This window comes from Shewanella sp. TB7-MNA-CIBAN-0143, from assembly GCF_040310065.1.
GTDB lineage: Bacteria > Pseudomonadota > Gammaproteobacteria > Enterobacterales > Shewanellaceae > Shewanella.
This window is the reverse complement of the sequence record NZ_JBEOPL010000009.1, coordinates 57,672-173,014: the sequence shown is the minus strand read 5'-3', so window position 1 is coordinate 173,014 and position 115,343 is coordinate 57,672. Positions and strand designations below refer to the sequence as shown.

General features: G+C 41.6%; 101 protein-coding genes and 1 pseudogene. 58 read left to right on the top strand and 44 right to left on the bottom strand.

The window, feature by feature from the left end:
• Positions 1–3: 3 nt before the first annotated feature.
• The 6 genes from AAEY97_RS09730 (at position 4) to AAEY97_RS09705 (ending at position 9,099) form a co-directional block, all read left to right on the top strand.
• Positions 4–540, top strand: coding sequence for a YfiR family protein (locus AAEY97_RS09730; RefSeq protein WP_350998462.1), 537 nt, complete (start codon positions 4–6; stop codon positions 538–540).
• Positions 541–905: 365 nt separating this feature from the next.
• Positions 906–2,942, top strand: a complete 2,037-nt coding sequence (locus AAEY97_RS09725) for a TonB-dependent receptor plug domain-containing protein (RefSeq protein ID WP_350998459.1) — start codon at positions 906–908, stop codon at positions 2,940–2,942.
• 10 nt (positions 2,943–2,952) lie between these two features.
• Positions 2,953–3,486 carry a YfiR family protein gene (locus tag AAEY97_RS09720; protein ID WP_350998456.1) on the top strand — a complete coding sequence of 178 codons (534 nt, stop codon included), beginning with the start codon at positions 2,953–2,955 and terminating at the stop codon, positions 3,484–3,486.
• The gene (locus AAEY97_RS09715) at positions 3,483–5,831 is read left to right on the top strand and encodes an ATP-binding protein (protein ID WP_350998453.1); all 2,349 of its coding nucleotides are present in this window, start codon (positions 3,483–3,485) and stop codon (positions 5,829–5,831) included. Before AAEY97_RS09720 ends, AAEY97_RS09715 begins: the two co-directional genes overlap by 4 nt.
• Positions 5,831–7,921, top strand: coding sequence for a two-component system response regulator (locus AAEY97_RS09710; RefSeq protein ID WP_350998450.1), 2,091 nt, complete (start codon positions 5,831–5,833; stop codon positions 7,919–7,921). Before AAEY97_RS09715 ends, AAEY97_RS09710 begins: the two co-directional genes overlap by 1 nt.
• Before the next feature lie 314 nt (positions 7,922–8,235).
• A complete protein-coding gene (locus AAEY97_RS09705; protein WP_350998447.1) occupies positions 8,236–9,099 on the top strand; it encodes an alpha/beta hydrolase family protein in 864 nt (287 codons plus the stop codon).
• Positions 9,100–9,266: 167 nt separating this feature from the next.
• On the opposite strand, the gene AAEY97_RS09700 is transcribed toward AAEY97_RS09705, so the two are convergent.
• A complete protein-coding gene (locus AAEY97_RS09700) occupies positions 9,267–9,719 on the bottom strand; it encodes a 5' nucleotidase, NT5C type (protein WP_350998444.1) in 453 nt (150 codons plus the stop codon).
• Positions 9,720–9,734: 15 nt separating this feature from the next.
• On the bottom strand, positions 9,735–10,433 hold the full coding sequence (locus AAEY97_RS09695; protein WP_350998441.1) for an NUDIX hydrolase: 699 nt from the start codon (positions 10,431–10,433) through the stop codon (positions 9,735–9,737).
• Between the two features lie 141 nt (positions 10,434–10,574).
• On the opposite strand from AAEY97_RS09695, the gene AAEY97_RS09690 reads away from it, so the two are divergent.
• The 12 genes from AAEY97_RS09690 (at position 10,575) to AAEY97_RS09635 (ending at position 22,717) form a co-directional block, all read left to right on the top strand.
• Positions 10,575–11,600, top strand: coding sequence for an SPFH domain-containing protein (locus AAEY97_RS09690; protein WP_350998439.1), 1,026 nt, complete (start codon positions 10,575–10,577; stop codon positions 11,598–11,600).
• 42 nt (positions 11,601–11,642) lie between these two features.
• Positions 11,643–12,509, top strand: coding sequence for an NAD(+)/NADH kinase (locus AAEY97_RS09685; RefSeq protein ID WP_350998436.1), 867 nt, complete (start codon positions 11,643–11,645; stop codon positions 12,507–12,509).
• A 151-nt stretch (positions 12,510–12,660) separates the two neighbouring features.
• A complete protein-coding gene (prs, locus tag AAEY97_RS09680) occupies positions 12,661–13,515 on the top strand; it encodes a ribose-phosphate diphosphokinase (protein WP_350998433.1) in 855 nt (284 codons plus the stop codon).
• A gap of 10 nt (positions 13,516–13,525) precedes the next feature.
• Positions 13,526–15,127, top strand: coding sequence for a nicotinate phosphoribosyltransferase (locus AAEY97_RS09675; RefSeq protein WP_350998430.1), 1,602 nt, complete (start codon positions 13,526–13,528; stop codon positions 15,125–15,127).
• A 157-nt stretch (positions 15,128–15,284) separates the two neighbouring features.
• Positions 15,285–16,121 carry a metalloregulator ArsR/SmtB family transcription factor gene (locus tag AAEY97_RS09670; protein WP_350998427.1) on the top strand — a complete coding sequence of 279 codons (837 nt, stop codon included), beginning with the start codon at positions 15,285–15,287 and terminating at the stop codon, positions 16,119–16,121.
• 64 nt (positions 16,122–16,185) lie between these two features.
• A complete protein-coding gene (gene arsB / locus AAEY97_RS09665) occupies positions 16,186–17,205 on the top strand; it encodes an ACR3 family arsenite efflux transporter (RefSeq protein ID WP_162024208.1) in 1,020 nt (339 codons plus the stop codon).
• Between the two features lie 76 nt (positions 17,206–17,281).
• A complete protein-coding gene (locus AAEY97_RS09660; protein WP_350978199.1) occupies positions 17,282–17,776 on the top strand; it encodes a phosphatase domain-containing putative toxin in 495 nt (164 codons plus the stop codon).
• A gap of 61 nt (positions 17,777–17,837) precedes the next feature.
• Entirely contained in the window at positions 17,838–18,848 is a 1,011-nt protein-coding gene (locus AAEY97_RS09655; protein WP_350998423.1) for an ArsJ-associated glyceraldehyde-3-phosphate dehydrogenase, read from the top strand.
• 5 nt (positions 18,849–18,853) lie between these two features.
• Positions 18,854–20,071, top strand: a complete 1,218-nt coding sequence (gene arsJ / locus AAEY97_RS09650) for an organoarsenical effux MFS transporter ArsJ (RefSeq protein WP_350998421.1) — start codon at positions 18,854–18,856, stop codon at positions 20,069–20,071.
• Between the two features lie 327 nt (positions 20,072–20,398).
• Positions 20,399–20,575 carry a DUF1328 family protein gene (locus tag AAEY97_RS09645; RefSeq protein ID WP_101088664.1) on the top strand — a complete coding sequence of 59 codons (177 nt, stop codon included), beginning with the start codon at positions 20,399–20,401 and terminating at the stop codon, positions 20,573–20,575.
• 79 nt (positions 20,576–20,654) lie between these two features.
• Entirely contained in the window at positions 20,655–20,849 is a 195-nt protein-coding gene (locus tag AAEY97_RS09640) for a hypothetical protein (protein ID WP_182744960.1), read from the top strand.
• Between the two features lie 215 nt (positions 20,850–21,064).
• Positions 21,065–22,717, top strand: coding sequence for a diacylglycerol kinase family protein (locus AAEY97_RS09635; protein ID WP_350998417.1), 1,653 nt, complete (start codon positions 21,065–21,067; stop codon positions 22,715–22,717).
• Between the two features lie 20 nt (positions 22,718–22,737).
• Here AAEY97_RS09635 and AAEY97_RS09630 read toward each other — a convergent pair whose 3' ends face one another.
• Positions 22,738–24,105, bottom strand: coding sequence for a sigma-54 interaction domain-containing protein (locus tag AAEY97_RS09630; RefSeq protein WP_101088661.1), 1,368 nt, complete (start codon positions 24,103–24,105; stop codon positions 22,738–22,740).
• A 270-nt stretch (positions 24,106–24,375) separates the two neighbouring features.
• Here AAEY97_RS09630 and AAEY97_RS09625 point away from each other — a divergent pair, with 270 nt between their 5' ends.
• The 6 genes from AAEY97_RS09625 (at position 24,376) to AAEY97_RS09600 (ending at position 29,154) form a co-directional block, all read left to right on the top strand.
• Entirely contained in the window at positions 24,376–24,852 is a 477-nt protein-coding gene (locus tag AAEY97_RS09625; protein WP_350998414.1) for a glutamyl-tRNA reductase, read from the top strand.
• 343 nt (positions 24,853–25,195) lie between these two features.
• The gene (locus AAEY97_RS09620; RefSeq protein WP_182744963.1) at positions 25,196–25,747 is read left to right on the top strand and encodes a BON domain-containing protein; all 552 of its coding nucleotides are present in this window, start codon (positions 25,196–25,198) and stop codon (positions 25,745–25,747) included.
• 357 nt (positions 25,748–26,104) lie between these two features.
• Positions 26,105–26,338: a hypothetical protein gene (locus AAEY97_RS09615; RefSeq protein ID WP_350998411.1), complete on the top strand. Its 234-nt coding sequence runs from the start codon at positions 26,105–26,107 to the stop codon at positions 26,336–26,338.
• Between the two features lie 396 nt (positions 26,339–26,734).
• On the top strand, positions 26,735–27,319 hold the full coding sequence (locus tag AAEY97_RS09610) for a TetR/AcrR family transcriptional regulator (protein WP_350998408.1): 585 nt from the start codon (positions 26,735–26,737) through the stop codon (positions 27,317–27,319).
• 60 nt (positions 27,320–27,379) lie between these two features.
• Positions 27,380–27,970 (top strand): C40 family peptidase, encoded by a 591-nt coding sequence (locus AAEY97_RS09605; protein ID WP_162024433.1) that lies wholly within the window; start codon positions 27,380–27,382, stop codon positions 27,968–27,970.
• Positions 27,971–28,122: 152 nt separating this feature from the next.
• Positions 28,123–29,154, top strand: coding sequence for a LacI family DNA-binding transcriptional regulator (locus AAEY97_RS09600; protein WP_101088655.1), 1,032 nt, complete (start codon positions 28,123–28,125; stop codon positions 29,152–29,154).
• Between the two features lie 200 nt (positions 29,155–29,354).
• Here the strand turns inward: AAEY97_RS09600 and gtfA are convergent, their stop codons facing one another.
• A complete protein-coding gene (gtfA, locus tag AAEY97_RS09595) occupies positions 29,355–30,836 on the bottom strand; it encodes a sucrose phosphorylase (protein WP_350998405.1) in 1,482 nt (493 codons plus the stop codon).
• Between the two features lie 187 nt (positions 30,837–31,023).
• Between gtfA and AAEY97_RS09590 the strand changes: the two genes are divergently transcribed.
• From AAEY97_RS09590 to AAEY97_RS09580, 3 genes are all read left to right on the top strand, one after another.
• Positions 31,024–32,244 (top strand): MFS transporter, encoded by a 1,221-nt coding sequence (locus tag AAEY97_RS09590; protein ID WP_101088653.1) that lies wholly within the window; start codon positions 31,024–31,026, stop codon positions 32,242–32,244.
• Positions 32,245–32,531: 287 nt separating this feature from the next.
• A complete protein-coding gene (locus AAEY97_RS09585) occupies positions 32,532–34,928 on the top strand; it encodes a TonB-dependent siderophore receptor (RefSeq protein ID WP_101088652.1) in 2,397 nt (798 codons plus the stop codon).
• A 146-nt stretch (positions 34,929–35,074) separates the two neighbouring features.
• On the top strand, positions 35,075–36,034 hold the full coding sequence (locus AAEY97_RS09580; protein WP_350998400.1) for a carbohydrate kinase family protein: 960 nt from the start codon (positions 35,075–35,077) through the stop codon (positions 36,032–36,034).
• A gap of 86 nt (positions 36,035–36,120) precedes the next feature.
• Here AAEY97_RS09580 and AAEY97_RS09575 read toward each other — a convergent pair whose 3' ends face one another.
• Together AAEY97_RS09575 and AAEY97_RS09570 are read right to left on the bottom strand one after the other, a co-directional pair.
• Positions 36,121–39,285 carry an efflux RND transporter permease subunit gene (locus AAEY97_RS09575; protein ID WP_502959449.1) on the bottom strand — a complete coding sequence of 1,055 codons (3,165 nt, stop codon included), beginning with the start codon at positions 39,283–39,285 and terminating at the stop codon, positions 36,121–36,123.
• Between the two features lie 9 nt (positions 39,286–39,294).
• The gene (locus AAEY97_RS09570; protein WP_182744666.1) at positions 39,295–40,527 is read right to left on the bottom strand and encodes an efflux RND transporter periplasmic adaptor subunit; all 1,233 of its coding nucleotides are present in this window, start codon (positions 40,525–40,527) and stop codon (positions 39,295–39,297) included.
• Positions 40,528–40,938: 411 nt separating this feature from the next.
• On the opposite strand from AAEY97_RS09570, the gene AAEY97_RS09565 reads away from it, so the two are divergent.
• Entirely contained in the window at positions 40,939–41,574 is a 636-nt protein-coding gene (locus AAEY97_RS09565; RefSeq protein ID WP_101088648.1) for a TetR/AcrR family transcriptional regulator, read from the top strand.
• Positions 41,575–41,687: 113 nt separating this feature from the next.
• Here the strand turns inward: AAEY97_RS09565 and AAEY97_RS09560 are convergent.
• Positions 41,688–42,167 (bottom strand): annotated as a pseudogene (locus AAEY97_RS09560) (type II secretion system protein); the annotation flags it as partial.
• 340 nt (positions 42,168–42,507) lie between these two features.
• Between AAEY97_RS09560 and mog the strand changes: the two are divergent.
• Entirely contained in the window at positions 42,508–43,041 is a 534-nt protein-coding gene (gene mog / locus AAEY97_RS09555; protein ID WP_011639389.1) for a molybdopterin adenylyltransferase, read from the top strand.
• 224 nt (positions 43,042–43,265) lie between these two features.
• On the top strand, positions 43,266–44,828 hold the full coding sequence (locus AAEY97_RS09550) for a sensor domain-containing diguanylate cyclase (RefSeq protein ID WP_350998393.1): 1,563 nt from the start codon (positions 43,266–43,268) through the stop codon (positions 44,826–44,828).
• A gap of 104 nt (positions 44,829–44,932) precedes the next feature.
• On the opposite strand, the gene AAEY97_RS09545 is transcribed toward AAEY97_RS09550, so the two are convergent.
• The 4 genes from AAEY97_RS09545 to AAEY97_RS09530 form a co-directional block, all read right to left on the bottom strand.
• Positions 44,933–45,157 (bottom strand): hypothetical protein, encoded by a 225-nt coding sequence (locus AAEY97_RS09545; RefSeq protein WP_059746050.1) that lies wholly within the window; start codon positions 45,155–45,157, stop codon positions 44,933–44,935.
• Between the two features lie 151 nt (positions 45,158–45,308).
• Positions 45,309–46,442 carry an ABC transporter permease gene (locus AAEY97_RS09540; protein WP_335691684.1) on the bottom strand — a complete coding sequence of 378 codons (1,134 nt, stop codon included), beginning with the start codon at positions 46,440–46,442 and terminating at the stop codon, positions 45,309–45,311.
• Positions 46,442–47,176: an ABC transporter ATP-binding protein gene (locus tag AAEY97_RS09535; RefSeq protein ID WP_335691686.1), complete on the bottom strand. Its 735-nt coding sequence runs from the start codon at positions 47,174–47,176 to the stop codon at positions 46,442–46,444. The genes AAEY97_RS09540 and AAEY97_RS09535 overlap by 1 nt, the downstream gene beginning before the upstream one ends.
• A 2-nt stretch (positions 47,177–47,178) precedes the next feature.
• A complete protein-coding gene (locus AAEY97_RS09530; RefSeq protein ID WP_350998388.1) occupies positions 47,179–48,777 on the bottom strand; it encodes an alpha/beta hydrolase in 1,599 nt (532 codons plus the stop codon).
• A 94-nt stretch (positions 48,778–48,871) separates the two neighbouring features.
• Between AAEY97_RS09530 and AAEY97_RS09525 the strand changes: the two genes are divergently transcribed.
• From AAEY97_RS09525 to AAEY97_RS09495, 7 genes are all read left to right on the top strand, one after another.
• Complete coding sequence (locus AAEY97_RS09525; RefSeq protein ID WP_011639383.1) at positions 48,872–49,249, top strand: GntR family transcriptional regulator; 378 nt, start codon at positions 48,872–48,874, stop codon at positions 49,247–49,249.
• A 45-nt stretch (positions 49,250–49,294) separates the two neighbouring features.
• Positions 49,295–50,164 carry an ABC transporter ATP-binding protein gene (locus tag AAEY97_RS09520; RefSeq protein ID WP_350998385.1) on the top strand — a complete coding sequence of 290 codons (870 nt, stop codon included), beginning with the start codon at positions 49,295–49,297 and terminating at the stop codon, positions 50,162–50,164.
• Positions 50,161–51,453, top strand: coding sequence for an ABC transporter permease (locus AAEY97_RS09515; RefSeq protein WP_350998382.1), 1,293 nt, complete (start codon positions 50,161–50,163; stop codon positions 51,451–51,453). The genes AAEY97_RS09520 and AAEY97_RS09515 overlap by 4 nt, the downstream gene beginning before the upstream one ends.
• 126 nt (positions 51,454–51,579) lie before the next feature.
• Positions 51,580–53,373, top strand: a complete 1,794-nt coding sequence (locus tag AAEY97_RS09510) for an AMP-dependent synthetase/ligase (protein WP_350998379.1) — start codon at positions 51,580–51,582, stop codon at positions 53,371–53,373.
• Between the two features lie 126 nt (positions 53,374–53,499).
• The gene (gene ssp4, locus AAEY97_RS09505; RefSeq protein WP_350998376.1) at positions 53,500–54,441 is read left to right on the top strand and encodes an Ssp4 family T6SS effector; all 942 of its coding nucleotides are present in this window, start codon (positions 53,500–53,502) and stop codon (positions 54,439–54,441) included.
• Positions 54,441–54,956, top strand: coding sequence for a hypothetical protein (locus AAEY97_RS09500; RefSeq protein WP_350998373.1), 516 nt, complete (start codon positions 54,441–54,443; stop codon positions 54,954–54,956). Before ssp4 ends, AAEY97_RS09500 begins: the two co-directional genes overlap by 1 nt.
• A 308-nt stretch (positions 54,957–55,264) precedes the next feature.
• On the top strand, positions 55,265–55,657 hold the full coding sequence (locus AAEY97_RS09495; protein WP_502959448.1) for an acyl-CoA thioesterase: 393 nt from the start codon (positions 55,265–55,267) through the stop codon (positions 55,655–55,657).
• Positions 55,658–55,671: 14 nt separating this feature from the next.
• Here AAEY97_RS09495 and AAEY97_RS09490 read toward each other — a convergent pair whose 3' ends face one another.
• Positions 55,672–55,929, bottom strand: a complete 258-nt coding sequence (locus AAEY97_RS09490) for a GNAT family N-acetyltransferase (protein WP_502959443.1) — start codon at positions 55,927–55,929, stop codon at positions 55,672–55,674.
• Between the two features lie 66 nt (positions 55,930–55,995).
• The gene (locus AAEY97_RS09485) at positions 55,996–56,418 is read right to left on the bottom strand and encodes an acyl-CoA thioesterase (RefSeq protein ID WP_192116226.1); all 423 of its coding nucleotides are present in this window, start codon (positions 56,416–56,418) and stop codon (positions 55,996–55,998) included.
• A gap of 138 nt (positions 56,419–56,556) precedes the next feature.
• Between AAEY97_RS09485 and AAEY97_RS09480 the strand changes: the two genes are divergently transcribed.
• Entirely contained in the window at positions 56,557–57,582 is a 1,026-nt protein-coding gene (locus AAEY97_RS09480) for a hypothetical protein (protein WP_350998367.1), read from the top strand.
• Between the two features lie 66 nt (positions 57,583–57,648).
• Here AAEY97_RS09480 and mtnC read toward each other — a convergent pair whose 3' ends face one another.
• Entirely contained in the window at positions 57,649–58,329 is a 681-nt protein-coding gene (gene mtnC / locus AAEY97_RS09475; RefSeq protein WP_162024182.1) for an acireductone synthase, read from the bottom strand.
• Positions 58,330–58,541: 212 nt separating this feature from the next.
• Between mtnC and AAEY97_RS09470 the strand changes: the two genes are divergently transcribed.
• The gene (locus tag AAEY97_RS09470; protein ID WP_350998364.1) at positions 58,542–59,747 is read left to right on the top strand and encodes an alpha/beta hydrolase-fold protein; all 1,206 of its coding nucleotides are present in this window, start codon (positions 58,542–58,544) and stop codon (positions 59,745–59,747) included.
• 137 nt (positions 59,748–59,884) lie between these two features.
• Here AAEY97_RS09470 and AAEY97_RS09465 read toward each other — a convergent pair whose 3' ends face one another.
• The gene (locus AAEY97_RS09465; protein ID WP_350998361.1) at positions 59,885–61,756 is read right to left on the bottom strand and encodes a DUF885 domain-containing protein; all 1,872 of its coding nucleotides are present in this window, start codon (positions 61,754–61,756) and stop codon (positions 59,885–59,887) included.
• Between the two features lie 181 nt (positions 61,757–61,937).
• Between AAEY97_RS09465 and AAEY97_RS09460 the strand changes: the two genes are divergently transcribed.
• The 3 genes from AAEY97_RS09460 (at position 61,938) to AAEY97_RS09450 (ending at position 64,174) form a co-directional block, all read left to right on the top strand.
• Complete coding sequence (locus tag AAEY97_RS09460; protein WP_101088629.1) at positions 61,938–62,177, top strand: HP1242/YdcH family protein; 240 nt, start codon at positions 61,938–61,940, stop codon at positions 62,175–62,177.
• A gap of 508 nt (positions 62,178–62,685) precedes the next feature.
• A complete protein-coding gene (locus AAEY97_RS09455; RefSeq protein WP_350998358.1) occupies positions 62,686–63,189 on the top strand; it encodes a hypothetical protein in 504 nt (167 codons plus the stop codon).
• A 220-nt stretch (positions 63,190–63,409) separates the two neighbouring features.
• Complete coding sequence (locus AAEY97_RS09450; protein WP_350998355.1) at positions 63,410–64,174, top strand: hypothetical protein; 765 nt, start codon at positions 63,410–63,412, stop codon at positions 64,172–64,174.
• A gap of 105 nt (positions 64,175–64,279) precedes the next feature.
• Here the strand turns inward: AAEY97_RS09450 and AAEY97_RS09445 are convergent, their stop codons facing one another.
• The 5 genes from AAEY97_RS09445 to hutI all read right to left on the bottom strand — a co-directional run bounded on the left by AAEY97_RS09445 (position 64,280) and on the right by hutI (position 69,385).
• Positions 64,280–64,777, bottom strand: a complete 498-nt coding sequence (locus tag AAEY97_RS09445; RefSeq protein ID WP_350998488.1) for a GNAT family N-acetyltransferase — start codon at positions 64,775–64,777, stop codon at positions 64,280–64,282.
• Positions 64,774–65,046 (bottom strand): type II toxin-antitoxin system TacA family antitoxin, encoded by a 273-nt coding sequence (locus AAEY97_RS09440; protein ID WP_011639367.1) that lies wholly within the window; start codon positions 65,044–65,046, stop codon positions 64,774–64,776. The genes AAEY97_RS09445 and AAEY97_RS09440 overlap by 4 nt, the downstream gene beginning before the upstream one ends.
• 154 nt (positions 65,047–65,200) lie before the next feature.
• Entirely contained in the window at positions 65,201–66,862 is a 1,662-nt protein-coding gene (locus tag AAEY97_RS09435) for an amidohydrolase (RefSeq protein WP_350998352.1), read from the bottom strand.
• A gap of 179 nt (positions 66,863–67,041) precedes the next feature.
• A complete protein-coding gene (locus tag AAEY97_RS09430; RefSeq protein WP_502959447.1) occupies positions 67,042–67,818 on the bottom strand; it encodes a haloacid dehalogenase type II in 777 nt (258 codons plus the stop codon).
• Positions 67,819–68,152: 334 nt separating this feature from the next.
• Positions 68,153–69,385: an imidazolonepropionase gene (hutI, locus tag AAEY97_RS09425; RefSeq protein ID WP_350998349.1), complete on the bottom strand. Its 1,233-nt coding sequence runs from the start codon at positions 69,383–69,385 to the stop codon at positions 68,153–68,155.
• A 133-nt stretch (positions 69,386–69,518) separates the two neighbouring features.
• On the opposite strand from hutI, the gene hutC reads away from it, so the two are divergent.
• The 5 genes from hutC to AAEY97_RS09400 all read left to right on the top strand — a co-directional run bounded on the left by hutC (position 69,519) and on the right by AAEY97_RS09400 (position 76,654).
• A complete protein-coding gene (gene hutC / locus AAEY97_RS09420; RefSeq protein WP_350998346.1) occupies positions 69,519–70,226 on the top strand; it encodes a histidine utilization transcriptional repressor HutC in 708 nt (235 codons plus the stop codon).
• A gap of 95 nt (positions 70,227–70,321) precedes the next feature.
• Complete coding sequence (hutU, locus tag AAEY97_RS09415) at positions 70,322–71,992, top strand: urocanate hydratase (protein WP_350998344.1); 1,671 nt, start codon at positions 70,322–70,324, stop codon at positions 71,990–71,992.
• A 3-nt stretch (positions 71,993–71,995) separates the two neighbouring features.
• Positions 71,996–73,534 carry a histidine ammonia-lyase gene (hutH, locus tag AAEY97_RS09410; protein WP_162024173.1) on the top strand — a complete coding sequence of 513 codons (1,539 nt, stop codon included), beginning with the start codon at positions 71,996–71,998 and terminating at the stop codon, positions 73,532–73,534.
• Positions 73,535–73,879: 345 nt separating this feature from the next.
• On the top strand, positions 73,880–75,148 hold the full coding sequence (locus tag AAEY97_RS09405; protein ID WP_101088621.1) for a mechanosensitive ion channel family protein: 1,269 nt from the start codon (positions 73,880–73,882) through the stop codon (positions 75,146–75,148).
• Positions 75,149–75,229: 81 nt separating this feature from the next.
• Positions 75,230–76,654, top strand: coding sequence for an alpha/beta fold hydrolase (locus AAEY97_RS09400; protein WP_350998340.1), 1,425 nt, complete (start codon positions 75,230–75,232; stop codon positions 76,652–76,654).
• Between the two features lie 98 nt (positions 76,655–76,752).
• Here the strand turns inward: AAEY97_RS09400 and AAEY97_RS09395 are convergent, their stop codons facing one another.
• The 5 genes from AAEY97_RS09395 to AAEY97_RS09375 form a co-directional block, all read right to left on the bottom strand.
• Entirely contained in the window at positions 76,753–77,307 is a 555-nt protein-coding gene (locus tag AAEY97_RS09395; protein WP_101088619.1) for a lysophospholipid acyltransferase family protein, read from the bottom strand.
• Between the two features lie 362 nt (positions 77,308–77,669).
• On the bottom strand, positions 77,670–78,137 hold the full coding sequence (locus AAEY97_RS09390) for a DUF2489 domain-containing protein (protein WP_101088618.1): 468 nt from the start codon (positions 78,135–78,137) through the stop codon (positions 77,670–77,672).
• Positions 78,138–78,232: 95 nt separating this feature from the next.
• Positions 78,233–78,781 carry a Der GTPase-activating protein YihI gene (gene yihI, locus AAEY97_RS09385; RefSeq protein WP_350998337.1) on the bottom strand — a complete coding sequence of 183 codons (549 nt, stop codon included), beginning with the start codon at positions 78,779–78,781 and terminating at the stop codon, positions 78,233–78,235.
• Between the two features lie 55 nt (positions 78,782–78,836).
• On the bottom strand, positions 78,837–79,499 hold the full coding sequence (locus AAEY97_RS09380; RefSeq protein WP_101088616.1) for a methyltransferase domain-containing protein: 663 nt from the start codon (positions 79,497–79,499) through the stop codon (positions 78,837–78,839).
• An 841-nt stretch (positions 79,500–80,340) separates the two neighbouring features.
• Complete coding sequence (locus tag AAEY97_RS09375; protein ID WP_350998334.1) at positions 80,341–80,964, bottom strand: c-type cytochrome; 624 nt, start codon at positions 80,962–80,964, stop codon at positions 80,341–80,343.
• A gap of 264 nt (positions 80,965–81,228) precedes the next feature.
• On the opposite strand from AAEY97_RS09375, the gene yihA reads away from it, so the two are divergent.
• Positions 81,229–81,903 (top strand): ribosome biogenesis GTP-binding protein YihA/YsxC, encoded by a 675-nt coding sequence (yihA, locus tag AAEY97_RS09370; RefSeq protein WP_101088614.1) that lies wholly within the window; start codon positions 81,229–81,231, stop codon positions 81,901–81,903.
• Between the two features lie 717 nt (positions 81,904–82,620).
• On the opposite strand, the gene polA is transcribed toward yihA, so the two are convergent.
• Entirely contained in the window at positions 82,621–85,377 is a 2,757-nt protein-coding gene (gene polA / locus AAEY97_RS09365; protein ID WP_350998331.1) for a DNA polymerase I, read from the bottom strand.
• A gap of 530 nt (positions 85,378–85,907) precedes the next feature.
• Here polA and elbB point away from each other — a divergent pair.
• Positions 85,908–86,561: an isoprenoid biosynthesis glyoxalase ElbB gene (elbB, locus tag AAEY97_RS09360; protein WP_350998329.1), complete on the top strand. Its 654-nt coding sequence runs from the start codon at positions 85,908–85,910 to the stop codon at positions 86,559–86,561.
• Between the two features lie 82 nt (positions 86,562–86,643).
• On the opposite strand, the gene glpG is transcribed toward elbB, so the two are convergent.
• The 5 genes from glpG to AAEY97_RS09335 all read right to left on the bottom strand — a co-directional run bounded on the left by glpG (position 86,644) and on the right by AAEY97_RS09335 (position 91,239).
• Positions 86,644–87,495 (bottom strand): rhomboid family intramembrane serine protease GlpG, encoded by an 852-nt coding sequence (glpG, locus tag AAEY97_RS09355; protein WP_350998327.1) that lies wholly within the window; start codon positions 87,493–87,495, stop codon positions 86,644–86,646.
• Positions 87,492–87,800, bottom strand: coding sequence for a thiosulfate sulfurtransferase GlpE (glpE, locus tag AAEY97_RS09350; RefSeq protein WP_101088610.1), 309 nt, complete (start codon positions 87,798–87,800; stop codon positions 87,492–87,494). The genes glpG and glpE overlap by 4 nt, the downstream gene beginning before the upstream one ends.
• Positions 87,801–87,925: 125 nt before the next feature.
• Complete coding sequence (gene tdh, locus AAEY97_RS09345; protein WP_101088609.1) at positions 87,926–88,951, bottom strand: L-threonine 3-dehydrogenase; 1,026 nt, start codon at positions 88,949–88,951, stop codon at positions 87,926–87,928.
• Positions 88,952–89,054: 103 nt separating this feature from the next.
• Positions 89,055–90,248 carry a glycine C-acetyltransferase gene (locus AAEY97_RS09340; protein WP_101088608.1) on the bottom strand — a complete coding sequence of 398 codons (1,194 nt, stop codon included), beginning with the start codon at positions 90,246–90,248 and terminating at the stop codon, positions 89,055–89,057.
• Positions 90,249–90,576: 328 nt separating this feature from the next.
• Positions 90,577–91,239 carry a TetR/AcrR family transcriptional regulator gene (locus AAEY97_RS09335; protein ID WP_059747035.1) on the bottom strand — a complete coding sequence of 221 codons (663 nt, stop codon included), beginning with the start codon at positions 91,237–91,239 and terminating at the stop codon, positions 90,577–90,579.
• Positions 91,240–91,356: 117 nt separating this feature from the next.
• Between AAEY97_RS09335 and waaA the strand changes: the two genes are divergently transcribed.
• Entirely contained in the window at positions 91,357–92,619 is a 1,263-nt protein-coding gene (waaA, locus tag AAEY97_RS09330; RefSeq protein ID WP_350998324.1) for a lipid IV(A) 3-deoxy-D-manno-octulosonic acid transferase, read from the top strand.
• Positions 92,620–92,709: 90 nt separating this feature from the next.
• On the opposite strand, the gene AAEY97_RS09325 is transcribed toward waaA, so the two are convergent.
• Positions 92,710–93,438 carry a 3-deoxy-D-manno-octulosonic acid kinase gene (locus AAEY97_RS09325; RefSeq protein ID WP_182772062.1) on the bottom strand — a complete coding sequence of 243 codons (729 nt, stop codon included), beginning with the start codon at positions 93,436–93,438 and terminating at the stop codon, positions 92,710–92,712.
• A gap of 110 nt (positions 93,439–93,548) precedes the next feature.
• On the opposite strand from AAEY97_RS09325, the gene AAEY97_RS09320 reads away from it, so the two are divergent.
• The gene (locus AAEY97_RS09320) at positions 93,549–94,580 is read left to right on the top strand and encodes a glycosyltransferase family 9 protein (protein ID WP_350998322.1); all 1,032 of its coding nucleotides are present in this window, start codon (positions 93,549–93,551) and stop codon (positions 94,578–94,580) included.
• 42 nt (positions 94,581–94,622) lie between these two features.
• Here AAEY97_RS09320 and AAEY97_RS09315 read toward each other — a convergent pair whose 3' ends face one another.
• Both AAEY97_RS09315 and AAEY97_RS09310 read right to left on the bottom strand, forming a co-directional pair.
• On the bottom strand, positions 94,623–95,471 hold the full coding sequence (locus AAEY97_RS09315) for a glycosyltransferase (protein WP_192116210.1): 849 nt from the start codon (positions 95,469–95,471) through the stop codon (positions 94,623–94,625).
• A 41-nt stretch (positions 95,472–95,512) separates the two neighbouring features.
• Entirely contained in the window at positions 95,513–96,628 is a 1,116-nt protein-coding gene (locus AAEY97_RS09310; RefSeq protein ID WP_350998319.1) for a glycosyltransferase family 9 protein, read from the bottom strand.
• 218 nt (positions 96,629–96,846) lie between these two features.
• On the opposite strand from AAEY97_RS09310, the gene AAEY97_RS09305 reads away from it, so the two are divergent.
• Positions 96,847–97,905 (top strand): CDP-glycerol glycerophosphotransferase family protein, encoded by a 1,059-nt coding sequence (locus AAEY97_RS09305; protein ID WP_162024161.1) that lies wholly within the window; start codon positions 96,847–96,849, stop codon positions 97,903–97,905.
• 8 nt (positions 97,906–97,913) lie between these two features.
• Positions 97,914–98,306: an FAD synthase family protein gene (locus tag AAEY97_RS09300; protein ID WP_011639339.1), complete on the top strand. Its 393-nt coding sequence runs from the start codon at positions 97,914–97,916 to the stop codon at positions 98,304–98,306.
• Between the two features lie 99 nt (positions 98,307–98,405).
• Here AAEY97_RS09300 and rfaD read toward each other — a convergent pair whose 3' ends face one another.
• A complete protein-coding gene (gene rfaD, locus AAEY97_RS09295) occupies positions 98,406–99,359 on the bottom strand; it encodes an ADP-glyceromanno-heptose 6-epimerase (RefSeq protein ID WP_350998315.1) in 954 nt (317 codons plus the stop codon).
• A gap of 56 nt (positions 99,360–99,415) precedes the next feature.
• Positions 99,416–100,417, bottom strand: a complete 1,002-nt coding sequence (locus AAEY97_RS09290) for a glycosyltransferase family 9 protein (protein ID WP_182745106.1) — start codon at positions 100,415–100,417, stop codon at positions 99,416–99,418.
• 503 nt (positions 100,418–100,920) lie between these two features.
• On the opposite strand from AAEY97_RS09290, the gene AAEY97_RS09285 reads away from it, so the two are divergent.
• The 3 genes from AAEY97_RS09285 (at position 100,921) to AAEY97_RS09275 (ending at position 103,790) form a co-directional block, all read left to right on the top strand.
• A complete protein-coding gene (locus tag AAEY97_RS09285; RefSeq protein ID WP_350998312.1) occupies positions 100,921–101,673 on the top strand; it encodes a glycosyltransferase family 25 protein in 753 nt (250 codons plus the stop codon).
• A 106-nt stretch (positions 101,674–101,779) separates the two neighbouring features.
• Complete coding sequence (coaD, locus tag AAEY97_RS09280; RefSeq protein ID WP_011639335.1) at positions 101,780–102,286, top strand: pantetheine-phosphate adenylyltransferase; 507 nt, start codon at positions 101,780–101,782, stop codon at positions 102,284–102,286.
• 4 nt (positions 102,287–102,290) lie between these two features.
• Positions 102,291–103,790 carry a capsule assembly Wzi family protein gene (locus AAEY97_RS09275; protein WP_350998309.1) on the top strand — a complete coding sequence of 500 codons (1,500 nt, stop codon included), beginning with the start codon at positions 102,291–102,293 and terminating at the stop codon, positions 103,788–103,790.
• Between the two features lie 105 nt (positions 103,791–103,895).
• On the opposite strand, the gene mutM is transcribed toward AAEY97_RS09275, so the two are convergent.
• The 8 genes from mutM to AAEY97_RS09235 all read right to left on the bottom strand — a co-directional run bounded on the left by mutM (position 103,896) and on the right by AAEY97_RS09235 (position 110,909).
• Positions 103,896–104,711 carry a bifunctional DNA-formamidopyrimidine glycosylase/DNA-(apurinic or apyrimidinic site) lyase gene (mutM, locus tag AAEY97_RS09270; protein ID WP_101088594.1) on the bottom strand — a complete coding sequence of 272 codons (816 nt, stop codon included), beginning with the start codon at positions 104,709–104,711 and terminating at the stop codon, positions 103,896–103,898.
• 9 nt (positions 104,712–104,720) lie between these two features.
• The gene (locus AAEY97_RS09265) at positions 104,721–105,179 is read right to left on the bottom strand and encodes a hypothetical protein (protein WP_162024153.1); all 459 of its coding nucleotides are present in this window, start codon (positions 105,177–105,179) and stop codon (positions 104,721–104,723) included.
• 106 nt (positions 105,180–105,285) lie between these two features.
• A complete protein-coding gene (gene moaA, locus AAEY97_RS09260) occupies positions 105,286–106,272 on the bottom strand; it encodes a GTP 3',8-cyclase MoaA (protein ID WP_350998304.1) in 987 nt (328 codons plus the stop codon).
• An 8-nt stretch (positions 106,273–106,280) separates the two neighbouring features.
• Positions 106,281–108,098, bottom strand: coding sequence for a bifunctional molybdopterin-guanine dinucleotide biosynthesis adaptor protein MobB/molybdopterin molybdotransferase MoeA (locus AAEY97_RS09255; protein ID WP_350998301.1), 1,818 nt, complete (start codon positions 108,096–108,098; stop codon positions 106,281–106,283).
• A 17-nt stretch (positions 108,099–108,115) separates the two neighbouring features.
• Positions 108,116–108,706, bottom strand: coding sequence for a molybdenum cofactor guanylyltransferase MobA (gene mobA, locus AAEY97_RS09250; RefSeq protein ID WP_182744905.1), 591 nt, complete (start codon positions 108,704–108,706; stop codon positions 108,116–108,118).
• Positions 108,690–109,439: an energy-coupling factor ABC transporter ATP-binding protein gene (locus AAEY97_RS09245; RefSeq protein ID WP_101088590.1), complete on the bottom strand. Its 750-nt coding sequence runs from the start codon at positions 109,437–109,439 to the stop codon at positions 108,690–108,692. The genes mobA and AAEY97_RS09245 overlap by 17 nt, the downstream gene beginning before the upstream one ends.
• Before the next feature lies 1 nt (position 109,440).
• On the bottom strand, positions 109,441–110,148 hold the full coding sequence (locus AAEY97_RS09240) for an ABC transporter permease (RefSeq protein ID WP_101088589.1): 708 nt from the start codon (positions 110,146–110,148) through the stop codon (positions 109,441–109,443).
• Entirely contained in the window at positions 110,145–110,909 is a 765-nt protein-coding gene (locus AAEY97_RS09235) for an ABC transporter substrate-binding protein (RefSeq protein ID WP_502959446.1), read from the bottom strand. The genes AAEY97_RS09240 and AAEY97_RS09235 overlap by 4 nt, the downstream gene beginning before the upstream one ends.
• Positions 110,910–111,262: 353 nt before the next feature.
• Between AAEY97_RS09235 and AAEY97_RS09230 the strand changes: the two genes are divergently transcribed.
• Together AAEY97_RS09230 and AAEY97_RS09225 are read left to right on the top strand one after the other, a co-directional pair.
• Positions 111,263–112,651 (top strand): sigma-54-dependent transcriptional regulator, encoded by a 1,389-nt coding sequence (locus AAEY97_RS09230; protein WP_350998298.1) that lies wholly within the window; start codon positions 111,263–111,265, stop codon positions 112,649–112,651.
• Positions 112,652–112,707: 56 nt separating this feature from the next.
• Positions 112,708–114,798: a sensor histidine kinase gene (locus tag AAEY97_RS09225; RefSeq protein ID WP_350998481.1), complete on the top strand. Its 2,091-nt coding sequence runs from the start codon at positions 112,708–112,710 to the stop codon at positions 114,796–114,798.
• Positions 114,799–115,343: the final 545 nt, after the last annotated feature.

Below are 115,343 nucleotides of genomic sequence, written 5' to 3'. Positions count from 1 at the left end.
ACAATGAAAAGTTCCAGTTTAAGTCGACAGTTACTGTATTCATTATTAGTCGTGGGAGCTATTTTGCTTCCACAAGTCTCTATGGCGCAGAACGTATTCGAGTTAAAAGCGGCATTAACCTATAACTTTGCTAAGTTTACTCAATGGCCTGAAGTGCGTCTTGATGCACAATCCGCGTGGAAAATATGTTATTTCAACAATCAATATCACGATAGTTTTATGGGGCTCTCTGATAAAACACTGTTCACTCAATCTGTCATGATTATTCAGTTGTCAGACACAAGTAAAATCGAACAGTGTGATGTAGTTTTTATTGACGCTAATTCTAGAGACATAACACATCGCTTATTATTGACGGTAGAGAATAAAGCTATTTTAACGGTTTCGGATATTACCGGTTTTGCAATGCAAGGTGGGATGATTGAAATTGTCGAGCAAGATAAGCGATTACAATTCAAGGTTAATATGCAAGTGTTAGAAAAGTCAGGATTAAAGATCAGCTCCCAAGTATTAAAATTAGCCCTTGAGGTTAAGCGTTAACATCATTAATTGTTCACCGCAAAAAAGTTATCGTTTAGCATAATACATCGCAGGATGACGCGATATTATCGTGAGCAATCTTTCTATCAGCGATTATGTTTAATCTTTCGGCGCAGCCCAAAAACGGCAACTTGCTAATGATATTGTTGCATTGGCCGATATTTATATTTGTGTCCTCAAAAATTAGCATAAGTTCAAAATTGAGACCTTCGACGGTTCATTTTTCGTGAGTTGTTGAGGTAATATTGCTATGTTTATTGTGCAACACACTTTCAACTTAATCGAATAAGTTGAAAGTGTGATGTAAATTATTTAATCAACAGATTGGCATGCCTGCCTTTAGCTTGACGAAGGAATTATTGAATATGTTAAAGCTGAAAATGACTTGTTATTCTGCGTTATGTATTTTTCTTGCAAGTTCTACAGCTATAGCGGCTGAATCAGACTCTTTGGATCTCAGTCTACAAGAGTTAATGAATGTTGAAGTGACTTCTGTATCAAAGCAAAAACAGCTTTTATCTAATTCACCCGCTGCAATCTATGTCGTCACCAGCGAAAGTATTCGTCGCTCTGGGGCAACCTCAATCCCACAAGCACTTCGCGATGTGCCAGGGCTGCATGTTGCGCAGATTGATTCACAAAAATGGGCCATCGGTAGCCGTGGTTTTAACGGCCGCTACAATAACAAACTATTGGTATTGATGGATGGTAGAACCCTTTATTCTCCAGCTTTCTCCGGTGTTTATTGGGAAGTACAAGACACACTCATGGCAGATATTGAACGTATCGAAGTCATCCGTGGTCCAAGTGCGGCTTTGTGGGGCGCCAATGCGGTTAATGGTGTGATTAACATTATTACCAAACACAGTGCCGACACATTAGGAGGCTATGTAGAGCTAGGTGCCGGAGATTATGAACAAGGTTTTGCTGGTTTTCGTTATGGTTCGACATTGTCTGACAAGGTCACGTCGAGAGTATATTTAAAAGGCCATGAAAGAGATTCGTTTGAGCTTGACCCAAATGATCTTGAGAGTGATTTACTGGTACCATTTGCTGATGCTGGCAAAGATAATAGCTGGCAGCATCTGCAATTAGGTGGGCGCATTGATATTCAGCTTGAGACAGACACAAGCCTCACGTTAAGCAGCGACTTTTATACGTCGAAGATGCAGCAAGCACCTAATATTGCATCAACAGACGCGCCGCTATACCGAGAGTATTATACTGACGAAGTCAAAAATGATGGTTTTAACCTGTTATCAAAGTACACCAAAGCGTTATCGGCAACCTCTGAATATAGCGTACAAGCCTATTACGATTATGCTAATAGAGATGAAAATTTATATGGTTTAAGCAGTGAAACATTTGATGTTGATTTTCAACATCAGTTAATTGTTGGACAAAATCATAATGTTGTTTGGGGATTAGGATATCGTTATATACAAGATGATCTCGGCTCCAGCCCTATTCTAGAAAGTAGTGAGGCTTTCTCGACAAATACTGATTTGTGGAGTGCATTCATCAGTGACGATATTATGTTAGTTAAAGACGAGTTGTGGCTTACTCTGGCTTCGCGCTTTGAACGTAATGATTACACTGGTTTTGAAGTTCAACCCAATATTCGTCTTAGATGGCAGTTAGATGCAAAAAACAGTGTATGGACTTCTATTGCTCGAGCAGTGCGAACCCCGTCAAGATTAGAAAATAATATATCTGTAAATGGCCTGAATATACCGCCTTCTGACGAGGCCCCACTGGTTAAGGTATGGGTGTCGGGTAACGACAACTTTGAATCCGAAGAAATTATCTCATACGAGATGGGGTATCGTTTTATTCCGGCAAGCCAATGGTCTTTTGATACTACCGTGTTTTATAACGATTATGACAAACTGCGCAGTACTTCAATAGCTGCAACAGATTTCAGTACATTTCCTAATTACATTTCGCAACATTACCTATTTGGAAATAGCTTGGACGGATATAACTATGGGGCTGAGTTATCTTCATTATGGGCTGCAACGGATGCGCTTCAGTTTAGAGTCAATTACAGCTTTATCCAAAGCGAATTTGGTGACAGTTTAAATCAGAATACCGACGCACCAGAGCATATGTTGTCGACCATAATTGATTGGAATATTACCGATGATGTTGATGTTAACTTCGTATGGCGTTTTGTCGATAGCACTAACTTAATAAGTCAAAACGGCACAAGTATAAAGACAATTTCTAGCTATCATAGTGTTGATATTGGAGTGAGTTGGGACATCACGCCTGAGGCTACACTATCGGCCTACGGGAAAAATTTACTTCACCCAGCCCACCTTGAATATGAAGGAGAAAGCTTACAATTCCCTTATCGGGTAGGGCCAAGTTACTTTGTTAAAATGACTTTAACTTTTTAAGGTCGCGACAATGAAAAAAGCTAATTTGAGTCGACAGATATTGTATTCATTATTGATTGTATTTGTGCTGCTTCCGCGTTCATCAATAGCCCAGGACTCGTTTGATTTAAAAGCGGCGTTTACCTATAACTTTGCTAAATTTACTCAGTGGCCTGAATCGCGTCTCCATGAAAAATCGGCGTGGAGAATATGTTTTTTTGGTAATCAATATCGTGACAGTTTTATTGAATTGGCTAATAAAAAATTGGCCGGTCAATCCATTGCAGTCATTCAACTTTCAGAAACAAGTGCAATCGCACAATGTGATGTGGTCTTCATTGATACCAACTCAAGAGATTTAACCCGTCGTTTGTTTTTGGCTGTCGATAATAAACCTATTTTAACGGTTTCGGATATCTCGGGGTTTGCAGTGCAAGGAGGCATGATTGAAATCATCGAGCAGGATAAACGATTATATTTCAATATTAATAGTAAGGTGTTAGAGGCATCAGGCTTAAACATCAGTTCACAGGTATTGAAATTAGCACTTGAGGTAAAGCGATGAAAATAATAAATTTTGCATCAATCCGAACAAAGTTGATTTTTTCAATGCTAGTGATCGCTATTATTGTCATTGTTATTATTTCTTCATCATTAATCACTAAACAATATGCCGTGACAAAAGAGAAGGCCGAACAGGGCTTAGCGGTGTTAAGTGATATTGTTGCGAGCAATAGCCTGTCAGCGGTTATTTTTAATGACCCAACATCAGCAGAAAAAACCTTATCTGCACTTATTGCTCAACCAGATATTATGCATGCGGCAATATATAACCCTACTGGGAGTCTATTTGCTACTTATCAGGGCAATAAGGCTTATCAAAGTAGTATTGATCAGCAAACGTTATTAAATATTATTTCTTCCAAGAAAAAACTGACGCAGTTTAATCAAGATGGCGTGCATTCATATACCCCACTAGTATTTGAAGGTGAGGTGGTGGGATTACTGCATATTACCGATAATATGAACGAATTCACCAAGCAACTAGACGACTATTTAGTACTTGTTTTATCCACCAGCATTTTTGCCATTTTTGCCAGCTTGTTGGTGATGTTTTGGTTGCAATCTTTATTCACCAAGCCACTTAATACCCTGTTAGAAGTGATAGAACATATCTCAAATAATAAAGACTATACGCAACGCGTAAACCTCAAGTCTAATGATGAATTCTCTCAGTTGGCGCACAGCTTTAATGTGATGATCGGCGAGGTTGATGCCCGAGGTAGACAATTAGAAACCATTAACCATGAATTAGAAAATCGAGTATTAGAGCGCACGTTTGAATTACAACAAACCCTTGAGATTGCCAAAAAAGCCAGCCAGGCCAAATCTGAGTTTTTAGCGGTAATGAGCCATGAAATTAGAACGCCACTCAATGGCATTGTTGGTTTTTCAGATCTACTGACCTCTTTTAAATTAAATAAAAATGTGTCCAACACGGTTCAAATGATCAACGACTCAGCACAAACATTGCTGGTGCTGTTGAATGAAGTGCTCGATTTTTCGAAAGCAGACGCCAATAAAATGGATTTAGACATTAAAGAATTTAATTTGCCCGATCTTGTCACTTCTGCATGCCATTCTCATAAAGTGTCGGCAGAGAAAAAGGGCCTTAATTTTGACGTGTTCATATCGCCATTGATCCACGAAAACTATTTGGGTGACTCCGTCAGAGTGCGACAAATTATTAATAACTTTGTCTCAAACGCTATAAAGTTTACACACCAAGGCGCTATTTCGGTACAGATAAGCGAGCACATGGAGGCTTCAGATACCTTTATTACGTTTACCGTTAAAGATACCGGTATTGGCATTGCGACAGCTAAACTAGAGAGTATTTTTACCCCCTTTATGCAGGCTGATAACTCTATTACCCGCGAGTTTGGCGGAACCGGCCTTGGTTTAGCCATTTGCCAACAACTCGTCGTATTGATGAATGGTCGTTACGGTGTAGAAAGCACCTTAAATGAAGGCAGCAACTTCTGGTTTAGCATTCCACTTGTACCACAAGACAACTCATTCATCGCTTCTCCTGCAGTAGTTGAACCGGATAAGAGTGTTCAGGCAACGTATCGATCAACAACCGTGCTTGTTGCTGAAGATAATGTGGTCAATCAGCTGGTGGTAAAGAGTCTGCTAGCGTCTTTGGGGCATCAGTGTGAAATTGTTAATAATGGCCAAGAAGCCATTGTCCGAGCGAGCGAGAAAAAGTTTGATTTAATCTTTATGGATTACCATATGCCAATAGCTGATGGAATAGTTGCAACTAAAGCAATCACTGAGTTAGGTCAGAATGGTATTAATCATGAAACCCCTATCATCGCACTTACTGCAGATATCCAACCAAGTGTTAAAAGGCTATTCCGTAATGCTGGCGCTAAAGACACGTTGTTAAAACCTTTTACCCGCCAGAACCTATCTGAATGTATGAATAAATGGGTGTTTGAACCTGCGAGTCTTTCCGAGGTTGTCGAAGATACTCAGGACGAGGCGTCGTTAGTATTTGTTGATGGACCGCTTGATGACATTCAACAAATTTCGCCAGATGACTCGTACGATCTTGTTAACAGCATAGTGGATTTGTACTTACAAAATGCACCTGAGTTAATTAAAAATATTATAGAAGGCGTAGTCGACAATAATGCCGACCAAGTCTTTAAATCTGCACACTCTTTAAAGTCCAGTTCGGCCAATGTCGGGGCGATAAAAATTCAAATGTTAGCGAGCCAAATAGAGTTGTTTGCACGTTGTGGTGACTTGAGCGATGCCAATCATCTCGCAGACACATTATTGCCCGTGTTTGAACAAACGAAAGAGGCAATATTGCTAAAGTTAGCGAGGTTTGTTTAATGTTATTAAATACACTTCAAGATGTGGTGCTAATCGTTGATGATGACCCTGTCATTCGGATTCTGATGCGTCGAGCATTAAACCAGTCAGTGGGTAGTATTATTGAGGCGAGTAGTGGTGAAGAGGCGATACAGCTTTTTTCTGAGCACTCTCCAGATTTAATATTACTCGATGTGTCGATGGATAACATGGATGGTTTTGAATGCTGTTCAATGATCCGTTCATTACCTGAAGGGGATAATGTCGCCATTATTATGGTGACAGCACTAGATCAGCCGCAAGATATTCAAAAGGCCTTTGATGTAGGTGCAACAGACTTCATGACTAAACCGGTTAAGTGGCCGCTGCTGAGTCACCGCATTCACTATGTGCTGAAAGCTAATAAAACAATCAAAGAGTTAACTAAGAGTAAAAACAAACTCGCCAGAGCACAAAGTATTGCTCACTTGGGCTCGTGGGAATGGGACTTCAAATCCAGTAAGTTAGACTGCTCTGATGAGGTGTATCGCATGCTGGGTATGCAACCTCAAGAGATTGATATTACGTTCTCCAAATTGTTAGAAATCATCCACCCAGATGACCGAGAATTCTTAAAGCTAACCGTTAAAACAGCCTTAAAAACCAGGCAGTCGTATGATATTGAATATCGTGTGTTACATGGTAGTGGAGAGGTGATTACCCTGCATGATAGAACCGATATCACTTACGATTTTGGCGAACCACGGATTAATGGCACTTTGCATGATATTTCTAGTCGGAAAAAGTCAGAGCAAGAAATCGCGTATTATGCCTATTACGATACCTTAACGGACCTGCCGAACAGACGTAAGTTTTTGTTGCAGTTGGACTCTGCGATTGCTCTAGCTAAGCGTCACACAACCAAATTAGCATTGTTGTTCATTGATTTAGATCATTTCAAAAGAATAAACGATACGTTGGGGCATAAAGCGGGAGATGAATTGTTATGCGAAGCAGCCACACGTATTAAAAACTCGGTACGCATGTCAGATGAGCTCAGTGTGGGCAGCCGAGTTGATTATGAAAATGAGCACCTTGCCCGTTTGGGCGGAGACGAATTCACCCTGCTTTTATGTGAGTTAGAAGCATTTGATAACGTCGCAATTATTGCTCAGCGAGTGCTCGATTCACTCTCTAAGCCCTATTTTATTCAGGGACAGCAAACGTTTATTTCGGCCAGCATAGGTATTTCGTTTTATCCTGATGACGGCGCTACCGGCGATATTTTGTTGCAGCATGCAGACACAGCCATGTACGAAGTGAAAAATAACGGCAAAAACGGTTATCAATTGTTTTCTCATGATATGCATAAGTCGTTAATGGATCGGCTTCAAATAGAAGCTGAACTACGTGAAGCGGTAAGATTAGGCAATCAACTTATGTTGTATTATCAGCCACAAGTTGACTCTGTGAATGGCAATATTATTGGGTACGAAGCATTGCTACGTTGGAATCATCCAACAAGAGGCTTGTTAGCGCCGATAGATTTTCTCGCGATTGCTGAAAGTAGCGGCTTGATTATCCCTATTGGAGAATGGGCTTTGCTTGAAGCTTGTAACAAAGCGAAGAAAATACACATTGCAGATGCCAATTTTCAGCGCATGGCAGTTAATCTATCGGCATTGCAATTCAACCATGCAAATATTTTTGACCACGTTAAAAGTGCACTTGTTGAAACCGGCTTACCACCAAGCTTACTCGAGCTTGAAATTACAGAATCAGCCATCATCAGTAACGTCGATGAGGCAATTGCTTTGCTGTTTATGTTAAAAAAACTAGGTGTGAAGTTAGCCATTGATGATTTTGGAACCGGCTACTCTTCATTAAATTACTTAAAGAGCTTTCCCATTGATACATTGAAAATAGATAAATCGTTTGTAGATGGCATTGTGAGTAATCAAAAAGATGCCGCTATTGCTCGCACAATTGTGCAGTTAGCACTTAATTTAGAGCTCAGTACGATAGCTGAAGGAGTCGAATTCATAGAGCAGCATGAGTTACTTAAGGCTATGGGGTGTACTAATTTACAAGGTTATTTGTATAGTAAACCCTTACCTTCGGAAATGGTTTAAAGTGATATGTAACAGCATACATTTTAGGGTTTACCTTTCAATGCCTACTAACTAAATACCTAATACCTAATAGCTAAATGCCTACTGATTAATAGTGTAGGTTAATGGCCGTCGATGACCCATTACGCCATTTTACTCACCTCACATCAGTACGAACTTTAAAAAAGCGATTAAAGAACGGTCATTTTCATAACCGACGTAATGCGAAATGTCTTTGGCTGTCATTGTCGTTGATATTAGTCACTGTTAAGGCATATCAATCCGTACTTCTTGTCAGTATTTATGACCCCCTCCAATTGGCGTAGCTAAAAACAATGAATCTGCAAAATGTGAAGCAAAAAACAATAAAATGCAGCGATAGTGTAGAACTTGTTGCCACCATTTATGAGCCCACAATAACAGTAAAAGGTGCCGTGATGATGGCGCCCGCTACAGGCATTAAAAGACAATTTTACGCTAACTTTGCCAACTATCTTGCCAATAATGGTTATGGTGTTATTACCTTTGATAACCGAGGCATTGGCGGATCATTATTAGGACCTGTTGCCCAGAGTACTGCGTCGTTACAGTGTTGGGGCGAAAAAGACATGCCTGCGGTATTGGAACATTTAAAAACGATATTTCCACAAACACAATATCACTTGGTCGGGCACAGTGCTGGAGGTCAACTGATTGGGTTAATGCACAATGCAATGGACATAAGCTCAATGTTCAATTTTGCCTGTTCTTCTGGACAACTACGAAACATGAAGTTGTCTTATCTGGTACAAGCACACTTTTTTATGAATGCTTTTATACCTTTGAGTAATACCTTGTTTGGTCATACTAAGTCGCAATGGGTTGGCATGGGTGAGCCCTTACCAAAGGCCGTCGCTAAGCAATGGCGGCAATGGTGTAATGGAAAAGGGTATGTAAAAACGGCTTTTGGTAAAACCGTGTATCAACATTGTTATGACGAACTGACATTGCCGTCATTATGGGTTAATGCGGTAGATGATGACATTGCTAATCATGCCAACGTAGCAGACATGATGTCGGTATTTCCCAAGCTTAATGGTCAAACCTTAACATTAACGCCAAGTGAGCATGGATTATCAGAAATCGGCCACATGAAGTTTTTTAGCAGTAAGTCTCAAGTTTTGTGGCCATTAGCGTTGGATTGGCTAGACAAGCATTAAAGCCTGTTGATGAGTTGATGTTAATCTGTAGTTGAACACTAAACTACTTTTGCTGATTAGAGCTTGAGTGGTGGTATTACAATTAGGCGTCACTAGCGACCTTTAAACCTTAGAACATTACGACTTAGTAAGTGGCTCAATGTATACTGGATAATTTATTGCTATGACTAACTCATATTTTTCTGAGTTAGTGTATTCATGATGCTTTTCCAGTTTGGGTATGCTGTCGATCCAAAATGTATTAATTGCCCATCAAACTTATCTTGTCCTCTGCCACTTAATTGATCATCTATCAATATATCCCCTTTTAGAAGACTTTTATTCGCGCAGATAATTAACTTTTCAGTGAAGGCGATGCCAAAATATTTTTCTATCCATACTCGTTTTTCTGTATATGACAGTGGATTTCTGTTCGATGGGGCCGTGAGAATATAAGGGTCAAATTTTTCAGATTTGATCAGGGTATTTACACTTTCGATGGCACCTATTATAGGTGTTAGATTTGCGTAAAAACCATATTGTGACTGCGGAAATGCAATGGATGGTGTCAGATTAATAGCTTGATGAAAAGCGGTGGTATAATCACAGAGCACATCATCCATGTCGATGTATATAAGCATTATTTTATCTTATCCTTAAACACTTAAATTCCGCTCAAAGTTAACAATGTCTACATCTGGTTTTATTTTATAAAGTTGGGCTAAACGGCCACCGGATTTAACTTTTTCATCTATCGTTGCAAACATTTCAGAAGCTTCAATACGACGAATTAAGCTCTTACGTTGAATCGATTTACCGATAATTGTTTCAATAACGGTTTTGAGTTGTCCAATCGTAAAATATTCAGGCAAGCAGTATACGGGGACCATGGAATATAACGCTTTTTGTTGAAGGCGCAGTTGCGCTTGCTCAATAATGTATTGATGGTCAAAAGCAATGGATAAGCTTTTTAATTGATTAACATCAATCCACTGCACGTCTTCAACCGTGTCTATATGCGATGACACATCTTGTTCAGCAATTAATGCAAAATAAACCAAGGTAACGCTGAATCCTCTTGGATCTCTATCGCTGCTTGAAAATGCCTGTAGTTGTTCAATGTAAGGTGGCGCAATACTAGTTTTTTCTTTTAGCTTTCTCAGTGCTGTTTTATCCGTTGTGTCATCAATATCAATATCAACAAACCCGCCAGGTAATCCCCAACAACCTATAAATGGTTGGTTAGCACGCTTTACCATAAGCACTTTTAATGCCGTATCTTTTACGGTAAATAGCACACTATCTACGGTAAATAATGGGTTTTTGAACTGGTTGATATCGTATTTTTCAGTCATTTTTATTTATCACAACCTCTTTATGTCTTTACGACACATTAATGATTCGTCAGTGTTTCGTCAATTAAAAATAAACATTGACACAATAATGTCCCTGGGACAATAATAATTGTGTCAAAGAGACATTAATTGGAGGTTGTTATGTTTGGTTTAAAATATATAAAAGCAGATCCATCTACACACTTGATGCTATTTAAAAAAGGCAATGTTATTCAAGAAGGCGTAGGAGTCAGTTTTTTCTACTATGCGCCAAGCTCATCATTGGTTGCGATTCCAAGTAATAGTAAAGAACTCCCTTTTGTATTCAGACTACAAACGGCAGACTTCCAAGAATTAAGCCTTCAGGGACAAATTACTTATCGGATTGAAAAGCCACGTGAGGCAGCAAAAATGCTCAATTTCACTATTGAGCCTACAGGGCAGTATGTTTCTGATGACCCTAAAAAATTAGACGAACGTGTTCAGCGAGCAGTACAAGTGTTACTGCGTAATCATATTGAGTCTATGACGTTAAAAAATGCATTAACATGCGCTCGACAACTGACGTTAGACCTTAAGCAAGGACTGGGTAGTATTGACGCTATTACGAGCCTAGGGGTTGGGATTACAGATGTATCACTCACCGCAATCAAGCCAACGCCAGAAACAGGCAAGGCACTAGAGGCGGAAATTAGAGAAAGTTTGTTGAAAGAAGCTGACTCGGCAATTTATGCAAGACGTCTAGCCAGTATTGAGCAAGAAAAGAGTGTTAAAGAGTCTGAGTTAGAGACAGAAAAAGCGATTCAAAAGAAACAGCAGGATCTTGAAACATCGAAGTTAGAAGCTGTGCGACTTCGAAAGCAACAACAATTTAAAATTAATCAAGAAACCATCCAAGCTCAAATTGAAGATGAGAAGCAATTAGAGCAGTTAGTTACCATTAATGCTGCAAACGAAAGGGCACGTGGAGATGTGCAAGCATATAAAATACAAGTGCAGATGCAAGCCTATCAAAATATTGATATTGAAAAGCTTAAAGTCATGAGTATGAGTGGCATGAAGCCAGAGCAATTGATTGCACAGGCAATCGAAAACTTGACTCAAGGGGACAATAAGATTGGCAATCTAAATCTCTCACCTGATTTATTATTGGCGTTAACTAGTCGACAAGATGGGGGCCGTGGATGATTTCAAACCGAAAAATGGTGGTAGTGACTCGCAAAACTCGGCTTGAAGAGCTTAAGTTTAGGCCAAGCTAAGTTTTATCTTGAGCATTTAGGTGAGTCATTTACCGATTACGAAGAAGAAAATCATCTTTACACTAATGTAATCAATATTGCTGTTGATTATCTTAAAACGATTAGCCGCGTACAATTACTTGAACGAAGTGTATTGTCTACTTACCTATTTTCACCAGACGACATTGTTATAGTGATTGGACAAGATGGTTTGGTCGCTAATACTTTGAAGTACCTTAATGGGCAACCTGTTATTGCAATTAATCCAATGCCATCAGTGTATGAAGGTAAACTGCTACCTTTTTTGATAGGGGAGCTGAAAGATATTGTTTTACAAACCTTAAGCGGTGTTGTCACCACTGACAACATTTCGATGGCTGAAGTGAACACCAATTTAGGTCAGACTCTATTAGCGGTAAACGATATTTTTATTGGTCCGAAAACACATTCATCCGCACGATATACATTATCCATTAATGAGCAACATGAAGAGCAAAGTTCAAGCGGTGTGATCATTAGTACCGGTCTAGGATCTACGGGTTGGTTTAAAAGCATTCTGGCAGGCGCTAGGGGCATCGCAAAGCAGCCAATACAGAATGAACTTACAGAAGGTTTTCCGTGGGCAAGCCCATATCTCTATTACTCCGTTAGGGAGCCATTTCCTTCAATTAAAACCGGTTGCGAACTCGTTTTTGGTCAAATATCAAATCAATCTTGTTTTTCTATGGCATCAAAAATGCCTGAAAACGGAGTGATATTTTCAGATGGTATTGAACAAGACGCCATTGAGTTCAATGCCGGCGTCGTTGCCCATATTTCAATGAGTTCACGTGTTGGTCATTTGATTAGAAAAGAGTAAATTTTTTATTATCAGTTAGTTGAATTAGCTGTTACTATTTTTTTCTTAAACATTAACAATTGTGTCCTATTGACACAAAGATCTTGTTTAAAATTGGAATCTTTGCTACATTCGATAGTGTCTTACGGACATTATCTTAAAAGGAGTTAACATGAATGTATTTAGTCACGATTTATCAGGAAATAAAACGGTATTTAACTACGACACTTTTACTTTTTCTGGCGGCGAAGAGCACATCCGCTTTAATATAGAAGATATGTTAACGTCAGTAAAAATCGAAATTTTTGCTCGTTTAACCAGTTCATCTCAAATTGTAAAATTAATGGTCGCAGTCGATGCATTAAGAAGACTGTCAAATGACAGTATCCCAATTGAATTAGTCATCCCTTATTTCCCTTACGCTCGCCAAGATAGAGTATGTGTCGAAGGAGAAGCATTAGGTGCTTCTGTTATGGCAAATTTTATCAATCAACTTAATTTTTCTAAAGTCACAATATGGGATGCCCATAGTGATGTGTCTCCAGCGCTGTTACACCGAGTAGTCAATATCCCCCAATTGTCATTGCTTATGCGTTGCGAAGAGCTATGCCAACGCTTAGCAACGGGAGAGTTAACACTTATCTCTCCTGATGCCGGAGCCAGTAAAAAAACGATTAAGATTGCCGAAGCATTTAAGGGCGAACCTGAGGTTATTCAAGCTCAGAAAATTCGAGATCTTAAAAGTGGTGACATCATCAGTACCGAAATTATAGGCGACGTTCAAGGCAAAAAAGTGCTGATTGCAGATGACATTTGTGATGGCGGTCGTACATTCATTGAATTGGCAAAAGTCCTTAGAGCTAAAGGTGCCATCGAAATATCATTGTTTATTACCCACGGTATTTTCTCAAAAGGCCTAGCTGTTTTTGAAGGGTTAATCGATACGATTTACACCACAGATTCGTTTAAACCCGCAGCAGAGTTTACACAAAGTAAAAACATTAATTTACACATCATCGAGATGTAAGGAAACCCTCATGACTATTACAGCAGCAAGTATGCAAAAAGATGTTTATAAAGAATTTCATAGCCGTGCTTATCATCCAGATGTCACTGAAGTGTATGCAAACTTTACTTCAAGAAGCGGTAAGTTAAGTAATGTTGAGAATAACGACAAAGTCGCGTTTGTGGGTTTACAGTACTTTATTAAAAGCTATTTACAGGACGAATGGACTGAGTTTTTTAACGTGGATAAAGCCTCTGCCGTTGCTAACCATAAGCGCATTTTAAGTGCAATGTTAGGTTATCCTGTTAATGTTAAATACTTAGAAAACTTACACGATTTAGGTTATTTACCACTCAAAATTAAAGCGTTACCAGAAGGTTCGCTAGTTCCTTACTTGGTTCCACCGATCACAGTTGTCAATACTAAAGAGGGTTTTCAGTGGTTAACTAACATGATTGAAACTGTGTTGAGCTGTGAAAACTGGCCAATTCAAACAAGTGCAACAACGTCAGTTGCCTATTTGAAAGTATTCAAAGAGTTTGCAGAAAAAACCGGGTTACCAATGGATTTTGTGCCTTTTCAGGGGCATGACTTCAGCTTTAGAGGCATGTTTGGTAAACAAGCTGCGGCAATGAGTGGTTTTGGCCATTTGGCGTCAGGTCTCGTTGGAACCGATACGATTCCCGCCGTACTATTTGCAGAAAAGTATTATGGTGCCAATGTGGATGCTGAGCTAGTGGGGTGTTCAGTTGATGCCACGGAGCATTCGGTGACATGCTCTTGGATCATGGAAGGTGAGATAGCGTTTTTTAGATATTTAATGAGAGAACAATCTCCTAAAGGTATATTGAGTGTCGTGTCAGACACTTGGGACTTTTGGACGTTAGTCACTGAGTATCTACCGCAATTAAAACAAGAGATTATGGCTCGTGAAGGTACCTTAGTTATTCGTCCTGACTCTGGTGATCCAGTAAAAATTCTGACCGGATATAAAGTCTCTCCAGTATCTGATTATGCAGAATTGTTTAACAGTCAGAATGAGGCTGAAAAAGATGCTAATACCAACGGTTATGAAGCTTATCGTTGGAATGGGGAGTATTTTGGTTTTGAAGAAGAGCAAACCATTAGTTTAATGGACTTTGAAGTCAAAGGGCTTATTGAGTGTCTTTGGGATATTTTTGGTGGCACCACTACAGACAAAGGTTTTAAGTTACTTGATGAGCATATTGGTGCCATTTATGGCGATGCAATTACTCTACCGCGCCAACGTCAGATATTACAGCGTTTAATGGATAAAGGCTTTGCGTCTAAAGTGGTTTTAGGAATTGGTTCTTATAGCTACCAGTATGTCACCCGTGATACCCATGGTTCAGCAGTTAAAGCTACTAGTGTGGTTAAAAACGGTGAGCGAGTGGCGATATTTAAAGATCCTAAAACAGATACTAAGAAAAAATCTGCTAAAGGATTACTCAAAATCGAGCGAGTTAATGGTGAGTTTGTATTGTTTGATGATGTTACTGAGCTCGAAGAATCTCAAGGTTTACTTGACGTGGTTTTTGAAAATGGACAACTAGTTAAAGAAACGACTCTAGCGCAAATACGAGAAATGATTAATAGCCAGATTTCATGCTAAATTAACTATCGCGTCGTAGCCTATGGTTAACAGGCACACAGACAAAAATAGAAACCTATTTACAGATCAGTAAGTAGGTTTTTTTTAACCCGAGCTTGTATATGTAAACTTTCATATATACACTTAGTCGTATATTTTTACTTCTTGTTTATCCGTTATGAAAAAGAAAAGTGTACTGTTTCTATGTACTGGCAATTCGGCGCGTTCGCAAATGGCTGAGGCGTTGTTACGCAATAAAGCGGCTGATCAATTTGATGTGTTCAGTGCCGGGACATCGCCAGAGCAAGTCGATGTTCGAACTATTGAGGCTATTACTCGCTTTGGTATTGATGCGGGTGATTTAGTGTCTAAGCACTTGCAGACTTTTGCTGGCAAAGACTTCGATTATGTTATTACCCTTTGCGAAAAAGCTAATAATGAATGTCGTAGTTACCCTGGTGCAGGTAAACAATTGGCATGGGATTTCCCTGATCCTAAAACCCGTACAGGTAATCATCCATTTTCAAGCACCATGACCGAGCTTAACAATCGTTTGTCGATGTTTTTGCTGGTGGAAAATAAAGTCACTTCCGAGGCCTCGAATGAGATTATCATCGAGACAAAAATCGAAGATCGCAATCAATCTGCCCCAGAACGATTAATCGATTTCGATCCCATTACATTTTATAAATGCCTTACCGATGACATTCGCCTAAAAAGCTTAATGCTGACCCATTACCACGGTGAATTGTGTGTGTGCGAGCTGATGGAAGCGCTAAATGAAGAAAGCCAACCAAAAGTCTCGCGCAATTTAGCCTTGTTAAAAAAGGCTGCGATTATTAGCGACAGAAAACACGGTCAGTGGGTGTTTTATCGCATCAATCCTAACTTACCTCTATGGGCCAAATCAGTAATAGCAGAAACCACTGAAAACAATCTTGGGTTGATTATGTCGCCATTAGAGCGGTTAGACATCATGCAAAATAGACCGAACAAGGTGAGTTTTTGTCGTTAATGCTGTGTTGTAAAAAATATTATTAATATTTTTGTGTTGTACCCTCATTGTTTGGAGTCTTGTTATGGGCATGTTTGAACGGTTTTTATCGGTATGGGTTGGTTTAAGTATGTTGGCCGGAGTGTTGTTAGGTTTATGGCAGCCAGATATCTTTCAAGCTATAGCAAACCTTGAAATCGCCCACGTTAACTTGGTTGTTGCGGTATTTATTTGGGTGATGATTTACCCAATGATGGTGCAAATTGATTTTTCGGCAATGAAAGATGTGGGTAAAAACCCTAAGGGATTATTGCTGACCGTGGTTATTAATTGGTTAATTAAACCCTTTACCATGGCGGCATTAGGATGGCTGTTTTTTAAGGTGTTGTTTGCCGATTTGGTCGACCCTGCATCTGCACAAGAGTATATCGCAGGGATGATTTTATTAGGTGTTGCGCCATGTACTGCGATGGTTTTTGTGTGGTCACAACTAACCAAAGGAGATGCTAATTACACCTTGGTGCAAGTGTCGGTTAATGATGTGATTATGATTTTTGCCTTTGCGCCAATTACCGCATTATTACTGGGCGTGAGCGATATTCAGGTGCCATGGGAAACCTTGCTTATTTCGGTACTACTGTATGTGTTGTTACCGCTATTGGCCGGAGTGACAACACGTTACTTGCTTAATCGCCGCCATGGATTAGCCGCAGTTAACTCATTTTTGGCCACCTTAAAACCATGGTCGATTATCGGCTTACTGGCCACTGTGGTGTTGTTGTTTGGTTTTCAAGCTGAAGTCATTGTGTCTGATCCGCAAACCATTGGCTTGATAGCTGTGCCTTTGATTATTCAAACTTACGGTATTTTTATTATTGCGTATATAGCAGCTAAATGGCTGAAATTATCCCATAACATTGCCGCTCCAGCTTGTTTAATTGGCACCTCTAACTTTTTTGAACTGGCGGTGGCCGTGGCGATATCGCTATTTGGGCTGCACTCAGGAGCCGCGTTGGCTACAGTGGTTGGGGTATTAGTTGAAGTGCCGGTGATGTTATCGCTAGTAGCCATTATTAATCGAACTCAACATTGGTTTAATCACTGATTTAGTCGCTTTGTGAGTTCAGTTTTATGAGCCAATTTGTTGAAAGCGTTTTTTAAGTTACTTTTTGGAGTTAACCATGCAACCTCATCCTTATGATGTTTTAACGTTAGATAATGGCGCCAAACTGATTTTTACTCCGTGCCCTGGTACCAAAGATGAAGCTGTATCTGCGTCAGTTGCTACATTGAAGGCGGCAGGTACAAAAATGCTAGTCACCTTGATGTTCGATGATGAAATCGTACGCAATGCAGCAGAATATTTACCTGCAGAATGTACCAAACAAGCCATTACATGGGTGCAATTGCCCATTGCTGACGATGCCGCGCCAGGGCAAGAGTTTGAAACCCAGTGGTTAGCCCATAAAACCCAGATTATTGAATTGTTAAATAACCAAGGCATTATTGCAGTGCATTGCAAAGGCGGTTCGGGCCGCACTGGATTGGTGATTGGTCTGATATTAGTCAGCTTAGGCTGGCCTAAAGATAAAGTCATTAATGCAGTACAAGCATTGCGGCCCAAGGCGCTAGTTAATCCAGTTCAGCGTGAATATTTTGATGCATTTAATGGTTAGCATGTAGTGATTAACCTTTGAAACGATAACTTAACAATGAGAGCAAGCTCAGGACACCATTATGACGATAAAAATAGGTATTAACGGTTTTGGCCGTATGGGACGTTTATCAATGCGCGCGGCATATGATTGGGACGATGTTGAAATTGTGCATATTAACGATCCTGCTGGTGATGCAGCCACGCTGGCGCACTTAATGACCTTTGATTCAGTCCATGGTCGTTGGCATCATGAGGCGACCCATAATGGTGATGCCATTGTGATTAACGGTAAAGCCATTCCTTGCAGCCGTAATGTCGCTACCCAAGACACTGACTGGTCAAAATGTGATGTGGTGATTGAGGCCTCTGGCAAGATAAAAACCAAAGCCTTGCTACAAGTTTACTTAGATCAAGGTGTAAAACGGGTTGTGGTGACTGCGCCAGTAAAAGAAGACGGCGTGCTCAATATTGTAATGGGCGTTAACGATGATTTATACGACAAAGCCATCCATCCCATCGTGACGGCAGCATCGTGTACCACCAACTGTTTAGCACCAGTAGTAAAAGTGATTCATGAAAAGATAGGTATTAAGCATGGCTCAATGACTACGATCCACGATATTACCAATACTCAAACTATTCTAGATGCCCCCCACAAAGACTTACGTCGTGCCCGTGCGTGTGGCATTAGTTTGATACCCACTACGACGGGTTCGGCTACCGCAATTACTCATATATTCCCAGAGCTAAAAGGTAAGTTAAATGGTCATGCGATACGGGTACCGTTAGCCAATGCGTCACTCACCGATTGCGTATTTGAAGTGACTCGTGGAACAACGGTTGAAGAAGTAAACCAACTATTGAAGCAAGCAGCTGATACTGAACTGCAGGGCATCATGGGTTATGAAGAACGCCCATTAGTGTCGGTAGATTATAAAACCGACCCACGCTCAAGCATTATCGATGCGTTGTCGACCATGGTGGTGAATGATACCCAAGTGAAACTGTATGTGTGGTACGACAACGAGTGGGGATACGCTAATCGTACCGCTGAGCTCGCCCGCAAAGTCGGCTTAGCAGACAAGGAATAAGCTTCATGGGGCTGGATACATTGCGTACCTTATCACCATCGATAAAACAGTACTTATTGATTACCGGTAATTACTGGGCATTTACCTTAACCGATGGCGCTTTGCGTATGCTGGTGGTGTTGTATTTCCACCAATTGGGTTACAGCCCGTTAAATATTGCGATGTTGTTTTTGTTTTATGAGATTTTTGGTGTCGTGACTAATCTTGTTGGTGGTTGGTTAGGCGCACGGCTTGGCCTAAATAACACTATGAATATTGGCTTAGGCCTACAAATAGTGGCACTAGTTATGCTAACTGTATCTGCTGACATGCTAACCGTCATGTACGTTATGGCTGCTCAGGCGCTGTCGGGCATCGCCAAAGATTTGAATAAAATGAGCGCCAAAAGCGCCATTAAAACCTTAGTGCCCGCAGATGCAGAAGGTAAGCTTTACCAATGGGTTGCGTTGTTAACGGGCTCTAAAAATGCCTTAAAAGGAGTGGGATTCTTTTTAGGTGGTGTGTTACTCACAAGCCTAGGGTTTAGAGGCGCCATTATTTTAATGGCCACGTTATTAGGCATTGTATGGTTATGTAGTTTAGTGACCTTAAAAGATGATTTAGGCAAAGCGAAAAACAAACCCAAATTCAAAGACATTTTTTCTAAAAGTCAGGCAATTAATTTATTGTCGGCGGCGCGGATGTTTTTGTTTGGCGCAAGAGATGTATGGTTTGTGGTGGCATTACCGGTATTTTTAGCCACAACTTTTGGCTGGGATCATTGGTGGGTTGGTAGCTTTATGGCTAGCTGGGTGATTGGTTATGGTGTGGTGCAATCCATTGCACCTTATTTCACCGGTAAACGACAGGGAAAAGTGCCGAGCGGCCGAGCTGCTTTTACATGGGCAACTTATTTACTACTCATTCCTGCCGCGATTGCAGTCGCACTACATGCCGATTTTTATGTGCTAGAAAGTGTCGTCATCGGTTTATTAATGTTTGGCGCGGTGTTTGCGATTAACTCATCACTGCATAGCTACTTAATTGTTAGCTATGCTGGCAGTGATGGCGTGTCACTGGATGTGGGCTTTTACTATATGGCCAATGCCATGGGAAGGTTGATTGGAACGATACTGTCAGGTTGGGTCTATCAAGCCTATGGCTTAGAAGCTTGTTTATGGATATCGAGTGGTTTTATAGCTCTTGCTGCCTTAATTTCACTTAAGTTGCCTCATAAAAAGTAAACCATTACTACCACTAAATGCATTTTTGTTTACATATCGATATTTTGTTATCTAACCGTGATAGCCTGAAACTCTTACCGTATCATCGGTAAAAATTGCCTGTTCGCCTATGGCTTCTTCATTATTTTTTTTCTTACCTTAAATTTAAAACGTCTGTAAATCATGGTTTTATAGTTTTTTGTTGAAGTTGGCATGATGCTAGCTTTAACTAATACATAGTCGTGGTGTGAATCGTTAATTTTTACGATAGAGATAAGATATTTGTTTCAATCGTCAGCGTAAATTCAACGCACATCACAATGTAAACCGTACACCAAGGAGGTTTTTATGTTGGGCTGGACATTAATGTTTTTAGTGATAGCCGTTATAGCGGGTCTATTGGGGTTTACTGGTATTGCTGGTGCAGCAGCAGGTATCGCGAAAATTATTTTCTTTATTTTTATTGTGTTGCTAGTGATTTCGTTAGTAGCCAATGCGATTAGAGGCAAAGCTCCCCGAGGATAGTATTAACCCCTTACCTTAATCTAAGTTGAGGCTGCTTAAACAAGTTTATACGATTACAACCATCATCCAGGAGATGAATATGAATTTATTAAAACTACTGACAATGGCAAGTTTAATGGTGTTTTTAACGGCCGGTTTATCAGCATGTTCAGATAACAAAGCTGAAAATGCAGGTGAGAAAGTGGATGAAATGATCCAAGATGCCGGTAATGCAGTTGAAGATACATGTGAAGATGTTAAAGAAGGTATGAAAGCAGAAGATCCAGACTGCTAAGCATTATACCAATCACATTAACTATTTTATTTGTTTAAGTCGTTAAGTTTTACAACTCAAAATGCATTGTTCTAGGTAGAGTAACTCCATTTAAACCAATGTAAGTCGAAGTTGAATGTTTGACTGACAGCGACGTAATGACCAGATAGTTATTAAGATAAGTATTAGCCTAAGCAGCACACATGTGCTGCTTTTTTTACAACAGGAGGACCACAATGCTAACCCGTATTCATATTAAATATTACTATACTGTTGGCGCATTATTGGCTTTGTGCTTATCTGTGGCGCTTCCTTATGTGTTACTTAAGGTTATTTTTGCTTGGATTGCATTATCTTTAGGGCTGGTGAGTTCAGCTTATTGGTTTAATAGCGCAGGCATTTTCCGAAAAAGCCAAGATGGCAGCATTCCTTGGTATATAAGTTGGAGTTTTGTTCCCTTTTTAATGGGGTGCCAGCTGTATAACGCCTGGGCAAGAAAGCACGACAAAGTGCCCGTAATCCAAAAAATAGATAAGCAGTTGTATTTAGCCTGCCGATTGTTTCCCAGTGATATTGACCGACTTAAGCATGAAAAAATTGATGCAATTTTGGATGTTACTGCCGAATTTGACGCATTAGAGTGGACCTTGTTTGATGAAAATATTGGCTATTTAAATATTCCCATATTAGATCACAGCGTACCGACTGTCGCGCAGTTAAATCAAGCCATTAATTGGTTACACACTCAAGTCAGTAATGGTAAAAATGTAGTAGTGCATTGCGCGCTAGGCCGGGGGCGTTCGGTGTTGGTATTAGCGGCTTATTTAGTCTGCCGTGAGAGAAATCGTAATGTTAATGATGTGCTTAAATCCATCAATAGTATCCGCCAAACGGCACGGTTAAATAAATGGCAGTTGGCCGCTATAGAAAAAATGCATAGTCAGCAACAAATTAATATTCACAAACGTGCTTGGTTGATTGTTAACCCAGTGTCTGGTGGTGGTAAATGGCATGATGAAGCAGACCATATTACCCAAACCTTGACGGATTACTTTCAGCTTGAAGTGCTGTATACCGCCAAAGATAAGTCTGCAGTGCAATTAGCCAAACAAGCTAAACAAAAGGGCGCAGATATTATAGTTGCCTGTGGTGGCGATGGTACGGTTAACGAGGTGGCATCAGTGATTGTTGATACCGATATTTTCTTAGGTATTATTCCGATGGGAACCACCAATGCACTAAGTCATACTTTGTTTGGCGCCGCCAGTAAATTGGTGCCGGTATCGCAAGCGCTTGATATTTTGATTCAAGGTTATTCACAACGTGTTGATACTGCTACATGTAATGATGAGTTGATGTTGTTGCTGGTGGGGCTAGGCTTTGAACAAAAAATGATAGCGAAGGCTGATCGTGACCAAAAAGATGCCCTAGGACAATTAGCCTACCTTAATGGTTTGTGGGCGGCGGTAGGCGAAAACCAGCCATTGTCGATAAGAGTGCAGATCGATGGTGGCGATATTAAAGTGATTAACACCACTAGCCTAGTGATAGCCAATGCTGCGCCATTTACCAGCTTGTTAGCGCTAGGTAATGGCGAGCCCAATATTACCGATGGCTTGTTAGATATTACCTGGATTGAATCGAGTGAGACATCGCCACAACAGTTATTGAGTATGACCGAGTTGCTATTTGCAGGCTTAACTGGAGAACGTGAAGATAATCAACAGAGTCAAATTCATCATGAGCAAGCAAAAAAAATCTACTTAAACACAGATTCGTCTTGCCAATATGTGATCGATGGTGAGTTATTTGAATCAGAAGATTTGTGTATTAAAGTCAAACCCAGGTCATTAAATGTGCTTGTGCCAGAAGCGAGCAAACACGTTTAATGAATGGGCGTTTAATGACGCTATGGTTCGTCTGAACCGGTTTGGTCTTCGTATTTACTGAGTTTGTTGTAAAGGGTTTTGACGCTAATACCTAGCTGTTTGGCAGTATCATTTTTATTGCCCAATGAGTTGTCGAGCGCTTGATAAATAGCTACTTTTTCAAGTTCATCTAAGCGCATACCAGCAGGTATTTGTACGTCGTCAGCTAAAGGCTCAGTTGATGGTTCCAGAGGTGTCACCGTGATATGACTTGGTAAAATAGTATCTTCTGCCAAAATATATGCACGTTCTATTGCGTGTTTTAGTTCGCGAACATTTCCGGGCCATTTTTGTTGTTGGATAAGTTTAATCGCATCATCTGAAAAGGTTTTAGTCAGTTTTTCAGCAGTATTTCGGTAGGCTAAAAAATGTTGTGCTAGGCCACTGATGTCATTGCTACGATCGCGTAATGGTGGCACTAGGATAGGGAAATGCGCTAAACGAAAATATAAATCTTCGCGGAAACGCCCAGCATCAATAGCGTCAGCTGGATCGCGATTGGTGGCAGCAACAATGCGAACATTGGCTTTTTTAAGCTGTTGTGAGCCGACAGAGCGATATTCATTGTTTTCGAGTACGCGTAACAATTTTACTTGATGTTCTAGCGGCATTTCGGTGACTTCATCAAGAAATAAGGTACCGCCTTCTGCTTGCTCGAATACACCACGGTGATCACGATGAGCACCGGTAAAAGCGCCTTTTACATGGCCAAACAGCTCACTGTCGACCAGTTCAGGGCTTAATGCACCACAGTTAATGGCGATAAATGGTTGGTTGATTCGGTGACTGGCCAGGTGAATGGTGTTGGCTACAAGCTCTTTACCCGCACCGCTTTCACCGACAATAAGTACGTTGCTTTCGGTTACGGCAACTTTACGAATAGTACGATACAACTTGTGCATTGCCCGCGATGAGCCAACCAACAAACCGTATTGGTCTAGTTCACTAGAAAATGGCTGTTGTTGTTTTGTCGATTGTGACTGCAAGTCTTGGGCAAAGTCTTCTAAGGTGTCGTTGATTGCGTCGGCATCGTAAGGCTGACGAAAATGATAACCAGCGCTTTTTGACATTAAGTAATCTAAGTTAGGATTCGGTTTACCTTCGCTTAAGAAGATGAACTCAATATCAGACATTAACGCACTGTCAGTTAACTCTGCGTATTCTAGTTGGCTTAACTGCGATAATTCAATAATAGCAACGTCTATCGAGTTACTGTGCAGCTGGTCTAACCAGGGCTGGTCAACTGAACTAGCAATCTTATTAAAGTGCTGGCAACTCGGTAAGGCCAGGAGCCGTGCTTCACCTTCTTGACGACGGTGTAAATGATAAAAAAGTGTTGGACGTGGCATACCGATTCACTCCCTGTGGTGTTAAGTCTAATGTTTACCAGTGATGTCGTGTTGACAATCACCAGTGATCATTCCGTGTAATTAGGTAATTAACTCAGACCCGGACAAATTATAATAACTTTAACTATTAGAAGGTTAATTAATTTTTGCCCATGTGCATGGGGTGTTCATGGTTTAGTTTTTGCTTAATAAGGTGTGCTGTACCCGTATATGTTACACAACCCATCCAACAAAGTGCCAGTAAAATTATCCAATGCAGGAGGATTTACGTTGAAATCATTTACTCGAGAAGAACAGGTTGAGTCCGATGTATGGCTATTACATGAGGCAATTGATTTATGCCAGGAAGGGCAACAATTTTATACCCAAGCTACATTAGGAGCTGACGATTACAACATCAAACGGATTTTTATCCGCATGGCCGACATTAGAAAATGCATGCTGGATCGTTTAACTCCTTTGTTTAGCGTGGTGCGAACAAGCCAAGCAAGGCCAATAGATAGTCAAACTTACCATCAACAATCCTCACATCGACACTATGCTAAGGCTGAGCAGGTTATACAGCATAAGCCGTTACCCCAAGCGATAGCGGTATTGGTTGAAACCGAACAACAGGTCTTGGCTCATTTAAAGCAAACGGCTAGAAAAACTAAAAACCAGCGTGTTGCTAGCCAACTTGCCGAAGGTATTGCTTGGCTGCAAATGAGCTGTGACACCATGAAAAACCTCTCTTTTGCTCATACTTAGCCATCGGCGACACAGAAAGCGTGTTTTAATGGATGTTAATTTGTGGCTGGCGTGTGTTTACCTGACTGACAGCATAATAGTACGGCATTAGTCATCTGTTCATTCTCTGGAGGGGTCATTTAATGCTAGATCAGGCTATTCCGCGAATGCAATTGAGAGTCATTAATTCTCATCGCAACGATGAAAAATTTACCTAGCGTCGGTAAAAAAGTCCGATATTGTCATCTATCAGTAAGATGACAATAACCATGAATACTTGTTAATTCATTATTAACAGATGCTTATAACAATTGGCATGGTTCACGCATTGTATTCCTTGAGATTAACAACGGAGGAAAACTTTATGAACAAGACCACATTATCTGTAGTAATGAGCATTATGTTAGGTTCAATGGCATTCGGTGCAAATGCAGCACAAGATTGGCAAGATGATGCAAAAGATGCGTGGATCGATGGTAAAGCTGAAACAACACTTTTGTTAAATGCAAATCTGAACTCATTTGATATTAATACCGACGTGCATGATGGCAACGTGACCCTAACAGGTAAAGTTAACAGCAGTGTTGATAAGTCACTTGCTGGAGAGTTAATTAGAAGCTTAGATGGCGTGAAAGACGTTAACAATGAGCTTTCGGTGATGAAGCAGTACAGTGATGAAGACAGCAAGGATTTAAGTGACTCACTCACAGATTCGAAAGTTGCTACCGTAGTGAAAACCCGATTATTATTCTCTGCTGACGTGTCAGGTTCCGATATTAACGTCGATGTCGCTAATGGCGTAGTGACATTAAAAGGCACAGTGTCGAGTGATGCAGAACGTGATTTAGCCTTAGCCATCGCTAAAAACACCGATGACGTAAAAGATGTAGTCGATGAGTTACGTGTAACAGGATAATCTATTCGGTTATACTCAAACCAGCCTTTGGGCTGGTTTTTTTATGCCTAAAAAGCATGTGTAGCACTTAATACCAATCTCATTAAATATCTGATCAGTTCAGAGTCTCTCAGGTTTTTTAATTCAAGGCGCATTGATGTAGAAATGGCTGTTCCCTTTTAAATCGATGCAACACAGAAGTGGAATACCTGAGAGACTCCATTCTGGCGGGTTTCAAAGTACTTTATGCTGCGTTAGATGTTTTCAAAATAGAATCACTATTCGCTTCAATCATCTGCCTTGCCTACAGTACTTTGAACTCCCGCTGAAAGATCACATATTTAATAGGATTGGTATAACTTATGGATGCATTTTTCTGTGACAAACCATGTGATAAAACCGCTGTTAAATGTCATGCCGTGGTTGGCTTTGGCTAATGTGTTGTGCCAAGCGCAAACCGATAAAGAAGTGGATCCTCTCAAGCAATATGAAGCCCAAAAACGTTGTGAACAGCTGGTAGATGAACATATGGACAATAGCTATCATGATGAGCGTGATGAAAATATGCAGTTATTGAAACAGTCGATAGCCAATAATACCCATACTGATTAATTCCGTTTCACTTCTGATGGTACAAGCAACTGCTTATCCATCATATTGACAGTCTTATTCGTTCTGGATTGTGTAGGTTTTTTCGGTATAAAAAACTGATTGATGTTAATGGCATTTAGGTTGAATACCTTGTGTGGATGAAACTGTATTTAATGCCGTTGTATTGATTGGCGTGGTTTGCTCCAAGGTCTATGACTCAGTTAATGCTCTCAATAATTCCCATTTGGATTGTGTATACAATAGTGTATATAGATGAGTTGATCCCGAAGTGGAGTATTGATGGGGCAATTTTGTAGGATAATTTACAGATAAACGCGTATGTTTTTGATTATGAGCAACTAAAGTTAGCCGACTGGTCTATTCTTAGTTATCCTATCACTAAAAAAGGAAGGCTAAATGAATAAAAGTGCAGCGAGTAGACTGTCAATATGCGTCGTAGGTGAAAAGCTTTTTGCGTTACACGGTTATAGTGCAGTGGGGATTAAATTGATTCTCGACGAAGTGGGTATTCCTAAAGGTTCTTTTTATCATTACTTTGCCAGTAAAGAAGCATTTGCCACAGCCGTGGCCGAACATTATTTCCAGCAACGTATTCAACCTATCGCTATCGATTCAAGCGTAAACTTTAAAACCAATTTATCTACTGTGCTAAATGGATATCATCAACTCATTGACGAGCTGTTTAGTGGCAGTGAACCACGCGGCTGCTTGATGGGTAACTTGATGGTAGAGGTCAGTAGTCAGTCGCCGCAACTGCATCAAACCTTGAATCAGCTTTATGATCAATGGATCGGCCTATTGAGTGCACTTATTCAACAAGGGCAGCAACAAGGGCATATTCGTGCGGACTTACCGGCATCAACGTTAGCGAGTGTTTTTTGGTCAAATTGGCAAGGAACTATGCTACGCTGCCAAATTAAAATCGATAAAATGGCAGCTAAACGGGCTTTAGTGCAGTGCATACAAATGATGACTCGTTAACGCTAAGCGGTGCGGCGGTTATTTTTATTGTGTATTGCGGCAAAAATATTTATATTTCGGATGATTTTTCGGGGTTTGGAGTGGGTTGAATTGGCTAAAAGATTATTGTTTAGTTGTTTAGTGCTGTTGTTATCTGCATGTGCGTCTTCGCCTGCTGTGGTTATCGCGTCTAAGCCCGTGGTGGTTCCTCCCATGCTTAAGCCAGAACCACCTAAGTGGAGTGAGTCAAACCTACTGAGTTTTCATAATCAATGGAAAGGCACTCCATATCGTTTAGGTGGCCTGAGTAGAAATGGCGTAGATTGTTCAGGGTTTGTGTATTTGGCCTACTTGAATATTGTTGGCGACAAGTTACCTCGTACCGTGAACTCGCAACGTATTTTAGGTAAAGAAATACCGCGTAATCAGTTAAAAACTGGCGATCTCGTTTTTTTCAAAACCACCCGAACCGTTCGTCATGTCGGTATTTACATGGGCAATGACCGTTTTTTACATGCCTCGACTAAAAAAGGGGTAAAAATTTCGAGTTTGAATAATATCTATTGGAAACCTCGTTTTTGGTTTGCAAAACGCTTAAAAAACCCAACTGCTGAGCAAAATATGTCGATCGCTAGTCTTGTTGATCATGTTCAACAGCAAGACGATTTATAATTTGGCAGCAGTTTAACTAGCTGGTGCCGTTTTTCGCTTAAACGCTAGGCCAGTATCTGAAATTCAGATTTGATGTTCTACCGCCTAGCGTCAGTATATTCATGTTATTTATAGCTATTTTAGGCTAACGCCACGACATAAACGGACCCACTATGCCAGACTCCAAGCATTGGACCTTAAAAAGTATTGCCAAAGAATTAGGTGTGTCGAATGCGACGGTATCTAATGCGTTTAATCGTCCAGATCAGTTGTCGGAAAAACGTCGAATAGACATTCTAGCTGCCTGTAACGAGCTCGGATATTTTGGACCGAATAAAGCAGCGCAATCTTTAAGGCGTGGCAAATTTGATACGGTAGCATTAGTGTTGTCGGACAGTATTGAATACATGGTGTCTGATCCCGTGGCCAGTAAGTTTATGAAAGGCGTTGCGGCAGTTTTTGAGCAACATAAAATTAATTTACTGTTGTTTTCTGGCAGTTCTGACAATGTGAATGGCGTAAATGATTTTGTCGATGGTTTTATTTGTTATGGCCGTCCTCGCAACCGTTTATTGGCCGAGCAATTAAAAAAAATCCGTAAAAAAGTAGTCACTGTCGACTTTAATATTCATCGTAGTGCTTCGGTGAGTATCGATAATAAAGCCGGTGCCTATGAAGTGGCTAAATTGGCAATTCAATCTGAGCAAGATCAGGTCGCAATTCTTGGATTACGCTTGCTCGACACTCACTTAACCTGCCGCGTGTATGATATTCATTCTATGGAAATCGACACTTCAGTAGCACATCAGCGTTTGCAAGGCTATTTGGATGCCATTGGTGATACTGGGGTTAAGCTTGGTGATGATCGCATTTGGAATATTCCTGAAAGTAATGCCGACTTTGCTGCTATAGCAGCCAAAGAAGCGCTTAATTGTGTACCGCGTCCGAATGTATTTTTGTGCATGAGTGACCTCATTGCCTTGAGTTTAATGCGCGAGGCAATCCAACAAGGTTTGCGGATCCCTGAAGATATTCGAGTGGTGGGTTTTGATGGTATTGATGAAGGCTCACGAGCTATCCCGCCGCTGACAACCGTGTTCCAGCATTCAGAACAAAAAGGCCGTAAAGCCGCAGAAATGTTTATTGCTGATGCCCATCATGCTGAAGTGTTAGGTTATGAACTTTCTCGTGGTGGTAGTTGTTGATGTAATATTGATGACCGGACAATTTTTGATACAAACAGTTTGATACAAACAGTTTGATACAAACATATCGAGACAAATATATCGAGACAATCAGATCGAGACAATCAGATCGAGACAATCAGATCGAGACAATCATATCGATATAAACAAGGCGCCTAATTAGGCGCCTTGTTTACGTTTAAGCTTACAACACTCGTAGATTATCCGCTGTGTTTAGCCAGTAAATCAGTCAGTACAATGTGAGTCGATTGCTGGGCTTCAACGATGTTGATATGGGCTTCTTTGGTGGCAAAATTAACGCTTAACTTGGCTGAACTGTCGCCATGCACCCAACAAAGATCTAACTGATTAGCCTGGTTTGTCATGGTGAACTCACCATTAAAGGCATCGACGTTATTACGTAGAGTAATCAGCTCACATAGCGCTTTAACAACCGGTTTTTGCATGGCAGTTTGAATGTCGCTTACCTGTAGATAAGGGCGGTTAATGTCGCGACCTACTTGAGTTTGATTCAGTAACTCCATAGCATTAGGCACTGCCAGTAAACCGGTGTAATACACCTGCGGAATACCTGGAGCAAAAAATTGCACGCTTCGAGCGATTAAATAATCAATGTCATTTTGGCCAAGTGCATCGTAGTAGGTGCAATTAACTTGGTATAGGTCAACATTGCTGGCTGCTGCGCCCGTTGCTTGCAGGCTTTCACCTTTGCTATTGCTATGGATGCGATTAACTAAGTTATCAATTTCTGCCGCTGTTAATAAACCTGCTTTATTGCCGACCGGGCCAGCGTCAATAATGCCAATACCGTCATGAGTATCTAATACCGTGACACAGTTGCGTGGGGCAATGGATAGCCAATGGCTTAATGCACTGGCATCTTGGCTAAATAAGCTGTGGAGAATCAATGGCGGCAGCGCAAAGTCGTACACCATGTCTACGCGCTTAGCGATATCGAGCTGGGTCATGTAATGCGAGTGAATTTCGGCAAGGGTGGTCATGCCTAGGCTGTTGGCTTTTTTGGCTAACTCATCGACAAATTCAAATGATTCTTCAATCATAAAACAGCTAGTGCCTGGTTTTTTAATGGCATAACCCGCAGCGTCAAGACGAATAAGATCGACTTTGCTTTCATGAAAACGCGTTAGCACCTTGTTTAAATGTGCCTGACCTGCAGCGGTATGCACATTAATATCAATTTGATTTGAGGTAAAAGTCGTCCAAAACTCGGCTTGTGTACCGTCGGCGAGTTTATAGGTGGTGAAACAACTCCCCGGACGTGGGCGATATATTTTAGCTTGGTTTTCTGCGCTTAAACCGTCTGGGAATACACTATCTTTGGTTAAAAATAAATCCCAGTAAGCAGAGTTTTTGCCGTTAGCAAGCACGTCTTGAAACTCGGTAGACTCTGCTGACATGTGGTTAACGATTAAGTCGGCCATGATGTCGTATTGTTGGCCAATCTGCTTTACGTCATTCCAATCACCAAGACGTTCATCTACCTTTGCATGGTCTATAGGGTCAAAGCCAGCATCGCTGCCGTCAATTGGATAGTAAAAAGGTAACAGATGTACGCCACCAAAGAGATCATGCAGTTCTGTGTCGAGAACCTGTTTGAGTCCTTTTAAGTCTGAGTGCGCTATACGATCTACGTAAGTGATCAGCTGAACATTATTTTTCATGTTGGTGACTCTTAAAGTAAGTATTTAAAAAAACTTAATCGATTAAGTTGTATATTTAACCAATATGAAACATTATTCAAGGGCTTTGTTTAAATATTGAATTCGTTTTCTGTGGGAGAAGACGAATGTGTCGCCATAAATAGACTGTGTGACCACAAAGAAAACATATAACAATAAGGTGAAAAGTATGGTTAACCATATGAAGAGTAATGAGAATAGTGGTAACACTAGGATAAGAATACTAACATATTTAATGTTTTTTATGTTCGCGATGACTTCTGATGCGGTGGGAGTGATTATTCCTGAGCTGATTAACACATTTGATTTATCGATGTCTCAAGCGAGTGCATTTCATTACATGCCAATGCTATTTATCGCATTAAGTGGGCTATTTTTGGGTTTTCTGGCGGATAAGTTAGGCCGAAAAATAACAATTTTAATTGGCTTACTGCTGTTTGCGCTAGCCAGTTTTATGTTCGCATTAGGTGAGTCATTTTATTATTTTCTATGTTTATTGGCGTTAGTCGGTATTGCTATTGGGGTGTTCAAAACGGGTGCGCTAGGATTAATTGGTGATATTTCAACTAACTCAAAACAACACTCAAGTACCATGAATACCGTCGAAGGCTTTTTCGGTGTGGGTGCCATGGTCGGCCCGGCGATTGTCAGCTATTTATTGATAACAGGGGTGTCGTGGAAGTATCTGTATTTTGGTGCAGGGGTGTTTTGTTTAATATTATGTTGGTTAGCTTATAAGGCTGAATACCCGCAACTTAAGCGCTCATCTACTCAAGATATTAATCTAGCCAGTACGTTTAGCATGATGAGAAACCCTTATGCATTGGGCTACTCTTTAGCGATTGGGCTTTATGTTGCTACTGAAGTGGCCATTTATGTATGGATGCCGACGCTATTACTCAACTATGAAGGTGAGTTGGCATTAATCGCGACGTATGCACTAACAATCTTTTTCACATTACGGGCACTGGGACGTTTCTTAGGTGGCTGGATCCTCAATCGATACAGTTGGCAGCAAGTGATGTTTTGGTTCAGCCTAGCAATTAGCCTATGTTATTTAGGTGCAATGATGTATGGCATTTCTGCGGCGGTTATTTTATTGCCTTTATCAGGCTTGTTTATGTCAATGATGTATCCAACATTAAACTCTAAAGGGATCAGCTGTTTCCCGGTTGATCAGCACGGTTCGGTTGCTGGGGTTATTTTATTCTTTACTGCGCTTTCTGCTGCATTAGGTCCATTGTTGATGGGAGTGGTAGGCGACATATTTGGTCATGTTAAATACGGGTTTTATTTAGCAACCGGCTTTGCATTTATGTTGTGCTTATTGGCAGCCTACAATCTGCTTCGTGATCCGTCAGGGCATTTGTTGACCGCTGACGCTAAATAATGAACCTCTGCGATTATAAATATTTAATCTAATAAACATCTACTTAGACGATTTTTTAATCCTGTTAACGATAATTGAACATAAATTGTACTTGCAATTTACTGTTTAGTTGCTAACTTGTAACTTAATCGATTAAGTAAAGGCTTGAATTTAACTTTAACCTTAACCTTAACCTTTTGACTCGCTACTGAGCTAGTTTGGGGGCTTAGTTCGATTGATGAATATATTACTGATGTTGTTATGGGGAGATAAGACAACATCAATACACTCTATGTGGGGACATAAAAATGATAATAAGCACATCTAAAAAATTTGTATTGAGTACGCTAGCGGTGATGGTCAGTTCGAGCTTGTGGGCTGCTGAAGCAGATACTGCGGAAACCAAGAAAGACGCCATTGGCCTTGAGCGCATTGTGGTAACGGGTGTAGCCCGTGGTACACGTGTAATGGACTCGAGCGTGTCGGTGAGCAGTGTGTCGCCAGAAGATTTAGCGATTAGCTCACCTCGTTCATCAGCCGAAGCGTTCCGTATTATTCCGGGCATGAAGGTTGAATCGACTGGTGGTGAAGGTAACGCCAACATTGCGGTACGTGGTTTACCTGTTGCCTCTGGTGGAGCTAAATTCTTGCAAATTCAAGAAGATGGCTTACCTATTTTACAGTTTGGTGATATTGCATTTGGTAATGCGGATATTTTCTTACGTATTGATTCTACAACACAAACTATTGAATCAATCCGTGGCGGTTCAGCATCAACAGCTGCCAGTAATGCACCAGGCGGTATTATTAACGTCATCAGTAAAACTGGTACCAGTGATGCTGGCAGTATTTCATCTACTGTAGGCCTAGATTACGATACTTTGCGTACTGATTTTGAATACGGCACCAGCATTAATGACTCGATGCGTTTTCACATCGGTGGCTTTGTGCGCACCGGTGATGGCCCGCGTGACCCTGGTTACACCGCAAACAAGGGTGGCCAAATTAAAGCTAACTTAACCAAAGAGTTTGATTCTGGTTATGTGCGTTTATATGTAAAGCACTTAAATGATAAAAGCATTGGTTATTTGCCGATGCCAATGTATTCCGATGGCAGCTCAATACCTGGATTTGATGCTCAATCTGATACGGTTCATTCAGCTAACATGTTATCAACCCTACGCTTGGATGCTAACGGCAATATTAGCCGTGGTGATATGCGTGATGGTATGAATCCGATTGTTAACTCGGTGGGACTAGAAGCCTCATTTGATTTAGGTGACGATTGGTTAGTAGAAAACCGTTTCCGTATCTCGGATGTGAGCGGTAATTTTATGTCGTTAATGCCTGCCGAAGTGGCTAACAGTTCAAGTATTGCTAGCAGTATTGGCGGCGCAGGCTCGACACTTATTTATGCTAACGGTGCTAAAGCAGGCCAAGCCTTTGACAGTGACTTAGCAATGCGGGTGCACAGTTTTGATGTGACCATGAATGACTTTGGCTCTATCGTCAATGACATGAAATTAACCAAGACGTTTGACGATTCTAACGTCACTTTTGGTTTTTATACTGCTACACAAAATATCAATATGACGTGGATGTGGAACTCTTACTTAATGGAAGTGCAAGGTGATAATGCCGCACTTTTAGATGTGGTTGCCGCAGATGGTACGTCTTACTCTGATAATGGTTTATATGCTTATGGCGTGCCTTATTGGGGCAATTGTTGCCAACGTAATTATGATTCAGACTACACCATTAAAGCACCGTATATTGCTGCGTCATCTAAGTTTGGCGATTTATCGTTAGACGGTAGCGTGCGCTATGACTCTGGCGATGCCAGTGGTTACTATGCGGGTAATGTGCAATCACAAGTGGACATGAACCGTGATGGGGTGATTTCTCAGCCTGAGTTAAGTGTGTCGTCAATTGATAATGCTAACCCACAGTTAGTGAATTATGACTGGGGATACTTATCTTACTCATTAGGTGCTAACTACCAAGTGTCTGAAGATTTAGCTGCATTTGGTCGTATCAGTCATGGTGGCCGTGCTAATGCTGACCGTTTATTATTTGGTAAGGTGAGTCCTGATGGTTCAGTTTCTGACGAAGACTCAGTGGATGAAGTAGACCAGTACGAAGTGGGTGTGAAGTATCGTTACGATAATATGTCGGTATTTGCGACAGCATTTTACTCTGAAACCGAAGAGCAAAACTTTGAAGCCACGAGCCAAATATTCTTTGACCGTAAATATGAAGCCAAAGGGATTGAGCTAGAAGGTGCTTACTACGTTGGCGATTTCGACTTCCGCGGTAACGTAACCTGGACCGATGCTGAAATTGTTAAAGATGCCCTTAACCCAGGCGTAATCGGCAACACACCACGTCGCCAAGCAGATTTTATTTACTCTCTAATGGGCCGTTATAACTTTGATAAAGGCTCTGTTGGGGTCAATTTGATTGGTACCACTGAGTCTTATGCTCAAGATAACAATGACCTAAGTTTTGATGGTTACACTCAAGTCAATGCGTTTGCGTCGTACCAGCTAACCGATATGTTATCGGTCGCGCTTAACGTCAATAACTTGTTTGATACTGTCGGTATTACCGAAGCTGAAGAAGGTTCGGTACCCGATAACAATATTATTCGTGCCAGAACCATTAACGGCCGTACAACCAGCGCTACCGTTAAGTACGAGTTTTAATCGTTTATTGTCATTGCCTTAGTTGTAATCAGCTAGTTTTAGTCAGCTAGTTGTAGTCATCTTATTTGCAATGGTATTAGTTGCATTAGTTTTAGAAATCCCTGTTAACAAGCCCATGCAAATGGGCTTTTTTTTGGACGTTTTATATGAGTACATTATTGAGTTTTGGTGAAGTATTAATTGATTTACTGCCAGTGGGCCATTCTGGTTTAGTGCACGAGCCTATCCCTGGCGGCGCGCCTGCCAATGTCGCTGTGGGTTACGCTAAATTAGGCGGTAAGAGCCATTTTGCTGGTGGCATTAGTGCTGACCATTATGGCGTGATGTTGCAAGATGCCTTGGCAGCACAAGGTGTGGATGTCAGTTGTTTAACAGTAGTGCCAGATGCTGCTACTGCCACCGTGTTAGTCAGTTTAGATGCTCAAGGGGAACGGTCGTTTAGCTTTAATCGGCAAAACACTGCCGACATGCTATACCGTGAAGCTGATTTTGATGCTATCGATTGGTCTCAAATTGATATTTTTCATCTTTGTTCAAATACATTTACTGAAAAGGCCATTTTCACTGCGAGTCTCTATGGTGCTAAAAAAGCGCATAAAGAACAAACGTTAGTCAGTTTTGATGTCAATTTGCGCTTGTCACTATGGCAAGACACTCGGCTGTTATCGGCTCGAGTAGAGCAATGTTTTGGTTACACACACCTGTTGAAAATGAGTAAAGAAGAAGCACTCTATTTGGCTCTGGAGCGTGGGGTATCATTTGACGATTATTTAGCATTCTGTATTGCGCAAGAGGTGAGGTTAATTTTGGTCACCAATGGTGCTGAGTCCGTTTTATGCCACAGTGCTGAGTTTTCCTTTGAGTTGCCGGTGCCTAAAATTGTGGCCATAGATACTACTGCCGCCGGAGATAGCTTTGTTGCGGGGTTCTTATTTGAACTCGGCCGTGATGAAGGATATTTTACTCCTGGGCCTTTAGTACAAAAATTGCTTAATCGAGTGAACGTTCAAACTGCTGCCGAGTTTGCAATTAAGTGTGGTGCGATAACGTGTACGACAAAAGGTGCTTTTCCTGCGCTGCCCGTTTTGGCACAAGTGCAATCGTGAATCAAATTTGTGTAAATGAGTTATTGAGCAATAAAAAAGAGGTCACCTTAGGTGACCTCTTTTTTATCATTGAATCAATAACGCGGTTAATCGTGCGTTATGGCCGATTCGGCTAACTCGGTTTTATTTTTGCCACGTTTTGCGAGGGCATAATAAAACAGTGGCGTTAAGATAAGGCCAAAAATAGTCACCCCAATCATGCCTGAGAATACTGCAACACCCATTGCTTGACGCATTTCTGAACCAGGTCCGCTAGAAAACACCATAGGTACCACACCCATAATGAAGGCTATCGAGGTCATTAAAATAGGCCGTAAACGTAAGCGTCCGGCTTCAAGTATGGCCTCTAATGGTTCCATGCCATCATCTTGTAACTCTTTGGCAAACTCAACAATTAGAATGGCATTTTTAGTTGCCAGCCCCACCAGTACAATTAACCCAATCTGGGTAAAGATATTGTTATCTCCACCGTAGATAAGTACCCCTGTTAATGCCGATAACAGTGTCATTGGGATAATCAGAATAATGGCTATTGGTAAGCTTAAACTTTCATATTGCGCGGCTAATACCATAAACACTAACAAGATAATTAATGGGTAAATATAGGCGCCCGCATTGCCTGCCAAAATTTGTTGGTAGGTGATCTCAGTCCACTCGTAGGTCATACCGTTAGGTAAGGTTTCAGCTAAAATCTTTTCAATTGCAGCTTGCGCCTCACCGCTACTAAATCCAGGTGCAGCACCACCATTTAATTCCGCAGTGGTAAAACCGTTGTAATGCATGACTCGGTCTGGACCAGATGAATTGGTGACATTAATAAATGAACCAATAGGCACCATTTCACCTTGGTTGTTACGTACTTTTAGTTGGGCAATTTGTTCAGGCGTTTGTCTAAACTGCTCATCTGCTTGTACGTTCACTTGATAAGTTCGGCCAAACTGGTTGAAGTCGTTGGCGTAAACCGAACCCATATAACCCTGCAGGGTGGAGAACAATTCGTCTAACGACACCGATTGCTGCTTGGCTTTAGTACGATCGATGTTTACTTCAAGTTGTGGCACATTGACTTGATAACTCGAGAATACTCCCGCTAGCTCTGGCGTTGCCCATGCTTTTTGCATCACTTGCATGGTCACTTTATACAACTCTTCGTAACCGTAGTTAGCACGGTCTTGAATTTGTAATCTAAAGCCACCAATGGTGCCTAAGCCTTGCACTGGCGGTGGCGGGAAAATCGCAATAAATGCGCCATTAATCGAGGCGAATTTTTGATTTAACGCGGCAGCAATAGCACCTGCTGATAATGATGGATCTTTGCGATCGGCAAAGTCATCCAGCGGGGTAAATAAAATGGCGCTGTTAGTACTATTGGTAAAGCCATTAATGCTTAAACCTGGGAAGGCTACAGCATGGGCGACACCAGGTTGCTCAAGTGCAATACGTGACATTTCTTTCACGATAGCTTCAGTGCGATCTAATGATGCAGCATCAGGTAGTTGGGCAAAGGCAATAAGATATTGTTTATCTTGCCCAGGCACATAACCTGTTGGGGTATTGGCAAACTGTAAGCCTGTTAAGCCGACTAAACCGATATACAAAATACCAATGACAGCACCAAAACGAATGATTTTCTTCACTAACCAGCCGTAACCGTTAGACATACGCGCAAACATGCGGTTAAACGGATTAAATAACCAACCGCCTAATAACTTATCCATACCGCGGGTAAGTGCGTCTTTTTTCTCGTGATGACCTTTAAGCAATAATGCCGATAAAGCAGGGCTAAGGGTTAACGAGTTAATTGCCGAAATAAAAGTGGAGATGGTAATGGTTAGCGCAAACTGTTTATAAAACTGTCCGGTTAAGCCTGACATAAATGCAGTAGGAATAAATACCGCCGCCAGTACCAATGTGGTGGCAATAATCGGACCGGTCACTTCTTTCATTGCCTTTTGAGTGGCAGCAACGGGCGATAATCCGTCTGAGATATTTCGCTCAACGTTTTCAACTACTACAATCGCATCATCGACCACGATACCAATCGCGAGCACTAAGCCAAACAGTGATAAGGCATTCAGCGAAAAGCCCATTAGGTGCATAAAGGCGAATGTACCCACAAGTGATACTGGAACCGCCACTAATGGAATAATGGATGCGCGCCACGTTTGTAAAAACAGCACTACCACTAATACAACCAGCAATAATGCTTCAACCAGTGTTTGTACCACAGCTTTAATTGAGCCACGCACGAACACGGTAGGATCATAAACGATGTCGTAGGTTAAGCCTTCTGGAAATGACTTAGACAACTCAGCCATTTTAGAACGAACATCATCAGATATTTGAATCGCGTTAGAACCCGAGGCCTGGAACACAGGTAATGCAGCCGCGTCTTTATTGTCTAACATTGAGCGTAGGGCGTAAGTCGATGCACCTAATTCAACCCGGGCAACATCTTTTAAACGAGTGATCTGACCTTGATCACCCACTTTAACAATAATGTCTTCGAACTCTTCAACGTTGGATAAACGGCCTTTAACGTTAATCAGTAATTGGAAATCACTGTCGCCACTAGGTTGCGCGCCTAAACTGCCGGCTGCGGCTTGTTGGTTTTGCTCACGAATAGCGGCAACAATATTGCTCGGTGATAATCCGATTGCCGCTACTTTATTAGGGTCTAACCACACACGCATACTGTAGTCGCCAGCGCCAAACACACGCACAGCACCCACACCGGTAATACGGGCTAATTCATCTTTTACTTTTAATACCGCATAGTTAGACAGATACAACATGTCATAACGATCGTCGGGCGAGGTTAAATGCACCACCATGGTTAAGCTAGGTGATGACTTTTCGGTGACTATGCCTAAGCGTTGTACTTCTTCTGGTAAACGAGGTTTTGCTCGTTCGACCCGGCTTTGGACTTGGGTTTGAGCTAAATCAACATCAGTACCAATCGCAAAGGTGATGGTTAGCGTCATGCGCCCATCAGACGTGGCTTGCGAAGACATGTACAACATGTTTTCTACGCCGTTAATCTCTTGCTCTAGCGGTGATGCAACGGTTTCAGCAATGATTTTAGGGTTAGCACCTGGGTAGTTTGCCGTAACAACTACCGTTGGCGGCACCACTTCAGGGTATTCGGTAATGGGTAATTGCCATACTGCTAGCGCGCCTGAAATAAAGAACAGCAGCGACAGAACAGCGGCAAAAATTGGTCTTTTAATAAAGAATTGAGACAACATTATGTGGTTTCCTTAACCCTGACTTGCGTCATCAGCAACACTTGCTGTTAATGGCTGGTTATCGAGGAGGCGTTGTGCTTGATGTAATGCTTCTAATTTGTCGCTATCGGCCATGTCGGTGAGATTTGGCTCAATAGTGACGTTAGGGCGTACTTTCTGCAGACTGTTTACCACGATGGTATCGTTAGGGGATAAACCGGCAGTAATAATACGTAAACCGTGAAGCTTCTCACCTAGGCTAACGCTACGATACTCAAGGGTGTTTTTGTCATTTACTACCAGAACAAACTTGTTATTTAAGTCAGTAAAAATGGCTTTGTCGTCAATTAAAATGCTGTCGTATGACTCGCTACCCGCAATGCTGATGCGGGCAAATAAGCCGGGTAATAATTGATTATCCTGATTGGCAAAGTTTGCTCGAACGCGGATAGTACCTGTTTGTTGATCAACCGAATTATCGACAAAGTCGATCACACCCTGGTGGTTAAAACTGGTTTCATTTGCCAGAGCCATCACCACAGCATTGTTGCCCAAACGTGGATTTTGACGTTTGTTCTCGAACGATAACGCGGAATATTTTAAATACGTTTGCTCATCGATATCAAAATAAGCGTACATATGCGATGTAGAGACTAAGCTGGTGAGATGTGTTTGTCCGGCGGTGACATAGTTACCTGCCGTTTCATTGGCATACGATACACGACCCGTAATTGGGGCGGTAACATGGGTATATTCAACGTTAAGTTGGGCGCTAGTTAATGCTGCTTTAACTGATGCTACAGCAGCGGCAGTTTGATGCATATTAGAGCGACGAGTATCAATAAGCTCTTCTGAAACCGCTTTTTGATGGAACAGCTTATTGGCTCGTTCATAATCATTTTCAGCAAGTTGGTTAGCTGATATTGCACTGGTTAATTCTGCTTTAAGGCGTTCATATTCAGCAGTAAATACACTCGAGTCGATGGTAAATAACACATCGCCTTTTTGCACTAGCGCGCCTTCTTTAAAGTTAATCGATTCAATATAACCTGACACGCGAGGTACCAAAGTAACCTTTTCTGGTGCTTGTAAGCGTCCAGTAAATTGATCCCACTCGGTAATGCGTTCATAAAGTACGTTAGCAACATCCACCTTAGGCGCTGCGGGTGTATTCGCTTGTTGTGCTGGTTGCTTTCCGCACGCCACTAATAGTAATGCCGTTAGGCTTACTAACAAAGTGATTTTAATTGATTTTAACGTCTTCATGGTGCTGTCCTCTAATCCATAGCATTTACGTTATTTAACAAGCTATTGGGTGCGTTACTTTTGTCTTTGGCTATGTTTTTATACCAATCGGTATAAATTGTTCTGTACCGCACGGTAATATATAGATTAAAATACAACTGTCAATTAGTTTTGTACCGATTGGTATTAAATTATTATAACAAGGTGATTAATAATCAACATGATGAAATAGCTTCACGGCATATAACGTGGAGAGTGACGATGAAATAGCGTTAATCAATGCTTGATAAAGATGAAAAAAAGCGCTTAATCTACTTATTATTAACCCTTTCTATGATTTAGTGTTGTGCTAAGATGTACGAATTATCTACCGTAAATTAGTCAGTTAACGTGATGATAAATAATGATTCGTTAATATAAGAGGTACTATTGATGACAATAACAAAAGCAGCTTGTGTCGGCCGCCCTCGTGGGTTTGATATCGACTTTGCATTAGAGCAAGCGCTACATGTTTTTTGGCGTAATGGCTATGAAGGTACCTCTATAAGCGAATTAACTGAGGTGATGGGAATTAAAAAACCCAGCCTATATGCTGCATTTGGTAATAAAGAGCAGTTGTTCTTAAAAGCCATTGAGCTTTATGAAAATCGCCCAGATTCGCTATTTAATACCGCCTTTAAACATGAGCATATTGCCGATGTTATTCGAGCTTTATTAGTAGGCGCGGCGGCGCAGTTCACCGATTGTAGCCACCCGCAAGGTTGTGCGCTAATCAATAGTGCGTTGTCATGCAATGAAGCAAGCGAAGGGATTAAAGAAGCGGTTCATCTGCTGCAAACTAAACATCAATCTGAATTAATTGATCAGTTTGCTGAGGCTAAACAAAGAGGCGAATTAGCTGATGATTGTCAGCCGAAAGTGTTAGCAACCTTGATCGTGACATTGTTTAAAGGTATGTCTATCCAAGCTGCTGATGGCGCGACACATGATGATTTACGCCATGTTGCTGAAATGGCAGTTACGGGCATTTTAGCCCAACATGTCATAGGGTATTCAGCCGTGAAATAAGCGTCTTTAAAAGACGCTGTCTGACAGTGTTTTTATAACAGGAAGCGTCATCTTTTTTTATTGGTGTTAGCGGCCAAGTTCAAACCAAACCAATTTATGTCTTGCTTCTACAATTAACAGCATGTGGTTAGGGCATAAAATGTTGGATCAGCCGAAACAGATGAACCTGCCAAATAACGTAAGTTACAGTTTGCAAAAGAAGTGAATCCCTTAGGGTAAATAGATACTGATGGATTCGTGCCGGCATTATAAAAAATAGCCCAGTCAGCGGTAATATCCGTTTTACTTGCGTCAACAACTACCTCAAATGAACCATCAAGTGCTTTGGCTATATTGTCAGCCAGAGGCGTTATGTATCCCACAGTAGTGCTAATATTTACACCATTTAGTGTTACCGAACCTGATTCGAGCTTTTCTTGACCCGACAATACCGCTTTTGAATAAACCAAGGTATTCGCTGACTTTAATGCTCCCTGGAATCCCTTCAAACTGGCAATAAGCGCATCACTTTTCAGATTAATAAACTTAGGCGCTGCAACTACGGCTAAAATGCCTAAAATAATGATGACTACCACTAATTCGATAAGGGTAAACCCGCGCTATTTGGTTGCATGCATAGAACTCATTCACTTTATGTTGTTACGCTGTACCGATTGTTATTAGGTAATACATTATGACGAATCTCATGGCGTTCATCGTTTATCGCTGAGCAAATTAAATAGCAGCCAAACCAAAATATTAACCCGTATTACACTATTCAATTTACCCAGTATAAATAACCCACTAACAGAACTCATTGTTTGACTTGGTTAATAGAATCCTAAATCGGTGATCTACCTATCAGTTTAACATTTTGTAAATGCCGCTTTTTTTGGTAGATTGTCGGCATATATTTGCATTACTGCTTTTACCCCACATAAGGGAAAGATAACCATGAGCAAAGCTAAAATAGGCATCGTTACCGTTAGCGATCGTGCCAGTGCTGGCATATATGAAGATCTGTCTGGTAAGGCGATTATTGATGTATTGAATGAGTATTTAACCTCTGAATGGGAACCTGTTTATAAGGTGATCCCCGATGAGCGTGACGTTATTGAAGCCACATTGATTGATTTAGCTGATAATCAAGACTGCTGTTTAATCGTGACCACTGGTGGCACGGGGCCGGCCAAACGCGACGTAACGCCAGAAGCTACCGAAGCAGTGTGCGATAGAATGATGCCTGGTTTTGGTGAGCTAATGCGTGCCGAATCATTAAAGTTTGTACCAACCGCTATTCTATCCCGTCAAACGGCCGGTCTTCGTGCCGACTCGTTGATTGTTAATCTACCCGGTAAACCTAAGTCTATCCGAGAATGTTTGGATGCTGTATTCCCAGCAATTCCTTATTGCATCGACTTAATGGATGGTCCGTTTTTAGTTTGTGATGAAGCCGTGATAAAGCCGTTTAGACCTAAAGCAAAGTAGTATCGCAGCCCTGTATTAGTGTTTTTGTAAGCTAAGCTAATACAGGGCCAATAACCATCGAGGCTATTGGTTAGTGTTTGTTTGATTGAGAACCAAGATCATTCACCATAGTAGATGAGTTTTACATTTGTCTCAGTTTGTTATGTTTGATTGCTTGGTAAAAAGTACTTTACGTTATATTTCGCAATACACTAGCAAGATACATTCAGTAGGGCTGGTTCAATATGACATTAAATCGTTTTTCGCTTGTATTGTTATCTTCATTATTACTTACAATCAGCATGTTATTGGTGAGCATTTACTATTTTTTTTACCTTCCCGGAATAAAAACCGAAATATTGGACCAGCAACAACAAGAATATAATTTGTTATATTCTGCATTATCGTTATCAAAAAACAGTTTAACCACCTTATGTTACGATTATGCCGTGTGGGATGAGCTAGTTGAATATGTTGGTAACCCGACAGATGATTTTGTTCAAAGTAATATGCCCGACAATGCATTTGAGGCTGCAAATATTGATGCTGTCTTCGTCAGTGACATTAATAACAAGTTGATTTGGGATTATCATGATGACTCATTAACATCATCCAGATCGTCACTCGTTCATTTATTGCATCAAAAAAATACAGAATCTTTTGCTATTTTGCCGACACCAGCAGAGATAGCATCACAAAAAGTGTCTAGCCGTAGTGGTTATCTTGTTGTGGGTGGGCATTTGTTGTATTTCAGTAATACCACTATTTTACCCTCTACTGGCCAAGGTGAAATTGTTGGCAGTTTAACGATGGTTCGCTTAGTGGATAAAGCGTTAATTAACGATATTAGTCAGTTTTCTTTGGTGAAATTTTCAATTGAAAATGTGCAAACATCAACAGAGACAATGGAAGCGTTTTTTAACGTAAAGCCAATAGAAAATATAGCGCCATCGCATAGTTGGCTAGTTCGTAATACATTTGACGACCAAGTGGTACAGGTGACTTTACACCATAAAAAAGTGTCGTTACCTCAGTTAGATTGGGTTTCGGCAATATCGATATTGTTGTCGATAGTGTTGATTGTTTCCCTCTCGCTAATGGCATTATCAAGACTGCTTATTAAGCCGCTTATTCGTTTTAACAAAAGCATAAATGATTCATCAGACGATAATTTTTTGAGCAAAATGGATTCAAATCATTTTATTGATGAAATCGAGAACGTGTCCTACTCATTTAATCAATTATTGCTTAAGTTTAACGCTCAACAAAATTACTTAGAGACATTAACGGTTCAAGATTCGTTAACAGGCATTACTAATCGAAGAGGACTTGAAGCATTTTCAAAGCGAATCATTTCGCGCTGGCATCAGGAAAGTGTTGGTTTTAGTGTGATGATGATTGATGTCGACAATTTTAAGTATTTTAATGATCAACAAGGACATCTTAAAGGCGATGATGCATTAATTACCGTCGCCACTTGTCTGGTTGAGGTTATGGCTCGATATGATGCGCTTGCTTCACGCTATGGTGGTGAGGAGTTCTGCATAATTTTGACCGAGAATAATCATCATAATATATTGAAAGTCGCAGAAGTCATTCGTGAGTCTATTGAGCAATTGCAGATCCCCAATCACATAGATGGTCGAAATTGGGTCACCGTTAGTATTGGTGTTGTGGTGGTTGACGATAACTTAGCCGATATAGAAAAATACAACTTTAGCGATGCACTGCAACATGCAGATGAGCAACTTTATTTAGCCAAGCAAGCGGGGCGAAATACCGTCAGTGTGACGAGATTTAGCGACTAAATGTGCCGAATACCGAAGAGTTAACTCGACATTCGGCACTTTATTTTCAACACTACTTTATTTTCAAATACTACTTTATTTTCAACACTACTCTAGCGCAAATACTACAGCTGTTTAAACTGCTGCTTTAAATCAAAATCACTGTCAGTTACTAACTTCTCTAATACTTGTATCCGTTCAATCAATGCTTGGTTTTGGGCCTGTAGATCGCTGACACTGCCCGTGTCAGTTTGCTGCTTATGCTTCATATAATACTTAAACATTTCAGATGCAGTGGTGCCAACCACAATAATGAAGACCAACGCGATAATGGCGATATCATTTTCCATAATGACTCCTAATTAATGCTCTTTTGTTAATAGATTTTTGACTTTCTTATCTGACTTACTCTTATTAAAAGCGCTAGCTAATCTCTCTTGCTAATTACCTCAGCCTTATCTCTACTCGTTAAGGCTGGGGCTCGTCGTTATAAGCTAACCGTTATAAACCAAAGACGACTTTTTCACTTTTAAGCGACTTTTCTAAGCCTGCAGCCAACGCAATGGCAATGATCAGTGTGGTCACAGATGAAATAATTAACTGCATCATTGGTATTTCACGACCTTTAATAAAGTCCATTAATGCTTGCTGTTGGCCTGATACGGGTAACCACTGCAATATGTCTGGAGCGATGTTGTAACTAGCTGCCATTGAAAGGGCCAGTGGTACAAATAACACCATGGTTAAGTATGATTGCGCCTCTTTAAAGGTTTTAGCCATAAACGATACATACAGTTGTAAGGTTGCGGCCATCAAGGCGACTGGAATACCCACAAGGAACATTAAGCCCATAAAGTCTGGAGTGATATTGACGGTAAAGCCAATTTCTTGCCACGGTACAAAGGGGTAAGCCACTTTTGATACCAGTAAAATCAAGATTAAGCCGAGCAAAGCAAAACAGGTTACGGCAATAATTTTACCGATGACTAATTCGCGGGTGCTCATTGGGTGGCTTAACAATAGTGCTAGTGAGTTACGCTCACGCTCACCTGCGCTGGTGTCGATAGCGAGGTTCATACCGGAAATAAATACCGAGTACATCATGGTGAATATAGCGATGCCTAAAATCATCCCACCTTTAGAGTCTGGTGTGGCTTTGTCTTCGATATTGACCTTTAATGGCTGGGTTATCCGTGGATTAATACCGCGGGCAATTAAGCGAATGCTGCCCATTTCTGCACTATATGCTTGCAGTTGACGCTCTAGTCGACGAATTGATTTTTGCAGCTTCTCATCTGAATTGTCGGCTATTAATATCACTTCAGCTTGTTTAGCTTTGGCCATGTTGGCGGCGTAATCGTCACTAATGGTTAAGATTATTTTGTTCGCTTGTTCATCTTCACCGTGGTTGATGCCGTTATTACTTAAGTAGCGCACTAAATCTGGAGCGTTATCGGCATTGTTGATATTGATGTTTAAATCTTCTGGACTAGACAGCTGGCCAATTAACACCATAAACATGCCGCACATGATCAACGGCGTACCAATGGCATAATATAAACCAGCCATAACCGATCGTTTATCTCGTGCGGCGTCGATGAGTTCTTTGCGCACCATTGCGAGTATCATTTTCATTATGCTGCAATCCCTTCGTCGGTACCGATAAGTTCGATAAATGCATCTTCTAGTGAGTCTTTACCTGTTTGCTGACACAGTTCATCAGGACTACCGATGGCGACTACTTTGCCATTAGCCATCACGATAACGCGATCACACAAGGCGGCGACTTCTTGCATCACGTGGCTTGAAAACAGCACGCAATGACCTTGGTCTTTGAGCTGCAATAAAATGTCGCGCAACAAACGGGTACTCATCACATCAAGCCCGCGAGTAGGTTCGTCTAAAATGATGTTACTTGGCTTATGAACAATGGCTTGTGCTAATGCCGTTTTCATCCGCTGGCCTTGAGAAAAACCTTTGCAGCGACGGTCACAAATGTCTTCCAGCTTTAATTGTGCAATCACATCTGCGGTGGCTTCTTTCGCTTGTTTGCGCGACATACCGCTGAGTTCGGCAAAGAAGCTAATGTATTCACGCGGGCTTAAACGTTCATATAAACCAAAAGGGTCGGGGAATAGGCCTAACTGCTTTTTGGCGCCAATTGGATCAACTGCAACATCTATGTTATCAACGGTAGCTGTGCCTGAGTCTGGCTTAAGTAAACCAAATAAGGTGCGTAAACAGGTGGTTTTACCGGCACCATTTGGGCCAAGTAAACCGGTAATTTGGCCATTCTCAGCGCTAAAGCTTAAGTTATCTAAGGCCTGCACATCGCCAATTTTTTTGGTTAAGTTTGCAACAGTAATCATGACTATTCCTTATCCGCAGCGGTATTCGCTGGTGCTGTTGTTTCTATGTCAGTGGGCGTGTCGATAACCGGTAGCGCTTCAACGGTATTGGCATTAAGGTAAAAGCTACGACGGACATCTTTTTGTAAGCATTCACCGTTGATGTCTTTTACTGAACCTTGGTCAACTAACTGGGCGACGAGGTCATTGCCACAGCTTTGGCCTGCCACGCCATGTGTTGCGTAAGGTGCAATGAAGTGCTTTGATTTTGTCAGTTTTTCTTGTGCCATTGCGCCCCAGTTTGGCGGTGTTGCCGGGTCGAGTTCGCCAGATAACAGTAAGGTGGGTATATCACTGAGAATTGGCTCACTAAAGTTGTCATCTACTTGTGGTATCGGCCAGGCTTGGCAGGTTTTTTCTAATCCATCTAACATATTACCGCTGATGTACGACTCTTTTGCATCTTTACGCATTTGATCAGTAATGCGGTGAATGTCTTCGCCACACACCACGGATGCGTGCATGCCCATCGCAATACCTGTGCTATCAGCGGTTAATGTGTAAATACCTAATATTGGTTGGTAGTTTCCCTGCGCTGCCTGATGAATAGCATGCGGGATAAGCGCACGAATATTTGCCATGTACATCGCCATTCTAATAGCGCCGCTAAACTTGCCGCGGGTGAGTAAAAACTCGCTGAGTTCATCTGTTTGTGGGTCACGTACTTGTTGGCTTATCGGAGCGGTGGCGAGCAGTTGGTCGACTTTATTGTATTCGTCAGCCAAGTCAGGAAATTGTTGCTGGCAAGCAGGAGTACTTATACAGTCGCGCCATAATACATTTAAACCACGTTCTATTGAGTCACCAATCGCCACGACACTTTGTTGCATTGGCACCACGCCATCCAGTGTCACGGTTAATAAGGCTTCTGGGTAATGGCGCATATAAAGCTGTGCCATACGTGTTCCGTAGGAAATACCGTATAAATGCAGTTTTTGGTAATCCAAATATTCGCGTACTGCTTCGAAGTCTGTTAACGCGGTATTACTACCGTATTGGCTTACATCGGCATCAATTTGACCTAGGCATTTTTCTGTCATGGCAATGATATCAAGATCGTCATCATTCATACTGAGTAATTCAGTGGTGTCATCGTCGCAAGATAAAATGTTCGATTTACCGGTACCACGCTGATCAATCAGTAAAATATCGCGTTGCTGACGAACTTTGGTCAACATGCGATTAAAGAAAGCGGCATTTTCAATGGCTGACTGGCCTGGTCCGCCTGCGATTGCCAGTAACGCTTCATTTGGGTGAGTGTTTTTAATGGCTGGCAAAATAGCAAAATGAATGTCGATTTGCTTACCGTCAGGTAGTTGAGGGTTTTCTGAGACAGTTATTTTACCGCACTGTAATTGCTCGTCTAAACCGTCTAAGTAACAAGCACTGGTTTTAGCGGGTACAGCCACATTGGTTTGCGATGTGTCAGCATTACTATTGTTGGCGAGTAAAATAGCAATAGCGACCGCGAGCCATCGGCTAGTACGTGTTGCCGATTGGCATAACCCAGAGCGGGTTGACCGCTTGGCTAAGACTGTGTTGATAAACTTCCTGTTGATCATCGGAACGTTTCCTTTTTGCATTTCATGACGATTATGATACCTTAGCACTTAGTGTATGAGTGTATCAATGTATTAATACAGTTGTTAAAGGCTAATGTTAGAATTAATAAATGTCAACCCCAGCAGTGGTGAACCCATCTATCGACAGTTGCACGATCAAATCGTGCGCTTAATTGTCGGCGGGCAATTGCACCCTGAAGATGTTCTGCCTTCGGTGCGCCAACTTGCCGAGCATTTAGCGGTAAACCCGATGACGGTATCACGTGCTATGCAGCAACTTGTCGACCAAGGTTGGGTTGAGCGCCGTCGTGGTCAGCCGTCACGCGTAGCTGCTAGAACTGCGGCCAATAATGATTCAGGCAGCAGTTTGTTGGCACCACAATTAACGGCATTAGTTGAGCAGGCACGGCAGCTAGGGGTCGATTATGACCAGTTACAAGTATTGTTGGAACAATTTTGGAATAAAGAATAGCCACAGTTGAGCTAATTTTTAAGGACATTATCTAGGAAGTCGAAAATGGAATCCGAACAACAGCCCGTTTTACGCTTTAATCATGTGAGCAAAACCTTTGCTGCAAAACACAAGTCTGCAGCAGGTCATGCGGTGTTGGTCGATCTATCGATGACACTCTACCCAGGTATGGTGGTCGGGTTATTAGGCCAAAATGGTGCGGGTAAATCGACGTTAATGCGTTGTGCATTAGGCATTGTGGGCATCGAACAAGGTGATATTTCAACCCTTGGCGAACCGCCTAGCGCTTTATCTATTCAAGCAAAAGAACGTATTGGTTACGTACCCCAGCAGCCTTTTGGTTATGAAGGCTTTACTATTGATAAAGCATTAGAGTTGCACCGTAGCTTCTATCCAAATTGGGATATGACACTCGAGCAAGATTGGCTTAAACGTTTTGATTTAGATGTTACGCAAGCGGTGCAAAAATTATCAGTGGGCCAGCGTCAATCATTAGCATTGATCATGGCTATGGCGTATCGGCCAACCTTACTATTACTCGACGAACCCGTTGCCAGCTTAGATCCCATTGCCAGGCGTCAGTTTATGAGCGACTTGTTCGATCTCGCGCTCGATTCAGGTTCAGCAGTGTTATTTTCATCGCATATCACCTCAGATTTAGAACGTGTTGCCAGCCATGTTGCCCTGATTAAAAAAGGCCAACTGATACTGTTTAAAGAAATCGACGCCTTGCGTGAAGAGGTTAAATTACTCAACTTAGCCGAAAACGCTCAGTTACCGTCACATTATAAAATATTGAGCCAAACCGGACAAAGTGTGCTGGTGGATACGCAAGGTAACCCATCGAATATTGCGGGTGTGCAGAGTGAAAAATCACTCAACCTAGAACAGTTATTTATGGAGCTGCATCGATGAATCAGTCGTTGCAAAACAGTCAACTTTCAGCATGGCGTAAACCTTACCGTGGCATGCTGCGGTTGTGGTTGTTTGACTTAGGCAGTGTCAGTTTTATTGGTACCGCAGGATTAGGCCTAGTGTTAGGGCTGCTGTGTTTTATCAGCGGTAAAACCGAGGTTGTTAGCCTCGTTTTTTCCATGGCAACACTGTCTACTGCTGCGGCAATTGCTTGGCAGTTAAATCGCTTAGCAGCAGCTGAGATGACCGGTCTAATACCTCATTATCAAAAGCACGTGCTCATACAGGCGGCGACCATCGCAGTCGGTATGTTATTGATACAACTATTCGCCTGTATTGGTTTTGCTGCTTACGATGTCATCCCCAGACTACTGCTAGCCATTGTGGTCAGCTTGCTATTTGTATGGGCCTGTTTATGGCGCAGTAACAGTTTTCATTTATCGTTTTTATTATTCATAACAGTGCCATTTTTAGATAAATTAGCGCTCACGATACCGACGTGGATGATGCTAATACTGATTGCTGGGCTATTGTCTTGGGTGATCCATTTATGTCGCCAACTTAGCTGGAATAACGAGGCGCGTGTGGTGTACCTCAACGCCGTGCAAATGGGCTGGATGTGGCTGCCGAGCATAAAAGGATTTACCTGGATTACTCGTGTTGAGCGGTTGTTTCATCCGATGAACTTTTTTATCGGCCCAGTGCTAACGATGATGCTGCTTTGTTTACCGTTGATCACCCTTGGTTTAATACTGCTGTCGTGGCTATTTGATATTGATGTACCAGCATTATTTTTATTGGTGCAATTTACCGTGATCAGTTGTGCCATTGTTCATTGGAGCCGAATTCAGCGTTGGCGCGCGGCAGAAACGCTGTTTTTATTGCCTTGTTATAGCGGCTTGAGTGGATTGCGCGATGCATTTTACCGCAGCCAGTATCGTTTCATCGCTGTGTTAGTGGCTATGGTCAGCGTGCTAGGTTTTACCAATAGCTTGATTGACCCGCAATATGGCGGATTATTTGTACTGCATTTAGGTCTAAGCACTTTTTGGGGCTGTGCGATTATGCTGGGAATGGGTTCGGCAAGCCGTAATAGCCTGCAAGCCACAGCAGCAATGCTAATAGTGTTACTCCATTCGATATTGGTGTCGTTGAGTTTCGCCGCAGTGCGAGACGGTGACAGCTTATGGGTATGGTTGCTTATGGATGTGCCACTAATTATTGTTGGTGTTGGCGCATTAATTTGGGGTAAAAAACGTTTGTGGCAGCATGGTGTTTTGGCCCCGTAAATCATCGAGCATAACTGACAAACGTGACCGTAAGCTCAAAAATAGAGCAAAAGCTCTTATGGTTTTTAGCGACTTCAGGTAGAATGTAAAAAGCGGAACACTTGTAAGCTAAAAGGCCACTATCATATGTCATTAGATCAATACCACGTAGTTCGACTCCTGCAACAGCAAGGTCAGTCATTAGGCGATAATATTGCCCTTGAAGGCTTTGACATGCCTGCACCTTGGCATACCGTAACGTGGGGCGCATTTGATACGGTTACAGACTCAGTCGCACAGTTGTTAATTGAGTTTGGCTTACAAGTGCAAGACAAAGTGGTGATTTTAGCGCAAAACTGTCCACAGTGGACCTGTGCAGATATTGGTGCCCTTAAAGCTCGTAATGTTGTGGTACCGGTATATCCAACCAGCACCATAGAGCAAGCGGTATTCATTGTTAACGACTCTCAAGCTAAATTAATTTTTGCTGGTAACCAACAGCAATACGACATGGCTTGCACAGTGGCAGCCCAAGCTGAGTGCGTGCAACACATTGTAGTCTTTGATGCTAACGTTACCCTTAATGCCGATAATCATGTGTATTTTGATCAAGTATTAGCGGCGCAATTTAATCCGCTGATTACCAATGAGCTCAATACTAGACTAGCCAATAGCAATTTAGACGACTTATTTACGCTTATTTATACCTCTGGCACCACCGGCAATCCTAAAGGTGTGATGCTCGACTACCGTAATTTTGCCTCGATGATTAAACAGCATGACAGTGAGTTGCCATTTACTGCGGGTGATGTGTCGCTGGCCTTTTTACCGCTTAGCCATGTATTCGAGCGTGGTTGGAGTATGTATGTATTATGTCGCGGTGGCCACAATGTGTATTTAAACGACACTAATCGCATTAAAGAAGCCCTTATTGCGGTTAAACCACATACCTTGTGTGCTGTGCCGCGATTTTTAGAAAAAATTTACAGCGCTGTGCACGATAAAGTCGGCCAAGCGCCTAAAGCGAGACAAACATTATTTGCTTGGGCGATGCGAGTAGGTAAACGCCAATTTGAAGTTAGCCAAGGTCGTGCTTCAGGAAATTTGTGGTTAAGTACACAGTGGAAGCTGGCTAATAAGCTGGTTTACAGCAAGTTACAGCAAGTGTTGGGTGGCCGGTTAAAGTTCATGCCCGTGGGCGGTGCCGCACTCGATATTAATGTGGCCAGCTTTTTTCACAGTATAGGTGTACCGGTATTGTGTGGTTATGGCATGACAGAAACTTGCGCCACGGTAACCTGTAATACTTTGGATAATCGCGTACCAGGTTCAAACGGTAAGCCACTAGAAGCTATGCAAATCAAGCTTGGCAAAGACGATGAAATCTTAGTGCGTGGCGACACTGTGATGCGCGGTTATTACAATCGCCCACAAGATACCGCCGACGCCTTTGAAGATGGTTGGTTAAAAACCGGTGATGCTGGGCGTATCGATGAGCATGGTAACTTGTATATTACCGATCGCATTAAAGAGTTAATGAAAACTTCAAACGGTAAATACATTGCACCACAGCGGGTTGAAGGTAAGGTGGCTTGTTGCCCGTTTATCGAACAAGTCGCCATTGTTGCCGATGCACGCAATTATGTATCAGCCCTAATTGTGCCAGCATTTGAAGCATTAAATACTTGGGCTAAAGCGCAAGGTATTCATGTTGAAAACCCAATTGAGTTGTTACGTCACTCACAAGTAGTGGCTCATTTCGAGCAGCGATTAATCGAGTTGCAACATGAGTTAGCTGGGTTTGAAAAAATCAAAAAATTCACCTTATTGCATGAAGCATTTTCGATGGAATCTGGACTCATCACGCCGACATTAAAGCTGCGTCGTAAAATGATTTACAGCAAATATCACAGTGAAATTAATGCCATGTATGGCAAGTAATTAACCATCAATCTTTATACCAAAGGACGCATTAGCGTCCTTTTTCGTAATACTTAGTGATAATTGCCTGTATTTCCAATAGAGGTACAATACTCTATTTTAAAATTAGGCAACATAGAGGGAACTATGGAAATTATCACGGTAAATGGAAAGCCTGTTTTTAGATCTAGCACTCAGTCTTTTTATGGCAATCAATTTAGCCAGAAAGTGTTGGCGAATATCGATACAAAAACGCTGTTCAAAAAAATTGACGCTATACCGGGTCTTGCGGGTGCAGGAATCGTTTATATTGATAGCAAGTACAACATTATTGAATTAAGAAAATTCGAACCTGTTTGCCAACTAAATCCGATTAAAATCGTTCTAAGGGAGCCGCCTCAATTAATGAGTCAGGCCGAGTTTGCCTCTCATTTAAAAGGTAGCCAAGGCAATATCCGTGAATCGAAATTAGTTGGTGAATTGGGAAATGCAGCTTGGAGTTGTGGTACAGCCTTTCTTGGTTGGACAGTTATTATTGGAAGTTTAGGCGCTATCCCATTAACCGGCGGTGCAAGTAGTGCGATAACGTATTTAGCAATAGCAGGTGCAACAGCTGGATCGCTTCAATGTATGAATGGTTTGATTAGAGTAGGCGCTGAAGCTTATTCTCCTGAGTTGAAAGATGATTTTGACTCTCAAGAGTGGTATCAAAATGCCACTATAGCAGTAGATTTAGTGTCGCTTGCAGGAGCTGGCGCTGCAGCTTTAGGTACAATAAAAGCAATAAAAATTATGCAGTTTGGTACAAGTAAGAATACCTATGAAATCTTAAAAGGGTTATCCCGTGCTGAAAAAAAGAGATTAAATCGTGAAATTACCCGTCTTAATTTACCAGGTGCTTCAGGTAAATTAATAAAGGCAATGGCTCGAAAAAACAACATAAAAAAATATACAGGCAAACAAATTACTCATGCATTTCGTTTACATTTAATGGATGCCGTTGGAGCTTCAATGAGCGTTTCTGGTAGCCTATTCAATGGAACAATTGGAACAATGGCTATTGGTATATATGAAGAGCTCGCTGATTGATGAAAAGACAAACTAAAAAGAAAAGTGATGACGATATTGTCGGATTATTTCCACCTATGAAGTCCATAGCGGCTTTTTTGGCTGCGACACTATTCATGATAATCTCCATGTCGCTTTTAAATTTTCTCATTTTAGAGTTTTATTTTGGTATAGCTGGTATAGGAAGCAAGCTTCTGTTCTTATATTTATCGACTTCAGTAATTGTTTTCAGTGGCTTCAATTATGCAGTTGTTAGAGGATCTTTCTTCGCCGTAAAAGTCTTACAATGGTATTTCTGTATTTTATTTATTATATTTTTGCCAACAGTGTTTTTAATCGCAGAACAGGCAACATTTATTTATGCGTACCTGTTAGCCGTTGTTTTTTTACTCATGTCACTTTACTTGTTACAGAGTAAATACTATCAAATTTTTGTTGAGTATCAGTTTGATGCCTTAGAAGACATCAAGGAAGTTCGTGCTGAAATAGCGGCTGAAGTTGCAGCAGATAAAGCTAAGCATGGAAATAAGTTCTAGTTGTTTGGCTTCGGAGTGACAAGATTTTCGCCGAGATTTGATGACATTTTGTCTGTTTAGTTGATTTTGGCCATTATAGATGAGTACGATACCCAACCGATAAAATAATTTTATTTAATTTTTTAAGATGATTACTGTTTTCTCCCCTAACATACCCCCCATAAATACCTTCACAATACAGACTTTTTTGATGACCTCGAGTGAGATGTGTCGTTAGAATGGGCTAATGACATTTGTTCATCGAGCAAAACGTCAATGGACTCAAAAATAATAATAAAGGATTCTTTGTGACAAATACTCAATTTAGCATGCCCCTCAAACCGCGCTTTTGTGAAACCGATGCGCTAGGGCACATTAATAACACGGTTATCCCAGTGTGGTTTGAAGCGGCTCGTGAGCCGATTTTTGAAATCGTAAATCCAGGGCAAGATTTAACCAAGTGGAACATGATCATTGCTGGTTTTACTATCGCGTTCACCGCACCAACGTATTATGGCGAAGAAGTTATCGTTAAAACGCACATTAGTCGTTTAGGCAATAGCAGCTTTGATATATTACAAAGCTGTTGGCAGCACGGAAAAAAAACCGCTGAAGCGACCACCACTATGGTGCATTACAATTACCAAACTGAAAAAAGCGAACCACTTGCTGAGCTTGTTCGTCAGCAATTGGCTGCATTAACCGGTGCAGCTCAGGACTAACACAAAAGAAGCGATTAACGTAAAAACTTGGCTACATAACTGCAACTGGCGTTGATGTTAAGTTTTTCTGCTTTCGCCCAAGCCAGTCCAGTACGAACCAATTTTTCGGCAATTCCTTGGCCGCGTAAAGCGGGTGGTACAAAGGTGCGACTAAAATCAATATTTTGATCATCTAAGTGATATTCAAGTACCGCCTCAACACCTTGAGTGATAACCACAAAACGATGTTGGCTAGCTTGGTGTTGCACGGTTACTGCGTCTTGATTGCTCATAGTGTGTTGTCCTATTACTTGTAATGCCGCTTGTTGATGTGGCTATTGATGTTATGACTCATACTGTTACTCATGTTCCAATAAGGCGTTGAGTAATTCTTGCGTGAGTTTAGCTTTTTTGCCGGTTTTAAAGTTAAACATCACCACTTTTGCCCAGCCGATAGTCGTCACTGCTTGCTGTGCTTTGCTGAACACGGTGTAATGCATCACAAAGCGGTCTTCATTGATATCGCTGATCTTTACCCCTACAACAATTGAGTCCGGAAAGGTTACTGGGCGCTTAAAGCGGGCATTTGTTTCACTTAGCACTGGGCCGACACCCGTTGTTTTTAGATCGTCGAGTAGGTTAATTTGGTTAAAGAAATCGAGACGAGCAGTTTCAAAATACTTAAAATACACCGAATTATTCACATGTTGCAGTGCATCCATTTCACCCCATGCTACTTGAATGTCTGTACTGATAGAATGTTGAGCTAAAAAGTCATTCATGGCGGTTCTCTGTTATGAATTAATAAATTAAACGCTTGTTTAAATTCCATCTGTTAATTTAACAGTCCGGACGATGAACAACAAGGGACAGTGGCTATTACAGTGAGTATATCCAGTGAACTTATAAGGATTTTCACCTTGCGAAAAGAGACTTTTTTAACAACATCGAATTTATGGATATCGTCGTGCTGGACGGTGTTTTGCAGCCGATTTACTGAATTACAAACCAAACTGAGTTTGCCGCAAAAATTGTATCTGGTGGCGATAGTCTTACTGTTTGCTACTGACTCGGTAGCGTGGGTGGCCATTATCAGTGTGATGGCGATGTCGATTGAGTTCTGGCATTTATTTGAACGTATGTGGCACAGCTTGGCTGGCAAAGCTGTGTTGTTATTGTTTTATGCGATAGTGGCCAATTTTGCCTTGGCTAGTTCAAGTTCAGTGGTTAACGATGTGGTTGGCGTCGCAGCCAGTAGCTTTAATTACACCCATAACTTCGCCATTTTGCTCTACATTCCGGCATGGAGTGTGGTGATGAGCTGTATTGTGCTGTTATTACTACAGCTTATTTTTCCGCTAATGTTTGGTGTGTCTTTTATACTCCGCCCCTTTGGTGTGACCAACTTTCGCTTGATTAATCATGTGCATTTTCATCGTACAACCTTTTGGGTGCGAGTGATTCTTGCTGCAGTGGTGTTGTATCACCTCGCCATGCTGATGGACCTTTATGGTCAGGTTGAAAAAGCCTTGGATGATCCGCAAGTAGTGCAATTAGTTGAAGTGGAAACCGAAGAGGAAATACTTGCTGATGATGGTCTGTCGGTCATTGTCAAAGCCGGCGTCGCGAAGAAGGAACCACCAAAACCTGAACCCAAAACAGCGAAACAAGTTGAACGCGAGCAAGAACTGGACGCCATTGATGAAATCGCCAAGCAGCCTTACAGTCATTTACGTAGCCAGTATTTTACCAGTGTGCGTAAAGCAATTGCGTTGTTTGCGTTTCAGTTGGAGGCGAATGCCAAATCCCGCTGTCAAAAACTACCGTTGTCGCATGTGGTCGAGCTTAATGATTATGAGATCCTTGAGATAACACCCGATATCAATGCGGAATATGGTTATCATTTTGAAGTGAAAAAATGTATTTCACCTGCATTCCCCAGTTAACAGGCACTTTGCAGACATAAAAAAAACGACCTAGATGGTCGTTTTTTTATGTCTAATAAGTCAATGTTAATCGAACGCTAACTCACTAAAGCTGCTTATTTTTTTGCACGTAGCTTGGCGTTGGTCAGCAAAGCGGATCATTTGGCAAGTTGTCATGCCTGCGGCTTCTGCGGCTTTGAGCTCTTCTGCTACGTCCGATACAAATAAAATCTGTTTTGGTTTCAAGCTAATGGTGTTGCAAATATTGCAGTAGGCTTGTTTGTCTAACTTATTGCCCGTGCGGGTATCAAAGTGACCATTGAACGAACCGGTTAAATCGCCTGCTTCGGTGTGGCTAAATAACAGCTTTTGCGCTTCGACAGAACCAGAAGAGAAGCTGTAAATACGAATGCCTTTTTCTTTAATGCGCTCAATGCTATCGATAAAGTCAGGGTAAATATGGCCAGTAAACTCTACGCGGTTATAACCTTGTTTCCAGATTAGCCCTTGTAGGGTTTTAAGTGGCGTTAGTTTACGGTCTTCGTCTATCCATTGCTGTAAAATCTCAGTGACTCGCTCGAGTGTCGCGTCTGGTTCTAAGGCAATATCTTTAACATCGCTGATACAGTAATCAACCACAACGTTATGTTGGTTTTGCTCAAGAAATTCAGCCATCGCTTTTCTTGAGTAAGGAAATAACACATCCTGAATAAAGTTAAGATCGGTAGTGGTACCGGCGGTATCAACGATAATAGCTCTAATACTCATAAGATTTGTTACTCCAAAACAATAAATTAACGTAATGATGATCCTAAGCTTTATTGGCGATTAAGGCTAGTGCTATTCGTGATATTGCACCCTCGTTAGATGACTTTGAATGCAAGATGTGAGCTAAGTTTAGATATTGCTAAATTGCCTTGTGTGATGTGGTCTGGTAGCTTCGGGTTAACTTAACTGTCACGTTTCACCAGGAAGGTACCATGCTTACAATAGGGAAAAAACGTTATGTCAAATGGCCGAGCTTATGGGCTAAAAGCCTGTCTATATGCGCATTATTACTGAGCTTTTTTCATGCTAGTGCGGTGTTTGCTACTGAAATGTTGCCGCCAACGATCGAAACCTTGAGTGTGAAGTCTGCTTTATTTAGCGAGCAAGCCGACTTTTTGGTGACCTTACCAAACAGTTATACCAAGCAAACCGATAAGCGCTACGTGGTGTTATTTGACTTACATCCTCGTAGCCATTTGTATTTAGCGGGTATGCATGACTGGATGAGTCATAACGGTGGCTGGCCGTGGTTAGAAACCATTATTGTTACTGCACCCGATGGCCATCAAGGCTTGGGGAAATTAAAACAGGGTGCGATAGAGCAGCAAGGCGATCAAGCGCTATTGGACTTTTTTGAGCACGATTTACTGCCCGCAATTGATAAACGCTATCGCACCAATGGCTTTCGTATTTTTAACGGCTTTACTGGCAATGCAGGTTTAGTGCTATACAGCTTAATTAATCGCCCTAGCTTATTTAATGCCTATATTGCTGCCAGCCCAGTGTTATCAACAGACTTTGCTTATGTGCTCAATGATGCGCCTAAAAAACTCAAAAACATGCAAGGCAAACCAAGATTTCTATTTGTTAGCACCAGTGATAGCGACTTTGAGCAAAGGCAGCTGGATTCGTTTGCTAGGCTTGAAGATATTATTCAAACCAATGCCAATGCTAAATTGAACTATCAAATAAAGCGTTTTGATGGCAGCTATTATATGACTCAGCCTATCTTGGCGACGGCATTAGGTATCGAGAAGATATTTAACGATGTTCACACTGTTCTAGCGGCGGATTCAGAAGTATCGCAACAAGGATCTAAAGCGATTCTAGCCTATTATAAGCGACTGTCTGATGAGGTTTATGGCTTTGATGTGCCAGCAATTGATTCGCTGTTAGCCTTAGGTAATAGCTTAGTTAAAGCAGCACCACAACAAGCGATTGGGGTTTATCAAGATACGCTGAAAGCCTATCCTAAAGCACATTCGGCCTACCATGAGTTAGCCAGTGTTTATGCTGCAACAGGTAAAACGACTCAGGCTATTGAAGCAGAACAACAAGCGTTAGCGAGTACCGACCATCCGTTTTATCAAAACAAATACACTAAGCAATTAGCAGCGTTTCAAAACCAAGCTAAATAAAACTGATCTAAGTTAAACCAAGCTGCAAAACGATAAATGACAATAAAGCCACAGCACGAGTATTCGCCCTGTGGCTTTATTGTGTAACCTGCTCAAACAATATTATTCTGAGCTTTAGTATTCCGAATTAAAGTTGATTACGCAGCCGTTTCGCTGGCTAACCACTGATTAATTTTTTGCTCCATTAAATCTAAAGGCAATGCGCCATTTTCTAATAAGCGATCGTGGAATACTTTAATATCAAACTTGTCACCTAAGACTTGCTTGGCTTTGGTACGTAGTTCGATAATTTTCAGCTCACCCAACTTATAGCCAAGTGCTTGGCCTGGCCAAACGGTATAGCGCTCAATTTCGCCGGTGGCTTCCGACAAATGAATCCCTTCAGTTGCCACCGCGTAATCAATGGCTTGTTCACGGCTCCAGCCTTTGGCGTGCATACCGGTATCAACCACCAGGCGAACTGCACGATGTAACTCTGACTGCAAACGGCCAATGTTGTCGATAGGATCATTAGCATAAATGCCCATTTCGGCCGCTAAACGTTCGGCATATAAAGCCCAACCTTCGCCAGCGGCATTGGAGTAAAACACTGTGCTTAGCAGTGGTAATTCATCAGATAAGCCAATAATGGTTTGTAAATGATGACCAGGATTGGTCTCGTGGTAGGTCAAGGTTTGTAATGAATAAGATGGCAGTGATGCCGTGTCATACAAGCTTATCCAGAAGGTACCTTTACGCGAACCATCTTGCGAGGGGGCATCATAAAATGCGCCGCTAGTAGAAGCCGCACGGCTGTCTGGTACCGCTTCAATAGCCACATCTTGATTAGGCAAGCGACCAAACCACTGTGGTAATTTTGCATCAACCAAGGCTAAGTCGGCATCAATATCGGCCATTAGCTGTTGCTTGCCTTCTGGGGTATTCGGGTAAAGATATTGTGGGTCGTTGAGTAACACCTGCATGCGCTCGCCGACGGTGCCATCAACATAACCGACTTCTTTGAGTAGCCCGTCCATCTCGGCAGTAATCCGGGCCACTTCAGCTAAACCGAGTTGATGAATTTCATCAGCAGTTTTGGTCGAATTGCCTAAATGCTGGATCAGCGTTTGATATAACTTCGCCCCTTGAGGTAAACGCCCAATGCCAGCTTCATGAGTTGCTTTTGGGCGCACGGCTTCTAAGGCGTTGATCAGTTGGCGGGTGGCGGCATAGTATTTAGTCTCGACCAGTTCCGTAGCAGACTTTACCAATGTATCGCTATCGGCCACTTTGGCTGCGTTAAGTTTAGCGTTGAAGCTGGTCACTAAAGGATGGCTGTTTGCTGGGCCGCTGATTTGGGCCTGTAACCCACGCAGTGTGTTATCAATGACAAAGTCTGGTGGAATGACGCCTATGTCGGCATCATGGTTAAGCTTATCGATAAGCGTCCCCATCGCTGCAGGGTATATGCTTAAACGGTTTAAATAAGCGTTCGCTTCATCGGTATTGGTAACGGAAAATTTGTCTTCCATGTAACCGGGGAATTCAATTTGCAAACCCGATAAATGGTTTACGGCATAGGGTAAAAACCACACGCCATACTCGCCTAATACCGTACCATAATTCACTGTTTGAGAAGGTAATAAAGCGCCTTTCACTTCAGACTTTATCGCGTTTAAGCTGATTGTTTCTGAGGGAGTTAAGCTTGTTGCATCAATATCGTTGAGTTGACTCAGTATTGCTTTAAGCCCTTTGCGACGATGGGTTTCACCCGATGGGCTGTAGTCGGTGAGTTTAGACATCACTTTGGCATTGATGCTTGCGTCGCTCACGCCATAATAAGTGGCAATTTCAGGTCTGAGTACAAAATAGTCTTTAGTGATCGACTCTACTTGCTGCTTAAGACTGAGCTTAGTAGCAGACTTTCCCGCTGTTGCGGTGATAGAGTTGGAATTATTTTCAGGTGTTGCTGGATCTGAACATGCGCTGACGAGCAGACTGATGATTAAGACATTGAGAAGTTTTTTCATTGATTACTCATTAAGTTAATAGCGGTATTCAAGTACGAATATAAGCATATCCTAACAGTTATAGCGGTTAAGCTGTTGCAGTTTTTATATGCTTGTTATTGAAAAACATGAGAGTAAGTTTGACGATAAGGTGTAAATATGGTCTAACATTATTAGACATTGACATGAAAAGGAGAGAAGTATGTTAGGTGAAAGCCATGCGTTATTAGTTGATTTCCCTGAGTATCAAGACAAGATTTCATTGTTAACCGCCAATGATACTGAGTTTGCTGAAGATGCGAAGCTGTATCATAAATTAGATACTGAAATTCGTAAGCTGGAGTTACGCAATACTCCAACAAGTGATGACTTTATTGAGCAAGCAAAGCTTGACCGTTTGGTATTAAAAGATAAGTTGTATCAGTTGTTTACCCAAGCTTAATTTGTTTATTCAGCTTTTTGGCCATGTCGGTATTTAGATTGTGACGACATGGTCAATTTCTTGCTGTTATCTCAGTAGTATTCTTATTTCGTTGTGTTTTATGGCTTGCAGCCACTAACGTCGTGGTGCTTCGCCCACACCAGACCAAGAGGAAACCAACGGCTGTTCCCTCTTGGAACTCCCAGCCGCCCCGCAACATTTTCTGAACAGCGAAAAAATTGCCATGGGGACTAATCTAGCTTTTGACTTCGTCTGTAACCGGCTTCGGCCTTATTCGAAAATGCTAACGCTTCCGATGGGGCGTCCCTTCCCCTCGAAAGCTAGCTGGCCATCCTTGGCCAGCTTACGCTATTTTCTTTAACGTCCTCAAGTTCAGAGTTGAATTAGTCGATTTTATTGTGCGAATGATTTATTGCTTTACACCAAAGATACTGCAAATGTAGGATGATATTAATCAATAACTTAAATGATAGGCTTTATCCAAAGGCTGTTATAACTCTGGATTCTCATGAATGCCAAGCAAGATGCTATAGATATACTTAATGGATTTATCGTAGATATCTCAGTTGCCGTAGAAGTCCTCAAGGATTACGAAGTAGGAGATTACCCTCAACGAGATAATCAATTTCGTCAAGGTTTGTACCGTCTCTGTTTGCAATCAATAATATTAAACTGCGCCAAATACACCGAGTTTTGTAGGGAGTATGGTCAGGTTCTAAATGAATGCTGCCCTGATCTATCTAGCGAGAGAAATAATATAAAAGAAAATTTAGAGCAAAGAGGTGTCAATAAATTCAGGAGTAAATATATTGCTCATAATCGATGTGACATCACAAAGAGGCCTTTCACTACTAAAGAAACAGATATGTTAGTAAATAGCATAATTGGTGGTAGCGGTGCTCTAGATTTTTTAAATTGGCTACTTCCCGACTATCCTGAAAATGTAAAAACACAAAAATATTTCACTGGTTTTTTATCTCTTTTGAGGGACCGGATACATGAAACGTTATAACAAATACGTTCAATATTCTATAGTAAACTAGACCGCTAAAAACGCGGTTTAGCAGCAATGCGGTCCATTGAGTAAGCATCAAAAAAACAAACTTCTTTAGCATAATGCGTACCGATTAATCTGGAATAGGCATCGACCAAGTCCTACAAGCATTTATGCCTTGCAAACAATGCAACGCATAAATACTAAAACGTTATGTGCCAAGGAGTGCATTCCTAGAATGATTATCAATTCAAAGCTTATTAAGTTTCGTAAAAAAATCAGATCAAACCAAAAACACGTTATAGATTTAATTGTGAAAGATCACTTGGCTGAAATTTGTGTTTTTTGTGGTATGACTGACAGCTTAACTCGTGAACATGTAATACCACAGTGGGTATACAGTCGCTGTGTTAAAAGGACATTCATTACGACTACAAACTCAATTTCTCAAACTTACAACAAAACAACAGTACCAGCATGTAAAGACTGTAATTCGAATTTATTAGGTTTTCTGGAAAGGGAGCTGAAACATGAATTTGACTCCGTGAATGTACATGAGAATAGCTTTTCTCAAGAAACGATTGAGCTCATTATTCTTTGGCTTGAAACTTTGGAGTACAAATTTCATGTTCTTGATTTGCGGCGAAAGTTAAACCGTGTAAAAGATTCGGACTTTATTCCATATATAGCACAGATGCCTATTTCAATGTTTCAAGGCCCAATTGATGCAAGTCCAGCTAAAGTTTTTTCAAATTTAAGAAATGCTTTAAAAGTACTTAGTGTTAAATCTAAAGTATCTAGGGTTAACTCTCTATGCATTCTTTCAACAAAAAATACAGATTTTCACTTCTTCCATTCGACAAATAATTATATATTTATCGAGTTAGCTGAATTTGGAGTAGCATTTTTCTATTTTTATAAGCAAACATTTAGTGATCATAATGATGCCCTATTAGCTGCTCAAGATATTGTAAAAAAAGAATACTCAGAGAATTGCTCATAACAGTCGTTTAGAGTGACAGCAAGCCGTTGTTTTTTGCTCCTGTGTCGCTAATTTCAACCAACTATTTTATTGCATTCGATTGGTGCGCCAATGATTTATGGTTAATTAACTTAAACTTGCTCTTACATCTGCAATGGTGATGAACAGTTTGTTTTCTGCGTCTTGAAAAGCCTGAAATCCATAGCGTTCGTAGAAGTGTTTTGCGCCATCTTTTGCGTCAACAATGACGACGGGGAATGCTACGCTATCACTTGCCGCTAACAGTTTTCGTAGTGCATCAATAAGTAACCATTCGCCAAAGCCTTGGCCTTTATAGCGGTCATCGATTGCTAAGCGGGCTATAAGGCCGCCAGACGTAGATGATTGGTATTTTTTCTGCAGCTTATCCGGCAGAGCCTTTAGGTCAATTGGTGTCATTGTTAAGGTATAAAAGCCGATAATATGCGAGTTATCGTTATCATCTTCTAAAATGAAAGTTCTGCTGTTGTCTTTCTTGGATTGCTGACTCGCCATGACTTTTAGGTAGTGATTAAGAGCGTCAATACCACAGTTGAATCGGTTTCTATCGTGTTTAGCTTTATCTAAAAGTACCGTATTCATTATTGGGTTTTGCTTTCGTAACGTTCCGAAGCCGTTTTGAGTTTTGAGTTTGGTGTTGCTGGACTGTCTAGTGCTTCCATAAGCAACATCGCATCTGTTTGACTTAGTTTTAGTACTTGTTCACGCTCAATGATTTGTTTGGCTTTTTCGATTGCTGCACTGAGTACAAATGAGTTAATGCTCGACATACCAGCGATTGCTGCTGCCTTTGTCAGTAAATCTTGGGTGTCAACATCAACTCTAGCGGTGATGCGAGGTAAAGTAGTCGCCATAATATAATCTCCATATGTGCCAAAATGTCACACAGCTATTATGGTGTTAAAACGTACAATAAGCAATGCCTGTGTCACTTTGGCACACAGGCAAAAACGTTATTAAAACCAATTCTACTTATCTTACTTATCAATAAACCATACTCAATGCAGTTTACTCTTTTGCAAATACCTTGCGGCCGTTTACCCAGGTGGCAATGACTTTGTTTTGCCAGATCTGTTGTGGGTCGATTGTAAAATAGTCATCTTCGACTAGGATAAAGTCTGCTTTTTTACCGGGTTCTAATGAGCCTAATAACTGTTCTTGATGGCCTGCGTAGGCGGCGTCGATGGTGAAGCTTTTGAGTGCTTCGATGCGTGATAGTTTTTCAGTGGAGAGCCAGCCGTCTAGTGGTTGGTTAACATGGTCTTGGCGGGTTACGGATGCATGCAATCCAAAAAATGGGTTGGGCGATTCAATAGGGAAGTCTGAACCATTGGCGATGACGGCATTAGCGTTTAACAGCTTGCGCCACGCATAAGCACCGGCCAAGCGGGCTTTACCTAAACGGTTTTCTGCCATGTTTTTGTCGCTGGTGGCGTGGGTTGCTTGAATCGATGCGATAACCCCAAGTTGGGCAAAACGCGGTATGTCGGCTAAATCGAGAATTTGTGCATGTTCAATGCGATGGCGTAATGCTTTTGAGTCGGTTGCTGCAATGGTAGTTTGGTATTTATCGAGCACCACTTGATTGGCGTTGTCGCCAATGGCGTGAGTATTAACCTGAAAACCTGCTTTCATCGACTGTAAAATCAGTTTGCCGAGTTGATCGTCTGAATACAGCATTAAGCCTTTATGGCCGGGTTGATCTGAATATTCTTTGATTAACGCTGCGCCGCGGCTGCCAAGCGCGCCATCGGCTGATATTTTAACGCTGTCGACTTTAAACATGTTATCGGCAGTGGTGATGTGGCCTTGTTTTAAAATGCTAGTAAAGCGAGGGTCTTCAACCGATAGCATGCCATTTACGCGCACGCTCATGGCATTGTTCGCTGCTAATTGTTGGTATGCCTTGATGTTGTCGATGCTAATACCTGCATCGTGCACACTGGTTAGCCCGTATGACGCTAGGCTATCCATCGCTAGGGTTAAGGTTGATTGTAATTGCTGCTGATTGAGATCGGGGACGATGTTAAACACTAAGTTCATCGCATTGTCGATTAACACTCCGGTAGGATTACCTTGCTCGTCTTTGACAATTTCACCGCCTTCTGGTGCCACTGTGGTTGACGAAATTCCCGCGAGTGCTAACGCTTTGCTGTTAACCCAAATGGCATGACCGTCAACTCGGCCAAATGATACAGGATTAGCTTTAAAGGCTTTATCTAGGCTTTCTTTAGTCGGGAATTGTTTGCTGTCCCATAATTCTTGGTTCCAACCTCGGCCCATTAACCATCCATCAGTCGGGTTGTTTTTACTAAATGCTTGCGCGCGTTCAACGGCTTGTTGTTCGCTACTGGTGTTGGTCAAGTCTGCGGTTAATAAACTCAAACCATAACCAAGCACATGACCGTGGGCGTCGATTAATCCAGGTAATAAGGTTTTACCTTTGCCATCAATTGAGGTGATATCAGTTGCACTCGGTAAGGCTTGGTTTAAGGTAAATAGTCGATCAATTTTGTCGTCAGTAAATTGGATAGCATTAAAGGTTTGCAGTTTTCCGTCGACGAGCGTGTAGCCATTAACGTGATGCACCAGTGTGGTTTGTGCCATGGTGTTTGCGCTTAAACTAGCCAAGCTTAATGCCACTGATAGCGCTAAATATTCCTTTCTCATCGGTTTTCCCTTTTTATGACGACGATTAATCAGCATCCATTAAATGTTAATTAATGGTTAATGGCAAGGGGCAGTGCAAGTCGTCTTGAGGGGGGGAGATTGATGTGCCTATATAGAGGAAATACTCATTGCCGTTGTAAATTTATCGCCCAGTTAATACTGGGCGATAATCGTTAAGGCTAGTTAAACTTAGCTAGGGTACTGGCTAGTTCGTTTACATCCAGTACGTTGTAGTCTGGTTGTGCTGCTAGTGGGAACAACACTTTACCTTGGCGACGAATAAAGGCGGTTTGTAAGCCTGCTTTATCTGCACCGGCAATATCCCAACCGTGTGCGGCAACCATTAACGCTTCATCTGCATTAACGCCTAAATCTTTAATGGCCCATTGGTACGTTTTTAAATGCGGCTTAAATACCCCAACAGATTCTATGCTTAAGTTTGCATCAAAATACTGGCTTAAATTAGCATTTTTAAGCTGTAAGGTTACGCCTTCTAATGATGAGTTGGTTAAGGTGACTAGTTTGTAACCCTGAGCTTTTAATTTAGCTAAACCTTCTGCAACATCTGGGTGAGCGGGTAATGAACGAAGTGGCGTTAGAATGGCGGTTTTAGCTTGTTCTGGTGTGATGGCAATACCGTTGATTTCGGCGACCATTTGCAGTGACGCAACGCCAATGCTACCAAACGTTTGGTAATCACCTGTAGCTGAAACTACTAAAGAATGATGCAACATGGTTGAGAACCATAATGGCAGTAAATCTTCACGGCCATTAAGCGCTTTACCCACAGAGGCGCGCATATTTTCAAGATCTAACAAGGTTTCATTCACATCAAAAATAATCACTTTAGGCTTAACTAATGGTGCTTGCACCGCAGTATCTGCTGGATCTTTAGCAAAAGCGCTACTGGTATTAAGCATAAAAAAAGCTGTCGCAAGCGATATTAAAACACGGATTTTCATAAAACCTCTGGCAATGTGATGTTGGTTGAAAAGAACTTATCGAGTATTCATCTCACTATTGTTGTCTGTGATACTGACTATAACAAGTTGAACGATTGTTCATTAATATAGTCAGCCTAAATGAAACTGACCTTAAAATCACGGTTTTATTGCCCAATAGTTTAATAAATCTGAACTCGGGATTTGAGGTGACGTACATAGCAGCGCCACTGGAGATAGACATTATCGCCAGTGGTACTGCTATTAGTAGTGAGTTTTAGTTGACGTTGTGGCTATTTGATTGAGAAAAGTTGAGCCCAATTGTTTAACTGTTTAACGGTTTAACGGTTTAATTGGGTAGCGCAACTACCTGACCATTTTTTACAACGGTTTTACACAGGTTCACTCCGTAAGCATAAGCTAATTGTGCTGGAGTGGTGATATCCCACAGACAAAAGTCAGCTTGTTTACCTACGGTAATACTGCCGACATTATTGTCGATACCAAGTGCTTTTGCAGCATTAATGGTTACACCTTGTAAGGCTTCTTCTGGGGTGAGTTTGAATAAGGTGCAAGCCATATTGAGCATCAATAAAGTGGAGCAAATAGGCGATGACCCCGGATTAAAATCGCTGGCAATAACCATTGGCACCTTGTATTGACGCAGTAAGTCGATTGGCGGTAATTGGGTTTCGCGTAAAAAATAAAATGCGCCGGGTAACAAGGTTGCACAGGTACCACTTTCGCTTATGGCTTTAATACCTGCTTCATCTAGAAACTCAATATGATCGACCGATTTAGCCCCAAGCTTGGCTGCTAAGGCGCTACCGCCCATATTGGTTAATTGCTCAGCATGCAGTTTAATCTGCAGACCTGCCTGTTTAGCCGCAGTTAATACTCGCTCAGTTTGCTCAAGATTAAAGGCGATATTTTCACAAAATACATCGACGGCATCAGCAAGGTTTTCGGTGATTACCGCGGGGAGCATGTCATTAATGACGAGGTCGATATAGGCATCTGCATTGTCTTTATATTCTGGCGGAATAGCATGGGCGCCCAAGAAGGTGGTGCTTACATCAATGTGATGATGTTCGCCTAGCTCACGCGCAACGCGCAATAATTTAAGTTCTGTTTCGGTGTTCAAGCCGTAACCAGATTTAATTTCAACCGTGGTGACGCCTTCTCTGGCTAGGGCGTTTAAGCGTTGTCGACCCAGTTCAAATAACTCAGCTTCATCAGCTTCACGACAGGCGTTAACGGTTGAGATAATACCGCCGCCAGCCCGAGCGATATCTTGGTAACTCGCACCTTGTAAGCGTTGTTCAAACTCATTGGCGCGATTACCGGCAAAGACTAAGTGGGTGTGTGCATCGATAAGCCCTGGTGTTATCCAGCCGCCTTTGCCTCTGTAAACTGGGGTTGCCAGTACATCAAATTCAGGTAGTTCACTGCGCGGGCCAACCCAAGCAATTTTGCCATCTTTTATTGCAATAGCCGCTTGAGGTATTACGCCGTAAGCCCCTTGGATATTGGTATCCATGGTGGCCACGTTTACATCAATCCACACTTGATCCCACGACATAAAAACCCCTAAAAATGCATTAATTATTGATTGCTAAACAATACTTGTTTTAACTTGTATATACAAGGTAGGATGAATGATGTGTTTTTAAACAGCAATGACATTATTGTCTAAAAAACCGAGAGCTGCTGATATGGCCCAAGCAAAGTTTGCCCAAATAAAACAATTCATTTTGAGCCGTATTGAAACGGGCGAATGGCAAGAGAACGATCGTGTCCCATCTGAAAATCAGTTAACTGAATTGTTTGCCTGTAGCCGTATGACAGCAAGGCGGGCGTTAACTGAGCTGGTTGAATCTGGCGTGTTAGAACGTACTCAAGGGGTAGGTACGTTTGTGGCCGGATTAAAGTCGCAATCGTCATTGTTGGCTATTCGTAATATTGCCGACGAGATAAAAGACCGTGGCCATGGCTACAGTGTTAACCAGCTTGAATTGAGACAAATTGAGGCCAGCACAACAGTGGCTAATGCATTGGGGCTGGAATTGGGCAGCCCTGTATTTTATTCGGTGTTGGTGCATTGCGAACAAGGCTTACCATTACAAGTTGAAGAGCGTTATGTGAACCCACTGCTGGTGCCTGATTACCTACAACAAGATTTTAGCTCACATACTCCCCATGAATATTTATCGGCCGTAGCACCACTGACAGAGGCTAAACATACCGTTGAAGCCATTATGGCTAACGAGCTGTTACAACAACGTTTAGCCATTGCGGCAACGGAACCTTGCTTACAAATTTTACGTCGTACCTGGTCGCGCCAAGGTGTGGTCAGTTTTGCTCGTTTAGTTCATCCGGGCAGCAAATTTAAACTAGGCGGCCATTTAACCTTTGCGCGTTAAATGGTGGTATCGAAAATGAAAACCGTAAGACATTAAAAATACACAACAAGACCAATAAAAAACCAAACTGAATAAACTCAGTTGAAGAGGAACATATGGATAAACGACACGATCCAAGCCGTCGCATTATTGCGCCGCACGGTACTCAATTACAGTGTAAAAGTTGGCTAACCGAAGCTGCGATGCGCATGTTAATGAACAACTTACACCCTGATGTTGCCGAACGCCCAGAAGATTTAGTGGTGTACGGCGGCATTGGCCGCGCGGCGCGCGATTGGCAAAGTTACGACAAAATTATTGAGGTGCTTAAACGCCTTGAAGACGATCAAACCTTATTAGTGCAGTCTGGTAAACCTGTTGGGGTGTTTACTACTCATAGCAATGCGCCACGGGTCATTATTGCTAATTCAAACCTAGTGCCACATTGGGCGAATTGGGAACACTTTAACGAGCTGGATAAAAAAGGTTTGGCGATGTATGGCCAAATGACTGCGGGTTCGTGGATTTATATTGGTTCGCAAGGCATTGTTCAAGGCACTTACGAAACGTTTGTCGCCATGGCTAAACAGCACTTTAATGGCTCGTCAGCGGGTAAGTGGATTTTAACTGGCGGTTTAGGCGGCATGGGTGGTGCACAACCACTGGCTGGTACTATGGCGGGTTATTCGGTATTAACCTGTGAAGTAGATGAAACCCGTATCGATTTTCGCATGCGCACTGGTTACGTCGACAAAAAAGCCACTTCATTAGATCAAGCATTAGCGATGATTTATGAAGCAAACCAAAGCGACAAGCCGGTTTCGGTCGGTTTATTAGCGAATGCCGCCGATGTGTTTACAGAGCTAGTGACCCGCGGCATTGTGCCTGATGTGGTGACAGACCAAACCTCCGCGCACGACCCATTAAACGGTTATTTACCTCAAGGCTGGACTTTAGAATACGCCGCTCAAATGCGTAAAACTAACGAAGCGGCAGTCGTTAAAGCGGCGAAGCAGTCAATGGCAGTGCAAGTTAGAGCAATGTTGGCATTACAGGCAGCCGGTGCAGCAACCACAGATTATGGCAACAATATTCGCCAAATGGCGTTTGAAGAAGGCGTCACGAATGCGTTCGACTTCCCTGGGTTTGTACCAGCATACGTGCGGCCGTTATTTTGTGAAGGCATTGGACCATTCCGTTGGGTAGCCTTGTCTGGCGATCCGGAAGATATTTACAAAACAGATGCCAAAGTCAAAGAGCTGATTCCAGATAATCCGCAGTTACACAATTGGCTCGACATGGCGCGTGAGCGTATTGCGTTTCAAGGCTTACCTGCACGTATTTGCTGGGTAGGGCTTAAAGATCGTGCCCGCTTAGCGTTAGCCTTTAATGAAATGGTCAAAAACGGTGAGTTAGCGGCACCGATTGTTATTGGCCGAGATCACTTAGATTCAGGCTCAGTTGCCAGTCCAAATCGCGAAACAGAAGCCATGTTAGACGGCTCCGATGCGGTGTCAGATTGGCCATTAATGAATGCCTTACTCAATACGGCTAGTGGTGCAACTTGGGTGTCATTACACCATGGTGGCGGCGTTGGTATGGGCTTTAGTCAGCATTCTGGGGTGGTGATAGTGGCCGACGGAACCGATGAGGCTGCGGTACGTTTAGGCCGAGTATTGTGGAACGACCCTGCTACTGGGGTAATGCGTCATGCAGATGCTGGCTATGACATTGCAAAAAAATGTGCCAAAGAGCAAGGCTTAGACCTGCCAATGTTAGGAGCTTAATCCATGTCGACTTATTCATTTGAACTTATTCCAGGTACGTTAACACTGGCGCAGACTCGTGCGATCAGCCGTAATAGTGTCAAGCTTACCCTTGCGAAAGAAGCGATTAAAGACATTAATCAAAGTGCTGAAATCGTCCAACAAGTATTACGTGAAGGCCGTACTGTTTACGGTATCAATACTGGCTTTGGCTTGTTAGCCAACACTAAAATTGTTCCAGAAGATCTGCAATTATTGCAACGCTCTATTGTATTGTCCCACGCCGCTGGCATAGGAAAATACATGCAAGATGCTACCGTGCGCTTAATGATGGTGTTAAAAATTAACTCATTAAGCCGCGGTTTTTCAGGTATTCGTTTAGAGGTTATCGAGTTTCTCATCCAGCTAGTGAATGCTGGTGTGTATCCGTGTGTGCCAGAAAAAGGATCAGTCGGGGCATCGGGTGACTTAGCGCCATTAGCTCACATGTGTTTACCTTTGTTAGGTGAAGGCGAAATGAGCTATCAGGGGCTGATTATCTCAGCAGCGGAAGGTCTTGAGATTGCTGGGCTAAAACCTATTGAATTAGCAGCCAAAGAAGGGTTAGCGTTACTGAATGGTACGCAAGCCTCAACAGCGCTGGCGCTTGAAGGTTTGTTTAATGCAGAAGATTTGTTTGCCGCCAGTTCAATCATTGGTGCCATGAGTGTTGAAGCCGCTATGGGCAGCCGTAGTCCGTTTGATGCGCGCATTCATGCTGCGCGCGGGCAAAAAGGTCAAATTGATTCCGCGGCAATTTTCCGTCATTTGCTCACTAACGAATCGGAAATTAGCCTAAGCCATACCAATTGCGAAAAAGTACAAGATCCATACTCACTGCGCTGTCAACCACAGGTCTTAGGTGCGTGCTTAACCCAAATCCGTCAAGCAGCAGAAGTGCTTGGCGCTGAGGCAAACGGTGTTACTGATAATCCATTGGTGTTCCAAGATACGGGCGATATTATTTCGGGCGGTAATTTCCATGCCGAACCCGTTGCGATGGCGGCTGATAACCTCGCGATTGCGATTGCTGAAATGGGCTCAATTTCGGAACGCAGAATGGCGTTGTTGATTGACTCTAGTTTGTCTAAGCTACCGCCATTTTTAGTGGATAACGGTGGGGTAAATTCTGGCTTTATGATTGCTCAGGTCACCGCGGCTGCACTCGCATCGGAAAACAAAACCTATGCGCATCCGGCCTCGGTAGACAGTTTACCGACATCGGCAAACCAAGAAGATCATGTGTCGATGGCGACATTTGCTGCACGACGTTTACGCTACATGAGTGAAAATACCCGTGGAGTATTGGCTATTGAGTTGTTAGCTGCAGCACAAGGACTCGACTTTAGAAAGCCTTTGCAACCAAGCGCCGCCGTAGCTCTGGCCAAAGCCGAGCTTCGTGAAATAGTGACGTTTTATGATAAAGACCGTTACTTTTCACCTGATATCGAGAACTCGGTCGACTTGTTGTATAGCGCCAGTTTTAACCGATTGCTACCGCAGGGCATGTTACCGAGTTTTTAATTGAGCGAAACTACATGTCATGAACAGGATATGTTTAGAGTAATTTGATAAAGGACCGCAAGGTCCTTTTTTATTATCTTTTATTGCCCACGCGTCAAAGCTAATTTTTGTTTAATCTTGTTTGGGTATACTCACATTCATTGCAACTGTTAACATAATCGTGAAAATAGTAACTTGTATTAAATTTATCATCTTGACCGATAGAGTCGATGTTTCGGTAACGTTATACATCAACACCATGCATAATGAGCACACTGATAAGCCTGTGAATGTTTGCTTGCATTTATGCGGTTTAATTTACGTCTTTTGATTGAGTAAAGGGCAAACGTGGCTAAGGATTTGTTTGTGAATACAGAAGTGCGGATTGAAATTGCGGCTTGGTTAACCCGTTTGGGTATTAATAGCCAACCATCGGATGGTGTCGCAACATCGATATTAATTTTGGCTTGTGTGGTTGTAGCAGGTTTAAGTTATTACATTACCCATCGATTTGTCGTTCACGGTGTGAATGCAGTGATCCGCCGATCTTCGGTGACTTGGGACGATATTTTCATGCGCTTTAATGTGTTTGAGCGTCTCGCTATTTTGATCCCCATTTTAATCCTCGATTTATTGATCCCTATTGTGCTCACCGAGCATGAGTTGATTAGCGCTTTTATTGACCGTTTCCTTAGCGCGTTGTTAGTGTTTTTTATGATTCGAGCTGTGTATAGCGGGTTGAATGCGATTGATGAAATTGCTGATATTAATCATGTTAATCGCCGTTTACCGGTAAAAAGTTTTGTGCAGCTGACTAAGTTGTTTTTATTCTTCATTGGTTTAATTGTTGTCTTTGCTATTCTAGCCGACCAGTCGCCTATTTATTTCTTTAGTGGTTTAGGGGTGGCTACCGGTTTGGTTATGTTGGTGTTTCGAGACACCATTTTGGGCTTCGTTGCTGGGATTCAACTTGCTGCTAACCGCATGGTGAGCAAAGGCGATTGGATCCAAATGGATAAATACGCTGCAGACGGCGCAGTTGAAGATGTAACCTTAACCACAGTGAAAGTACGAAACTGGGACAATACCATCACCATGATCCCAGCCTATGCATTAGTGTCTGATGCATTTAAGAACTGGCGCGGCATGTCCGAGTCGGGCGGTCGACGAATTAAGCGCTCAATCAATATCGACGTCAATAGCATTCAGTTTTTGACCGATGAAGAACGTATTCGCTTAGGCAAAGTCAATTATTTGAAAGAGTATTTACCGCAAGTATTCAGTGAAATCAGTGTTGCTAATGCCAACATAAGTGATATTGAGATGAAGGTGAATGGCCGTCATTTAACCAATATCGGAACATTTAGAGCATACTTACAAGAGTATTTACGTCGTCATGACAAAGTACATAAAGACATGACATTGATGGTAAGGCAGCTTGCTCCAACCACTGAGGGCTTGCCGATAGAATTATATATTTTTACCAATGACATTCGTTGGACCTATTATGAAGCGATTCAGGCAGACATTTTTGATCACATTTTTGCCGTGTTACCTGAGTTTGGTTTACGTGCGTTTCAAAGCCCAACAGGTACTGACATTCGCAGCATAAAGCAATGTACCGAACAGCATTGATAAGCCGCCAGATAAGCGATATTTGCAGTGGTTAAATTCCTGGTATTAATATCATTGCTGTTGCTGTGGTGGGCGATGCCCGTGCAAGCTAATTGGTTTAATGATATCAATAGGCAAGTTCGCTCGATAGACGTTGAAAAATCACTGACTGCCGAGCCATTAACAACCGCAGAGCTAGCTGATTACCCAACAAACTATCAATTTGAACGAGTAATAGTACCAAGCCATCAAACCCCGCTGTTTGTGCTACAAGCAGGGCTTGAGCACCGTGACACCGTTGTGCTTATTCACGGTTTAGGTGAGTTAGCCTCTAAAGACTGGTTAACGGTGATTCCCGCGTTAGCAAAGCAGTATCATGTTGTTGCTATCGATTTACCTGGTTTTGGTCTATCGCAAGGTGCTGTATTTACCTATTCACCTAAAGAATATGCCAAGGTGATCGATTGGGTTATTAGCCATTATCGCCATCCCAATGCTCAGGTACATCTTGTGGGACACTCGATGGGGGCAGCGATTAGCTTATACTATGCTAGTCAGTACCCCAGCAAAATTGAGCAACTCGTACTGGTCGATGCCGCCGGCATTTTGGACCGGACTGCGTATCTAAAACAGATTTCTAAACGAGGTATGGCTAGTAGCGAATTACCACAAGGCTTACGCCGAGTGTTAGCCCGGGTTGATAACTTTGCCGATAAGATACTAGAGAAAACTGGAACCGGGTTAGATCCAACGAAATGGTTAAGTCACAATGAGTCTATTCGTAATATGACCATTGGCGAACAAACCAACACTAATGCGGCATTAGCATTAATGGAACAAAACTTCTCTGTGCTTAATTACCAACAGATGCCTGCGACGCAGTTAATTTGGGGCGCAGATGATCAAGTTGCGCCACTACGGACCGCTCAAGCACTGCTACATGTATTACCTACAGCACAACTGCAGGTTATTGCTGGTGCAGGGCATGTACCGATGAAATCACATCAACACACCTTTAATCAAATGTTATTAACGGGCCTTGCATCGACTTCTACTTTTCCTTCTAATGCTAATGTTTTGGCTCGTGAGCAACATTCAGAAAATAGCAGTAAGCGTATTGGCAAATGCTATCAAGAAAGCCAACAATATTTTTCTGGGCATTATGATCAGCTCATTATTGAAGACTGTAAATTGGTGTTCATTGACAATGTTGATGTAAATCAGCTCACGATGAGTGACTCGATTGTAACCATCAAGTCTAGTCGCATAGGTATGCAGCAGAAAAAGATGAAGATCGCCCGCAGTACTATTAGTGCCACAGACACTCACTTTTTGGGTGAGATTAACAGTACTCGCAGTCGGTTTGATTTAGCTGGGGTAACCTTTTGGGGTGAGTCTCCGGTGTTCATCTCGCAAGAGTCGACTCGGCTAGTGCTATCTTTAGTGCGGATCCATACGCCAACGCACGTTATACGTTTAGGCGGCAGCTATGTGCTAGCCGCTGAGAGTTTAGAAAGCGTGTTATAAAAACCGCTGAATGCTGTGTAAGACACTTCTTGTATATCCAACACTGTCGCACTTCTGATTAATCAATATAAGCTAATTGAACGTTAATTATTGCAGTACTATTTCTGCTGATAATCAGGAACCATTTTTGGATGATAACCTTTGATTGAACGGTAAAAATCCATTAACTGATTTATTTCGCGTTCAATATCTCCCGTCGGTCTTAACGGTTTGGCAATCACAACCGCTTTGCGGCCAAAATCTAATCCGATTGGTACTATATCAACATCCGCTTTGGCTGCAATATGGTAAAAACCACTTTTCCAACGAGTTACAGGGCTACGTGTGCCTTCAGGTGCTAAGGCCAGTTTATAAAGTGGATCTTGTTGGAATAACAGCACCACGCCATCAACTAAATTATTGTATTTACGTCTATCGACAGGGCTACCGCCCATGGCGCGAAATAGCCATCCCCAGGGCGGAATAAACAGCTGATGCTTGCCTAAAAAATGAATTTTGGTGCCTAAGGCGCTGCGGGCGATAATGCCAATGATGAAATCCCAATTACTGGTATGCGGGCCAACAATAATGACGCATGGCTTAGTATTATCGAGTTGGCCATCAAATTCCCAACCCAGTATTTTGAGTAATCCTAAGCAAAGTGAACTGAACATAGTGTGACCCCAATCATTGAGCTTTATTAAGCTTCTTGTTATTTCAATTTGTCAGCCAAACTGGTGTGGTTAATTGACGTTAATTTGTTGCAGGCATCTGCTGATGCTTACTTTAGCTGATGTGTTATCAGCATAGCCTGCAATCGTACTCATTTCATGCTTAACCTCAATTGGGCTAAGGCATGAGATAAATGTGATTAGTTAAGTTGCTGCAAACTTGTCATTGGCTAACCTATTGACGCGTTATTTCATCTTGTTAGCAGAATAAATAACAAGTTTGATAGCGATAGTGACTAAGATTGTGTTTTTTATTATGACCTCCTGAACTCTTATCTCGAGTTCAGGTTAACTAATATGTTGCGCTAATGAGTGGTTGGCTTATCAAACTCGGCTATGTGTTTTGCTTCGTCTAGAATAACCTGTTCTAACTCTGCTTCTGATTTCATCCGCTCAAAATCAAACTTCATCCGTTGTTGTTTTGGTAGCTCATTACGCGCTTCCATGATGGGATGGTTTCTAATCAGCTCATAATGGGTAAACAGGTTAGGGAAGTCTGCCACAACTTGTTCTGACAAGGATAATGCATCAAATAATTTACCTATGCGCATAACGCCTTCAGACAGTTCACAACGATCTTCTAGCATTGCTGCGGCAATGTAACGGATATCAGTCAGTATTTGTTGTCTACGTTCTTCAGCTTTAGCCTTACGCTCAGAAAGTGCTTGTTGATTAGCTTGTGTTGTACGTTTAAGCGTTAACAGTAAGTGTGTTGCGTAGGTAGCAAGGGCTACAATGATGAGTAGAGCAATTACGATGGCGGTTGTAGACACAATTTATCCTTTTTTGAATACAAAACTGGCGCGATTTGCGCCAGTTTTTTGATATCAAACCAAGAAATAGCTTGGTATTACTTTCATCGAGCAGATTAATCTTTCTGCTGATAATCTTTAAGCATATCGGCACCTGATTCAAAACGATTTAATAGTTCATCGTCACTCAGTTGCTTTTTAGGACTTTGTATTGGCGTATCATCGCCTTCAGTTAGGCCTAAGCTCAACATCAGTTGCTCAATTTTGTCTAATTGAATATTCAACCACTTTTGATCAGTGTCAGATAAATCACGACCTTCTTCAAGTTGGTCAAGTAACTGATTTAGTCTTGGATCATCTTCAAGTTTCAGTAACTTCTGTTCGTCAGTCAGTTTAGGCTGCTTAGGCTTAACCACTAATGGCGCGGTAACAGACGTAGGTAAAGTAAGTGCTACCGGCTTTTTGCTGCCATGACGGATATCTTTACTCTTAACCGAAGTGTTACCTGATGCTTGTTTAAGCAACGTTTCATTGTGACGGCTGCCTGATTTACGGCCGGTTTCAGATTTTTTACCATCGACCGCGTTGCGATCAACTTTTTTTACTCTAGGTGCAAACTTAGCGCCGTTTTCGCCGCCTTTGCGAGTTTTTTTACTGCGAGCCATGATGTTCTCGTTAGGTTTTCTAAACACGTCCTTGCAGAGCAATTTCTACAAGGCACTAAATAAGGATGCGCTTTATATCAGATTTTGATGATTTTTGCATCAAAACCAGATCTTTCGATGCAAATAATAGCTCAAAATCACTATTTAATGCTAAATATTCGAATGTCTGCTGCTGGTAAAAGCTTACATGAGTTGGATTGTTTTTGTAATGCCATTTGGCAAAATGGTCTTGATCGGTCAATAAAGGCGTGCCTATTGCTAACCAGCCATTGGGTTTAACCAGTTGATTGAGTAATTTCCATTCACGGTGTGGATGACGAAAGTGTTCGAATACCCGGTAACAACATACAAAATCATAGCTATGTTGCAGTACCGACTGATCTGCAGCAAAGAATGGGTCGTACTGATTAACAAGATGACCAGCATCAACAATGGATTGTCTGCTCTGTTCGTCAAGTAAGCGGCCAAAATTAAGACCAGTTAACGCACCGCTCTGTTGCTGAGATATTTGGGCTAATAGTGGCAGAATAAATTGCGATAATGGTTTCTGACTCGATGACTTTTGCGATCGACCGTAACGCTGACGCTCAACATCTGGCATAAGATGTGATTTTGGGTTAGCAAAGACTAAGCCACACCGTTCGCAGATGTAGAAAGCCCTTTTTTTGTCTTGAACAAAAAAATCAGCACTATGATTACAAAGCGGACATACGTTCATCAAATACAGCATTACCTAAGTATTGACTTAATAAACGATTATATAGCGAATGCGGTTAATTTAAAGTAAGTATTTGAAATGAAGTTGATATTGATGCTATTTGGGCATAAAAAAAAGCGGCAGTATAAACTGCCGCCTCGTAAAATAGTGCCTAACGCACTTTATTCTGATTCCAAGTATCCGTACTTGCTATGTGACTATCCCGGTCAGATCTTTATTTTTTCTGCTTTCCATGCCGTTTTTAATTGTTATTGGTCATCAATGACGCTTTTTTATATTCTGTTGCCGTCCTGACTACAGCTTCCGTAGATGGTCTTCAATGACGCATCATTATCCTAATTGTCTTCAATGACATTAGTTAACCATCCTTGTTACTTTATACCTTCGAGCGATAAAGCTTCCAGCGGGTGCATCCTCAGCAATAAGCTTTGTTTGCCATTATTTGAATCCTTCAAATAATACTCTGGGTTATCAGTCACTCTGTTGTGTAAGGCAGTGCTAAATAGCGTGTCGACCAATCGGTCTATTCCTTACAAATTCTGCGACCAGTATTTCAAAATGAAATCTCGACTCATATTATTATTATTAGTGAGTGGTCTTAAATTATTATTATTATGAATTATCTTTATTCTTATATCTTAAATGTATCAGTCCGAAACCTGCTTGATGTTATTAGATTTATGTTACAAACAGTTGGGTTTACCTCGGTACGGGGTGTATTTAACGCTAAAAGTGTGAACACTGTCAAGTAATAATCGATGAAGCTTACGTCAACGTCAACTTGGTGGCGTAAAAAAAGGGCTAGAAAGCCCATTTTTTTATTAGTAAATATTCAAGGGTATTAGTGCTTAATACTTGAAATATATTTAGATAATGCTTCGATATCAGCATCAGATAATTTTTTAGCTACATCTTGCATCATGCCATTTAAATCGTTGTGACGAACTCCATCACGAAATTGTGTTAGCTGAATTTTGATATAGTTAGCATGCTGACCACCCACGACAGGGAAGCCTGCAGCAGCTGCGCCTTTGCCTTCAGGACCATGACAGGCAACACATGCTGTAATACCACGAGCGGCGTCACCGCCTTTATACAGTTTTTCACCTGCTGCGGGTACGTCGGCAACATCGGCGACAACTTGTACTTGGCTTGCAAAGAATGCTGAAACATCAGCGATGTCTTCATCACTGAGCCCCATTGCAAAACCGATCATAATTGGGTTCATGCGACCTTCAGCACCACCGGTTTTAGCAGCAAGACGAAATTCGGTTAATTGTTTTTCAAGATAGGCAGGGTGTTGTCCTGCTAATTTAGGATACATATCAATCATGCTATTGCCGTCAGCACCGTGACAGGCAGAACATACGATTGCTTTAGTTTTGCCTGCTTCAGCATTACCTTCAGCCATAACTGATGATGACATAGCGGCGACTACAGACAGCGCAAGAGCTAACTTTTTCATGGCGTTCCAACTTCTAGTTAATTTATTGTCCTGAGCTTACTAGGAAGACCCGCAAGCGTGGTAAAATGTTTTTTCCAAGCGCTCTGATGTAGTTTACGATGCTCGTGAAGAGCTAGATCATTTATGACTACATCACACATATCAGCGTTGCTTGGGTATATAATGTGATCAGGCTAATATTTTACACGAAAATGTGCAAAAGTAAGCAATTGTTAAAAATTTATGGTAATGCGTTTACTAGAAGTAATTTAATTGGAGTTAAGAGTGACAGAATCTCGTATCGATTTCCGTAGGGCTAAGTTTTTAATCAGTGCGCCGGATATTGCGCATTTAGATCAGTATCTTCCTGGGGATATCGGGGTGGAGATTGCGTTCGCTGGGCGCTCTAATGCCGGTAAGTCCAGTGCGCTAAATGCGCTTACTGAACAAAAAAGTTTAGCTCGAACCAGTAAAACGCCAGGTCGAACCCAATTGATCAACGTGTTTCAGCTAGATGATGATCGTCGTTTAGTCGATTTACCTGGCTATGGTTTTGCGCAAGTTCCTTTAGCATTAAAACATAAATGGCAAGAGGCGCTTGGCGAATATCTACAAAAGCGTGCTTGTTTAAGTGGCGTGGTGGTATTGATGGATATCCGTCATCCATTGAAAGATCTCGATATGCAAATGATTGAGTGGGCAGTATTAAGCAACATTCCTGTATTAGCATTGCTAACAAAATCGGATAAATTGACTCAAAGCGTCAAAATGAAAACCGTTAATGATGTGCGTGCAGCCTTAAAAGATTTTGGTGATAAAGTGCAAGTTGAGACACTATCGTCGCTAAAAGGCACCGGTAAGCCCAAAGTGTTGAGCATCTTAAATGATTGGTGTCATCCAGAATGGTTAGCTGAGCAGAAGGCAGAGCAAGCGTCGGAGTCGGAGTTGGCACCAGAGTAGCGGTCGAGTGATATAAAAGATTAGCAAAATTAAGAACCGGCAAATATGTCGGTTTTTTTTCGTCTGAGTTTTCTACGTTGTAACAATGGCGATTTTTAAGCAAAAAAAAACCGATAACCAAACGGCCATCGGTACAAATAAATTAGCTCTTTTGGGGAGAAGCTAAATTCAACAAGACTCAAGTGCCATCAACTCAATTTGATGACTCTCAATAAACCTATAATAACTGTTTTTTAACCAACATTAAAGTATTTACTCTAAATATTTTTAATGATGAAAAAAAATCAAAAAAAAGCCCCAGCAACCTAAGTTGCTGGGGCGCCGAATTTGGCTAGTCACTATCGCTAGTGAAATAAAGGTTTGAAAGATTGAACATCTTAACCTCTGTACCCTACAACGAATATAATAGCTTATTCGCCTTAAAATGAAAAACTGTTTTTCATAAAAAGATATAATAACTGTGACTGCAAACTCAAAATAGTCTTTATTTGCCGCTTAGAACGATGAACTAGTCGGTTATATATCATTAAATTGGTCATTGAGGCATAGGTTGAGTAATAGAGGATGCATAGGTGGTGAGGATATTTATTGCGCTAAGCGTTCATTTCAGTTTAGCCATAGTTACAATGTCCAAATAAAAATACCGCATTCTAATGAATACGGTATTTTTGTTTTAGCTACAGACGTTTATTTTGCAAACATAACCTAAGCCAATGACTAATGGGCTTCATTCCAGTTGTCGCCAATGCCAGCCTCAGCTAATAATGTCACGTCTAATGACGCTGCTTGCGCCATTAAATCGCACACTTTGGTTTTGAGGGTTTCAGCCTGGGCCTCATCCACTTCAAATACTAATTCATCGTGTACTTGCATTATCAGGGTGATTTCACCTTGAGTGTCTTGGTTAATCCACTGGTGAATGGCTATCATGGCTTTTTTGATGATGTCTGCTGCAGTTCCTTGCATCGGAGCGTTAATCGCTGCACGTTCAGCTGCCTGACGACGCATTGCATTACGGTCGTTGATTTCAGGCAAGTATAAACGACGTCCGAATAATGTAGATACATAACCTAGCTCAGCGGCGATGGCTCGGGTTTCTTCCATGTATTTGAGTACACCTGGATAGCGAGCAAAATACGTGTCGATATACTTTTGTGCTTCATTGCGTGGAATATCGAGCTGTTTGGCTAAACCAAACGCAGACATTCCATAAATTAAGCCAAAGTTAACCGCTTTAGCGCGGCGACGTTGCTCGGTGGTAACTTCTTCAAAGTGCACTCCAAAGACTTCCGCTGCGGTAGCTTTATGAATGTCTTTGCCTTCTGCGAATGCGGTTAGCAAGCCTGCATCTTGAGATAAATGAGCCATGATCCGCAGTTCTATTTGTGAATAATCGGCAGCTAAAATTTTACGACCGGCAGGGGCAATAAAGGCTTGGCGAATACGACGGCCTTCTTCAGTACGGATTGGAATATTCTGTAAGTTTGGCTCACTTGATGACAAACGACCGGTTGCAGCATTAGCTTGGTGGTAACTAGTATGCACTCTGCCAGTAGCGGCATTAACCATAAGTGGCAGTTTGTCGGTATAGGTGCTCTTTAATTTGGCTAGGCTACGATGTTCAAGAATAACTTTAGGTAAAGGGTAGTCAAGTGCCAGCTCCACTAATACATCTTCTGCTGTTGATGGCGCACCTTTAGGGGTTTTCTTCTTTATTGGATAACCTAGTTTTTCAAAAAATAGCGTTTGTAGTTGCTTTGGTGAAGCGAGGTTAAATTTTTCTTCGGCAATTTCGTAGGCTTTATTTTCCAAATCATCAAGCTTTTTGGCTAACTCACCACTTTGTTGACTAAGTAGCATTGAATCAATCAATACACCTTGGCGCTCTACATCAGACAATACTTGTATTAATGGTAATTCTAGCTCATTAAATACACTGGCCAGTTCTGGTTCTTTTTCAAGCCTTGGCCATAGATGTTGATGTAAACGCAGAGTGATATCGGCATCTTCAGCGGCGTATGGCCCAGCAATATCCAAATGAACTTGATTAAACGTCAGTTGCTTTGCGCCTTTGCCAGCGACTTCTTCAAAACTAATATTTTTATGGCCAAGGTATTTTAACGCTAAACCGTCCATGTCGTGACGCGATGCGATTGAATTAAACACATAGGATTCGAGCATGGTGTCAAAGCGTATACCTTTGAGGGTAATGCCTGCGTTGGCTAAAATACTCATATCATACTTGAGATTTTGACCTACTTTTTGCGGTTTATCGCCTTCAAGGATCGGACGCAACTTTTCAAGCGCGCTGGCTTTATCAATTTGCTGCGGCGCATCAAGGTAATCATGTGCTAACGGTAAATAGGCTGCTTTACCTGCTTCGGTAGCAAATGATAAACCGACAAGTTCCGCTTCCATGTAGTTGAGACTGGTGGTTTCGGTATCAATCGCTATCAGTTCGGCGCTGTTAAGCTTTTCAATCCATTTATCAAGCGCTTCCATGGTCAGAATCGTTTCATACTCAGCTTCAATGGTTGGCGATACGGTTATTTCTTCTTCGCTTTCTTGACTGATGGTACCGCGGGGTTGCTTATTATCGAGTACTTCCGCTAACCAACGTTTGAACTCCATTTCACCGAAGGATTTAATGAGTTCATCACGGTCTTGAGGCTTGACCGTCATTTGATGCCAGTCTTGTGCTAACTCGACATCGGTTTTAATGGTCGCCAGTTCATATGACAGTTTTAACATGTCGGCATTTTCGATGATTTTAGCCGGCATGGTTTTTGAGCCTCTAAAGCCAACTTCAACGACGCTTTGTGGATCGGCTAAAATATTTTCTACACTTCCTACACCAAGCAACATCGCCAGCGCGGTTTTCTCACCGACACCAGGTAAACCTGGAATGTTATCGGACTTGTCGCCCATGAGTGCTAAGAAGTCGATTATTCTATCGGGACTGACACCATATTTCGTTTTGACCTCTTCAGGGCCCATAATGGTATCTGTCATGGTATTGATTAACGTGACATGCTCATTCACTAGCTGTGCCATGTCTTTATCGCCGGTACTGATTAATGTCGCCCGGCCTTCTTTACTCGCTTGAAGGGCGATGGTACCGATTACATCGTCGGCTTCCACACCAGAAATGCTGATCAAAGGTAAACCCATTGCGTGAATGATTCTATGTAATGGTTCTATTTGATTACGCAGATCATCGGGCATAGGTGGGCGCTGGGCTTTGTATTCACTGTACATATCGTTGCGGAAAGTTTTGCCTTTAGCATCGAAAACAACAGCGATATGACTAGGACTGTAACGGCTTAATAAACTACGAAGCATGTTAACAACACCGTAAACCGCGCCTGTTGCTTCACCTTTTGAATTGGTTAAATGAGGCGGCGCATAATAAGCGCGATAAAGATAAGATGAGCCATCAACTAAGATGAGCGGGTTATTGGGAATTGTTGGCATAATTAATATTCGTGTTCAGTATTTTGCGAGACTAATAGGATGACATTATACCCATAGCACCTCAAGATGCTTGTGAGATTGTCAGTTATTTACCCAAGATAGTGTCAATAATCGTAACGTTTGACTCGTTGTGTATCCAGTGAGGTTTTTTGGGCAATTTTATAGAGAAAAGCCAACAATCAGCCACGCCAAAAGACTCTCAGCCTGTGGATAAGTCTGTGAGTGAATTAATCAACGTTGCTGGATAGATTTTCTTACGGCTTGAAATGAAATCAGTAACTAGTTGAGTTATATGTTCTTTTTTATTTTTTGTGAGCTAAATATTATTTCTAATAAATATTACTAATTTGTGGACTTTTTTATTGATGTCAGTTAAGTCACAATCGAATTCAGTGATGTTTTATGACTAAAAAAAAGGCATCTAGCAAATTCGACGTTCTAAGTTAGCACGATTTTTAATCAGATCAATCGTTTTGTTGGTTTTTTGTTGTAAATTTTACATTATCAATTAAAAGTTGAAGGAAGATGTCATGAAAAAGATTGCTGTTTTACTGAGTGGCTGTGGTGTATTTGATGGAACTGAAATTCACGAGGCTGTATTAACCCTATTGGCGATTACGCGAGCGGGTGCTCAATATCAATGCTTTGCTCCAGATATTACCCAAATGCATGTGGTGAATCATTTAACCGGTGAGGTCAACACCGACGAAACCCGTAATGTATTAGTTGAGTCTGCACGGATCGCTCGTGGGGAAGTGCTTAATGCCAGTACATTAGAGGTAAGTCAATTTGATGGTTTGGTGATCCCTGGTGGTTTTGGTGCGGCTAAAAACTTATCCAATTTTGCAACCACAGGCAGTAATTGCCATATTCAGCCAATTGTAGAAAACTTTATTCGTGAGTTTGCGTTAGCGCATAAACCTGTCGGTTTTGTGTGTATTTCACCGGTGATGATCCCTCATATTTACGGCGCAGGCGCTATAGGCACAATTGGAACCGATTCTGAGACGGCTCATGCATTTACTGAAATGGGCGGTAAGCATAAAAATGTGCAAGTTGAAGATATTGTCGTTGATGAAGTCAATAAAATCGTCAGTACACCTGCGTATATGCTAGCAACGTCAATTTTAGAGGCACATATTGGCATTGAGAAGTTGGTTGATAAAGTACTCGAAATGGCTTAGCGATTTGGGCTGAGATGCATTGTGAATATGAGCGGATTAATGATAAAAAGAGTGCTACCTAAAGTGGCATTTTTATTTATAGTTAGCTGGTTTTAGTGGTAGGTGAGGTTCTACTATCAAATAATGCTTGGGCTAACCCAACACAAAGCCCTGCAATGTGGGCGCCATTCGCAATTGGCATGCCTAACACATCAGTAAAGCCGAGAACCAACCAAACGAGCATAAATCCCATATAAGATTGCGGCAAACTAATACCGCAGCTAGGTTTACGAATACCCATTAGCCAAGTGTAACCTACCACAGCGTATACGACGCCAGACAAGCCACCAAAATTAGGCCCTGTCATGTAAAACTGCACAATATTAGGCAAAGTGCCCGCGACAACTAATAAAAACAGTAACGGTCTAGTCCCCAAATTGGTTTCAATTTTACCGCCTAAGTACCACCACCACAGCAAATTAAAGATAATATGCATAGCAGAAAAGTGCATTAAACTTGGGGTGAATACGCGCCACACTTGGTTTACATCACTGTCTGCAACGGCGCTAAAAAAAGATAACTTAGTGAAGATGGCATCGGCAAAACCAAGGTTCATGCCCGCGAAAATGGCAACACAAGCAAAAAAGCACACTAATGTCAGTGGGCCTGCGCCTGTCATAAACTGTTGAATTAAGCCTTTAGTTCCTGGGCCATAGTCAAATTTGGTATCTGTTGCACCGTTGTCCCAAGAGGCTTGCAAGTATTTACTATCGTATGGATTTTTAGCAAACTCAATTAACTCGGCGCGAGCTTGGTTTTCGTCGGCGGGGTTAGTGATTATTAGGCCAACACCCTGAGAATGAGTCACTGCATGGCATTGAATATTTAACCCTTTGAGGTGGTCAATAAATGCTTGTGCTGCACGCGCATTAGGTAGTTGGCCGATTTCTATCATGCGTGAGCCAAGCTCCAGGCACTATAACCACCATCTAAACTGTAGATGTCGTCAAAACCTTGTTCGTTTAAATAACTGGCTGCGCTTTGGCTGCTCATTCCATGGTAGCAGACAACAACTACAGGCTTGTCCATATCAGCACCACCAATGAAGTCAGCTAGGTTTTCGTTGCTTAAATGGGTCGCACCTTCAATATGGCCAGCAGCAAAACTCGCTGCGTCGCGAATATCAACAACTTGTATGTCGTTAGATTCAGTCGACATATGGATAAGCTCATTAATAGACAAATGTTTAAAACCAGACATGATATTACCTATAAAAATGTACAAATAGCGATGTGCTTAGCGCCAGTTTGCAACAAGGGGTTGTATAAATACAACCCCTTGTTGGTGTACTGACTCATTAAGCCACAATACTGAGACAGTAAAGCTTAATCCCAGTTCAATATAACTTTACCTGACTGACCTGAACGCATTGCATCGAAGCCTTTCTGGAAATCATCAATACTAAAGTGATGAGTAATGATGGGTGACAAGTCTAAGCCAGATTGGATTAAGCTTGCCATTTTGTACCAAGTTTCGAACATTTCACGGCCATAAATACCTTTGATGATCAACCCTTTAAAAATGATTTTGCTCCAATCAATGGCCATTTCGCCACCAGGAATACCTAACATGGCAATTTTACCACCGTGGTTCATGGTGTCTAACATCGCGTGGAATGCCGATGGTACGCCTGACATTTCTAAACCGACGTCGAAGCCTTCTGTCATGCCAAGTTCTTTCATAACATCTTTAAGGTTTTCTGTTGCGACGTTAACCGCGCGAGTCGCACCCATTTTTCGGGCAAGATCAAGTCGGTATTCATTTACATCAGTAATCACAACATGACGAGCGCCGACGTGTTTACAAACCGCAGCAGCCATAATACCAATAGGACCCGCACCGGTAATCAACACATCTTCGCCGACTAAATCAAACGATAATGCAGTATGTACAGCATTACCAAATGGATCGAATATAGCCGCTAAATCATCTGGAATATCCGCAGGGATTTTGAATGCGTTAAACGCTGGTAACACTAAATATTCGGCAAACGCACCGTCACGATTCACACCAACGCCTGAAGTGTTACGGCATAAGTGGGTACGACCAGCACGACAGTTACGACAATAACCACAAGTGATGTGACCTTCTCCAGATACACGATCGCCAATACTAAACCCACGTACTTCCTGGCCAACATCGACCACTTCGCCGACATATTCATGGCCGGCAATCATCGGAACTGGAATGGTTTTTTGTGACCATTCATCCCAGTTGTAGATATGCACGTCAGTACCACAAATCGCTGTTTTACGAATTTTAATTAGCAGGTCGTTGTGACCCATTTCTGGTTTTGGTGCATCGACCATCCAGATGCCTTCTTCAGGCTTTAACTTACTTAATGCTTTCATGTTGATGACCTATTTTTAGTCTGAGCTATCGTTAACCACTGTTACGCGATGCTGTTATTAATCTATGCTTCTATTAACCTATGCTTTTATTAGTCAAGTTAGCTTAGATAATGCCCATATCTTTACCAATACGGGTAAAGGCACCGATAGCATGATCAAGTTGCTCGCGAGTGTGCGCAGCAGACATTTGGGTACGAATACGCGCTTGGCCTTTTGGTACCACTGGGAATGAAAAGCCAACTACGTAAATATGCTCTTGTAATAAACGGTTAGCAAAGTCGCCGGCCAATTTAGCATCGCCAATCATGACTGGAATAATGGCATGGTCTGCACCACCTAAGGTGAACCCAACCGCAGACATTTGCTCACGGAAATAACGACTGTTTTCCCATACTGCTTCACGCAAGTCTTGACCTGTTTTTAGCATTTCAAGCACCCGGATAGACGCACTAACAATAGAAGGCGCTAATGAGTTTGAAAATAGGTAAGGGCGAGAGCGTTGACGTAACCACTCAACGACTTCTTTTTTCGCTGCAGTAAAACCACCCGATGCGCCGCCTAATGCTTTACCTAAGGTACCGGTAATAATGTCGACACGATCCATGACATTACAGTATTCATGGGTTCCACGACCATTTTGACCGATAAAGCCTACTGCATGAGAGTCATCGACCATCACCAATGCGCCGTACTTATCTGCGAGATCACACACACCTTGAAGGTTAGCGATTACGCCGTCCATTGAGAACACACCGTCAGTGGCGATCAAAATGTTGCGTGCACCAGCAGCTTGAGCTGCAATGAGCTGAGTTTCTAAGTCGGCCATGTCATTGTTGGCATAACGGAAACGTTTAGCTTTACATAAACGCACACCATCAATAATTGAAGCATGGTTTAGCGCGTCGGACACAATAGCGTCCTCGGCATCTAATAAGGTTTCAAAAAGACCCGCATTAGCGTCGAAGCAAGACGAGTACAAAATGGTGTCTTCCATACCTAAAAAAGCACTTAGGCTAGCTTCTAATTGCTTATGAATGTCTTGAGTACCACAAATGAATCGTACCGATGCCATACCAAAACCGTGACTGTCTAAACCGGCTTTTGCGGCTTTGATAAGTTCAGGATGATTGGCTAAACCTAAATAGTTATTGGCGCAGAAGTTAATCACTTCTTCACTGTTAACTTGAATAGCTGTTTGCTGAGCGGAAGCAATGACGCGCTCACTTTTGTATAAACCATCGGCTTTTACATCGACAATTTGCTGATTAATTCGGTCGTAAAAAGAGGTAGATGCCACCTGTGTTCTCCTAAATATGGTTATTATGCTTATCCAAATCACGCAGTAAAACACCGCGATAAATGACAGGGTGTTTTGGAGTTATTGGCATTCTAACCTTTATTTTTGCCGCTCTACAGCGTTTTTTTTAGTCGTCAGACCAACATGAGTTAGATTAGGGGTATCGACTTATTCACATTAAAAAAACTAATCATTAACATGGTTGGTGACTGGATATGAAAGGCGGGTGATAACCCTAAGTTAATCCGCTAATAACTGATTCAATTGTAGTTGGTTATTGGCGGATTGGAAATTCTGTAATCGATGCGAGGTAAACGAAATACTTAGCTTATGTTTGCGCGACGCTATGGCGTTCTTGGCTGGCTATGTCTAAGTAGTGTTGCTCTAAACGACAAAATGTTGCGCTTGAAGTGGGAGTAGAGTAAGCCTGAAAAATCATCAAGACTCTTAATAGTCCATCGTATAGCGTGGCTTTAGTGATGGTTGATGTACTCGATTGAGTTAATTGATAGCTAATCCAGAAACTGACCATCATTTTAATGGTGTCGGCAAGCGCGGTTACTTTATTATCATCGACGTCTAGGAAACCGTCTTTTTTGAGTTTGCGCAGTACATCACTTGAGCGAGTCAGTACTTGTTGTTGAGCATGTAAGTAGCGTTTCTTTAGCGCATCATCACGGCTTAAAATATCGGCTAAGTTGGCATACATAAACCTAAACTGCCATAAGGTATAGAACATGGCATCAAAATAACCCATTAATAATTCAATCGTAATAGGCACATCATCATAAGGCTTAAAGCCTGACTCTAAATGACTTTCATATAGACTGAAAATTGAATTAATAATGTCTTCCTTATTGCGAAAGTGGTAGTACAAATTGCCCGGACTAATGCCTAAATGCGCTGCAATATGGTTGGTGGTAATACTACGCTCACCGTGTTCATTGAATAGTTCTAAGCTGGCAAAAATGATTTTATCGCGGGTTTTCATGTGATTTCCATATTCATTATTGGCTTATTGTCGCTCAAATAATTCGTTAAGCCGACTTAATATGAGTATGTTAACATTGTGCTTATCTGACAAGCAAAAATCGATGACCCATCTTACATGAACCGTATTGTTTATTCTTTGTTCCTATATTTGTTGTTTCCGCTGGTGATTCTTTATTTAGCATTTCGTGCCATAAAAAGTGTCGACTATCGTAGCCGTTGGTCTGAACGTTTCGGTTTTGCTAAGTTAACCAAAACGGATGTGTTGATCCACAGTGTGTCGATGGGAGAAACGTTAGCGGCGATTCCGTTGATTAAGCAGCTGATGACTGCGCACCCAGATTATGCTTTTACCGTTACTACAACCAGCCCAACAGGGTCTTCTGAAGTGACTAAAGCATTTGGCGATACGGTACAGCATTGCTATTTACCGTTTGATTTTTCATATGCTATAAAACGTTTTTTACGCCAACTGCAACCCAAAGTGTGCATTATCATGGAGACTGAGCTGTGGCCAAACTTGGTCCACTTTGCAGAGCAGCAACAAGTGATTCTGATTTTAGCCAATGCACGCTTGTCGCAAAAGTCCGCTAATAAATACGCTAAAAAGCGCCGTTTGGCTGTGCCGATGTTAAACAAACTCAACTTGATTACCGTACAAACTAAAGCTGAAGCAGAACGATTTATTACCCTAGGAGTGGCAACTCAGCGCATACATGTGTGCGGCAGTTTAAAGTTTGATCTCACTATTGATCCCATCAAAAAACAACAAGCTAATACGCTTCGTGCCCAATGGGATCGGGTTAATTCACCTATTTGGGTTGCAGGGAGTGTTCACCCCGGTGAGTTTGAGGCCATTTTAAGCGCCCATAAACAGCTTCTAGCTTGTTTCCCTAATGCATTATTGATTATGGCGCCCCGACATCCTGAGCAATTTAATTTAGCCGCTATTACCATTACCCAATCTGGATTGGTGTTAGCTAGACGCAGTATGAATGATGAGGTTAACAGCCAGACTCAAGTATTACTTGGTGACACTATGGGGGAGTTAGTCATGCTATATGGTACAGCGGATCAGGCATTTGTTGGCGGGACATTGATTAATAACGGTGGTCATAATCCGCTTGAACCTGCGGCCATGGGCCTACCTGTGTATGTCGGTCCCAATCATTGGGATTTTGTTGAAATAACCCAGTTACTTGCCGATGCTGGCGCATTGACCTGTATTAGCTCAGCGGATGAATTGGCGCAAGAATTACAAAATAAGTTTACCGATAGCCATATGTATCAATCCGCGTCCTTTGCAGGCTTGGCGGTCGTTGAGCAAAATCGGGGCGCACTTTTAAAGCAATTCACACTCATTAATGAGCTTGTCGTTTAACATTTTGCTGCCAGCCATCTGAACAAAAACGTATAAAAATAGACGCAAGTTAGCGTCTATTTTTATCACTACTCCATACCAGAGTTAGCTTTAGATTGGGTTGATGCTTTGGTAACCGGCAAGTAATTGCTGCCAATGCTGCTGGCTAAATTGCAGCGTAGTCAGTTTACCGTGCTCTTTGTTAAAAGAACGTAGCAAGCGGTCTAGATTGGCTTGTTGCCATGTAGGCTGTGGTGTACGTAATTCGCCTCGATCAAAATCAATCAAATAGAATTTTCCGTGTGCTAGTAAGATGTTTTTGGCATTTAAATCGGCGTGATATACCCCACGCTGATGAAATTTGGCAATGGTTTCGCCTAGTAAATACCATTGAGATTCTGTCATTGAGTTATGGCTTAAGTAAGCCACTAAATCGTTTGCACCAACAACATGTTCAATAATAATATCGGCTCGATACCATAAACCAAAACGTTCAACATTCGCCGCAATAGGGCGTGGTACCGCAAATCCTTCTTGATACAAAACTTCAAGGATCGCTAACTCTGCCACAGCACGGGTTCGTTTTAGGCCGGTATAGAAGTAGGCGTCACGGCTGAATTTTTCCATCATCCCACCGCGCCAATAATGGCGTAACACCCATGTTTGCGGGCTGTCCGAGTTATCGGTTTTGACGAACCATGTGGTGTAACGGCCTTTGGACTGACCCACCACTGCATTTTTTTCTCGCCAACCATCAACCGCGAAGTCTTGCGATGCTAAGTGCTGGGCTGTGGTTTCACACCATGCGATATGGCCAAGTTGGGTATTTTTTATTTGCATCTAATTATCAATAGCATTGGTTAGATTGTGGATCGAAATAACATTATACCTTAAGATCACTAACTTGCCTTCACCGCCTTAATTCTTCACTCAAGCATATTGGATAATCAATGAAAGCTGACTTTAGTGCGATACGTTCATTATGTTTACTGCGTTTGTCTGCCATTGGTGATGTTTGCCACGCAGTAGCAATGGTGCAGGCTATTCAAAAACAGTATCCAGACCTGAGTATTACGTGGATTATTGGTAAGGTTGAATATCAATTACTTAAGCATTTGCCTGGGATCCAGTTTGTTATTTTCGACAAGTCCAAGGGCTGGCGTAGCTATGTTCAGTTACGTCGTGATTTACAAGGTCAACGTTTTGATGTGCTGCTGCATATGCAAGTTGCACTTCGTGCGACCATAGCCTCATTAGTGATCAAGGCGCGGGTTCGGGTCGGGTTTGATAAGGCTAGAGCCAAAGAAGGTCAGTGGTTGGTGACCAATCACGCCGTTGAGCCCTTGGCCACACCGCATGTGTTAGACGGTTTTATGGGCTTTGCTAAAGCCATTGGTGTAGAAGACTTAACGCCACGCTGGAATATCCCTGTACCACAAGCCGACACCGACTTTGCCAAACAACTGGTGGGCGATGATAAAGTCATGGTGATTTGCGCAGCAGCCAGTAAGGCCGAACGCAACTGGCTGCCAGAGCGTTACGCTGCCGTTGCTGATTATGCTATTATGCAGGGATTTAGAGTAATGTTGTGCGGCGGCCCAACAGCGTTAGAAAAAAACCTAGCGGATGTGATTCAATCGCATAGCCAACAGCCATTGGACAACCAAGTAGGCAAGACATCTTTGACTCAGCTGCTTGCAGTGTTAAAACAAGCCAAGTTAGTGCTGGCACCTGATACTGGACCCTTGCATATGGCTGTCACTCAAGGTACGCCAGTGATTGGTCTATATGCTCACTCAAACCCAGGACGAACAGGACCTTACCTTTATCGTCAATACACCGTAAGTGTTTACCCACAAGTGATAGCCAAGCAATTTGATGCTCCTGTTAAGTGGGGCACGCGTGCTAAAGGTGAGCATTTAATGGTGATGATAGAAGTTGATCAGGTAAAGGCTCAGTTTGATCAATTCATTAAGCAGTAAAAAGCTCGCCTTGAAGCGAGCTGTCATTATCTGAATTAGGATTTAATATTTATACTTGCCACGGAATAAACCAAATATCGCACTCAAAAGTGCTACAGGTAACTTTGTTTTTCGATGTTGTTTGAGTATGTACCAATTCCAAGCTTGTTTTTTATACTCAAGAATTTGTTCATTTGTTAATGTATCGTTGAACATATCGCAGAAATCGATGATGTATTTCAATTCTCTCATCGGGATATCTTGGCGGTAACCTCTACCTGAATAATGAATGAAATCTGCTTTTTGATAATCATCATGTCCTAAAAGCTGCATACGATTAAAGTTAGCTTCCACACCTATGCTTTTTATATTATCTCTCCTGATGAGATAGTTAATATAGGTTTGGTCGTAAAATTTAACGTTGTTACAAATGGCCTGCATTTCTTCAATATTGGCTTTATCAAATAGTCCGGTTTCTTTAGATAGCAAAAACATCCCAGAGTTGTAATAAACTATTTTATTGTCTTCTTTTGGCCAGTCGACCTCGCCTAAGATATTATTAATTTGCACCGCTTGCTCACCGCGATCGCGATGAGCCCCTTCATTGAACATATAAACCGTATCAAGGTCAGAATAGAGTTCAAATATATCTCGCGCCCATGGCGTCACGATAATATCTGCATCTAGATACAGTACTCGATCATATTCTTTGAGTATCTCTGAAATATATAGCTTTTCAGACCATGCCGGGCTGGCATCAAATTTAGGGTTACTGACATGAATTTTATAATGCAGTTGATCTGAAACGATGACATCAGCCCCAATTCTTTTACCATAAGCTTTAAAGCTGGCAATGGCAGCGCGATACATTGGGTTATCGCCAATAGCGAGTGTAAAAATAGCCTTCTTCATCCGTTCACCTTGCGTATATTTATGTATTGGGTGTTAAGTCTTTAACCGAGAGAGTTCATTTTTTTATATTGTTGGAATACTCGGTCAACGCTGATGTCTTCAATGTGGCCTCTACCTTCTGTTGCATACATGACATGCGATACCTCACTTTCTGGTGGTGCCCAATAAGGCTTTTTCTCACGCATCATTGCTAATAAAGGGCGTTGAGCTGCAAAAGCAAAGTGCAATATTGCCGTATCGACTGTTACCACAAAATCAGAATGTGCAATGAGTGATGGTAGTTCAAAAAAATGTTCGTTAACGGTGAAAACAGCCGTTTGCGTATTTGTTCGAGCCGTAAATTTTTCAGTTTCAATACTAACAGAGTCAAAGTTTTCTTGAGTGACATTAATAATGAAACGTTGACTAGAATCAATTGCCGATATTTTTTCAATGAGGGAGAATAATTGTGATAATTTCCAATCTTTTTTCTCATTGGTTGATAAGTGATTTAAAAATATGAGTTTCCCTTGTTTTTCTGGGTCACTAAATTTGGAGTTTAACCACGACTGAGTAATGGGTTCAATTGCGTTCGGGGTCTTTAACGTCGGCATTAATTGCTCGGAAGTTAAGGTAAGTCCCAAAACTTCACTAAATATCATATTGTATCTGTCAGTAATGTGGTGCGACTTAGGTAAGTTACTCTCATCTAAAATAAAAGTATGGTCTGAATGGCGAAAAAATATCTTGTTTAACCATCCAAATGAAGCACTTTTAGGGATGCTCGACACGATAAACGCTTTGTCGTTTATGCTGCGAGCGATTTGTGAATATTGTCGACTTTTACTGACAGAATGACAAAAAATAATGTCATACTTACGCAGTTTGGCTTGCTCCACATGGCTTTGCATTGCTAATTTTGAATCAGTGCAGCCGTAAGTGAGCTTAAAGGCACCCTCTGTATCCATCCATTGTTGCAAAATTTTGCTTCTAGATAAGCGCCAGCTATCACTATTACAACGAATATCATCTAACCATATGTCGATTTCAATATGAGCATATTGCTTTTTTAAAGCGATAAGAAAGGTTTTTAAGTAAAGAAAGTCACCTAACGCAACTGGTGAAATAAACAGTAAGCGTTGACATGTTTGCAATTGCTTTATAGACACTATTGGCATATGAATAGACAGCTTTGTTGATAGTTATACTTGAAATAATACCTTGAAAAGAGGGCTTTTTGAATCAATACCTTGAGAAAAGCGAATAGATGTATTGATTTCATTTGATATCAGATTGGTCGGTTGAGAGGATTAGATGTAAATTGAGGCGTGTTATCATTTATACTAGTGCTCTTTGCAAATTCTGATGCGGAATTATTAATAGGAATTGACTTGCGATGATTTGTTTTGATGTTTTACATCCCTATTATTTACCACAATACTTTCCTGTCGCTGCAGAGCTACAGAAGCGTTCGGTTCCTGTGACATATGTTATCTACAAGAGTGTTGATCAGCAGTCGGTATTGGAAGCGCTTGTAAGTAAGCATCAGCTAAATGTTGTCTGGGTTAATGATGAATCAGAAGCGCTTGAATTTTATTTGTTGAACAAGCCTCAATGGGTTGTGTTCGGTAATGCATTTGCTTCAGCGTCACGATTAAAAGGGATCAGTCAGACTGCTTTGATGCAGCATGGTGTCGGGCCAAAGTCGGTATATTATACTGTTTCAAAAGGCGATATTGAAGTTCGCTTTGTGGAAGGCCAATATCGTTTAAAGCGATTACAGGAGATGTTTCCTGAAAAAGTGTTCATTGATACAGGTTATGCCAAGCTAGATCCAATTATCCAAGGAGATGAACAGGGTTTAGACTTAGCCTCTTTAGGATTAGATACTAATAAAAAAACCTTGTTATATGCGCCGACATTTTATCCAAGCAGCATTGAAGAAATGGCTAAAAATTGGCCATCTCAATTTTCTGAATATAATATATTGCTCAAACCACATTATTTTTCATTGAGTAAATCAAATTATAAAAAACAAAAAGCGCTGCTAACTCACTGGGCTAGTTTCGACAATGTCTATTTAGCGCCTGCTGAAGAAGCAAATTTATTACCTTTTATGGTCTCTGCTGATGTATTAATTAGCGATGCTTCATCTGCCTTATTTGAATTTGCCGCATTAAATAAACCTGTTGTATGGTGTGATTTTTATCACTTACGTTGGTCTTATCGTGGGATTTTTAAATTCAGGTTTAAGAATCGTGTCGATCAAGATTTATACCGCTACGCAGACATTGCTGCGCACGCCAGAACATATAAAGAATTGAAGCAAGTTGTTGATCAACAGATAGCACATCCAGAGTTGTTTGCGCCTCAGCGGACGCAATATACGGCAGAGCTAGTGGGTGTTGTTGATGGCCTTTGTAGCCAACGAATTACTGACTATTTATTAGAATAAGGATTTAGATGAACATTATTACATTCGGTACTTTTGACATGTTTCATATTGGTCATTTAAATATTTTAGAAAGAGCGAAAGAGTTAGGCGGTAAGTTGGTTGTTGGGGTGTCATCTGATGCTCTTAATTTTAGTAAAAAACAACGAAACCCTATTTGCGATGAAATCGATCGAATGAGAATTGTCGCGGCTCTATCCTGTGTAGATCAAGTTTTTCTTGAAGAGTCATTAGAGCTTAAAGCCGAGTACATTCAAAAGTATCAAGCTGATTACTTAGTGATGGGGGATGATTGGGAGGGACGTTTTGATCATCTATCTCATCTATGTAAAGTGGTGTATTTACCAAGAACCCCTGCGATTTCAACAACAATGTTAATTGAGATCGTTAAAGAAATTAGATAGTGAGTTAATCATTTCTATGAAACAGAAACATGCTATGGATAAAAACGCCATAGCATGTTGCTGTTAAGCTAGTTTTCGCTTCATAAGAGCTATAAACCGTTATTGACCAATAAAATGTTGGGTTTTAAGCCAATCTAAATATTCAGGTACGGCTTGCTCAACTGTTTTAAACTCAACTTGGTAACCAGCAGCTCTTAATTGAGTTAAATCAGCTTGGGTATAACTCTGATAAGCGCCTTTCAATTTGTCTGGGAAAGGAATGTATTCAATATGCCCTTTACCATGATAAGCAATGACAGCATTGGCTACATCATTAAAGCTCTGCGCTTGGCCTGTTCCGCAGTTATATATGCCTGATACGGATGGGTTCTGCCATAGCCATAAATTGACGTTAACCACATCTTCGACAAACACAAAGTCACGAAGTTGCTGACCATTTTCATAACCATCAACACCTTCAAACAAACGACACACGCCATTGGCGTTAATTTGGTTGTTAAAGTGGAATGCTACACTGGCCATGCCGCCTTTGTGTTGTTCACGCGGACCATAGACGTTGAAATAACGTAATCCTGCCACTTGGCCAGTGAGTTTTTGCTGTCTTACATATTGATCAAATAAGAACTTAGAGTAAGCGTAGACATTGAGCGGTTTTTCGAGTTCGCGTTGCTCAATAAACTTTTCGCTGCCACCATAGACAGATGCAGAAGAAGCATAAATAAATTGGCAGTTATTAGCTTGGCTGTAATGCAATAATGTTTTTGAATACTCGTAGTTATTGGCCATCATAAACTTGCCATCCCACTCGGTGGTCGATGAGCAAGCGCCTTGATGGAAAATGACTTCAAGTTTGTTATCAAAATCGCCCGCTTTGATTTGCTTGATGAAATCATCTTTATCAAGATAATCAGCAATTTCACAATCGGCTAAATTGAACATCTGGGTGCCGTCAGTTAAGTCGTCTACCGCAATAATGTCATTTCGGCCCATGGCATTAAGTTGTTTTACTAAATTACTACCAATAAACCCGGCTGCGCCTGTCACAACTATCATATTCGTATTTCCATTATTGTTGCTCGCGATGAGCTAATTTAACACACTGCGACAATCTAAGATTGTTTGTTCAAAAAGTCGGCTATTTCATTCGATACCTGATCAAAATTGATTAATGCCATATTACGACCCGTTCTTTTTCCTACGGGAGGCGTATAAGCAAATCGTTTGCTTGGTTCAGATAATGTTCCCCATCTAATATGAGGTGTTGAGCGTCTTCCTGCGTAAAATCCAACAGTAGGCACATTATGTAAGCCCGCGATATGCAGAGGCCCTGTTGAGCCGGCAATAAACATGTCTGCTGCTACCAATGATTCGGAAAAATCAATCAAACGGTCTAACGGCTTAGCCAGCGATATTTTAATTGAGGTATTGGCCAGTAACGTTTGAATTTCTTTTGCTAGCTCCAGTTCACTTCCGTTAAATGTTAAAATAAAATGGCATGCTGATTGAGTTTGTTGATCAACATTTATCATTAACTGAACTAGCTTTTCTACAGGTACGCAACCAGAAGAGCCACCGGTACCTGGATGAATAAAAATTAGCTTTTCGTTGGTTAACTTTTGGTAGTGTTGTTGCCAATATTCTTTGCGATCACTCATATCCCAAAATCTATCAGGTAGTTTAGGAATGGCATAACCGTGGTGAGTTAAGAAGTGCTCTACAAGCATACACGCACCTCGCCAGCAGCCTTCACTGTTTAAGTATTCATTGCTTGCTCGATGTTTATATAAATATTGATACCAATTATGTTTAGGTACTAATTTATATGGAATATTGCTTTTGCTAAGAATTTTATAAATTCGAAATTCTGACAACAGAATGATTACAGCATCGTAATGTTGCTTAGCAATTTGCTCAGCAATGTCTGTATCATCTTTTGAGTCGATAATAGTGTTGTCTACATATGGACAGGCTTCAGCAAAGGACTTAACCACAGGAGCGACAAATACATCAATAGTCGCTTCGGGCATTGCTTTTCTGAGTAAATAAAGTGCTGGCCATGTCAGTACAAAATCGCCAATTTTATCGTGTTTGATGACTAAGATTTTTTTCATATGACTGTCTGAAAGATAAAATATTAACTTAATTCCATCAGATGATGGGGCTTATTGTATTGTGACTTTTAACGATTTTCTCAACGACCATGATGATTGGCGCAAGAGCTGTCACAGAGTATATCAACTCAAGACCGTTTGTTCATCGTTTGCATGCGGAATTGTATCAAGGGTTAACAAATATCGGTTGCTATTGTTAACTAATCTAGCCATTGTGATGAATTTTTTGACAACAAGCTAAAGCCAGAATATTAATGATATACTCCCAAACCTCTCACTGTAAAAATGGTGAAATGCATGTGAGTGCAAGGACGCAAAACAACCACGGTTTTCTTAAGGGTTGTTTTCAATTTATTCAATGGATTAAATCAAATGTCACTAGTAAAAGTAACCTAACGGTAGCATCAACCATTTTATTCAGCAGATGTCGCCATTACTGAATATTCTAGGGTTAAATATCAGTAGTTGAACATGATTAAATTGGGTGTTTGGGTTAGTAATATATGAAATGTAAAGTTTTTCTCATTAATTTAGATAACAGTACTGAACGATTTACGTTCATGGATGAGCAGCTAAAACAATTAGGTATCGAATACCAACGTATTTCCGCCGTATACGGTAAGGATTTGCACGATATCGATATTGCGAAAGTGTATGATCCGCAAACAAACCTTCAAAAATACGACAAAGAGCTTAATTTGGGTGAAATTGGCTGCTACCTAAGCCATGTCCAATGTTGGCAAATGATTATTGAACAACAGTTAGATTACGCTTTAATTCTTGAGGATGACTCTATCCTAGATCCTGCGTTAATGACGGTGATACAACACATTAATAATCTTTCTGCTGATTGGGATTACATTAAATTGTGTCACGGGCGTAAGCCCAAAGGTATTGTAAAATCGATTGTGCTTGATGAGCGCTTTAGTTTATCCACATGTTTAAAGTTACCAGCTTCAACCCGCGGCCAATGCGTGTCATTTGCTGGAGCACAAAAATTATTAGCAACGGCATACCCTATTGCCCGTCCTGTTGATATTGATATTCAATTTTGGTTCGAAAAACAATTACGTTGCTTTGTTGTAAGACCTTTTCCTGTGATTGGAACCGATTTAGACAGTGATATTAATCGACAAGGTAGACGTACTCATGTTGAACGTCATCATTTATTGCGTATTTGGCAAAAAGTGAAGTTCGAGCTGAAATTGTTGAAACATAAACAACATCTGCCATCACTTCCCAAAATACAAAAATAGTCATGTCGCCATGTGATATTAACCCATACCTAAACCAAATGGTGATTCATTCTGGTGATAAAAGTCGCTAAACTAGCGGCTACAAATGATGTAAAGGCGAAATATTATGCACAGAAGAGCAATTTATCCAGGTACTTTTGACCCTGTAACTAACGGTCATGCCGATTTAATCGAACGTGCAGCCCGCTTATTCAAGCATGTGATTATTGGTATAGCGTCAAATCCTTCTAAGCAGCCTCGTTTCTCTCTCGAAGAACGTGTCGCTCAAGTTAACTTAGTGACAGCACATTTAAAAAATGTCGAAGTTGTCGGCTTTACTGGGTTGTTGGTTGATTTCGCTAAAGAGCAACATGCGAGTGTGTTGATCCGTGGGCTTCGTGCGGTATCTGATTTCGAATACGAGTTTCAGTTGGCAAATATGAATCGTCGTTTAAGCCCTGATCTTGAAAGTGTGTTTTTAACCCCTGCGGAAGAAAACTCATTTATTTCTTCTACGTTAGTAAAAGAAGTGGCATTACATGGGGGTGATGTGAGTCAATTTGTTCATCCACAGATCGCAGCTGCATTAAAGCTGAAAGTAGCACAAATTCAATTAGATAAAGAAGGTAAGTAATTTCATGATAAAAGGATTTAAGTCAACTAAGGTTGCTGCCGCACTTGGATTAAGCGCGATGATGCTCTATAGCAGTGCTCATGCTGCACCATGGGTCGATACTTCTGATATCTATTTGCGTGCAGATATTCAAGCCTTAGCTGATGCCGGAGTGATTAGTGCACCTATTAATACATTTCCATTGATGTGGTCTGGTATTGGAACTGATTTAGCTCAAGCTGAACCTGCTTTGTTAACGCCAGATTTGGTGGATGCATTTGCACGAGTTAATTTTTACTACCAAAATGCTGTAGGGAATCGTGGTAACACCAGTATAAAAGTAGCAGCAGCATCTGATGAGGCGCGTTTTCAACATTTTGGCTCTGATTATCGTGAAAAGGGCCAGTTACAAGGCTCACACGAATACACTGGAGAGCGATTTTCTTATAAGATTTCTGCATCGGCAAATTATAACCCTGCGGACGACGAAGAAATCCGTTTAGATGATTCTTATATTGCGGTAGTGCTAGGCAATTGGATTGTCACTGCCGGTAGCGTCGGTCAATGGTGGGGACCTGGATTTGACTCATCATTGCATAAATCAAATAATGCTCGTCCAATGCCGTCTTTAATGGTCAGTCGTAATAATTCTCAAGCATTTGAAACACCTTGGCTGTCATGGATAGGCGATTGGAGCTTAACTGGTGGCGTTAGTGTGACCGAAGAAGATCGTTATGCTCCATATACCCTATTATGGAATCTTCGTGGGGCAATTAAGCCATTTAGGCAGTTAGAAATTGGCTTATCGTGGACTACACAGTTTTGCGGTGAAGGCCAAGAATGTAGCTTCAATACCGCAGTTAAATCCATTACTGGTCAGCGTGATTGTCGAGCGGATACAGGTCAAGGTGAAGGTTGTTCAAACTATGGTAACCAGATGGCGGGCTTTGATGTCCGTTATGCAGATACCTGGTTTGATGTGCCTGTCGGTTTGTACTTAGAGCGTACCTGCGAAGATTCAAAAGGTGATCCATGGCAAATCGTTGATTGCGGTAAAATGGTTGGTGCAGACACACGCTTTAATATTGCCAAACAACAATATAAATTATTTATCGAGTACACCGATACTATGGTGTATTGCGGTGAAGACAAAGATCAATTTAACTGTTTTTATGAGCATTCAACATACCAAAGTGGCTCACGTTATTATGGTCGTGCGTTTGGCAGTACCTATGACAGTGATGCCAATGTTTATGCATTAGGCTTAATTGGTCAGTTCGATAATAGTCATGGTTTTACCTCTATTCTCCGTTATGCTCAACTGAATAAAGACGGTGTTAATCGCGGTGGTGTTTGGGCTCCACAGCCATTGAAAGAAGATATCATGATGCTGGAATTGTCATATCGTTTGCCTATGTTTAACGGCATGTTGACCTTAGGTGGCAGTGTGGCTAATTCAGAGTTCGAAGTACAAGATGATGATACTCAAGGCACTGTTTTTTCGACTTACGAATATAAGTTTTAAGCGTTATGGTTGATTAACCCGAGTTGAGGTTGATGATATGAGGGAGCCCAATGGCTCCCTTTTTTATGTGTAAATTGACATGCGATTTAGGCGTTATTTATCCGACTAACGCTGTTGGCATAAACCACAAAAAACCGTGGTACGTTGGCCCAGTTTTATCTCACTTAATAAATTGCCACAGGCTGTACAAGTTTTGCCGCCACGGCCATAAACATGTAGCTTTTGGGCAAAATAACCTGGCTTACCGTCTGCATTAGTAAAGTCTTTTAATGTTGTTCCGCCTTGTTCAATGGCGTGTGCCAAAATTTGTTTAACTTCACTGACAAGAATCGTTAGCCGTTCTAAATCAATACTTCCTGCCGCGGCTTCGGGGTGGATCCCGGCAGCAAATAAAGCTTCGTTGGCGTAAATATTACCGGCTCCAACCACGATGTGATTATCCATTAAGCACAGCTTAATCGCCTTTTTCTTGCCAGCAAGTGCTGCTTGTAATTGTAATGGCGTGAAATGAGGGCTTAGTGGTTCTGGGCCAAGCTTTGATAGCAGTGGATGGGCTTCTTCTGGTAATTCATACCATAACCAAGCACCAAAGCGACGTGGATCGTTAAATCGCAACATGCGGCCATTTTCGAGTACTAAATCAATATGGTCATGTTTTTCGATTGGGGTATTGCGCGGTAAAATACGTAAGCTGCCTGACATGCCTAAATGCACTATTGTCATTCCTGCATTGGTATCAATGAGTAAGTATTTCGCTCGTCTGCGGACATTGGTAATACGCTGACCAACAATGTTTTGAGCAATAGCCGGCACAGGCCAACGAAGCGAGGCATTGCGCACAATCAATTCACTTACCGTTTGTTCAATAAGGTATGGACTGATCCCTAGGCGGGTTACTTCAACTTCTGGTAATTCAGGCATAATGACTCATTATTTTGGTTGAGGAGGTATGGTTAATATAGGTTGTAACCCGGCCCGTAAACTCGGCGGTACTAGATACCAATTTTGACTGGACGATTGTAACAAGCCTTCATTTGGAAAGTAGCGCCATAATTGTGTTGTTTGCATATTATCGATAGCAATAGACAGTGTTTGCTCTTTAAGGCTATGTTCCGGCTGATTTTTTAATGGTGATACACTAATATTTTGCCATGATAAAGCCCATTGCTGACAATTGAGCACCTGCGAATGACACTGCCACTGTCCGTCTTGTTGACTTAACCAAATACCATCAAGTTGTAATTGTTTCAAAGGCAGCTGCAGGTCAAATAAAGGCACGGTATCATCCGGGACATTGGCGGTTTTGTCATTGATAAAAGACAACACCGCAATCATAAATACACTGGCACCAATAATAATATAGTTCCAACTTTTACGTGACAGAGCCATAAATCACCTTAATGTGGATAAAAACTATCTCAAACTGGTAATGTAACGCGCAAGTTTGAAGTGGCAAATCATGGCATAAGTGTACCATTGACGATAGCAAAAACAATTAGCCGCCAGTGGCATTCATAAAGCGTAGTATTTGTGGCGCAGCGTCGAGATTAAACTGGTGAGATTGCGGCTTGTATTGCATTCCATCGGTAATGGCTTGTTTAAGGCGTTCAATATCGGCGGGGAATTGTCGCACAATTGATTTTAAATCAATGGCATTGTCATTACCTAAGCACAAGAGTAATTGCCCTTCAACGGTCACTCTTACGCGATTACATTGATGACAAAAGTCATTGCTGTGTGGCGATATAAATCCGATACGAATCGTGCTGTCGGCCATCTTTACATATCGAGAGGGGCCGCCTGTGCGTTTTGATGAAGCGATTAAGGGATAGCGCGTTTCTATAATGTTTCGGACTTCGTCACTTGAGCAATGACGGTGACGATGGCGATCATCCATGAGTCCAATTGGCATTTCTTCAATAAAAGCAATATCGAGTTGGCGTTGGCGACAGAACTCAACTAAATCTAATACTTCATGATCGTTTTGCCCGCGTAGAATGACCGTATTAATTTTGATGTTACGAAAGCCAGCCGCTATTGCGGCATCAATGCCAGCGATGACACGCTCCAGTTTACCGTTACGTGTTAGCTGCGTAAACACATCGGGGTTTAAGGTATCAAGGCTGATATTCAATCGGCTAAGACCATTATCAAACAGTGGCTGCGCCAACTTAGATAACCGAGACCCATTAGTGGTCATTGAGAGTTCTTCAAGACCAGGCAATTGCTTTAACAATTTGACCAGTTTGTCACAGTCGGATCGCACTAGTGGCTCGCCACCAGTGAGGCGTATTTTTTTTACCCCAAGCTCTGTAAAAGCTTGGGCTATCCACGATAATTCTTCCAAGCTAAGAACATGTGATTTAGGTAAAAAAGTCGGATCTTCACTCATGCAATATACACAGCGAAAATCGCAACGATCAGTTACCGATAAGCGTAAATAATCTACTTTTCGCTGAAAGCTGTCGATAAGTTGGCTCATATCAGCACTTACAGTAAATCAGCAAAGGGTTGAATAAACACAGACTCGCCAGCAGGTATGCTGGCAGTATCATCACCAATAACAATTAAACAATTAGCGCTGACCATTGAGCTGAGCATGCCAGACCCTTGCGCACCCGTGGTACTTACCTTGATTCTGCCATCTGACCCAATAGCATAAATACCGCGTAAAAATTCAGTACGCCCAGTTTTACTGCGTAATACATGCTGTGCAATGGCAGGAATAAACTGAGGTTGCCAGTGAAGTTCGCCAGCTAATTTACGGATAGCAGGTTGCACAAACTGTAAAAATGCCACCATAACCGCCACAGGGTTTCCCGGTAAGCCAAAAAATAGGCTTTGGTCAATATTCCCTACCGCGAGAGGGCGACCTGGTCGCATGTTAATTCGCCAAAATTGAGTGTTGCCCACATTGGCGAGTGCCGTTTTAATGTAATCGGCATTACCCACCGATACGCCGCCAGAGCTGATGACGATATCTGCTTGCTCTGCCGCACTGCGTAACGTCGCGGTGAGTATGTGTTCATCATCTTCAATAATGCCTAAATCGATAACCTGACAACCGAGCTTTTTAGCCATCGATAATACGGTATAGCGATTTGAGTCATAGATGCAGTTTGGTTTGAGTGTTTGTCCTGGTTGGCTGACTTCATCGCCAGTTGAAAATACCGCGACGGTAGGGCGTTTAAATAAAGGTAGTCGATCAAATCCAAGTGATGCTAATAGACCTAGTTCAGCGGCACCTAAGCGTTTTCCTGCCGCTAAAGCGACGTCACCGCTAGCAATATCTTCACCTGCTAGACGTACATGCTGACCTTTAATAATGTGTTCATGTTCAAAAAGGGTTAACAGGTTATCTTGTTCGTTTGCTAGCTCTCGTGGCTGAATGGTGTCAGCGCCTTTTGGCACTGTTGCTCCGGTCATAATGCGCACGGCTTCGCCGTCTTGCAGCATATTGGAGTAATGATGTCCTGCTAATACTTCTGCCACGATTTTAAGAGGTTTATTAGATAAGTTACTAAACGCAAAGGCATAACCGTCCATTGCTGAGTTAGTTTGTTGAGGTACGTTTATTTCAGAAATAATATCATGTGCCAGTACGCGATTATCAATATCGAAAAGACTGACTAATTCAGTGTCCACAATAGGGGTAACTTGGCTTAATACCGCCGCAACGCCTTGGGATACACTAATGCCATGTGGACTGTTTTCCGTATCGTCCATTTGAGCTGCTTTGTTCGCATCAATCGGCAAGCGGACCTCTTCTGCCTGCCAATTTTGTTGATAGTGTTGTACAAAATCAGCAATTTGCGCCACGTTGTTTAAATCTAAGCGCGTTAATGAATCAGGTACTGTGGTTTCATCACAACAGGCAATCGCAACGATATTGTCATCATGTATATGAATCAAAGGTTTATTATGTGCTGCACGGTGTAATTCAATTTTAGGTAATGCCAGTTTTTTAAAGCCTTCTACCAGTACGATATCGACTTTTTCTGCTTCAATTTGACGCAGTAAATGTTGTAATTGTGGGTCGTCATCAACAGGATTTTCAGTCATTAATGCCCAGCGTATATGAGACGCTACCAATACTTGCCTTGCCCCAGCTTTGCGCATTTCGAAACTGTCTTTACCCGGAACATCAACATCAAAATTATGATGTGCGTGCTTAATAACGGCTAAACGTAAACCGCGTTCAATTAAGGCCGGAATAAGCTGTTTAAGTAGAGTGGTTTTACCTGTGCCACTGTATGCACAAAATCCCAAAACGGGAATGGACAATGGATTAGAAAATAATGCTGTCATGAAGTACCTCTACTGAATTACTTGGCAATTTGCGTTGCTAACTGCTGTTTTTGTTCTGGTGTATTGATGTTAACGAATGCATTGGGTTGGTCAGCAAAACTTTCTACTGCCACTTTATGTTGGCGATACCAAAAATCAATTTTGCGCTCTCCCGCATCTAAAAAAGCCTGCATCGATGCTGCCAGATGTGGTTTTAGCAATAACACTACGGGTTGTTCATATTCACCATCACTAGCAACAGCAAGGTCGGCTTGTTGTTGCTCTAAAGCCGCTAATAACCTTGCTGTTAAGTCGGTTGGCAGCATAGGACAGTCACAAGGGACCACAAGTAAATAATCAGCTTGAGTCTGTTTTAAGGCGGTCACCATTCCAGCTAAAGGGCCTAAATAACCGCTGTCTTGATCGCTGAAAACGGTGTAACCCCATTGCTCATATTGAGTTTGGTTCCGATTAGCGTTAATCAGGATCTGATCCACTTGAGTCGACAGCTTATTAATTGTATGACAAATCATCGCTTGGCCATTGAGATCCACTAAGCCTTTGTCATTGCCGCCCATTCGTCTTGCCATGCCGCCAGCTAAAATCACCGCATCAATTTGTGGTGCCATAATGTAATTCCGTTGTGTGGGTATCATGTAAATCATCTGTTTGGGGTACATGAATACTGGTATGAATTGTGCGTTGCTTTATATGCCAATGTTGTTGACACAACGCGGTCAGGCCACAAGTTTGATGACTGCTAATTAGCAGTCCTGTGCCGTCTTGTTTGAGTTGATTAATCATCGCGAGCACTAAGCGCTGTGAGTGTTTATCCATATTCGAAATCGGTTCATCAAGCATTAATAGTTTAGGTTGCGCAATCCAAGCTCTGGCAATGGCAAGACGTTGTCTCTCGCCACCCGATAGATCACTAGCATTATGATTCAGTAAATCGGTGAGTTGAGCCATATGAATGGCCTGTTGGATCCGTTTTTTACGTTGTTCAGGCGCTAAAGCCCGCTGATCCAAGGCGTAGGTTAAGTTGTACTTTACTGTGCCTTCAAAAAGATAAGGATGTTGATGTAAATAAACCGCTTTACCTAAAAGAGATGACGGTCGCCACCACGTTTGAGGCGCAAATCCTTGGCTGGTGATCTGGCCTTGGTTTGGTTTAATTAATCCAGCGAGGAGTTTCATTAAGGTCGATTTACCCGAGCCATTGTCACCTTGCAGGTAAATGACATCACCTTGGCTAAAATGTAAATCAGTTGCGCTAAAGAGTCTCTGCTGATTAAAGGTTACCAGTAGGTTAGTTGCATGAATACTGGCCAAAGAGGTGTCTGAGTCATGTGATAATGTCATTTTAATGACTCCTCGGGACGGCTTTGCCTCGCAATGAACCTAAGATGAAGTTTAACACTACCGCTAATATCAATAAGACTAATCCTAGCGCGATAGCTTGTGCAAAATCGCCTTTGCTCGTTTCAAGTGCTATTGCGGTGGGAATATTACGGGTAACATTCATAATATTACCCCCTACCATCATCGAGCAACCTACTTCAGTTAAAATGCGACTAAACGCTGCAATAATGGCGAGTAGTAAGGGGCCCCGCAGTTCACGACATAAGGTCCAAACCGCGCGTAGCCATGAGGCTCCTAATGTACGAGATGTTTCCCACGCTCTACGATCTACACTGGCAAAAGCGGCTTGCGACAATGCGATTAATACTGGAGCACAAATTAACATCTGTCCTAAAATCATTCCTTTTTGGGTGAATAGCCACTTTAAATCGCCTAAGACACCATTGCGAGTTAACAATAAATACACTAATAAACCAATCACGACAGTGGGAATGGATTGCAATGTTTGCACTAAGTTAGTGACGATCCAGCGGCCTTTGAAATGACTAAACGCGAGGATAAAGCCTAACATCATCGACGGAACAATGGTGATCAACAGCGCGGCAAAAGACACCGAAAATGAGATGTTAATAATTGCCCACACATGTGGGTCAAAAGATAGCAGCAAGCTAAATGCTTGCTGCAATAGGGCTAACCAGCCGTCACTCATTTTTTATAAGTTGCCTTAAACAATTGCTCTCCTTGCACTTTATAATTATTGATCATAGTTTGCGTTGCAGGGCTAATAAACCAATCGCTTAATGCTCTTGCCCCTTTATGATTCAAGTCTGGGTATTTTGTAGGGTTGATCAAAATAATTTGGTAAGGGTTAGCTAATTCCGCGCCACCTTCAAAACTAATATTAAGGTCTAGCTTAGCTTTATAAGCAATAAACGTACCGCGATCCGCTAATGTATAAGCCTGAAACTCATTGGCCATTAATAAGGTTTTACCCATGCCTTGCCCAACGGAGGTATAGCCGCTAAATTCAGGTTTAACGCCCGCATCTTTCCAAATGGCTAACTCTTTCATATTAGTACCAGAGTTATCACCACGAGAAATAAATTTACTTGGCTTATGAGCTATTTTGCTAAATGCTTCAGTGGCATCTTTGCTCGACTTGAGCCCAGCCGGATCATTTTTAGGCCCTAATACAATAAAATCATTTTCCATAATTCCGCGAGGCTCAATACCATAACCGTCAGCAACAAACTGTGCTTCGGCTTCTGGAGCATGAGTCATAACAACATCAACATCTCCCTGACTTGCCAGCTTCAATGCTTTACCTGTACCCGTAGCAATCACTTGTACACTATAGCCTGATTCTGCTTCAAATTTAGGTAACAGCGCACCAAGTAATCCTGAGTTTTCAGTACTGGTCGTGGTCGCTAACTTAATCACTTCATTTGCGAGTGCAGTTGTGCTGAACATTGCTCCGCTGAGTACCGATGCCGCCAACAGAATACTAACGCTTGCTTTGAGTTTTAACATTGCCGCTCCTTGATATATTAATAATCATGATGTTCATACTGAAAACTTGTACAAAACATTAAGCCGTTTTGCTTAATTACTAATGCAATAAGCAAGTTAGATGCCAAGCAGTGTTAATGCAATTACAGTTCACGCATAAAATCGAAACTGTGAACTTGCTCCCAAGCTTTAACAATTTATATTAGACAAATTGTCCCACGATCACTTTTCTGTGGTTCATAGTGACCAAGTGATGTGAATTCGATGATACAGTGGTGAAAAGCGCGACAAAATGTCCAAATAAGAGTCCATTTATGAGTCCAGATGAACATATTTCCCCAGTAAGCAAGACCACTATGTCGGTTCTTATCGTTGATGATGAGCCCGGTATGCGTAGTTTTTTGATGAAAGCCTTGGCAAAAAAGTTTGCCTTGGTCGAAACCGCCTCCACAATAGCCCAAGCAGAAGAGTTACGCAGTCATGGCCATTTCGATTTATTGATTGTTGATATTCGATTGCCCGACCGTTCAGGTATCGAGTGGCATGAAGCGCTAGATGATCCAGATCGTCAATCAGATATCATTTTTATGACCGGTTATGCTGATATGGATGTGGCAATCAAAGCATTACGTGCTGGCGCCTCTGATTTCATTATGAAACCGTTTCACTTAGAACAAATGATTACCGCCGTTGACCGCTGTATCGAGAAACGATTGCTAAAGCGTGAAAATTTTATGCTAAGGCGAGAACTATCGCACGGACAGTCATCCACCATTATCGGCAACAGTGAAGCTATCCGTGATGTGAAAGAGGTCATTGAACGCATCGCACCGACTAACGCAGTTGTATTAATAGAGGGCGAATCAGGCACAGGTAAAGAGCTGGTGGCCAGACAATTACATCTACAGAGTGGGCGAAGTGGTGCATTTGTCCCAGTAAACTGTGGTGCCATCGCCCCTGAATTGTTAGCCAGTGAACTCTTTGGCCATACAGCGGGCGCATTTACCGGGGCTAAAGGTAATCGTGAAGGGTTATTTAGTTATGCCTCTGGTGGCACGATATTTTTGGACGAAATTGGCGAAATGCCGATGAACATGCAAACCGCTTTACTCAGAGTGCTTGAGCAACGTGCTATTCGTCCTGTAGGAAGTGAAAAAGAAATCGATATTAATGTGCGCGTTGTCGCGGCCACTAATCGTTTATTAATTGATGAAGTTGAAGCGGGTCGTTTCAGACGTGATTTATTTTATCGTTTGAATGTATTGAACATTGTTATTCCATCTTTGCGCTCTCGGCCAGAAGATGTTGTTGAGCTGACTCATTACTTTACCTTGCAGTTGTCACAAGAGCTGGGTATTAAAGATGTTATTTGGAGTCACGAAGACCTACAAGTACTGCAACAGCATGATTGGCCCGGTAACATTCGTGAACTGCGTAATATGATTGAACGTTGCATCTTATTAGGCAAACCGCCTGCGGAATATTGGAAAAAACCAGTGTCAGTTATGGTGAATGATGCGATGGGCTACCCGTTAAATTGGCCATTAAAAGAAGTTGAAAAACAACATGTGACCAAAGTGGTCGATAGTCATAGTGGTAATAAATCTGCTGCAGCGCGAGATTTAGGAGTGTCACGAAAAACATTAGATAGAAAATATAAAGATTGGCTAACCCATGAAAAACAAGGCCTTGAGGAAGAATAATAGTGGTGCATTCTCCTGGTATTTTTACGCGAGTTTTCGGTATTAGTTGGCTGCAAATGCAAGCCAAAGTGCGTTATCGGATTTTGTTTTTGACATCATTACCCATCTTATTAACCTTAATTAGCTTAGTATTTATTACCATTTACTGGAATGTGATATACACAGGTAAGCAATTGTTTATGAAGGTAAAGGCTGACTTAGTTGTCGCTAATAGTACCTTGGTGCAAGTGCAGGAACGCCAACAAGACAAGCTCGACTCGATAAGTGAATCATGGGATTTTCAACATGCATTTAGGCTAATAAAACACAGTGAGCAACAACCTAATCCAAGTGCGATAAGTGCATTAAATATTCTTTTGGCACAACAGAAAAAAGAGTTAGGGTTAGACTTTTTACGTTTAATTAGTGTTGCCGATGCCGCTGGAGATCCTGATTTACGTTTGATGTTACATCAAACCAAACAGAAGGTTTTTTCGGGTTTAATGGTATTGCCAGCCAAACGTCTCGAAAGAATTAACTCAGGTTTAGCAAAACAAGCTCAAATTACATTGATCCCGACATTACATGCTAAAAACCCTAAACAAACCATGGAAACCCGAGGTTTATTAAGTCGAACGCTACTGCCAATAGCCGATCAGTCGGGAAATGTATTTTGGTATTTAGATGGTGGGATGTTGTTTAACCACAATACCGACATAGTCGATAATATTCGTGACTTAGTATACGGCAAAGGCACTTTGCCTGAACGTTCAATCGGTACCGTAACCCTTTTTTTGGATAATATTCGCATTAGCACCAACGTGCCTATGGAATTGTTTCCAAAAGACAGCAATAAATCCAATAGAGCCATGGGGACCTTAGTGTCTGATGAGGTTTATCAGCAAGTACTGATAGAAGGTCAAACGTGGATAAATCGTGCCTTTGTACTTAATGATTGGTATATCTCGGGTTATCTACCTTTACTCGATGTTCGTGGCAAAAGGGTTGGGATGGTGTATGCGGGCTTCTCTGAGTCGCCTTTTTTACATAATTATTTACTCAATATTATCGAGCTCGGCACTATTTTAGTTTTCGTGTTATTGATTTCAGGTTTTTTAGTTTATCGCGCTGCTAATAGTTTACTTCAACCTATTGAATATATTCACCAAGTTGTTACCGCAGTACAGTCTGGTCGAAATGTCAGAATTGGTAAATTAGACATCAACGGTGATAACGAGTTGGCGCATTTGGCCGAGCAATTTGACCGAATGTTAGATCAGTTGCAGCGACGTAATACTCAAATTCAAGCGGCAGCAGAGCAGTTGGAAATAAAAGTAGAACAACGTACCCGCAGCTTGCAAGATAAAACAGAAGAGCTCGAACGCAATGTTGCGTTGTTGCATGCCACCAGACAGCAATTAGTGACTAACGAAAAACTCACCGCACTGGGCGAACTGATTGCCGGTATTGCCCACGAAATTAATAATCCTACAGCTGTTATCTTGGGGAACATGGAGCTATTAAAATATGAGCTGGGTGACAATGCAGCGATAGTCGAAGAAGAAATTGAATTGGTTATTCAACAAGTCGGTAGGATAACGACTATCATCCGTAGCCTGCTGCAATATAGCCGTCCTGGTGAATTTAATGCGCCGATAACATTACAACCTGTGACGCCAATCGTTGAAGAAATGCTGTTATTAGCGCGTCACTCTATTGAGCAACAAGAAGTGAAGTTGATCAAGGAGTTTACGGCTACAGGTTCAGTAGAAGTCAATCGACCTCAGTTATTACAAGTGCTGATTAACCTAATGGTTAATGCTGCCCATGCGATTGAGAATAAAGGTCGAATTTGGCTAAGAACCTACGACTGGCTAGAAGACGGAATCGCTATTGGGGTAAAAATTGAAGTTGAAGATGAAGGGATGGGGATTTCGAAACAAGATTTGAGTCGTATCTTTGATCCATTTTATACCACCCGTAAAGATGGTACTGGTTTAGGGTTATCTCTGAGTTATGGGATTATTAAACGACTTGGCGGAATGATCGAAGTGAATTCGACGGTAGGCACTGGCACTATATTTACCATTGGGCTTTACCATAAAGCCAAAGATGATCAGCAGCTTGGGCCTTATGAAGGCCTACATTTTGGTGACAGTACACAGTAAAATACTTTACTAAATAGGCAAGAAATAGACAAAAAACAGGCAAAAAAAAGCCGGGTGATTAACCCGGCCACAAAGAGTGTGTGAGCAATGTCGTGCTTGCGAACTCTGCAGACTAATTAAAGGTGATGAAGTCTCTATTTAGTAAACCGAGCTTTGGAACGCAAGTTAATAATAATCATTCTCATTTGTATTTGCAAGTGTTTATCGTCATAAATTTCATTTTTATATATAACCTCTTAAAATTACTAGGTTAGTTATTGATTAATAAAGAAAATATTCTCTCTATTAGCCTTTTTTCATTATATTTAGATGGGTTTATTAAATGAAACTATTTTTATGTGGATTTCAGCGTTGTTTAGCGTAATGGCAAATGGGTTTGTGCTGTCGGAATATACTATTAGCCTTACTAGAGCTACTGCGCAGAGATATAGAGTGAAGTTCTGTGTAAATCCGCTTTAATCTACACTATTTAGTTATATAGCCTCAGGTGAGAATTAGAACGGAATGTCGTCATCCCAGCTGTCGAAAACATTGATTAACTGCTT

Excerpts from the sequence above, each read along its gene's own strand:
- AAEY97_RS09730 (WP_350998462.1), top strand. The coding sequence starts at position 4 with ATGAAAAGTTCCAGTTTAAGTCGACAGTTACTGTATTCATTATTAGTC.
- AAEY97_RS09725 (WP_350998459.1), top strand. The coding sequence starts at position 906 with ATGTTAAAGCTGAAAATGACTTGTTATTCTGCGTTATGTATTTTTCTT.
- AAEY97_RS09720 (WP_350998456.1), top strand. The coding sequence starts at position 2,953 with ATGAAAAAAGCTAATTTGAGTCGACAGATATTGTATTCATTATTGATT.
- AAEY97_RS09715 (WP_350998453.1), top strand. The coding sequence starts at position 3,483 with ATGAAAATAATAAATTTTGCATCAATCCGAACAAAGTTGATTTTTTCA.
- AAEY97_RS09710 (WP_350998450.1), top strand. The coding sequence starts at position 5,831 with ATGTTATTAAATACACTTCAAGATGTGGTGCTAATCGTTGATGATGAC.
- AAEY97_RS09705 (WP_350998447.1), top strand. The coding sequence starts at position 8,236 with ATGAATCTGCAAAATGTGAAGCAAAAAACAATAAAATGCAGCGATAGT.
- AAEY97_RS09700 (WP_350998444.1), bottom strand. The coding sequence starts at position 9,719 with ATGCTTATATACATCGACATGGATGATGTGCTCTGTGATTATACCACC.
- AAEY97_RS09695 (WP_350998441.1), bottom strand. The coding sequence starts at position 10,433 with ATGACTGAAAAATACGATATCAACCAGTTCAAAAACCCATTATTTACC.
- AAEY97_RS09690 (WP_350998439.1), top strand. The coding sequence starts at position 10,575 with ATGTTTGGTTTAAAATATATAAAAGCAGATCCATCTACACACTTGATG.
- prs (WP_350998433.1), top strand. The coding sequence starts at position 12,661 with ATGAATGTATTTAGTCACGATTTATCAGGAAATAAAACGGTATTTAAC.
- AAEY97_RS09675 (WP_350998430.1), top strand. The coding sequence starts at position 13,526 with ATGACTATTACAGCAGCAAGTATGCAAAAAGATGTTTATAAAGAATTT.
- AAEY97_RS09670 (WP_350998427.1), top strand. The coding sequence starts at position 15,285 with ATGAAAAAGAAAAGTGTACTGTTTCTATGTACTGGCAATTCGGCGCGT.
- arsB (WP_162024208.1), top strand. The coding sequence starts at position 16,186 with ATGGGCATGTTTGAACGGTTTTTATCGGTATGGGTTGGTTTAAGTATG.
- AAEY97_RS09660 (WP_350978199.1), top strand. The coding sequence starts at position 17,282 with ATGCAACCTCATCCTTATGATGTTTTAACGTTAGATAATGGCGCCAAA.
- AAEY97_RS09655 (WP_350998423.1), top strand. The coding sequence starts at position 17,838 with ATGACGATAAAAATAGGTATTAACGGTTTTGGCCGTATGGGACGTTTA.
- arsJ (WP_350998421.1), top strand. The coding sequence starts at position 18,854 with ATGGGGCTGGATACATTGCGTACCTTATCACCATCGATAAAACAGTAC.
- AAEY97_RS09645 (WP_101088664.1), top strand. The coding sequence starts at position 20,399 with ATGTTGGGCTGGACATTAATGTTTTTAGTGATAGCCGTTATAGCGGGT.
- AAEY97_RS09640 (WP_182744960.1), top strand. The coding sequence starts at position 20,655 with ATGAATTTATTAAAACTACTGACAATGGCAAGTTTAATGGTGTTTTTA.
- AAEY97_RS09635 (WP_350998417.1), top strand. The coding sequence starts at position 21,065 with ATGCTAACCCGTATTCATATTAAATATTACTATACTGTTGGCGCATTA.
- AAEY97_RS09630 (WP_101088661.1), bottom strand. The coding sequence starts at position 24,105 with ATGCCACGTCCAACACTTTTTTATCATTTACACCGTCGTCAAGAAGGT.
- AAEY97_RS09620 (WP_182744963.1), top strand. The coding sequence starts at position 25,196 with ATGAACAAGACCACATTATCTGTAGTAATGAGCATTATGTTAGGTTCA.
- AAEY97_RS09610 (WP_350998408.1), top strand. The coding sequence starts at position 26,735 with ATGAATAAAAGTGCAGCGAGTAGACTGTCAATATGCGTCGTAGGTGAA.
- AAEY97_RS09605 (WP_162024433.1), top strand. The coding sequence starts at position 27,380 with ATGATTTTTCGGGGTTTGGAGTGGGTTGAATTGGCTAAAAGATTATTG.
- AAEY97_RS09600 (WP_101088655.1), top strand. The coding sequence starts at position 28,123 with ATGCCAGACTCCAAGCATTGGACCTTAAAAAGTATTGCCAAAGAATTA.
- gtfA (WP_350998405.1), bottom strand. The coding sequence starts at position 30,836 with ATGAAAAATAATGTTCAGCTGATCACTTACGTAGATCGTATAGCGCAC.
- AAEY97_RS09590 (WP_101088653.1), top strand. The coding sequence starts at position 31,024 with ATGGTTAACCATATGAAGAGTAATGAGAATAGTGGTAACACTAGGATA.
- AAEY97_RS09585 (WP_101088652.1), top strand. The coding sequence starts at position 32,532 with ATGATAATAAGCACATCTAAAAAATTTGTATTGAGTACGCTAGCGGTG.
- AAEY97_RS09580 (WP_350998400.1), top strand. The coding sequence starts at position 35,075 with ATGAGTACATTATTGAGTTTTGGTGAAGTATTAATTGATTTACTGCCA.
- AAEY97_RS09570 (WP_182744666.1), bottom strand. The coding sequence starts at position 40,527 with ATGAAGACGTTAAAATCAATTAAAATCACTTTGTTAGTAAGCCTAACG.
- AAEY97_RS09565 (WP_101088648.1), top strand. The coding sequence starts at position 40,939 with ATGACAATAACAAAAGCAGCTTGTGTCGGCCGCCCTCGTGGGTTTGAT.
- mog (WP_011639389.1), top strand. The coding sequence starts at position 42,508 with ATGAGCAAAGCTAAAATAGGCATCGTTACCGTTAGCGATCGTGCCAGT.
- AAEY97_RS09550 (WP_350998393.1), top strand. The coding sequence starts at position 43,266 with ATGACATTAAATCGTTTTTCGCTTGTATTGTTATCTTCATTATTACTT.
- AAEY97_RS09545 (WP_059746050.1), bottom strand. The coding sequence starts at position 45,157 with ATGGAAAATGATATCGCCATTATCGCGTTGGTCTTCATTATTGTGGTT.
- AAEY97_RS09540 (WP_335691684.1), bottom strand. The coding sequence starts at position 46,442 with ATGAAAATGATACTCGCAATGGTGCGCAAAGAACTCATCGACGCCGCA.
- AAEY97_RS09535 (WP_335691686.1), bottom strand. The coding sequence starts at position 47,176 with ATGATTACTGTTGCAAACTTAACCAAAAAAATTGGCGATGTGCAGGCC.
- AAEY97_RS09530 (WP_350998388.1), bottom strand. The coding sequence starts at position 48,777 with ATGATCAACAGGAAGTTTATCAACACAGTCTTAGCCAAGCGGTCAACC.
- AAEY97_RS09525 (WP_011639383.1), top strand. The coding sequence starts at position 48,872 with ATGTTAGAATTAATAAATGTCAACCCCAGCAGTGGTGAACCCATCTAT.
- AAEY97_RS09520 (WP_350998385.1), top strand. The coding sequence starts at position 49,295 with ATGGAATCCGAACAACAGCCCGTTTTACGCTTTAATCATGTGAGCAAA.
- AAEY97_RS09515 (WP_350998382.1), top strand. The coding sequence starts at position 50,161 with ATGAATCAGTCGTTGCAAAACAGTCAACTTTCAGCATGGCGTAAACCT.
- AAEY97_RS09510 (WP_350998379.1), top strand. The coding sequence starts at position 51,580 with ATGTCATTAGATCAATACCACGTAGTTCGACTCCTGCAACAGCAAGGT.
- ssp4 (WP_350998376.1), top strand. The coding sequence starts at position 53,500 with ATGGAAATTATCACGGTAAATGGAAAGCCTGTTTTTAGATCTAGCACT.
- AAEY97_RS09500 (WP_350998373.1), top strand. The coding sequence starts at position 54,441 with ATGAAAAGACAAACTAAAAAGAAAAGTGATGACGATATTGTCGGATTA.
- AAEY97_RS09495 (WP_502959448.1), top strand. The coding sequence starts at position 55,265 with ATGCCCCTCAAACCGCGCTTTTGTGAAACCGATGCGCTAGGGCACATT.
- AAEY97_RS09490 (WP_502959443.1), bottom strand. The coding sequence starts at position 55,929 with ATGAGCAATCAAGACGCAGTAACCGTGCAACACCAAGCTAGCCAACAT.
- AAEY97_RS09485 (WP_192116226.1), bottom strand. The coding sequence starts at position 56,418 with ATGAATGACTTTTTAGCTCAACATTCTATCAGTACAGACATTCAAGTA.
- mtnC (WP_162024182.1), bottom strand. The coding sequence starts at position 58,329 with ATGAGTATTAGAGCTATTATCGTTGATACCGCCGGTACCACTACCGAT.
- AAEY97_RS09470 (WP_350998364.1), top strand. The coding sequence starts at position 58,542 with ATGCTTACAATAGGGAAAAAACGTTATGTCAAATGGCCGAGCTTATGG.
- AAEY97_RS09465 (WP_350998361.1), bottom strand. The coding sequence starts at position 61,756 with ATGAAAAAACTTCTCAATGTCTTAATCATCAGTCTGCTCGTCAGCGCA.
- AAEY97_RS09460 (WP_101088629.1), top strand. The coding sequence starts at position 61,938 with ATGTTAGGTGAAAGCCATGCGTTATTAGTTGATTTCCCTGAGTATCAA.
- AAEY97_RS09455 (WP_350998358.1), top strand. The coding sequence starts at position 62,686 with ATGAATGCCAAGCAAGATGCTATAGATATACTTAATGGATTTATCGTA.
- AAEY97_RS09450 (WP_350998355.1), top strand. The coding sequence starts at position 63,410 with ATGATTATCAATTCAAAGCTTATTAAGTTTCGTAAAAAAATCAGATCA.
- AAEY97_RS09440 (WP_011639367.1), bottom strand. The coding sequence starts at position 65,046 with ATGGCGACTACTTTACCTCGCATCACCGCTAGAGTTGATGTTGACACC.
- AAEY97_RS09435 (WP_350998352.1), bottom strand. The coding sequence starts at position 66,862 with ATGAGAAAGGAATATTTAGCGCTATCAGTGGCATTAAGCTTGGCTAGT.
- hutI (WP_350998349.1), bottom strand. The coding sequence starts at position 69,385 with ATGTCGTGGGATCAAGTGTGGATTGATGTAAACGTGGCCACCATGGAT.
- hutC (WP_350998346.1), top strand. The coding sequence starts at position 69,519 with ATGGCCCAAGCAAAGTTTGCCCAAATAAAACAATTCATTTTGAGCCGT.
- hutU (WP_350998344.1), top strand. The coding sequence starts at position 70,322 with ATGGATAAACGACACGATCCAAGCCGTCGCATTATTGCGCCGCACGGT.
- hutH (WP_162024173.1), top strand. The coding sequence starts at position 71,996 with ATGTCGACTTATTCATTTGAACTTATTCCAGGTACGTTAACACTGGCG.
- AAEY97_RS09395 (WP_101088619.1), bottom strand. The coding sequence starts at position 77,307 with ATGTTCAGTTCACTTTGCTTAGGATTACTCAAAATACTGGGTTGGGAA.
- yihI (WP_350998337.1), bottom strand. The coding sequence starts at position 78,781 with ATGGCTCGCAGTAAAAAAACTCGCAAAGGCGGCGAAAACGGCGCTAAG.
- AAEY97_RS09380 (WP_101088616.1), bottom strand. The coding sequence starts at position 79,499 with ATGAACGTATGTCCGCTTTGTAATCATAGTGCTGATTTTTTTGTTCAA.
- AAEY97_RS09375 (WP_350998334.1), bottom strand. The coding sequence starts at position 80,964 with ATGAAAAAGTTAGCTCTTGCGCTGTCTGTAGTCGCCGCTATGTCATCA.
- polA (WP_350998331.1), bottom strand. The coding sequence starts at position 85,377 with ATGCCAACAATTCCCAATAACCCGCTCATCTTAGTTGATGGCTCATCT.
- elbB (WP_350998329.1), top strand. The coding sequence starts at position 85,908 with ATGAAAAAGATTGCTGTTTTACTGAGTGGCTGTGGTGTATTTGATGGA.
- glpG (WP_350998327.1), bottom strand. The coding sequence starts at position 87,495 with ATGATAGAAATCGGCCAACTACCTAATGCGCGTGCAGCACAAGCATTT.
- glpE (WP_101088610.1), bottom strand. The coding sequence starts at position 87,800 with ATGTCTGGTTTTAAACATTTGTCTATTAATGAGCTTATCCATATGTCG.
- tdh (WP_101088609.1), bottom strand. The coding sequence starts at position 88,951 with ATGAAAGCATTAAGTAAGTTAAAGCCTGAAGAAGGCATCTGGATGGTC.
- AAEY97_RS09335 (WP_059747035.1), bottom strand. The coding sequence starts at position 91,239 with ATGAAAACCCGCGATAAAATCATTTTTGCCAGCTTAGAACTATTCAAT.
- waaA (WP_350998324.1), top strand. The coding sequence starts at position 91,357 with ATGAACCGTATTGTTTATTCTTTGTTCCTATATTTGTTGTTTCCGCTG.
- AAEY97_RS09325 (WP_182772062.1), bottom strand. The coding sequence starts at position 93,438 with ATGCAAATAAAAAATACCCAACTTGGCCATATCGCATGGTGTGAAACC.
- AAEY97_RS09320 (WP_350998322.1), top strand. The coding sequence starts at position 93,549 with ATGAAAGCTGACTTTAGTGCGATACGTTCATTATGTTTACTGCGTTTG.
- AAEY97_RS09315 (WP_192116210.1), bottom strand. The coding sequence starts at position 95,471 with ATGAAGAAGGCTATTTTTACACTCGCTATTGGCGATAACCCAATGTAT.
- AAEY97_RS09310 (WP_350998319.1), bottom strand. The coding sequence starts at position 96,628 with ATGCCAATAGTGTCTATAAAGCAATTGCAAACATGTCAACGCTTACTG.
- AAEY97_RS09305 (WP_162024161.1), top strand. The coding sequence starts at position 96,847 with ATGATTTGTTTTGATGTTTTACATCCCTATTATTTACCACAATACTTT.
- AAEY97_RS09300 (WP_011639339.1), top strand. The coding sequence starts at position 97,914 with ATGAACATTATTACATTCGGTACTTTTGACATGTTTCATATTGGTCAT.
- rfaD (WP_350998315.1), bottom strand. The coding sequence starts at position 99,359 with ATGATAGTTGTGACAGGCGCAGCCGGGTTTATTGGTAGTAATTTAGTA.
- AAEY97_RS09290 (WP_182745106.1), bottom strand. The coding sequence starts at position 100,417 with ATGAAAAAAATCTTAGTCATCAAACACGATAAAATTGGCGATTTTGTA.
- AAEY97_RS09285 (WP_350998312.1), top strand. The coding sequence starts at position 100,921 with ATGAAATGTAAAGTTTTTCTCATTAATTTAGATAACAGTACTGAACGA.
- coaD (WP_011639335.1), top strand. The coding sequence starts at position 101,780 with ATGCACAGAAGAGCAATTTATCCAGGTACTTTTGACCCTGTAACTAAC.
- AAEY97_RS09275 (WP_350998309.1), top strand. The coding sequence starts at position 102,291 with ATGATAAAAGGATTTAAGTCAACTAAGGTTGCTGCCGCACTTGGATTA.
- mutM (WP_101088594.1), bottom strand. The coding sequence starts at position 104,711 with ATGCCTGAATTACCAGAAGTTGAAGTAACCCGCCTAGGGATCAGTCCA.
- AAEY97_RS09265 (WP_162024153.1), bottom strand. The coding sequence starts at position 105,179 with ATGGCTCTGTCACGTAAAAGTTGGAACTATATTATTATTGGTGCCAGT.
- moaA (WP_350998304.1), bottom strand. The coding sequence starts at position 106,272 with ATGAGCCAACTTATCGACAGCTTTCAGCGAAAAGTAGATTATTTACGC.
- AAEY97_RS09255 (WP_350998301.1), bottom strand. The coding sequence starts at position 108,098 with ATGACAGCATTATTTTCTAATCCATTGTCCATTCCCGTTTTGGGATTT.
- mobA (WP_182744905.1), bottom strand. The coding sequence starts at position 108,706 with ATGGCACCACAAATTGATGCGGTGATTTTAGCTGGCGGCATGGCAAGA.
- AAEY97_RS09245 (WP_101088590.1), bottom strand. The coding sequence starts at position 109,439 with ATGACATTATCACATGACTCAGACACCTCTTTGGCCAGTATTCATGCA.
- AAEY97_RS09240 (WP_101088589.1), bottom strand. The coding sequence starts at position 110,148 with ATGAGTGACGGCTGGTTAGCCCTATTGCAGCAAGCATTTAGCTTGCTG.
- AAEY97_RS09235 (WP_502959446.1), bottom strand. The coding sequence starts at position 110,909 with ATGTTCAGCACAACTGCACTCGCAAATGAAGTGATTAAGTTAGCGACC.
- AAEY97_RS09230 (WP_350998298.1), top strand. The coding sequence starts at position 111,263 with ATGAGTCCAGATGAACATATTTCCCCAGTAAGCAAGACCACTATGTCG.
- AAEY97_RS09225 (WP_350998481.1), top strand. The coding sequence starts at position 112,708 with ATGCAAGCCAAAGTGCGTTATCGGATTTTGTTTTTGACATCATTACCC.